The sequence below is a fragment of the Pseudothauera lacus genome (genome assembly GCF_003034845.1).
Taxonomy (GTDB): domain Bacteria; phylum Pseudomonadota; class Gammaproteobacteria; order Burkholderiales; family Rhodocyclaceae; genus Pseudothauera; species Pseudothauera lacus.
In genome coordinates this window covers 1-114,414 of the sequence record NZ_PZKC01000001.1, presented here as the reverse complement: position 1 = coordinate 114,414, position 114,414 = coordinate 1, and the positions used below count along the sequence as shown (strand labels likewise).

Here is a 114,414-nt window from a genome sequence, read left to right as displayed (position 1 = left end):
CCGGCGGGCAGCGCAAGGGCGCCTTGGGGATGTGCATGGCGAACACGCCGCCCTGCGGCATGGCGCCGATGCGCCGACGCAGTTCGTGGGTCTGCGGGCCGGCCTTCCAGGCATGGGGAACGCGCTCCTGCGCTGCGGCGCTGTTCAACCCGGGCAGGGCCGCATAGTCGAAGGCGATGCCGGGCGCGATGACCAGGCGATCGTACGGCAGCGCACTGCCGCCGGCCAGGGTGATCTGGCGGGTAGCCGGGTCGATGGCGGTGACGGTGTCGTTGATCACGCGCACCCCGTGACGGCTGGCGAGGCCGTCGTAGCGCCGGGTAAGGTCACGGATGCTCATCGTGCCGCCGATGACGCGATTGCTCATCGGGCAGGAGACGAACTCGCGCGCCGCCTCCACCAGGGTGACGCTCGCCCCCGGCGCCCACAGGCGCAGATAGCGTGCGCACGCGGCGCCGGCAAAGCCGCCACCGACCACCACCACGCGGGCACCGCGGCCGACCTGGGCGCGCGCCGCAGCGGGCACTGCAGCAAGCGCGGCAAGGGCGGCGGAGTGACGGAGAAACTGTCGACGTTGCATGGCTGGCCTCCGCTTCAGTTCGGACGCCGGCCGAGGATGTCGGCGATGCGGCGCAACTGTTCTTCGGTATACCCTTTGGCGTGGTGATGCATCACCGTGGGATTGCGCTTGCCATTGCGGAAGTCGATCAGCATGGCGTACATGCCGTCGGCGGTCTGCCCTGCCAGCGAGGGCATGCCGCCGTCCGAACGCCCCTCGGGGCCATGGCAGGCAAAGCAGGCCGCAGCCCATTGCACCGCCTGATGATCTTCGCTGGCCAGCGCGGCGCTGCCCGGCATCCAGGCCGCAACTGCGGCCAGGGTCAACAACGCGCTCCTGAGCATGGCGTGGTCTCCACGACGTTCGTCATAGGGCGAATGCTACCCCGATGAGGCCGCCGAGGGAACCCGCAGCCGGCAGAGCGCCGTCCGGTGCGCCGTTCAGCGAATTTCCAGACGCACTGTTCCGGCTCGCCGGGCCTGCTCGGCGTCGATCAGATCGGCGATCACGGTATTGCCGACCTGGCGCGCCCAGGTTGCCGCGTCGATGCCGCGATCATTGACCAGGGCGGTATCCGCGCCTGCGGCGAGCAGGGTGCGGACGACCTCGATGTGGCCGTTGCGGGCGGCGAGCATCAGTGCGGTGGAGCGGTTGGGTGCCAGCGCATCGATATCGGCGCCACGCTGGAGAAATTTCTGCAGCAGCCCCAGGCGCCCTTCGAAGGCGGCGTAGAGCAAGGGGTTCCAACCCTCATGGTTGAGTTCGGCGCCGGCTTCGAGGAGGGCGTCGGCAACCGCTTCATGGCCACCGAGGGTGGCCAGCATCAGTGCCGAGTCACCGGCCAGGTTGCGCTGCGAGACGCGCGGGCGGTATTGCAGGATGGCCTGCACGGTGCTCAGCATGCCCTCGCGGGCGGCGAGGATGAGCAGGGTATTGCCCTGCAGATCGACGGTATCGGCGTCGAGGCCGCGATTGAGCAGGCCGACGAGCTGGCGGGTATCGCCCAGACGCGCCGAGCTGAGCGCGGCTTCGTAGGTGCCTTGCGCCTGCGCCGGCACCGCAACGAAGGCGGCGGCGCACAGGGCGAGGATGGCGGCGGCACGGGACAGGCGGTCAGCGCAGGGCATGGCGGAAGAGTCCGAAGAAGTTGGCGGTGGTGGCTGCGGCGATCTGCGCCAGCGGGAGTTCGCGCAGGCGGGCGATCTCCTCGGCGACGTGGACGACGTAGGCCGGTTCGTTGGTCTTGCCGCGGTGCGGAACGGGGGCCAGATACGGCGCATCGGTCTCGATCAGGAGGCGGTCAAGCGGCACGCGACGGGCGACTTCCTTGAGTTCGCGCGCACTCTTGAAGGTGACGATGCCGGAAAACGAGATATGGAAGCCAAGCTCCAGTGCGGCGTCGGCGACGGCCTGCGATTCGGTGAAGCAGTGCATGACGCCACCGACGGCATCGGCGCCCTCCTCGCGCATGATGCGCAGGGTATCTGCGGCGGCCTCGCGGGTGTGGATGATCAGCGGCTTGCCGGCGGCACGGGCGGCTCGGATGTGGGTGCGGAAACGCTCGCGCTGCCACTCCGGGGCATCCTTGTGCCAGTGGTAGTCGAGACCGGTCTCGCCGATCGCCACCACCCGCGGGTGTGCGGCGAGCGCCACCAGGCGGGCGACATCGGGCTCCTCGCAGCCGGCGTTGTCGGGATGCACGCCCACCGAGGCGTAGAGACCCGGATGACGCTCGGCGAGCCCCAGCACGGCAGGAAAGTCCTCGAGCTTGACGCCCACGCAGAGCGCGTGGCTCACCCCGTTGGCGTGCATCGCGGCAAGGATCTCGTCCTCACGCGCGCGCAGGTCTGGAAAATCGAGGTGGCAGTGGGAGTCAACGTACATGCGGGGTTCCGGGAGGCGGTCAACGCAACGGCGGCCGCGGCCGTCATGCGACAGACCGCAGCCGCCGCGAGGGGTTCAGATGGTGTGCGTGGGGCGCGAGGAGCCGAGGTGGCCGGCGAGGATCTGCTCGATGCGGTGCCGGACCGTCTTGCCGGCCTCGTCATCGCTGAAATGCACGCCCACGCCCTGCGTCTTGCCGCCCTGGGCGCCATGCGGCGTCACCCACACCACGCTGCCGGCCACCGGATGCTTGGTGGGGTCGTCCATCAACTGCAGCAGCATGAACACCTCGTCGCCGAGGGTGTGGCTCTTGGGCGTCGGCACGAAGATGCCGCCATTGAGCAGGAAGGGCATGTACGCGGCGTACAGCGCCGACTTGGAGTTGATGTTCAGCGACAGCACGCTGGGGCGTGCCACGGCGGGCCTGACGGGTTCACTCATCGTTGCGATCCGGTAAACGTGCGGGCATAGCGCATCAGCATGTCTTCGAGCATCAGGCGGGCATTCAGCGGGTGCTGGGCGACCCGGCGGATACGGACGAACTCATTGTAACAGTTGCTTGCCGCCGCAATGCTGCAGCGCTTGGCCAGCGCCTGCAACTGGGTGCTGCGCGCAGGGAAGAAACGCACCCGTCCGCCGAGGCGCACGCTGACCAGGTCCGCCACCCAACGCTGCAGCCAATCCACCAGCATCACCATGCCGAAACCGGCGGCGATCGCTTCCTTCGACTTCAGCCAGCTCTCCCACTGCCCGGCCAGGCGCAGCACGTCACCATCGGGCAATTGCCCGAGATCGCGCACGAAACGTTCGTGAAAGGCCTTGCCGCCCTGCGCCGCGAGGCGCTCGGCGGCCAGCGGCAGGCCGCCGCAGAGGGCCAGCAGTTCTGCCGCGCCGGCGTCGCGGGCCGCCGACCAGCGCGCCAGTGCCGCACTGTCGGGGGCGCTGAAGCTCCACTGCTGGCAGCGGCTGCGCAGAGTCGGCAGCAGGCGCCGCGGCGCCGATGAAACCAGCACGAAGAAGCAGTCTGCCGGGGGCTCTTCGAGCAGTTTGAGGAGGGCATTGGCGGTGAATACGTTCATCGCCTCGGCCGGGTCGACGATCACCGCGCGGCGGTGATGGTGGGCACTGACCTCCAGCCCCTCCTGCAGGGCACGCACCTGCTCGATGACGATCTGTGCCGACTTCGCCTTGCCGCCGTCGGCGCCACCGTCGTCGCTGCCTGCGGTGGCCTCGTCGGCGGCGGGAATCAGCCGCTGGAGGTCGGGATGATTGCCCGACAGCCGCCACTGGCAGGGGGTACATTGCCCGCAGGCGTGGCCGTCGGCAGCCGGGGCGTCGCACAGCAGGCGCGCCGCAAGCGCTTCGGCAAGGTCGCGCTTGCCGAGCCCCGGGGGGCCGGCAAACAGCAAGGCGTGGGGCAGACGCTCGCCCAGTGTGCACAGACGGGTCCAGGTGGCGGCCTGCCAGGGATGGATCATCGCGGACACAGCGCCCCGACCAGCGCCTCGACTTCGGCACGGATGCGCTCCGGCGTCTGTCCGGCATCGATGACGCGGATGCGTGCCGGCGCCGCTTGCGCGCGCTGCAGGTAGGCCGCCCGCACACGCTCGAAGAAGGCGCCCTGCTCGCGTTCGAAACGGTCGGGCGCATGGCCGGTGGAGGCCACGCGCGCAGCGGCGATGGCGGGAGGGAGGTCGAAGAGGATGGTCAGGTCGGGTTGCAGGCCGGGATGCACCCACTGCTCCAGCGCAGCGAACTTGGCCGCGCTGAGACCGCGCCCGCCGACCTGATAGGCATAGGTGGCATCCGAGAAGCGGTCGCAGACCACCCAGCGACCGGCTGCCAGCGCCGGCTCGATGCGTGCGGCGAGATGCTCGCGGCGCGCCGCGAACATCAGCATCGCCTCGGTCTCCAGATCCATTGCCTCATGCAGCAGCAACTCGCGCAGACGTTCGCCGAGGGCGGTGCCGCCGGGTTCGCGGCTCTGCTCGACGACGATGCCGCGTTGCTGCAGCAAGGCTACGGCAGCGGCGATCTGACTGCTCTTGCCGGCGCCGTCGATGCCCTCGAAGGTGATGAAGCGCCCGCGCGCAAGACTCTGGTTCAACTGCCGCCTCCCCCGCGCTGATAACGATTGACCGCCCGGTTGTGATCGGCAAGGTTGCGCGAGAACTGGCTGCTGCCATCGCCGCGGGCGACAAAGTAGAAATACTCGCTGGGTGGCGGCCGCAGCGCCGCAGCCAGGGCGTCCGGTCCCGGCAGGGCGATCGGCGTCGGCGGCAGGCCGGCCCGGGTATAGGTATTCCAGGGGTGGTCGGTATCGAGGTGGCGACGGCGCAGGCGGCCCTCGAACTCCTCGCCGTAGCCGTAGATCACCGTCGGGTCGGTCTGCAGGCGCATGCCGATGCGCAGGCGGTTGATGAACACCGAGGCGACCAGACCGCGCTCGTCCGCGCGTCCGGTTTCCTTCTCGATGATGGAGGCCAGGATCAGCGCCTCGTAAGGGTTGCGCAGCGGCAGTTGCGGATGGCGCTCCTCCCAGGCCGCCAGCAGGCGTTCCTGCATCGCCAGGTAAGCGCGCCGATAGACCGCCAGCGCGCTGGAGTGCTTGTCGAAAAGATAGGTATCGGGAAAGAACAGGCCTTCGGGGTGGCTTTCGCTGGCGCCGATGCGCTGCAGCAGTTCGCTGTCGCTCAGCGCCGCGGTGTCCTGCAGGAGATGGGGGTGGGCATCGATGAGGGCGCGCATCTGGCGGAAGTTCCAGCCTTCGACTACGGTCAGTGCGCTCTGCGAGACGTCGCCATTGGAGAGCTTGAGGAGCAACTGCCAGAGGGTCAGCCCCTGATGCACCTCGTAGCTGCCGGCAATGATGCGCTCGGCCTTGCCGCTGGCGCGCGCCACCCAGTACAGCACCGCGGGGTCGACGCCGACGCCGGCACGGTGGATGAGTTGCGCGGCCTGACGCATGTTGGCGCCGCGCTGTACGGTGAAATCGATTTGCGCCGCATCCAGCGGCAAGGGGCGTTCGAGCACCCACCATGCCGCTGCCCCACCGACACCGGCAAGGAAGAGGACGAAGAGCAGGAAGCGCAACAGGAAGGCTTTCATGGGCACGAAGGTCAGAGGAACGCGGCGCGGCACGCCTCGGCGGCCGACGTTTGCCTGAGCGCTGCCACACGGACAGCGCTTCGGGGTGAGAAATGCGGGCTGGCCGACCGGGGGCCCTATAATACTGCATCGCCAGCCTGTCACACTCCCTCAACGCGACCGCCAAGAAGCCTTGTGATGACCACTCCCCACTGGACCGAATTCCTCGCCCCCCAGGGCGCCCGTCTTGATGACGGACAGATCGATTTTGCCGACCAGCCTTCGCCCGACGCCACCGTGCTGGTGCCCCTCGTGCATCTGGGCCTGATCCGCAGCAGCGGCGAGGACGCTGCCAGCTTCCTGCACAACCTGCTCTCCAACGACCTCAACAAGCTCCCCGGCGAGCGTGCCCAGCTTTCCAGCTTCAACTCCCCCAAGGGACGCATGCTGGCCAGCCTGCTGATCTGGCGCGACGGCGGCGACGTGGTGCTGGCTCTGTCCGCCGACATCCACGCCGCCATGCTGAAGAAGCTGTCGATGTACATCCTGCGCAGCAAGGCCAGGCTCAGCGATGCCAGTGCCGAACTGGCGCTGTTCGGCATCAGTGGCGCAGACAGCGCCGCCGTGCTTGCCAGCGCCGGCCTGCCCTGCCCCGCAGAGATCATGCAGCAGGTCGCCGCCGGCGCCCTGCGGGTGATCCGCGTCAGCGCCGACAGCCTCGTCGTCGCCGTACCGGCCGCCGAGGCCCCTGCCCTCTTCGACACGCTGCGCGGCGCCGGCGCGCAGCCGGCGGGCAGTGCGCGGTGGACGCTGGCGATGATCCGCGCCGGTGTGCCGCTGATCACCGCCGCCACCCAGGAAGCCTTCGTCGCACAGATGCTCAACTTCGAGATCATCGGCGGAGTGAGCTTCCAGAAAGGCTGCTATCCGGGCCAGGAGATCGTCGCCCGTACGCAGTATCTCGGCAAGCTCAAGAAGCGCATGTATCGCGCCCACATCGACACCACAACGCCTCCGGTTGCGGGTACCGACCTCTACGCCGCCGACTTTGGCGAGCAGTCAGCCGGCCAGTTGGTCAACGTCGCCCCCGCCCCGCAGGGCGGTTTCGAGGCCCTTGCGGTGCTGCAGACCAGCAGCCACGACAGCGGCGAAGTCCGCCTCGGCGCGCCCGACGGCCCTGTGCTGCGCTTTCTCGACCTGCCCTACGCCCTGCCGTGAGCGCCGTGGCGGGCGACGCCGGCAGCCTGTCCCTGTATGTCTACTACCGCCTCGCCGCAGACTGCGACCGCGCGGCGGCAATGACCGCGGTACGCGCCATGCAGGCCGTGCTGGCGCACCGCAGCGGCGTGTGCGGCGAACTCCAGCAGCGCCGTGACGACGCGCTGACGTGGATGGAGGTCTATAGCGGGATCGCCGACGGCGCCGCCTTCGAGGCCGCGCTTGCCGACGCCGTTGTCAGCCACCGCATCGCCGCGCTTACCGGCAGCGCCGAGCGCCATCTCGAACGCTTCGTGCGATGTGCCTGATCGTGCTGTCGTGGCGCCAGCATGCGGACTATCCGCTGATGCTGGCCGCCAACCGCGACGAGTACCACGCCCGCCCGGCGCTGGCCGCGGCGTGGTGGGCGGACTACCCCGACATCCTCGCCGGCCGCGACCTCGAAGGCGGCGGCACCTGGCTGGGGATGAGCCGGCATGGGCGGCTGGCCGCGCTGACCAACTATCGCGACCCCTCGCGCCATCGCCCGGGGGCGCCGTCGCGCGGCCTGCTGGTGCGCGACAGCCTGCTCGCCGGCACTGCGGTACCCACCACACTCCACCATCTCGCCGCGCACAGCGGGCATTACGTGCCCTTCAACCTGCTGCTGTGGGACGGCGACAGCCTCGGCGTGTTCGAACACAGCACAGGCCGCGTGCGCATCCTGCCGCCTGGCGTGTACGGCCTCTCCAATCACCTCCTCGATACCCCCTGGCCCAAGCTCGCGCGCCTGCGCGAACGCTTTGCCGAGCACACCCGCAACGGTCCCGATGAGGCTGCCATCCTCGGCGAACTCACAGATCGCGGCTGCTACGCTGCCGAGCTGCTGCCCGACACCGGCATCGACGCGCAATGGGAGCACTGGCTGTCGGCGGCATTCGTGCAGGCACCGGGCTACGGCACGCGCTGCTCTACCCTGCTCAGCGTGCGCCGCGACGGCGAGGTGTCATTCACCGAATGGAGCTGGGACGCGGAAGGCGCCCTGAGCGGCGAATGCCGCCATGCCTTCAGCCTCGTGCGCTGAGCACCCGGCGCATCGCCACGTGTTCGATGCCCGCATCCATGAAGATCTCGCCATAGGCCGTGAAACCCTGCCGGCGGTAGAAGTCCACCGCCTGTAACTGGGCGTTGAGCACCACCTCGCTCATCCCCGCCGCACGGGCGGCGTCGACCAGAGTGTTCAGCACCCGCGCACCGATGCCGCGCCCGCGCCAGGCCGCCGCTACCGCCATGCGGCCGATGTGGCCGTCAGGCAGCAGGCGTCCGGTGCCGACCACCTCGGCACCGGCAGTGCAGGCCAGCGCGTGGCGGCTGCAGGCATCCCACTCGTCGGCCTCAAGTTCCGCCGGCACCCCCTGCTCGACGACGAAGACGCGCTCGCGCAGGGGCATCGCCAGCGCCGCGGCCTGTGCCCAGTCGACAACGCGGACGACGATGGCGGAAGCAGCCTCGGCACTCATTCGCGGATCTCGACGATGGTGCCCGCCGGCACCAGTTCGAACAGTTCGGCAACCTCGGCGTTGCGCATGCGGATGCAGCCGTGCGAGCGCGCCTCGCCCATCGGCTGGTCGTCGGGCGTGCCGTGGATGTAGATGTAACGGCGCATGCTGTCGACCTTGCCGAGCCTGTTGCGGCCGGGTTCGCAGCCGCACAACCAGAGGATGCGGGTCAGTATCCAGTCGCGTCCCGGATGTGCCGCGGCAAACGCCGGCGTACATAGCTCACCGGTTGCCCGCCGGCCGCGGAACACCGCTCCCAGCGGCGCGCCGGCGCCGATGCGCGCGCGCACGTAATGCCGGCCGCGCGGCGTGCGGCCGCTGTCGACCTGCTCGCCGGCGCCGTTGGCGGCAGTCGATACCGCATAGCGGCGGATGCGGGCACCGTCCGCGGCAAAGAGATCGAGGTACTGCCCGGCAAGGCTGATCTCGATGCGCATCTCAGGCGCTCAGGGTACGCCCGCGACGGGCGGCGAAGAAGGACGACAGCAGCGCGCCGCAGGCATCGGCGAGCACGCCGCCGCTGATCTGCGCGTGGTGATTGAGGCGGCGCTCGGCATACAGGTCGAGCACGCTGCCGGCCACCCCGGTCTTGGGATCGCGGGCGCCGAACACCACCCGCGCGATGCGCGCATGCATGATCGCGCCGCTGCACATCGCACACGGTTCAAGGGTGACGAACAGTTCACAACCCGGCAGGCGGTAGTTGCCCAGGCGGCTGGCGGCATCACGCAGCGCCATCACCTCGGCGTGGGCAGTAGGGTCGTGCCGGCCAATCGGCTGATTGAAGCCGCGGCCGATGATCTCGCCCTCGCAGACCACCACCGCGCCTACCGGCACCTCTCCGCAACTGCCCGCCAGATGCGCCTGTTCGAGCGCCGCGCGCATGTAATCCTCGTCCGTCATACCCACATCCGTCTCAACATCAGGCGTCAGTGTAGCGCAGCACGCGCGGAGCCCGGATGGGTATACCCCAGTGCGGCAAACCCCCATGGTGCGGGCCTGCCCACCGTAATACTTTTGTGCCATGCAAGAGGGCCCTTCAGCAACTTCGCCGGACCTCGCCGGCAGCAGGCGCCGCAAACGCCTGCGCCGGGTTGCCGCCTGCCTGGCGATTGCCCTGCTGTGGCCCCTGCTGGCGGACCTGCTGATCGCCACCGCCGGCCTCGACAAGACCCTGCGCCCCTGGCTGTGGCTGTGGGGATACGTGCTGCTCACCCTGCCCTGGCTGTTCCGCGGCAGGCGCATCGACGACGTCCCGCCCCGCGTCGACGAGGAATCCAGTGCGGCCAGCGAACGCCTGCACGAAGCCGAGAGCATGCTGCAGGAGAGCGAGAGCCGCTACGCCCTGGCGATGCGCGGCACCAACGAAGGGCTGTGGGACTGGAACCCGGTCACCCACTCGCTCTTCCTCTCCAGCCGCCTGCTCAGCCTGCTCGGCGAAGAACGCGACCATCTGCGCACCACCAGCGACGAGTGGCTGCGGCTGATCCACGTCGCCGACCGGCCGCGCTTCCAGTCCATGCTCATCGCCCACCTGAAGGGCGAAACGCCGCACTTCGAATGCGAGTACCGCGTTTTCGACCAGCACGGCGAATTCCGCTGGGTGCTTGCCCGCGGTCTGGCCCTGCGCAACCCCGAAGGCAAGGCCTACCGCATGGTGGGTTCGATCGGCGACATCACCGAGCGCAAGCGCGCCGAGGTACGTCTGAAGAACGAACTGCAGTTCACCCGCAGCCTCATCGACAGCCTGCCGGTGGCACTGGTGGTGCTGGACAGGAACGGCCAGCTGTCGATGTGGAACCGCCACTTCAGCCACATCGTCGGCCTTGCCGACGAAGCACTCGACGGTCGTGCGCTGCGCTCGCTGGTCGCCAACGGCGACCGTGCCCATCTCGAACACGCCCTCGACACCGCCCTGGCAAGCGGCGAAGCCCACGCCCGCGTCCACCTGGGCATGCGCGACGGCAACGACGTGCCCTTCGACCTGCTCACCCGCAGCGTCGAACTCGATGGCGAGCTGCGCGTGCTCGGCATCGCCTCGGACATTTCCGAGCGTCTGGCCACCGAAGCCAGCATGCGCGACCTCAACCGCGAGCTCGAGAACCGTGTCGCCGAGCGCACCGCCCAGCTGAGCAGCGCCCTGAAGGAACTCGAAGCCTTCAGCTACTCGGTGTCCCATGACCTGCGCGCACCGCTGCGCGCCATCGATGGCTACAGCGTGATCCTCGCCAGCGAATACGACGCTGCCTTCGACGACGAAGCCCGCCAGCTCTTCCAGCGCATGCGCGCCGCGGTGCAGCGCATGGGCGTGCTGATCGACGATCTCCTCAACCTTGCCCGCGTCTCGCGCCACGAGCTCGGTCGCCAGCCGCTCGACCTCAGCGCGCTGGCCGGGGAGATCGCCGGCGCACTCACCGAAGCCGAGCCGGCACGCGCGGTCAGCTGGGACATCGAGCCCGGCATGCTCACCGACGCCGACCCCAGCCTGATGCGCATCGCACTGGAAAACCTGCTCGGCAACGCGTGGAAGTTCACCGCCCGCCGCAGCGCCGCCCGGATCCGCTTCGGCCGCACCGCCAACGCCGCCGGCGAGGAAGTGTTCTGTGTCGAGGACAACGGCGCCGGCTTCGACATGCGCTACGTGGGCAAGCTCTTCGGCGCCTTCCAGCGCCTGCACCACGAACGCGATTTCCAGGGCACCGGTATTGGCCTGGCCACAGTCGCCCGTATCGTCCAGCGCCATGGCGGGCGCATCTGGGCGGAAGGCGAAGCCGACGCGGGAGCGCGCTTCAGCTTTACGCTGAATGACGCTGCAACGATCGAGAACTCATCTTTCGTGGTAGCAAACGGGCCCTGATAGAATAGCTCCGCGCCACGCCCTCGACATGTGGCGCAGGAGCGCCGCATGACCGCCACGCCGCCACCGCCAGCCCAGGGAAACAGTGATGATCCCCGGCTCGCCTTCATGCATCGCCTGCAGGCGGTGAGCAACAGGATTCACGGCACCCGCGATGCCTACGAGCTGATGCTCGAGCTTTCCGGCGAGATCTGCGCGCTGTTCCGCGCCGACCGCCTCACGCTTTACGCGCTCACCGAAGACCGCAGCAACATCATCTCCCGCGTCAAGACCGGACTGGGTGGGTTCAAGGACCTGCGGCTTCCGGTCGGTCCGCGCAGCATAGCCGGCTACTGTGCAATGACCCGGCGCACGGTAAACATCCATGACGCCCACGACGACGACGAGTTGCGCCGCATCTATCCGGAGTTGCGCTTTCTCAGCCAGGTCGACGAACGCACCGGCTACCGCAGCAGGGAGGTCCTCGCCGTCGCGTGTACCGACTCGCACAACGATCTGCAGGGTGTGCTGCAGTTGATCAACACGCTCGACGGTGGTCCGTTCAGCGACATCGTCACCGAGGGGGCGGAAATACTCGCCCGCAGCCTGGGCGTGGCCCTGGCACTGCGTCCGCCGGGGGCTGGCCTCTTTCGCAGCAAGTATGACGGGCTTGTTGCCGAGGGCGTGCTCTCGGCTGGCGAGCTCGACCTGGCGCGCCGCAGCGCGCGGCGCAAGGGCAAGGATATCGAGGACGTCCTGCACGGCGAGTTCCAGGTTCCACTGGCGGCATTGGGCCGTGCCCTGGCAGCCTTCTTCGACCTGCCTTACGAGCCCTTCCGTGGCGACCGCATCCGGCCGGTGCATCTGCTGCGCAGCCTGAAACGGGAGTTCGTCGAAGCCAACCAGTGGCTGCCCGTGGAAGAGAGCGAGGACGGCGTCGTGGTGATCAGCACCGACGCCGAGCGCGTGCGCACCAGCCGCAGCGTGCAGAACGTTCTCGCTGCCGATCGCGTCGCTTTCCGGGTCACCACGGGTGAGGAATTCCGCCGCACGGTCGACCAGTTCTACTGCGTGGATGACGCCGACAAGGTCAGTGAATTGCTCTCCTCGATGGATGACGAGGAGCAGGACAGCGAGGCTGGAGACGCGGTCAGCGCTGCCGCCGACAATGAACTCGTGCGACTGGTCAACAAGATCATCATCGATGCCTTCGAGCAGAAGGCATCAGACATCCACATCGAGCCCTACCCCGGCAGGCAGAAGACGGTGGTGCGCTTTCGCAAGGATGGCGAATTGCGCAACTACATTGAAGTGCCCGCCAGCTATCGCAACGCGCTTGTCACCCGCATCAAGATCATGTGCGACCTCGACATCTCCGAGCGTCGCAAACCGCAGGATGGCAAGATCCGCTTTCGCAAGTTCGGTCCGCTGGACATCGAGCTGCGAGTCGCCACCCTGCCTTCGGCGAACGGCCTCGAAGACGTCGTCATGCGCGTGCTGGCATCCGGCGAACCGATTGCCCTCGACAGGCTGGGCCTCAGCACCCACAACGCCAGCCGTCTGCGCGCAGTCATAGACAAGCCCTATGGCATCTTCTTCGTCTGCGGCCCGACCGGCTCGGGCAAGACCACCACGCTGCACTCCATCCTCGGCCACCTCAACACCCCCGAACGCAAGATCTGGACCGCGGAAGACCCCGTCGAAATCACCCAGCGCGGGCTGCGTCAGGTACAGATCAACCGCAAGGCCGGGATGGACTTCGCCACCGTGATGCGGGCCTTCCTGCGCGCCGACCCGGATGTCATCATGGTCGGCGAGATGCGCGACCATGAGACGGTCAGCATCGGCATCGAGGCTTCCTTGACCGGCCATCTGGTGCTGTCAACCCTGCACACCAACAGTGCCCCGGAATCGGTCATCCGCCTGCTCGACATGGGGATGGACCCGTTCAACTTCTCCGACGCCCTGCTCGGCGTGCTTGCCCAGCGCCTGGCACGCCGCCTGTGCCCATCCTGTCGCGAACCCTACCTCGCCGACGAGACCGAGATCGACGAACTGTGTGCCGAGTACGCCAGTGAACTGCATAACACTGTGGCCTGGCGGAATGATCCGCAGGCCGCGATGGCGGCCCTGCGGGCACGACTGCTGGACGGCCAGGGCGGCGCGGCGGAGCGCATCACCCTGTACCGCGCGCGCGGCTGCCCTGCCTGCGGCGGTTGCGGCTACGCCGGGCGCATCGGCCTGCACGAGCTGATGATCGGCAGCGACGCCTGCAAGCAGCGCATCCTGCGTCGCGCCCCGGTGGACGAACTGCTCGCAAGTGCGCTCGACGACGGCATGCGCACGCTGAAGATGGACGGCATCGAGAAGGTGCTGGCGGGGCTGACCGACATGCGCCAGGTGCGTCAGGTCTGCATCAAGTAGGAAGGGATCATGGACAAGCACAGCGACCTCAGCCAGCAACTCGCCTATCTCAACCAGATCGGCATCGAACTGTCGCGCGAACAGAAGATCGACCGTCTGCTCGAACACATCCTGCAGGCCGCGCAGACCATCACCAACGCCGACGGCGGCACCCTCTACCTGATGAACGAAGCCCGCGACGGTCTGCGCTTCGCCATCCTGCGCACGGCCTCGCTCGGCATTGCCTACGGCGGCACGACGGGCAAACCGGCCAGCTGGCCGGAGATACCGCTGCGCAACGAGGACGGCAGCGAAAACCACAGTCTGGTGGTTGCCCACACCGCCCTCACCGGCAATACCATCAACATCGAGGACGTCCGCCACGCCGAAGGCTTCGACTTCTCTGGCACACGGCGCTTCGATGCCGCCAACGGCTACAGCTCGCGCTCCTTCCTGTCGGTGCCGATGCAGGACCATCAGGGCGAAATCATCGGCGTACTGCAGATGATCAACGCACTCGATCCCGACAGCGGGCAGATCTGCCGCTTCAGCGGTGCACACGAAGGACTGGTTGCCTCACTCGCCTCACAGGCCGCCGTGGCGCTCACCAACCGCATGCTGATCGAACAGATGAGGACGCTGTTCGTCGCCTTTACCCGCCTCATCAACCAGGCCATCGACGAAAAGTCCCCCCATACCGGTGGCCACTGCCAGCGCGTCCCGGTGCTCACCATGCTGATCGCCGAAGCCCTGCACGACAACGATGCAGGGCCGCTGGCCGGGTTCTCGATGAGCGAGCAGGATCGCGAGGAACTGGAGATCGCCGGCCTGCTGCATGACTGCGGCAAGATCACGACGCCGGTGCATGTGGTGGACAAGGCCACCAAGCTCGAAACCATCTTCGATCGCATCCGCCTGGTCGACTGCCGCTTCGAGATCATCCTGCGGGACGCCGAGCTGGAGATGCTGCGCGCCTGCCGTGGCGGAGAAGATGCGCTGGCCGCAGAACAGGCCCTGGCGGACTTCCGCGCCCGCGTGGCAGCAGACCGCACCTTCCTGCACCGCGCCAATGTCGGCTCGGAAGCGATGGAAGAAGCCGATCAGCAGCGCGTGCGGGAGATTGCCACGCGTTACCGCTGGCATGCCGTCGATGGCAGCACGCACCCGCTCCTCGACAGCGACGAGGTCGCCAATCTGTGCATACGTGCCGGCACCTTGACGGCCGCGGAGCGCGAGATCATCAACCACCACGTGGTATCCACCCAGCGCATGCTCGAAGCGCTGCCCTGGCCACGCCACCTTGCGCGAGTGCCGGAATACGCCGGCAATCACCATGAGCGCATGGACGGCAGGGGCTATCCACGCGGCCTGACCCGCGTGGACATGAGCGTACAGGCGCGCATCATGTGCATCGCCGACATCTTCGAAGCCCTGACCGCCAGCGACCGCCCCTACAAGAAGCCAATGACCCTGTCGACTGCCCTCGGCATCCTTGCCCGCATGGCGGGCAGCGGCCACGTTGATCCCGACATCTTCGAGGTCTTCCTGCGCAGCAAGGCCTACCATCGCTACGCAGAACGCTTCCTTGCCGCCGGCCAGATCGACGTCGTGGATGAGGCAGCGATCCTCGCCGCCAGCCGGCCCGAGTGCGTCGCTCAGGCCTGAATCAGCGCAGCCACTGGCTGCCGCTCAGGCTGCGCAGGATACGCAAGCTGCCGTCAACCAGCCCGAGCTCCTCGACGACTTCCGAGCTCTCCTCGTGTCGCAGGCGCTGGCGCTGGTTCTCCCCGACGATGCGCACGCTGTAGCTCACCCGCAAGCGTCCGCCATCCGCAGCCTCGACCGAAAAGCCGGTGATGCGGTACTGGATGCGATCGAACACCCTGAAGGAGTTGCTCAGGTAGTTCTCCACGTCGCGCACCGATGATCCGTCGCTGCCTCGCCAGCCAGGCGCAAGAAACTGCAGCAAGGCGCGCTGATCGCCACGTCCGTAGGCATCGATGAACTCCTGATAGAAGGCATGGACCTGCTCCAGGGTCACATCCGAGGCGCCTTGCGTGGATCCTTCACGCGGCCATAGCCAGGAAGGGAAGCGCGTGCCGTCGCCCACCACGAAGCGCTGCATCAGGGCGCCACGATCGCTCGCATACCCCCACTGCCCGGCGCTCAACTCGATGACGCCGCCTTCGTTGGCGAAGCTCACCGCCCCCTCGTCGACCTCGACGAAGACAGCGTTCTCACGCAGCACGATGCTTCCCGGCAAGCCCTCCGCGCCGCGCCGCAGGCAGTCGTCGATACCGCACAGGATGGCGGTAAAACGCGTACCGCGAATGCCGATGGTGCCGGCCGGCGCCTCCAGCCGGAAGGCATCGCTGTCACCGCGCTTGCCGATTGCGCCGGTAACCACCCTGAGCCCCCCGGCGAGCAGGGATGCATGCAGCCGGTCCTGAGCCGGTTTGTCGGGATCGTAGCGATGCAGGTCGATGCGCAGCCGCGTTCCGCCGCGCAGGCTCACCTGTGCCCCGTCGGCGAACTGCAGTGTAGCCGACCCCGCCGCCTCCACCTCGACGATATCGCCCTGTTCCAGCCGCCCCCCTGCCTCCACCCGCAGCCGCGCGCCACTGGCCTTGCGCACGTTGAGCACGCCATCACTGGCCACCACGGTGATGGCGTTCTGCGCCTGCGCCTGCGCCTGCGCACGCCCCGGGAGCAGGGCAAGCGCACAGAGCAGCAGCGCAAGGGCGACGATCAGCGTCGCAGCGTTATGTTTGGCAGTCATTGCGCAAGGGTTAGAATCCGGTGATTGCGACAGTATGCCAAAAAGCGCGGTGGCGGGGCTCCTTAGAGGTGCGGCGCTTCGCCAGTGCGGCGCCTCCTTCACTCAATGACCTCCTCGCGGCTGATCCGACTGTGCGCCTTCCTCCTCGTCGGCGCTCTGAGCATGGCTCACGTACTCGGTGTGCTGAGGCTGGGTTTCGTCGAGCGCATCGAAACCCTCAGCTACGACCTGCGGCTCAAGCTCGGTGCTGCCACAGGACAGGACCCACGCATCGTCATCATCGACATCGACGAACGCAGCCTCGCCGAGCAGGGCCGCTGGCCGTGGCCGCGTGACCGCCTGGCGCGCCTGGTCGACGAACTGAGCCTGCGCCAGGGTGTCGCCGTGATCGGCTTCGACGTCGTTTTCTCCGAGCCTGACACCAGCTCGGGTCTGCAGGTCCTGCGCGAGCTCGCCGCCGGTCCCCTGGCCGATATCGACGCATTCTCCCGGCAGCTCGACCTCCTCTCCCCGACGCTCGACTTCGATCAGCGCTTCGCCGCCGCGCTCGCCCGCAGTCCGGTCATCCTCGGCTACTACTTCACCACGTCGGCAACGCCAACCAGCAGTGGCCTCCTCCCCGCCCCGCTGTTCTTCGCCAGCGACTTCGCCGGCCACGACGACCGCCTCATGCGCGCCACAGGCTTCGGTGCGAACATCGAATCACTGCAGGTTGCCTCGCGTGGCGCAGGCCATTTCACCCCCATCTTCGACGCCGACGGCCAGACCCGCAGGGTGCCGCTGCTGATCGAATACGACGGCGAGTACTATGAAGCCCTTGCGCTCGCCGTGGCCAGGCACTTCCTCAACGCCCCGCTGCCCCAGCTCGGTTTTCCGCAGGCCTCGCAAGCCTACGGCGCCCTCGAGTGGCTGCAACTCGGTGAACGCGTCATTCCCGTTGATCTGCAGGCTGCCGCGTTGATTCCGTATCGAGGGCGGCAAGGCAGCTTCATCTACCTTTCCGCCACCGACGTGCTCGAGGGCCGCCTGCCTGAAGGCGAGCTCGACGGACGCATCGCGCTGGTCGGCACCTCCGCCCCGGGGCTGATGGACCTGCGTTCCACCCCGGTGGGCAATGCCTTCCCCGGGGTGGAGATCCACGCCAACATGATCGCCGGCATCATCGATGGCAGCATCCGCCACCGCCCCGCATGGACGCTGGGCTACGAGGCCGTCTGCGTCGCCGCGCTGTGGGCACTGCTGAGCAGCTTCCTGTTCCGTGCGGGCCCCGCGCCCTCACTCGCCGCCATCGCCCTGGTCACCGTACTGACCTGGTGGGGAACACTGCAGGCCTGGCTCACCTGGCACCTCGTACTGCCGGTCGCCACGCTGCTGTGCATGAGTCTCGCACTCTATGCCGTGCATACGGTCATCAGCCTGTTCGTCGAGGCGCGCGCGAAAAAGCAGATCGCCGGCCTGTTCGGCCAGTACGTACCACCTGCCGTCGTCGAGGAACTGGCCGCCAACCCCGCGCTCGCCAGCATGGAGGGCGACAGTCGCGAAATGAGCGTGCTGTTCTCCGACATCAGAGGCTTCACCTCGATCTCGGAAGGCATGCCGCCCCAGGAACTCACCCGCCTCATCAACCGCTACCTTTCGGAGATGACGGAATCCATACAGATGCATGGCGGCACCGTGGACAAGTACATCGGTGATGCCATCATGGCCTTCTGGGGAGCACCGATTCCCAGCCCCGACCATGCGCGCAATGCCGTGCTCGCCGCGCTCGACATGCAGCGCCGGGCCGAACGCCTGCGCCACGAATTTGCTCTCCACGGCTGGCCGCAGCTGCATATCGGCATCGGTCTGAGCACCGGCATGATGACAGTCGGCAACATGGGGTCGGTGTTCAGGCGGGCCTATACGGTAATGGGTGACGCGGTGAATCTGGGTTCGCGGCTGGAATCCCTGACCAAGCAGTACGGCGCCCTCGTCCTTGCCAGCGAACGCACCAGGGAAAGCGCCGGCGCCGGCATCTGCTGGCAGGAACTCGACCGCATCCGGGTCAAGGGCAAGGATGTGGCCGTGACCATCCACGAGGCAGTGGCCGACGCGACCTCCACCGGCAACCCGGAAGAGGCCCACGACCTCTTCGCGGCGATGCTGGATGCCTACCGCCACACCCACTGGGATACCGCCCTCGACCTGCTGGACAGGCTCGAGGCCGCCGGCGAGCGCAGCGCCCTGGTCACCCTGTATCGCGCGCGCATCGCGCACTTCAGGGAAAACCCGCCAGCTGCAGACTGGGACGGCGTGTTTACCTTCGACAGCAAGTGAAGATCAGCGTCCGACTCACTCCCACTCGATGGTCGCCGGCGGCTTGCCGGAGATGTCGTATACCACCCGGTTGATGCCGCGCACCTCGTTGATGATGCGGTTGCTGACCTTGCCGAGCAGGCTGTGCGGCAGTTCCGCCCAGTGCGCGGTCATGAAATCCTGCGTCTGCACGGCGCGCAGCGCGACGACGTATTCGTAGGTGCGGCCGTCGCCCATCACGCCGACGCTCTTCACCGGCAGGAAGACGGCGAAGGCCTGGCTGGTCTTGTCGTACCAGTCGGCGGCGCGCAGTTCGTCGATGAAGATGGCGTCGGCGCGGCGCAGCAGGTCGGCGTACTCCTGCTTCACTTCGCCGAGGATGCGCACCCCCAGGCCGGGACCGGGGAAGGGATGGCGGTACACCATGTCGTGCGGCAGGCCGAGGGCCACGCCGAGTTCGCGCACTTCGTCCTTGAACAGCTCGCGCAGCGGTTCGAGCAGCTTCAGGCCGAGGGTCTCCGGCAGGCCGCCGACGTTGTGGTGGCTCTTGATGGTGTGGGCCTTCTTGTTCTTGGCGCCACCGGACTCGATCACGTCGGGGTAGATGGTGCCTTGCGCCAGCCACTTCGCACGGGGCAGCTTTGCGGCCTCGGCCTGGAAGACCTCGACGAACTCACGGCCGATGATTTTGCGCTTCTGCTCGGGGTCGGTAACGCCCTTGAGGTGACCCATGAACTGCTCGGTGGCATCGACGTGGACGACCTTCGCATGCAGACGGCCGGCGAACATCTCCATCACCATCCTGCCTTCATTGAGGCGCAGCAGGCCGTGGTCGACAAACACGCAGGTGAGCTGATCGCCGATGGCACGGTGAATCAGCGCGGCGGCCACCGAGGAGTCGACGCCACCGGAGAGCCCGAGGATGACCTCCTCGTCGCCGACCTGCTCGCGGATCCGTTGCACGGCCTCGGCGATGTAGTCGGGCATGTTCCAGTCGTGCCCGCAGCCGCAGATCTCATGCACGAAGCGCGCGATCATCTCGCGCCCCTTGATGGTGTGGGTGACCTCGGGGTGGAACTGCACGCCGTAGAACCCGCGTGCTTCATCGGCCATCGCGGCGATCGGGGTAGCCTCATTGCTGCCGATGACCTTGAAGCCTGGCGGCAGTTCGGTGACCTTGTCACCGTGGCTCATCCACACTTCCAGCAGGCCGTGGCCTTCTTCATTGCTGCGATCCTCGATGCCGTCGAAGAGCCGGGAGTGGCCGCGGGCACGCATCTCCGCATAGCCGAACTCGCGCGTCGCGGAGCTCTCCACCTTGCCACCCAGCTGCGTGGCCATGGTCTGCATGCCGTAGCAGATGCCCAGCACGGGTACGCCGAGTTCGAACACGGCCTGAGGTGCGCGCCAGTCTTCGGCCTCGTAGACGGAGTTGGGACCACCGGAGAGGATGACCCCCTGGGCGCCGAAGTTGCGCACGAACTCGTCGGAAACGTCGTAGGGGTGCAGTTCGCAGTACACCTGCTGCTCGCGCACGCGACGGGCGATGAGCTGGGTGACCTGGGAGCCGAAATCAAGGATGAGGATTTTCTGATGAGCCATGGCGCGAGGGTCTCGAGCGTCAAAAAAGGAAAGGCGGCTTCTCAGCCGCCTGGAAATGACCGGATTGCCTGATCAGCTGATCTGGTAGTTGGGCGCTTCCTTGGTGATCTGCACATCGTGCACGTGCGACTCGCGCATGCCGGCCGAACTGATCTCGACGAACTGCGCCTTGGCGTGCAGGGTGGGGATGTCGATCGCCCCCAGGTAACCCATCGAAGCGCGCAGGCCGCCGGTGAGCTGGTGGATGACGGCAGTTACCGCGCCCTTGTAGGGCACGCGGCCTTCGATGCCTTCGGGGACAAGCTTGTCGATGTTGCCGGAATTCTCGTCCTGGAAGTAACGGTCGGCTGCGCCCTTCTGCATCGCCCCCAGCGAACCCATGCCGCGGTAGGACTTGTAGGAGCGCCCCTGAAAGAGCACGGTCTCGCCGGGCGCCTCTTCGGTGCCGGCAAACAGGCCGCCGAGCATCACGCAGTTGGCGCCGGCGGCAATGGCCTTGGCGATGTCGCCGGAGAAGCGGATGCCGCCATCGGCGATCATCGGCACACCGGAACCAGCCAGCGCACTGGAGACGTTCTCGATGGCGGTGATCTGCGGCACGCCGACGCCGGCAACGATGCGGGTGGTGCAGATCGACCCCGGACCGATGCCCACCTTGACGCCATCGGCACCGACGTCGACGAGGGCGCGGGCCGCTTCGGCAGTGGCGATGTTGCCGCCAACCACCTCGATCTGCGGGAAGCGCTTCTTCACCCAGCTGACGCGGTCGAGCACGCCCTGCGAGTGTCCGTGGGCGGTATCGACGACGATCATGTCCACGCCGGCCTCGGCAAGCAGTTCGGCACGCTCCTCGGTGCCCTCGCCCACGCCGATCGCCGCGGCCACGCGCAGGCGGCCGTGTTCATCCTTGGCGGCGAGCGGGTGCTCGGTGGACTTCATCATGTCCTTGACGGTGATCAGGCCGCACAGCTCACCGGCATCGTTGAGCACCAGCACCCGTTCGAGGCGATGCACGCGCAGCAGCTCGCGTGCCTCATCGAGGCTGGCCCCTTCACGCACCGTGACCAGGCGCTCCTGCGGCGTCATGATCTCGCTCACGAGCTGGTCGAGATTGGTCTCGAAGCGGGTGTCGCGGTTGGTGACGATGCCCACCACCCTGCCGGCATTGACCACCGGCACGCCGGAGAAGCGGTGCTGGCGCTGCAGGGCGATGACCTCACCGACGGTCATCGTCGGTGGAATGGTGATGGGATCCTTGAGGATGCCGGACTCGTGGCGCTTGACCTTGTGCACCTCGGCAGCCTGCTCGCGGGCGCTGAGGTTCTTGTGCACCACGCCGATACCGCCCTCCTGGGCCAGGGCAATGGCCAGGCGGCTCTCGGTGACGGTATCCATGGCCGCGGATACCAGTGGTATATTCAGGCTGATGCGGCGAGTCACCTGGCATTTCAGGCTCACGTCGCGCGGCAGCACCGTGGAGTGGGCGGGAACAAGAAGGACGTCATCGAAGGTCAGCGCCTTCTGAATCACTCGCATGGCTTCTATCCTTTCGACCAAATCCGTATTATACAGACCACCTCCCTGCCATGTAAGCAGCGCAATCACTACGGAGTTTCACGCACCATGGCCCAGCACCGCCCCCTCTTCCTGCGCAGCGCGACGCTGTTCGCCGCCCTTGCCGCCATCGCCCTCGCCCATCCTGCGGTGGCACAGATCTACAGCTGGAAGGACAAGGACGGCCGCGTGCATTACTCCGACACCCCGCCGGCAAGCGGCGACGTCAAGCTCATCGGCCCGGCGCGCCGCGCACCGCCCCCCGCCGCCGAAGGCGAAGACGGTGCCGCACCCGCAGCGCCGGAGGCGACACCGCAGCAGACCCTCGCCGAGCGCGAACTGGAATTCCGCCAGCGCCGCGCGGCAGCCGCCGAAGCGGCCGCCAAGGCGGCCGAAGAGCGCGAACGCGCCGAGCATCGCCAGCGCGTCTGCAGCGAATCGCGCGGCCAGCTCGCCGCCCTGCAGGGCGGCCAACGCATGGCGCGCTTCAACGAAGCGGGAGAGCGGGAGTTCCTCGACGACGCCGCCCGCAGCGCCGAAATCGAGCGCCTCCAGCAGTTCCTCAGCCGCGAGTGCAACTGAGCGGCGGCTGAACGGCCATCGTCCGGCCGATCCCGCCTGGCGGGCTTGCCGGAGCGGCGCTCAGCCTTCGTCGGCGCCGCCTCCGCCCTTCTTCATCACCTTGCCCTCGTCGGCGCGCTTCTTGCGCACTGCCTTGGGATCGGCGATCAGCGGACGGTAGATCTCCACCCGGTCACGATCACGCAGCACCGCGTCGGGCTTGGTCAGCTTGGCGTAGATGCCGAGCTTGTTGGCTCCGCCCGGATCGATCTCCGGATACTTGGCGAGCAGTCCGGAGGCCGCGATGGCCTCGCTCACCGTGGCGCCCGCCGCCAGACTGACGCGGATCAGCTCCTGACGGTGCGGCAGGGCGTAGCTCACTTCGACGTTGATGCGTTCACTCACGTTCAGCCCTTTGAATAAACCTGCGCAGCGCGCTTTACGAAGGAATCGACGAAGGTGTTGGCGATGTGGTTGAACACCGGCCCGAGCACCTTCTCCAGCAGGCGGCTGGAAAACTGGTAGTGCAGGCGGAACTCGACCTTGCAAGCGGTCTCGCCGAGTGCGGTGAAGCGCCAGCTGCCGTCCAGATGGGTGAAAGGTCCGTCTTTCAGGCGGATGAACATCTCGTTCGGCGCGCGCTTGTCGTTTTCGGTGCTGAAGTGCGCGCGGATGCCGTGGTAGTTGATGTGGATGGTCGCCGCAGTGAGGGTTTCGGTGCGCGCGTGCAGCTCGGTGCCGCCGCACCACGGCAGGAACAGCGGATAGTCCTCGCAGCGGTCGACCAGTTCGAACATCTGCGCGGGGGTGAACTCGATCAGCACGAGCTTGTTGACTTCGGCCATGGGGTAGCGGGTCGGGGACCTGAGCGTACTGCTAGAATGGCGGATTCTAACGCAAAGCCGGCGCCACCGATGGCGGGCGCGGCGACACGGCGACAGCAGCGCACATGAGCATCATCGACAATCGCAAGGCCTTCCACGATTACTTCATCGAGGAAAAGCACGAAGCCGGCATCGTCCTCGAAGGCTGGGAGGTGAAGGCCATCCGCGCCGGAAGGGCCAACATCAAGGAGTCCTATGTGGTCATCCGCGATGGTGAGATCTTCATCTTCGGCATGCACATCACCCCGCTCACCAGCGCCTCCACCCATGTGCGCACCGATCCCACGCGCACCCGCAAGCTGCTCCTTCACGCCCACGAGATCGACAAGCTGATCGGCAAGGTCGAGCGCGCCGGCTTCACCCTGGTGCCGCTCGACCTGCACTACAGCAAGGGCCGGGTGAAGGCCACCATCGGCCTGGCGAAGGGCAAGAAGCAGTACGACAAGCGTGAGGACGACAAGAAGCGCGACTGGGAACGCGAGAAGCAGCGCCTGATGCGCGTCAAGGCCTGAAGGCGCTTGTCAGGGAGGCGTCGCGAACGGGCGCACGACCGCTTGCCGCGCCAGCCCTGAGTGCGGCGCTCAAGAGCTGCACGACAGCATCGAACAGCCGGCCTTGCGCCGCGCCCAGTCCGGACGCCGGGCGGCAAAGGCCTCGCGACCGGGCTGCACCTCATAGGGTCGGCGCAGCACTTCCAGGGTTTGTTCGATGACACTGGTGTCGCCCTGCTCGGCAGCGTCAATGGCCTGCTGGGCGAGATAGTTGCGCAGCACGTAGCATGGATTGGCGGCATTCATCTGCGCCCGCCGCTGCCCGGCCGGGCGCCCCTCCTGACGCAGGCGGGCGGCGTAGGTGTCGAGCCAGGCCTGCAGCGCCTCGCCATGCGCGGCACGGCCCGTAGCGCTGTAGAAGGCCCCCTCGAAGGGTGCCAGCGTGGGAGCCTCGACGTCGATGTCGGCGAGCGCACGGAAGAACAGGGTCATGTCGATCTCGGCGCGCGCCAGCAGACGGTGCAGGACGTCGAGCTCTTCAAGCTCGGCGTCTCCCAGCGCCACCAGCCCGAGCTTGTCGGCCTGCATGCGCCGGCTGTCGCGGTCATAGGCCGCGACGTAGCGTTCCAGGCCGTCCTGCAACGGGCCTTGATCGCGGAACAGCGGGTACAGCGCATTGGCCAACTGCAGCAGGTTCCAGTGCGCAATCCGCGGCTGGTGGCCGAAACGGTAGCGCCGCCCTTCGGCATCGGTGGTATTGGGCGTCCACCCGGGGTCGAAGTTGTCCACCCAGCCATAGGGGCCGTAATCGATGGTGAGCCCGAGGATGGACATGTTGTCGGTGTTCATCACGCCATGCACGAAACCCACCCGCATCCAGTGCGCCATCAGCGTCGCGGTACGCTCGCAGACCTCGGCGAACCAGGCGCTGCGACGCTCGCCGGGGCTACCCTCGAGCCACGGGAAGTCCCGCGCGATGGTGAAGTCAACCAGCTTTTCGAGGACGCTGAGCTCGCCGCGCGCGGCGAAGATCTCGAAATTGCCGAAGCGGATGAAGGACGGCGCCACCCGGCACACCACCGCACCCGGTTCGAGACGGGGGTTGCCGTCGTAGAACATGTCGCGCAGCACCCCCTCGCCGGTGGCCACCAGCGACAACGCCCGCGTGGTGGGCACGCCGAGGTGATGCATGGCCTCGCTGCAGAGGAACTCGCGCACCGAGGAGCGCAACACCGCGCGACCGTCGGCACGGCGCGAGTACGGCGTCGGCCCGGCCCCCTTGAGCTGGACCTCGAAGCGCTCGCCGCGTGCATTGACGATCTCGCCAAGATTGATGGCCCGCCCGTCGCCGAGCTGGCCAGCCCAGTTGCCGAACTGATGACCGCCATAACAGGCTGCGTGGGGCGACATTCCGTCCAGCATGCGGTTGCCGCCGAAGACCTCGGCAAAGCGCGGATCGGCGATGTCGGCTTCGCCCAGATCGAGCATCTGTGCCACCTCGCGCGACCACGCCAGCAGCGCGGGAGCGGCAACCGGCGTAGGCCGGACCCGTGAGTAACAGGCTCCATGCACCTGGCGCACACCCGCAGCGTCGAGCGGGTCAGCCGGCAGTTCACGGACGAAACGGTTGTCGAAGCGCAGGTGGTCCATCGGTCGGGGGGAACGTCCTGATCATTGTTGTGGTACTGAGAGCCGCAACAGCCGCCGCAAGTTTCAACGGCGCGGGTCGAAGGCGTCACGCACGGCGTCGGCGAACAGGTTGGCGGCCAGCACCAGCACGAACATGAAGCAGAACGCCGCGACCAGCGACCACCACACCATCGGCTCGCGGGCCAGTTCGGCGCGCGCCATGTTGATCATGGTGCCGAAGCTGATCATGGTCGGATCCACCCCGATGCCGATGTAGGACAGCACCGCCTCGGCCAGCACCAGGCCAGAGAAATCCATCACCAGCGCGATCAGCACGATGTGCATGACGTTGGGCAGCACGTGGCGGCGCAGGATGGCCGGGGTGCGCACACCGAAGGCGCGCGCGGCCTGCACGTATTCGAGTTCGCGCAGCTTCAGCGTTTCGCCGCGCAGCAGGCGGCACAGGCCGGTCCAGCTGGTGATCCCGAGGATCAGGCAGAGCGCCAGCAGGCGCGCGTCGGCGCGCTCGGCGGCGGTGGCGAACCACTGCGGATGGGTGTCGATGATGACCTGCATCATCAGCACCGCGGCGGCGATCAGCAGCACGCCGGGGATGGCGTTGAGCACGGTGTAGAGGTACTGGATCACGTCATCCACCCAGCCGCCCAGGTAACCCGCCATCACCCCCAGGGTGACCGCGAAGGGCAGCATCACCAGGGTGGTCAGGGTGCCGATCACCAGCGCGGTGCGCACGCTCTTCAGCGCCAGGTAGAAGACGTCCTGCCCGACCTTGTCGGTGCCGAAGATGTGGTACCAGGGCGCCAGCGCCGCGGCGACCGAGGCCAGCAGCAGGATCGCGCCCAGGGTGAGCAGCACCGCGCGCCAGGCGATCGCCGTCTCGCCGCGCGCCAGCCGGCGCAGGCCCTGCGCAAAGCCGACCCCGGCGCGGCGCGCCACCCCGGCGGCCACCAGCGCCACCGGCAGCAGCCACAGCAGCACCGCCAGCATGGCACCGCCCGCCGCCTTGCGGGCAATGTCCGCGGCGCGCTCGGCGGCCGGATCGGCCAGGTGGGCCGCGCCATGCAGCAGGCGAGGATGGATGCGGGCCTGACCGCCTTCGGGCAGTTCCACCGTCTCGCGCACGTAGAGGCGGTCGGCAAAGGGCGCTGAATAGGTCTTCTCGTTGCGCGTGCGCAGCTTGGCGAGCAGCACGTCGAGCGCGGAGAGCACTTCGGAGGAATATACCGGCGCGGCATCGGCGGGGGCGCCCTCGACCGCCGGCAGCTGCGGACGGAAATGCAGGCTGTCCACCACCCCGACCAGCAGGAAGGTGAGCAACACGGTGGCCGCGGCCATGCCGGTGGGACGCCGGCCGACCTTGCGCCAGGCGGCACGCAGCGGCTCGTTGCGCCGCACGTGCAGCACGGTGGCCAGCGCCACCAGCAGCAGGGCGAAGAACAGCAGGTCGGTCCACAGCAACACCGGCTGGAAGTTCATCGCCCTACTCCAGCCGTACCCTGGGATCGACCAGGGTGTAGGAGATGTCGGTGAGGATCAGGCCGACGATGTAGAGCACCGAACCGATGAACACCATGGCGCGCACCACGGCGAAGTCCTGCGCGTTGATGGCGTCGATGGTGTAGCTGCCCAGGCCGGGAATGCCGAAGAAGGACTCCACCAGCAGGCTGCCCATGAACAGCAGCGGGATCACCACCACCACCCCGGTGAGGATGGGGATCATGGCGTTCTTGAGCACATGGCGGAACAGCACGGCGAGCTCCGACAGGCCCTTGGCGCGCGCGGTGCGCACGTAGTCGCGCGAGATTTCCTCGAGGAAGATGGTGCGGTACCAGCGCACGCTGGAACCCACCCCGGCGAGCACGCTGATCAGCACCGGCAGCACCAGGAAGCGCGCCGCGTCGAGCCCCGGCGCGTAGCCGGAGATCGGCACCAGCGCCCACACCTTGGATACCAGCCACTGCCCGCCGATGATGTAGAACAGGCTGGAGATGGACATCATCGCCACGCAGATCACCACCCCCCAGAAGTCCAGGTAGGTGGCGCGGAAGAACACCAGCAGCAGGGCGAAGGAGACCGACACGAGGAGCCCGAGCAGAAAGGTCGGCAGCGCAATCGCCAGCGACGGCCCCATGCGGTCGCGGATCTCGCGGCCGATGTCGCGGCCGTCGTCGGCGCGGCCGAAGTCGAAGGCGAACATGCGCAGCGACTTGTCGAAGAAGACGGTCTCGGTGAGCCGCCCTGCCCCGTCGGCCTGGGCGTTCCAGAAGGTCGGCTTGTCGTAGCCGCGTTCGGCCTTCCAACGCTCGATGCCCTCCGCACTGGCGTGGCGCGCGCCCAGGTGCATGCGCGCCATGTCGTCGGGCGAATTGACCACGAAGAACAGCACGAAGGTGAGCAGGTTCACGCCGATCAGGATGGGTACGGCATAGATCAGGCGGCGGAGGACGTAGGCGAACATCAGCGCCCTCCTGCCGCGGTGGCGCGCTCATGACGACGCCAGTGCGCCACGGCAGGCGCCACCATGGCAAAGAACAGCACCGCGACCAGCACCAGCGGCCACAGCACCGGGCGATTCCATTCCGCGCGCGCGGCTTCGCGCGCAGCGGTATCGACACGCTGGTACTTCAGCGTGCCACGCACGATGTTGCCGGGCTTGCGGTTGTACACCCAGCCGTGCTGCAGGGAGTAGGACTTGGGGTGGAAACCGAACAGCCAGGGGGCATCGTGCTGGGCAATGGCCACCATGCGGTCGATGATGGCCTGACGCTCGGGGCCGTCAGGCATGGCCTTCATCTTGCCGAACAGGCGGTCGTATTCGTCGTTCTGGTAGTTGGCAGCGTTCTGCCCGGAGAACTTCACCTTGCCCTGTGAGCCGTGAAGCAGGAAGAGCAGGTTCTCGGGATCGGGGTAGTCGGCGTTCCAGCCCAGGAAGAAGAGTTGCGCATTGCCGTTGCGCAGCTTCTCCTGAAAACGGTTCCAGTCGGTGGCACGCACCACGAACTGCACGCCGAGCTCGCGGAACTGCTTGGCCAGCCAGTCCGAGCGCGCCTTGTCACCCAGCCCGCCAGGGGTGGTGTCGAGGTTGATGATCAGCGCTTCGCCGGTCTGCGCATTGCGCCCGTTGGGCCACCCGGCCTCGGCCAGCAGACGGCGTGCGACGTCCTTGCCGCGCCGCACTGCTTCGCCGTTGCGCCATTCGAAGACGACCGGATTGATGCCCGCCTCGCCCTCGCGGGCGCCAAAGATGCCCGGCGGAATCGGATGCATCGCCGGCACGCCGCGCCCGTTGAGGAAGATCGACACGAACTCCTCCATGTCGAGCGCAATCGAGATCGCCTGGCGCAACTTGCGCGCGCGCTCCGCGCCCTCCGGGGTGCCGTCGCCGCCGACCAGCGGGTCGAGCATGTTGAAGCCCATGTAGAAGATCGATGGCGACACCGCGGTGATCAGGCGGATGCCGCGCGCAGCCATGTCGTCGGAGAGGGTCACCTCGCCCTGGCTGGTCAGGCTCACCGCCTGGTCGAAGTTGTCCGAGGATACCCCGGAGGCATCGTAGTAGCCCTGCAGGAACTTGTTCCAGTACGGGATGCCCTCCCGCTCGCGGGTAAACACCACGCGGTCGATGAAAGGCAGCGGCCTGCCGCAGTCGGCCAGCAGGCCGGCGGCATGATCGTCCGCTTCGCCCTCGCAGGGGTAGGTGTCGCCGCGGTAGTTGGGATTCCGCGCCAGCACCATGCGGGCGTTGGGATTGTTCTCCACCAGCATGTAAGGCCCGGTGCCCACCGGCCACCAGTCCAGGGTGAGGTTGCGCTCGGCCATCCCGGGCTGACCGAAGAAGCGGTCCACCTCGGGTGGCACCGGCGAGAAGAAGGGCATGGTCAGCCAGTAGATGAACTGCGGGTAGCTGCCCTGCAGGGTGATGCGCCAGGTGCGCTCATCGACCACCTCCACGCCGGGCAGCTCGAAGCGGGTGAGATCGAGCCAGCCGGGGTTGTCACGGGCCGCTTCGGCGAGCTCGCCCTGCAGGGTCTTGAGACCCGGGAGATACTGGGCGATGAGCTCGAAGATCGGCGAATGCAGGCGGGGATGCGCCAGACGCTTGATCTGGTGGACGAAATCGGCGGCCTGAAGCTCGCGACTGCCGGTTTCGGCGAAGTCGCCAAGGCCGCGCACTCCGCGCAGCGCGTCGGCCTGCAGGTCCATATAGCGCGGCGTGCCATCGGCACTGCGGGCGAAAGCCGGATGCGGCTGGTAGCGGATACCCGGCAGCACGCTCAGTTCATAGACGCTTGTAGCCACCTGTGCTGCATCGGCATCCGGTGGCAGCAGGCGCCCTTCGGCGTCGTAGAGGCGGATGACCGGCATCGCCGCCGAGCCCGGGCGCAGCACGTAGGGGCGCTTGAGGTAGTGGTATTCGAGCGGCGGCTCGACGATCTGGTACAGAAAGGTGGCCTCGTCCTCGCTGTAGGACTGCACCGGGTCGAGGTGTTTGGGGCGCTCGGTGAAGGCGGTATACAGGATGTTCTGCCCGCTCTCGACGGCCGGATAGGGGTCGTTCCACGCCCCGCTGCAGGCGGACAGGAGAAGGACGGCGGGAAGAAGCGCGGCCAGGCTGCGGATCATGAGGCAGGATTCTATCCCGCCTTGCCGGCGGCGATGCGCCTGCGTGCGCCACACGGAGGCATTTCCCTGCTCGCGCATCGGCTATAATCGCGCGCTTGAACCAACGGAGAACATCGAACAATGGGCTTTCTTGCTGGCAAGCGCATTCTGATCACCGGGCTGCTGAGCAATCGTTCGATTGCCTACGGCATTGCCAAGGCCATGCACCGTGAAGGCGCGGAGCTGGCCTTCACCTACCAGAACGAGCGCTTTGAAGAGCGTGTCGCCAAGATGGCGGCCGATTTCGGCTCTACCCTGATCATGCCCTGCGACGTCCAGAACGACGAGGAGATCGCCGCCCTCTTCGCCCGTCTCGGCGAACACTGGGACGGTCTCGACGGCCTCGTACACTCCATCGCCTACGCACCCACCGACGCCCTCGAAGGCGATTTCCTCGACGGCTTCTCGCGCGAGGCCTTCCGCGTCTCGCAGGAAGTGTCGGCGTACAGCTTTCCGGCACTGGCCAAGGCCGCCCGCCCGCTGATGAAGGGTCGCAACGGCGCGCTGCTGACCCTCTCCTACCTGGGTGCGGTGCGCACCATGCCGAACTACAACATCATGGGTCTGGCAAAGGCCAGCCTGGAGGCCTCGGTGCGCTATCTGGCGGCCTGCATGGGTCCCGAAGGCACGCGCGTGAACGCCATCTCGGCCGGCCCGATCAAGACTCTGGCGGCCTCCGGCATCGGCAGCTTCGGCAAGCTGCTGTCCTTCAACGAACGCAATGCCCCGCTGCGTCGCAACGTCACCATCGAGGAAGTCGGCAACGCTGCCGCCTTCATGTGCTCCGATCTGGCCAGCGGCATCACCGGCGAGATCATGTACGTCGACGGCGGCTTCAACACCACCGCCCTGGGCAATCCCGACCAGGGCTGAACGCCCGGGCGGTGATGGCACAACAAAAAACCCGGCGCTGCCGGGTTTTTTGTTGTCCGCGCGCCGCGCTGCCTTACTGCTGCTGCGGGCGGATCGCCGCTTCGCGCACGCTGACCTTGTAGCGTTCGCGCAAGGCGCTGATGAAGGCGCTGAAGTCGCGCTCGCCGAGCAGTTGACCGTACTGCCCGGTCATCGCCGCCAGACGGGGATCGTCGCCGGCCAGCTCGGGGCGCCGCACCGCCTCGATGCGGTACACCGCATAGCCTTCGCCGCCCATGCTGACACCGGCATAGGCCGGCAGCGTGGCGGTCGAAGCCGAGAACACCGCCTGCATGGCCTCCGGAGCCAGCAGGGGCGCACCGCGCTGCACGGTGGCAGCGTCGCTCCAGCGCCCATCGACGCTCTCGCCACGCTGCAGCGCGGCAAGAGCCGCCTCGCCTGCGGCAACGGCCCTGGTGGCCGCTTCGCGCAGACGCAGCTCGTTCTCGATGCCGGCCTTAACCTCCTCAAAGGGGCGCCGCTGTGCAGCCTGGTGTTCAAGCACGCGGGCCGCCACCAGGGTGTTGTTACCCACATCCTCGGCATCGACGTTGCGCCCTTCGGTCAGTGCATCGTGGCCGAACAGCGCATCGACCAGTCCTTCGTTGCGGTGCGGGCCAATGGCCGCGCTGCCACGCGGAATCCAGTCACTGACCTGGATCTGCAGGCCGAACTGCTCGGCGGCCGGCGCCAGGCTGTCGGCCTGTTCGTAAACGGTGTTGGCAAACTGCTCGGCAAGCTCGGCAAAACGCTGCCCGCCGGTGCGGCTCTTCAGCTCCGCCGCAAGTTCGTCACGCACCTCCTCGAAGGGGCGCAGCGCCGCGGCGCGGATTTCGGTGACCTCGATGACGTGGAAGCCGTAGTCGGACTGCACCGGCTCCGCCACCAGACCGGGCTGAGCGCCGAACACGGCTTCCTCGAAGGGCTGCACCATCACACCACGGGCGAAGAAGCCGAGATCGCCGCCACGCGCTGCGGAGCCCGGATCGGCAGAGCGCTCGCGCGCCAGTGCCGCAAAGGCGGTCGGCTCGGCACGCAGGCGCTCGATCAGCGCCACCGCCTCGGCACGCACCGCTTCGGTGTCGGCGGCATCGCTCACTTCGAGCAGGATGTGACGCGCACGACGCTCTTCGGGCACGCCAAAGCGCTCCGCGCTGGCCTCGTAGAAGGCGCGCACTTCGGCTTCGGAAACGTTGACGCCGGCAAGCACGGCGGCCTGATCGAAGACCACGTATTCGGCGCGCACCCGCGCGGGCAGCTCGAAGCGCTGGGTATTGGCGTCGTAGAACGCCTGCGCGGCACCTTCGTCGAGACTCACTCCGGCAACATGGTCGGCGGCGGAGAAGGCCAGCTCGCGCACCTCGCGCTCTTCAAGCTGGGCAAGGAGGAAGCGGCGCGCCGACTCTTCGGCGGCAAAAGCCCCTTCACCCACGGCCAGCGCCAGTTGCTGGATACGGATATCCTGGCTGAGACGGGCTTCGAAACCGGCCGGGCTCATGCCCTGGGCGCGCAGCAGGGCCTCGTAGCGCTCCATGGAAAAACGCCCGTTGTCCTGGAAGGCAGGCACTTCGGCGATGGTCTCCGCCAGTTGCTGCTGGGTGACAACGAGACGGTTTTCCGCCGCATACAGGGCCAGCAGACGCTGATTGACAAGGTTTTCGATCACCGCGCGGCGCAGTTCGAGCGAATCGAGCATCGCGCGATCGACCTGAGCACCCATGGCTTCGCGCAGACGGGTCTGCTGCTCGCGCAGAGCGTCCTCGAACTCCACCGCGTAGATCTTCGAATCGCCCACGGTGGCCACTTCGTTGCCCGCGGGACCGTCGGTGAAATAGGCGTCCATGCCGAAGAAGGCAAAGGGTACGATCAGGATGGCCAGAACGACCTGGGCAAAGCGTTTGTTGCTGCGGACTGCCTCGAACATCTCGATTCCCGTATAAACCGTGAAAGTTGCCCGCGACCGGAAACGCCGCACGGCATAAAGTGGCGGATTATCGCATCCCCGCGCATGCGAGGCCAGCAGCACGGCCTGCAACGCTTTCGGAACACTGGATGAGCTCGACCCTGCGTCTCCTTGCACTGATTGCCGTGGCCTACGCCCTGACCGGCTGGCTGGCACTGCACTTCGCCGTCCCGCCCGGTTACGCGGCACCCATCTTTCCGCCGGCCGGCATCGCGCTCGGCGCCGCCATCATCTACGGCCCCCGCGTGTTTCCGGCCGTCGTCCTCGGCTCGGTAGCCGTACAGGCTTTCGCTGCCTGGCAAACCGGCCACCAGCCCTTCAGCCACTGGGCGCCACTGGCGATCGCACTCTTTGCCGGAGTGCAAGCACTCTGGGGCGCCTGGCTGGCACAGCGTCTGGTGGGCTTTCCCAATGCGCTCGACACCCCGGCGTCGGTGCTGCGCCTGATCGCCATCGTCGCCCCCCTCGGCTGCCTGCCCGCGGCCAGCATGGCCATTCCCGTGCTGTTGCAAGCGGGCTTCGTGCCGCCGGGCGATGGGCTGTTCAACTGGTGGAACTGGTGGGTGGGCGACACCCTTGGCGCCGTCATCGCGCTGCCTCTGATGTTCGTCCTGCTTGGTCAGCCGCGCGAGGACTGGCGTGAGCGCAAGTTCGGCGTCGGGCTGCCGATGGCGCTGGCCATCCTGCTGGTAGCCAGCGCCCTGTTGCAGGTGCGCAACTGGGAGGCGCAACGTATCGAGGCCCAGTTCGACCGCGACAGCGAACATCTTTCCAGCCTGATCCGCAAACGCCTCGACGCCCAGATCGACATGACCCTCGCCGTGCAGCACTTCATGGCGGTCGCCACCGACATCGACCGGCAGAAGTTCCGCGCCTTCGTCAGTCCATGGCTGCAACGCTACCCGGGCACGCAGAACTTCGGCTGGAGTCCGCTCGTCCGGGAGGAGATGCGGCAGGGTTTCGAGCGCGCCGTGCGGGGGCAGCACGGCGACGATTACCGCATCCTCGACCGCGACACCAGCGGACGCACCTTTCCCGCTGCGCTGGCCGCGGAGTACCTGCCGATCACCCTCGTCGAACCTTTCTCGCGCAACCGCGCGGCGTATGGCCTCAACCCGCTGTCCTTGCCGGCCACGGCGAGCGCCATCGAGCGCAGCCGCGCCACCGGCATGGCAGTGGTCACCGAGGGCTTCCGCCTGGTCCAGGAAGATGGCAGCCAGCGCGGCGTAGTGGTCTATCAGGCCGTTTTCGAAGGCGGCGCGGCGGACCGCCAAGGCCCTCTGAAGGGCGTGGTCTCGGCAGTCTTCCGGATGGACGACACCCTCGACGCGATCATCGGTCCGACTCACAGCGAAGGAATCGAGCTCTGCCTGATCGACACCGAAGCGGCACTGGCCAACCGCCGCCTCTACGGCCCGGAGGGCTGCGAGCGTCGCGACTGGCTGCCACCCCACGGCGCGCATACCGCCGCCCTGCGATTTGCCGAACGCAACTGGGAAATCCGCCTGCGTGCCACCAGTGCCTACACCCATGCCCAACGCAGCTGGGCGGCATGGGCAACGATCGTCTTCGGACTGGCCACCGTAGGCATGCTGGGCGGCTTCCTGCTCATCGCCAGCGGCCACACCCGGCGCATCTCGCTACTGGTCGCGCGCCGCACAGCCGAGCTTGCGACCCTTACCAAACGCCTGGATGCACAGGGCCAGGCACTCAACCGCGCCCAGCGCATCGCCCGCCTGGGAAGCTGGGAATGCAACGCCGACGGCAGCGCGCTGCACTGTTCGGACGAACTGCAGAAGCTGCTCGGCCTGCCCCGGGCAGCGACCCGCGCACTGCGCGACCTCTATCCCTTCATCCACGAGGATGACCGCGAGGCGCTGCGCGAGGCCATCAACGCAGTCCTCTTCCGCCCCCAGGAGCGCGCGCTCGACTGCCGCAGTGCCGCCAACCCGGGGCTGATCACACGCTTCCAGATCGAGAGCGAATGGCTCGACGGCCGCCCCCACCGCCTGCGCGGCACGGTGCAGGACGTCACCGCCTCGCGCAAGGCCGAAGCCCACATCCAGTACCTCGCCCACTATGACGCCCTCACCGGCCTGCCCAACCGCAGCCTGTGGCTCAGCCACGCCCGCGCCGCAGTGCAGGGAGCCGAGCGCCACGGGCACAGCGCGGCAGTGCTGTTCCTCGATCTCGACAAGTTCAAGACCATCAACGATTCGCTCGGCCATCCAGTTGGCGACCGCCTGCTCGCCATCGTCGCCGGCCGTCTGGCCGCCTGCCTGCGCGACGACGACATCCTCGCCCGTCTCGGCGGCGACGAGTTCGTCGCCCTGCTGCCGCGCCTCGAGCACCCCGAGGACGCCGCCGTGGTGGCACGCAAGATGATCGCCGCGCTGTCCGCACCGGTGAGTGTCGAGGGCCATGAACTGAGCCCCACGGTAAGCATCGGCATCGCCCTCTGTCCGGCCGACGGACGCGACGTCGACACCCTGCTCAAGCACGCCGACACCGCCATGTATGGCGCCAAGGAGGCCGGACGCAACGGCTTCCAGTTCTTCGTCGCCGACATGAACGTACGCGCCTTCGAACGCCTGATGCTGGAGAACGCCCTGCGCCGGGCCATCGAGCAGGACGAACTGAGCCTGCATTACCAGCCGCAGATCCGCGTTGCCGACGGCCAGGTGTGCGGTTGCGAGGCGCTGGTGCGCTGGCAGCACCCGGAGATGGGGATGATCATGCCGGCACAGTTCATCCCCGTCGCCGAAGACTCCGGCCTCATCGTCGCCCTTGGCGACTGGGTGCTCGAACAGGCCTGCCGGCAGCAGGCCCTGTGCGCACGCGCCGGCCGGCTGCTGACCATCGCGGTCAACATCTCCGCGCTGCAGTTCCGCCGTGCCGATTTCGTCGACCGCGTCGCCGACATTCTCGCGCGCACCGGAGCCAACCCGCGCCTGATCGAACTGGAAATCACCGAAAGCGCGCTGATGCAGCCCTCCGACGCCCTGCACGAGCGTCTGCAGCGCCTGGGGGGACTCGGCCTTGGCCTTGCCCTCGACGACTTCGGCACCGGCTACTCAAGCCTCGCCTACCTCAAACGCCTGCCGATCAGCCGCCTCAAGATCGACCGCTCCTTCGTGCGCGACCTGCCGGGCGACGCCGAAGACGTCGCCGTGGCCTCCGCCACCCTCTCGCTGGCCCGCGATCTTGGCCTTGAGGTCGTCGCCGAAGGCGTCGAGAACGCCGCCCAGCTTGAGTGGCTGAAGGCGCGCGACTGCCAGATCGTGCAGGGCTTCCTGTTTGCCCCGGCGCTGCCGGCGGCGGACTTCCTCGCCTGGCTGCAGGCATGCGGCGCGCAGCCAGCCGGCACAACGGACTGAGGCGCTTCGCCGGCAAGGCGGGAACGGGGCCACGAAACCCCTGCCGCAGAAAACAAAAAACCCGCCGAAGCGGGTTCAAGTCTTTGTTTTTACTGGAGGCGCGACTCGGAATCGAACCGGGGTACACGGCTTTGCAGGCCGCTGCATAACCACTCTGCCATCGCGCCGTTGTGCTTTACGGCTGGCCCGACTGCCTCCATCGGGTCTTGCCGGATGCGGCAGCCGCCACATCCTGAAAACTGGAGCGGGAAACGAGTCTCGAACTCGCGACCTCAACCTTGGCAAGGTTGCGCTCTACCAACTGAGCTATTCCCGCTGGAAAGATCGCCATTATAGACGCCACTTCGATCTTGTCAACCACGAGCTGCATTGCTGCCATCCTTCAACGATGCTCGCGCAGCAAGGGCATCGCGCGGTGCAGATAGTAGCCCATCGACCACAGCGTGAGACCGGCGGCAACGTAGATCAGCCATTCGCCGAGCACCCGCATGTCCATACCGAGGAAGGGGGCGTTGAAGAGCAGCATCGGGATGGCAACCATCTGCGCCGCGGTCTTCAGCTTGCCGACATAGGCCACCGCCACACTGGCCGATTTGCCGACCTGCGCCATCCATTCACGCAGTGCGGAGATGGTGATCTCGCGCCCGATGATGATCACCGCGAAGATGGCATCGGTACGCCCGAGCTGGACCAGCAGGATCAGCGCCGCGGCCACCATCAGCTTGTCGGCGACCGGATCGAGGAAGGCCCCGAAAGCCGAGGTCTGGCCAAGGCTGCGCGCAAGATAGCCATCGAACCAGTCGGTGACCGCGGCAACGATGAAGATCGCGGTGGACACCAGGTTCTTGTGCGTGCCGGAAAGCACACCATCGGGGAGATAGAACACGCCGACGAAGATCGGGATGAGGGCGATCCGCGCCCAGGTCAGCGTATTGGGAATGTTCAGCGGCATCGCGCGGCCCTCGTCGGCCGGAAGTGTTCTGGCAAGGCGTAGTATAGCTGCTCCCCGCCCGCTTTCAGCGCGCGCGCATGCACCCGGGGCCACCGTATACTGCAGGCTTTGCCACCCTTGGCGGCCCCACTGCCGCCGCAACCGCCGCGATGCTGCAAGCCTGCGCCGAGCGCCTGCTGCGCTCCCTGTCGCCGATCGGCCTGATCCTCGGCACACTGTTCTTCGCCGTCTCGCTCACGCCCAGCCTGGTGCCGCGTCCATTCGTGATGCAGGGCCTGCTCTCCGGCGTGGCGCTGGCAGCCGGTTACGGCATCGGCGTGTTCGGACGCTGGCTGTGGCATTACCTCGAACTGCCGGTGGTACACGGGCGTTCGCGCTGGGTCCTGAAAGGCTTGCTCGGCCTGTTCTGCCTTGGCGTGGCGGTGGCTTTCCTGCTGCAGGCCTCGGCCTGGCAGGATTCGGTGCGTACGCTGATGCAGATGCCGCCGGTTGAAAGCAGCCGCCCTCTGTCGGTCGGCCTCATCGCCAGCGCGGTATTCGCCGTACTGCTGGCCCTGGCGCGCCTGTTCGGGCTGTGCGCACGCCTGGTGTCGCGCTGGATGAACCGCCTGGTACCGCGACGGATCTCCGCGATGGCTGGCCTGCTGACCGCCCTCCTGCTGTTCTGGTCGGTGATCGACGGCGTCTTCGCACGCTTCGTGATGAACGCCTTCGACACCTCCTTCGCACAGCTCGATGCACTGATCGAGGACGAAGTCGAGCCGCCGCAGGACGCCCTCGTCACCGGCAGCCCGGCCTCACTGATCGCCTGGAAGGATCTCGGCCGCCAGGGGCGCCGCTTCGTCGCGCGGGCACCGTCGGCCGACGAGCTCGCACGTTTTGGCGACGCCCCGGTGCAACAGCCGCTGCGGGTCTATGCCGGGCTCAATTCGGCCGACAGCATCGCCGGACGTGTCGAGCTGGCATTCCAGGAGCTGTTGCGCAGCGGCGGCTTCGAGCGCGCGGTGCTGGTCATCGTTACGCCCACCGGCACTGGCTGGATCGACCCCGGGGCAATCACCAGCCTCGAATACCTGCACCGCGGCGACGTCGCCAGCGTTGCCGTGCAGTACTCCTATCTGCCCAGCTGGCTGTCGCTGCTCGCCCAGCCGGACTACGGCGCCGACACGGCGCGTGCCCTCTTCCAGCGCGTCTACGGGCACTGGCAGGGCCTGCCGGCAGCGCAGCGACCACGCCTCTACCTGCACGGACTGAGCCTCGGCGCGCTGAACTCGCAGCGTTCCGCCGAAGCCTGGGAGATCGTCGGCAACCCCCTGCACGGCGCACTGTGGAGCGGCCCGCCCTTCCGCAGCACCAACTGGCAGTGGCTCACCGCCAACCGCAATCCGGGATCGCCGGCCTGGCTGCCGCGTTTCCGCGACGGCGCACTGGTGCGTTTCGCCAACCAGGACGGCACGCTGGAAGACTTCGATGCCCCCTGGGGGCCGCTGCGCATCGTCTACCTGCAGTACGCCAGCGATCCGGTGAGCTTTTTCGACCCGCTGGCCTTCCTGCGCGAACCGGAATGGCTGTCCGGCCCCCGTGGCCCGGACGTCTCCCCTGCGCTGCGCTGGTTTCCGGTGGTGACCATGCTGCAGCTGGCGGTTGACATCGCCGCCGGCGACAAGGCGCCGGCAGGCTACGGCCACGTTTACGCCACCGAGCATTACATCGACGCCTGGCTGGCGGTGAGCGCCCCCACAGGCTGGAGCGCAGCCGAGATCGACCGTCTCAAGGCCACCATCGGCAACCTCGGCCGCCTGCCGCAGTAAGGCCGCCCGCCGCGCGCTTCAGCCGCGCAACTGGTCGTGGATGCGCTGCGCCAGTGCGGCGCTGATGCCTTCGACCCGGCACAGGTCCTCGACGGTGGCGTTACGCACCCCATCGATGCCACCAAAGGTGGCGAGCAGGTTGCGCCGCCGGCTCGGCCCGACCCCGGGAATATCTTCCAGCCGCGAACCGATGCGCGCCTTGGCACGGCGTGCGCGGTGGCCGGTGATGGCGAAGCGGTGGGCCTCGTCGCGGATTTCCTGGATCAGGTGCAGGGCCGCGGCCGACGGCTCCAGGTGCAGGGCCTCGCGCCCGTCGGGAAAGATCAGCGACTCCAGCCCGGGCTTGCGCCCTTCGCCCTTGGCCACGCCGACCATGGCCACCGACTCCAGGCCGACTTCGGCAAGGATGGCGCGCGCCGCACTCACCTGACCCTTGCCGCCGTCGATCAGGATCAGGTCGGGGCACAGGCCCTCCCCCGCCGCCACCTTGCCGTAGCGCCGCTCCAGCACCTGGCGCATGGCGGCGAAGTCGTCGCCGCCGGTGATGCCGGCGATGTTGTAGCGGCGGTACTCGGCATTCTTCATCGCCCCATCCACGCACACCACGCAGGACGCCACGGTGGCCTCACCCATGGTGTGGCTGATGTCGAAGCATTCGATGCGGCGTGGCGGCTCAGGCAGCTCGAGCGCCTCGCGCAACGCTTCCAGGCGCTGCTCGCTGCGTCCGGTGTCGCGCGCGCGCGTCTGGATGGCGAGCTGTGCGTTCTTGTGCGCCATTTCCAGCCAGGCCTTCTCCGCGGCAAAGCGCGGTGCGGCGAGCGCGCAGGGGGTGTCGGACAGTTCGCCGAGGAGCTCGCGCAGCGCGGCGGAAGGGTTCGCCACCAGCAGGCGGGCGGGCATCGGATGCACCGCGTAGTGCTGTTCGACGAAAGCCAGCAGCGCATCGTCGGCCGCGCAGCCGGCGGCATTGCTGGGGAACTGCGGGCGGTCGCCAAGGTGGCGGCCGCCGCGCACCATGGCGATGTTCACGCAGGCCACCCCGCCCTCTTCCGCCGCGGCGAGGATATCCACGTCCTCGTCCTTGCGGCTGTCCACGAACTGGCGGTGCAGCACGGCCTGCAGCACGCGCACCTGATCGCGGCAGGCGGCGGCCTCCTCGAAGGCGAGGCGTTCGGCTGCGTCGTGCATGCGCGCGCTGAGGTCGTCGATGACCTCGCTGGCGCGTCCGTCGAGGAAACGCGCGGCGAGCTTCACATCGGCGGCGTAGGCGTCGTGTCCGATGGCACCGACGCAGGGCGCGGTGCAGCGCTTGATCTGGTGCAGCAGGCAGGGCCGCGAGCGGTTCTGGAACACCGAGTTCTCGCAGGTGCGCAGCTGAAAGGTCTTCTGCAGCAGGTGGATGCTCTCGCGCACCGCCCAGGCGTTGGGAAAGGGGCCGAAGTAGCGCGCGCCCCTGGCGAAGGCGCCGCGGTGGTAGGCCAGGCGCGGAAAGTCGTCGGCGGAGAGCTCGATGTAGGGGTAGGACTTGTCGTCGCGGAAGAGGATGTTGTAGCGCGGCGCCAGGCTCTTGATGAGGTTGTTCTCGAGCAGCAGGGCCTCGGCCTCGGAGCGCGTCGGGGTGACGTCGACGCGCTCGATCTGCGCCACCATCATGGCGATGCGCGGGCTGGAGAGGGTCTTCTGGAAGTAGCTGGAAACTCGGCGTTTGAGGTTCTTGGCCTTGCCGACGTAAAGCACGCGCTCCTCGGCGCCGATCATGCGATAGACGCCGGGCTCCTCCGGCACCGTCCTGAGAAAAGTGCGCGCGTCGAAGGCCGGTGCTGCGGTGCCGCCCATGGTCTCAGGCCGGCGTGGCGTCGCCGCTGGTGCCGGCGGCCATCATCGGCGCGGTGGCGTCGTGCTCGGCCAGCGTGCGCACAACCTCGCGCGCCTGCGCATAGCGCGGCGCGAGTTCCAGCGCGAAAGGGTCGGCGTGGCGCGCCTGACCGCGCAGCGCGGCGATGCGGCGCAGGCCTTCGGGGTCAGGTGCCGGCACCCAGCGGTCGAGCAGTTCAGCGGCCAGATCAGGACGGTTGCACACCAGCACCATGTCGCAGCCCGCCTCATGCGCGGCGCGGGCACGGCCGACGATGTCGCCGGCGACCAGCGCGCCTTCCATGTTGAGGTCGTCGCTGAAGATCGCCCCGCAGAAGCCGACCCGGCCGCGCAGCACATCCTGCAGCCAGAAACGCGAGAAGCCCGCGGGATTCGGATCGGCCGCCGGATAGATGACGTGCGCCGGCATCACCCCACCAAGCTGGCGGCCCAGGCGGTGGCGGTAGGGGGCGATGTCCTGCGCCCAGATGTCGTCGAAGCTGCGCGCATCGACCGGCACGTCGACATGGGAGTCGGCCTCCACGTAACCATGCCCGGGGAAATGCTTGCCCACGCTCTTCATGCCCGCTTCCGCCATGCCGGCGACCAGGGCCTGGGCGAGCGCGGCGGTGGTTGCAGGGTCACGATGGAAGGCGCGGTTGCCGATCGCCCGGCTGCAGCCGTAGTCCAGGTCGAGCACCGGGGTGAAGCTCAGGTCCACCCCATGCGCAAGCAGCTCGGCGGCCAGCACGTAGCCGGTGTCGCGCGCTGCATCCAGTGCGGCCAGATGGTCCTTCTCCCACAGTGCGCCGAGCGCACGCATCGAGGGCAGCCGGGTGAAGCCGGCGTTGCGGAAGCGCTGCACCCGCCCGCCTTCGTGATCCACCGCGATCAGCAGGGGCGGATTGCGCAGCGCGCGGATCTCCGCGGTGAGCGCGGAGAGCTGCTCGGAGTCACTGAAGTTGCGTGCAAACAGGATCACCCCGCCGACCAGCGGGTCCTGCAGGCGCTCGCGCTCCTCGTCGCTGAGCGTGGTGCCGGCGACGTCGAGCATCACCGGGCCGAGCGGCAGGTGTATGGCGGGAAGGTTCATGCGCGTTCGATCAGGGCAAAGGCGACGACGTGGTCCACCTCGTCGGCCAGACTGAGATGGGCGGAGAGGCCGTGTCCGGCCATGTGAGCGGCGAGGCGCTGGTCGAACTCGTACAGCGGCTTGCCCAGCGCATCGTGCCCCACGGCAACCGCATGAAGGGTGGCGGGCACCGCGACGCCGGTGCCGAGCGCCTTGCCGAAGGCCTCCTTGGCGGCGAAACGCTTCGCCAGGAAGCGCGCCGGGTCGCGACTGGCAGCCCAGGCGGCGCGCTCGCCGGCGGCGAGGATGCGGACGGCGAAACGCTCGCCATGGCGTTCCAGCGCCGTGCGCATGCGCGCGACGTGGACGATGTCAGTGCCGATGCCGTGGATCATGCGTGCGGGCCGGCCGCCTCGCGCATCAGGCGCTTCATCTCGCCGACCGCTTCGCGCAAGCCGACGAACACCGCGCGACTGACGATGGCGTGACCGATGTGCAGTTCGCGCACCCCGGGCAGGCGGGAGATGGGCTGAACGTTGTAGTAGTTGAGCGCGTGACCGGCGTTGAAGCGCATGCCCAGCGCGCGGATGGCCTCGCCGGCCACCGCAATGCGGCGGATCTCGGCGAGCACCGCGGGCGCTTCGGCATCGCGTCCGGCACTGTGGAAGGCGTGGGCATACGGGCCGGTGTGCACCTCGCAGACCCGTGCACCGATGCGCGCGGCGGCATCGATCTGCGCCAGGTCGGCATCGATGAAGACGCTGGTGAGGATGCCGGCATCGGCCAGCCGGGAGACCACGTCTTTCAGCATCGCCTCGTTGGCGAGGATGTCCAGCCCGCCTTCGGTGGTCACCTCAAGCCGCCCCTCGGGCACCAGCATGGCCATCTCCGGCTTCACCCGGCAGGCAATGGCGACCATCTCGTCGGTCGCTGCCATTTCCAGGTTGAGCTTGACCTGGGTGAGCTCGCGCAGGCGGCGCACGTCCTCGTCATTGATGTGACGACGGTCCTCGCGCAGATGGATGGTGATGCCGTCCGCACCGCCGAGATGCGCCTCCACCGCCGCCCACACGGGGTCGGGCTCCCAGGTGCGGCGCGCCTGGCGCAGCGTGGCGACGTGGTCGATATTGACGCCGAGTTCGATCACAGTTCCTGCAACTCCTTCAACACCCGGCGCGACTGCAGCGGCTGGCCGCCCAGGTAGTGGTTGATGATGGCGCGCAGCAGGGTCTTGCTCTGCGCCAGGGTCTCGGCGGCGGAAAAATCGCCTGCCGCCATCGCCAGCAGGCTGCGTCCGCTGATCACCGGCTGCTCCGCATCCGCCGCTGCGTGGGTGGCCAGCGGCAGCGGTCCGCGTTCGATTATATAGAGGTAGTCCTGCGCCGGCCGCACCGCCTCGCCGCTGTCGGCCTCGACGTCGAGGCCGGCGCCGTAGCCCAGCTCGTTGAGCAGGGCGAGCTCGAAGCGGCGCAGCACGGGTGCGAGGGCATCGCCGCGGGCGAACTCACGCAACGCATCGGCATACGCGGCGAAGAGCACCGGATGCGCGTCTTCGCGTGCGCTCAGGCGCACCAGCAGTTCGTTGAGGTAGTAGCCGCAGAGCAGCGCGCGGCCGCCGAGCAAGGGCTGGCCGCCCTGCCATTCGGCGCGCACCAGGGTCTTCACCTCGCCGCCGCCGGACCAGTCCACCAGCAAGGGCTGGAAGGCCATCAGCACGCCGCGCAGCGGCGACTGCGGGCGCCGCGCACCCTTCGCCACCAGTGCGACGCGGCCATGGTCACGCGAAAAGATCTCCGCGATCAGGCTGGTTTCACGCCATGGATAGGTGTGCAGCACGAAGGACGGCTGCTGTTCGATGCGCTGCTTGGGGCTCACGCCGCACCGCCGGGCCGGTTATTCGTAGCCGAGGCTCTTCAGCGCACGCTCGTCGTCCGCCCAGCCGCTCTTGACCTTCACCCAGACCTCGAGGAAGACCTTGCCGTCGAACAGTTTCTCCAGCTCCACGCGCGCTTCCGAGGCGATGCGCTTCAGGCGCTCGCCGCCCTTGCCGATGACGATGCCCTTGTGCCCGGGCTTGTCGACGATCACCGCGGCATGAATGCGGCGCAGGCGGCCTTCGACCTCGAACTTCTCGATCTCCACCGCCATGCCGTAAGGCAGCTCGTCGCCGAGGAGGCGGAAGAGCTTCTCGCGCAGGAATTCGGAAGCGAGAAAGCGCTCGCTGCGATCGGTGATCTCGTCCTCGCCGAACATCGGACTGCCTTCGGGCAGCAGCGGCGTGGCGGCGCGTACCAGCTCATCGACATTGGTGCCGCGTTCAGCCGACAGCGGCACGATCTCGGCAAACGGATACACCGCGCTCATCTCCTGGATGAAGGGCAGCAGGCGGCGCTTGTCCTCCAGGCGGTCGACCTTGTTGATCACCAGCACCACGCGGGCATCGGCGGGCAGCACCTCGACCACCTTGCGGTCGTCCTCGCCGAAGCGCCCGGCCTCGACCACCAGGAAGACCAGATCGACGTCCTTCAGCACCTGGGTGACGGTGCGGTTCATCGAGCGGTTGAGGGCGTTGCGGTGCTGGGTCTGGAAGCCCGGCGTGTCGACAAAGACAAACTGCGCGGCCGCGTCGCTACGGATGCCGGTGACGCGGTGGCGGGTGGTCTGCGCCTTGCTGGAGACGATGCTGATCTTCTGCCCGATCAGGCGGTTCAACAAGGTGGACTTGCCGACGTTGGGCCGCCCGACGATGGCGACGAAGCCGGTGCGAAAAGGCGTTGCAGCGGGCGCACCCGCGGTGGAATCGTTCATTTCTTTCTCAGTTGTGCCAGCGCAAGTTCCGCCGACTGCTGTTCTGCCGCGCGGCGACTGGGGCCGCGACCGATGGTGGGGGCCGGCAGCGCATCGATGGTGCAGGCAACCTCGAATTCCTGCGCATGGGCTTCGCCGAGCACCTGCACCATCTCGTAACGCGGCAGCTTCATGCGCCGCCCCTGCAGCCATTCCTGCAGGGCGGTCTTGGGATCCTTGGTCGGCGCACCGGGATTGACGGCGTCGATGTGCGGGCCATAGAGGCGGTCGATGAGCGCCTTCGCGGTGGCAAAGCCGGCATCCAGGAAGACCGCCGCAAAGACCGCCTCAAGCGCATCGGCAAGGATGGAGGGGCGACGGAAGCCGCCCGACTTCATCTCGCCCTCGCCGAGGTTGAGATGATCGCCAAGCTGGAGTTCGACGGCGATGCGGTGCAATGCATCCTGGCGCACCAGCGAAGCGCGCAGGCGCGACAGCTCACCTTCGCGCAACTGACCAAAGCGCTCAAAGAGCGCCATCGACACCACGCAGTTGAGGATGCTGTCGCCGAGAAATTCCAGGCGCTCGTTGTTGGGCAGGCCGTGGCTGCGGTGGGTCAGTGCCTGCCGCAGCAGCGCCTGGTCGGCAAACTCGTGCCCGAGGGCGCGCTGCAGGTGTTGCAGGGTCATCCGCGCTCAGCGCACATTCGAGACGTCGAAGTCGATCAGCAGGCTGACGTTGCCCGCCACCGGCACCGCGCGCCCATACTGCACCTCGACCACCGTCTGCCCGCCGACCTTGGAAATGGCCAGATCGAGGCTGCGCACCGACTCGACGTTGTCGACGCTGGCGCGGCGGTCGAAGCTGCGCCGCATCTCGGTCACCGAGGCACCATTGTCGCCTTCCTCAGCGATGGCCTGGACGGCCTTCTTGACCGCAAGGTATTCGGTCACTGCCGGCACGGTGCGGAAACCGATCAGCAGGACGAAGGCGAAGAAGGCTCCAAGGATCAGCACGCTGACCAGGCTGAGGCCGGATTGCTTGTTGTGCATGCGAAGAACCCCCTAGTTCAGTGGAAGCGGCCAATGCGCTTCATGTCGCTGAAATTGAACCAGATGAAGAAGGCGCGACCGACGATGTTGCGGTCCGGCACGAAGCCCCACACCCGGCTGTCGCTGCTCGCGTCGCGGTTGTCACCAAGAACGAAGTAATGCCCTTCGGGTACCGTACAACGAAAGCCGGCACTAGTATAGGTGCAGTTCTGGCGGAACGGAAAATCCATCACCTGGGAAACGAAGGCCGGCGCATCCTGTTCGATGAGCAGTTGATGACTGCGCTCGCCGAGCTGTTCGACGTAACGCGGCGAATAGTACAGACGGTCGGTGTGCAGGTATTCACCGTCGGCACGCAGGGGCACCTCTTCACCATTGATGCGCAGGCGCTTGTCGAGGTACTCGACGCGGTCGCCAGGCACGCCGACGACGCGCTTGATGAAATCAAGCGAGGGGTCGGCCGGATAGCGGAAGACCATCACGTCGCCGCGCTGCGGGTCGTTGATGGAGATGATCTTCTTGTTGATTACCGGCAGGCGGATGCCGTAGGTCCACTTGTTGACGAGGATGTAGTCGCCCACCAGCAGCGTCGGGATCATCGAACCGGAGGGAATCTTGAACGGCTCGACGAGGAAGGAACGCAGCACGAAGACGATCAGGATGACCGGGAAGAAGCTCGCGCCGTACTCCACCCACCATGGCGCCGGCGCCCCGGGAGCACGGCGCTTGCGTGCGTAGAAGCGGTCGACAGCCCACAGCAGCGCGGTGATGGCGAGCAGCAGGAACAGTATGAGGGCGAAATTCACGTCTTAAATCCCTTCTCGGGGCCGGCCACAGAAGCCGCAGCGGAGACTCACTTGCCGTCCTCGACGCGCAGCACGGCAAGGAAGGCTTCCTGCGGAATTTCCACGTTGCCGACCTGCTTCATGCGCTTCTTGCCTTCCTTCTGCTTCTCGAGCAGCTTCTTCTTGCGGGTGATGTCGCCACCGTAGCACTTGGCGAGCACGTTCTTGCGCAGCGCCTTGATGGTCTCGCGGGCGATGATGTGCGAACCGATCGCCGCCTGCACGGCAACATCGAACATCTGCCGCGGGATCAGCCCGCGCAGCTTCGATGCCAGTTCCCGTCCGCGGTACTGGGCGCTGGCGCGGTGCACGATGACGGAGAGTGCGTCGACCTTCTCGCCGCCGACCATCATGTCGAGCTTGACCAGGTCGGCGCTGCGGTACTCCTTGAACTCGTAGTCGAGCGAGGCGTAACCGCGCGACACCGACTTGAGCTTGTCGAAGAAATCCATCACCACTTCGTTCATCGGCAGATCGTAGATCAGCTGTACCTGACGGCCGTGGTAGCGCATGTCCACCTGCACACCGCGCTTCTGGTTGCACAGCGTGATCACCGGGCCGACGTAGTCCTGCGGCAGGAAGATGGTGGCGGTGATGATGGGTTCGCGGATGTCCTGGTACTTGCCGGGCTCGGGCAGCTTGGCGGGATTCTCGACATGGATGACCTCGCCGTCGTTGAGCACCACCTCATACACCACTGTCGGCGCGGTGGTGATGAGGTCCATGTCGAACTCGCGCTCCAGACGCTCCTGCACGATGTCCATGTGCAGCAGGCCGAGGAAGCCGCAGCGGAAGCCGAAGCCCAGCGCCTGCGAGACTTCGGGCTCGAACTGCAGCGAGGCGTCATTGAGGCGCAGCTTCTCCAGCGAGTCGCGCAACTGGTCGTATTCCGAGGACTCCACCGGATAGAGGCCGGCGAAGACCTGCGGCTTGATCTCCTTGAAACCCGGCAGGGGCTCCGCCGCGGGGCGATTGACCAGGGTGATGGTGTCGCCAACCTTGGCGGCATCGATTTCCTTGATGCCGGCAATCACGAAACCGACGCTGCCGGCGGCGAGCACATCGCGGCTCACCGACTTGGGGGTGAACACGCCGACCTGTTCGCACAGGTACTGCGCGCCGGACGACATGAAGCGGATCTTGTCCTTCGGGCGCAGCGCGCCATCGACCACGCGCACCAGCATCACCACGCCGACGTAGTTATCGAACCAGGAATCGATGATCAGCGCCTTCAGCGCCGCGTCGTCGTTGCCGCGCGGTGCCGGCACGCGCTGCACGATGGCCTCCAGCACCTCCTCGATGCCGAGACCGGTCTTGGCCGAACACAGGATGGCATTGGAGGCATCGACGCCGATGACATCCTCGATCTCGGCACGGGCGTTGTCGGGGTCAGCCGCCGGCAGGTCGATCTTGTTGAGCACCGGCACCACCTCGACATCCTGATCGAGCGCGGTGTAACAGTTGGCCACCGTCTGGGCTTCCACACCCTGCGAGGCATCGACCACCAGCAGTGCCCCCTCGCAGGCCGCCAGCGAGCGGCTGACCTCGTAGGAAAAGTCCACGTGCCCCGGCGTATCGATGAGATTCAGGTTGTACACCTGGCCATCGCGCGCCTTGTACTGCAACGCTGCGGTCTGAGCCTTGATGGTGATGCCACGCTCGCGCTCCAGATCCATCGAATCGAGCACCTGCTGCTCCATCTCGCGGTCGGAGAGGCCGCCACAGTAGTGGATCAGGCGGTCGGCAAGGGTCGATTTGCCGTGATCGATGTGGGCAATGATGGAGAAGTTTCGCGTATCTTGCTGCATGGATGACAACAGAAAGGGCGCCGCAAGGCACCCTGATGAAGTGGAAGGCCAAGGACGGCCGAATGCGCTAAGAGGCGGATTCTAGCGGAAAAGCCGCGCAATGGGCACGCACCGCCGCCTCGTCGAGATGATAGTGGCAAAGCTCGACGTCGCCGGCGAGCACCACCGGCACCAGTTCGTCCCAGCGCGCCTCGAGTTCGGGGTGCTGATCGACGTCGATCACTTCCACCGACCACCCCAGCTCGGTGGCGAGCGGCCGCAACTGGTCCACCAGTTCGTGGCAGAGATGGCACCACTCACGGCTCAACACAGTGAGCTGGCGGCTCACCACCTCAGCCATGAGCACCGCCCGCGGTACACGAAGGCGCATCGCCGGCCACCGTCATCTGCAGCCCGCCACGCCAGCGCCGGCTGCGCATCAGCGTCCGGTTGACCAGCGCCGCCAGCGCCAGCCCGCCCAACGCACCACCCAGCACCCAGGCATCGCCGCCACCGCCCAGCAGCGCCGCGAGGCCACCGCCGCACACCGTCAGCAAGGCACCCAGACCGTAGCTGGCCAGCGCCGCGCGCAGCGGCGCGCCGTCGCTCATGCACACGCGCACGCTGTCTCCCGGACGCGCACCGATGTGATTGGGCAGGCGGAAGCGCTGCTGCGGATCACGGAACAGCCCGCTCAATTTCAGCGAACGGCAGCCCCCGGGTTCGTCGCAGCGTCCGCAGCCGCCGGGCTGCTCGCTGACCTCCACCCACGCATGCGCGCCTTCGACGGCAACGACCCGTGCCCGTGCCTCGATCATTGCGTCACCGCGTCGCCCAGGCGCTGCACCGCGCGCACCGGCACTTCACCGAGCACGGTGAGCTGATGCCCGTCGACCACACGCTTGTAGATATTGATCGGCCCGGAGCGCTGCACGCCCTGCTCGCCCATCTCGCCGGCGGGAAGCGGTTCGATGAACAGCGACAGTGCGGCGAGGCCGTCACTGAACACCATGTGCACGACCTCGCCCCGCTCGCCACCGAGCGGCCGGCGTACGACCGAGGCGAGCTCGAATCCGGGCAGCGCGCCGACCTTCCAGCCGGCGTCCTGCTGACTGACCTCGCTGCCGCGCGTATTGACCACCCGCCACTCCTCATCCTTGCGGTAGCGCGGAGCGAGCGCGGCGCGCTCGACATTGCCGATCCGCACCTCGCTGAAGGTGAACTGCTCGATGACCTGGCCCTGACCATCGACCATGCGCGCCTTGAGGAGCAGAGCGGATCCCTGTTCAGCCCACAGCTGGTGGCCGAAACGCAGGTCATCACGCGGCTCGAGGACGATCTGCTGGGTTTCGTAACCCGCCACGCGCGTCGTCTCGCCCTTGCGGATACGGTAGTTCTCCGCCAGTCCGGCAAAGGACGCCGGCAGCCGCGCCGGGAAAGCCCTGCGCCCGCCGGCTTCGTCGATGATCACCACCTTCTGGTCGGGGAGCACACAGAGCACTTCGTTGTTGGAGCGGATCACCTCACGCGGACTGCCATCGAGCACCTCGAGGCGCTCGTGTTCGCCGTCGGCATCGACCAGATGGGCGATGCGCGAAGTTTCCATGTGCTGGCCGGACTGATAGATGAAGGTTCCGGCATAACTGAGCTGACGCGAGGCGGCGGCGATGCGGCCAAGCCAGGACAGCGGATCATCCTGCGCCCTAACCGGCGGGGGAGCGGACAGAAGTACCGCGCACAACCCCAGACTGACTGCCAGAACTCTCATCGGCCGCCTTCCCGACGCAGGTCGGAAACCGTGCGCACGTACTGCACCGCGCCGGGGAGCGGTCCGCCGCCGGTCATCGCCTGATGGACGAAGACGTACTCGCGATGCGGGTCACCCTGCGAGGCCTGGGCGGCCTGGCGGAACTCGACCACCGCGGCTGCCGGCGCAACCACCGCCAGCGGGCGTTCGGCAACCTGGACAAGCGGCACTGCCGCCACCTCCAGCCCCGCCGTCTGCTCCGCAGACCACAGCGTGTGGGCCACCCAGCCCACCGCCGCCACCCCCATCACCGAAGCCGCCAGCGGCATCAGCGATTCGCGCAGCGCATTGCGCTCACGCGCCGGGGGACGCAGCACCGGCGCCAGCACCGTGGGCTCGTCGTCAAGGCGGGCCATTACCCGCGCGGTGAAATCCACCGCGCCGCACTGATCCCCGCGCAGCACGTCGCCGATCAGGCACCAGGCATCCCACTCCGCGCGTGTGCCGGGGGTGCGTTTGAGGTTCTCGAAGAGCGGCGCATCAAGGCCTTCGTCCAGTTCGCCATCGAGCAGGGTCGACAATTTGTCCTTCATGAGCACCACCCACCTACCAACGTTTGTCAGGAGCCGTGTCCAGCAACGGCTTCAGCCTTTCAGAAATCGCCTCGCGCGCACGGAAGATCCGCGAACGCACCGTCCCGATCGGACAGTCCATGATGCCGGCGATTTCCTCGTAGCTGAGACCTTCGATCTCGCGCAACATGATCGCCGTACGCAGTTCCTCTGGCAGGGCCGCCATCGCGGCCTCCACCGTCTCGCCAATCTGGCGCGTCATCAGCAAACGCTCCGGCGTATTGATGTCGCGCAACTGATCGCCGTCGTCGAAATTCTCCGCTTCCTCGGAATCGAACTCGGTGGAGGTCGGCGCCCGCCGGCCCTGCGACACCAGGAAGTTCTTCGCCGTATTGATTCCTATCCTGTACAACCAGGTGTAAAACGCACTGTCACCGCGAAAGGACCCCAGGGCCCGATAGGCCTTGATGAAGGTCTCCTGCGCGACATCCTCTACTTCGGCCGGATCACGGATCAGGCGTGACAACAGCCTGTGCAGCTTGCGCTGGTACTTGGACACCAGCAAGCCGAAGGCCTGCTTGTCGCCACGCTGCACGCGTTCGACAAGCACCTGGTCGATTTCCCGATCGCTCATGGACAGATCGTTTCTACGTAGGAGTTATTAACTCCGGGAGTATAAGCGAACTGCCCTCGAGCACCGCAAAAGCACCGGCTTGAACGACAGACCGGGCTGCAATCAAATAGTTCAGAAGCGCGCATGGACTTCACCGCCCGTCCTCCGCATAACCAGCGCAGCCAGCCGGGAAACGCCCCTCGTGCTATATTGCGCCCTTGCCGGAGATCCGCCCCGGCGCTCCGGAACCCCCACCCGAGCTCCCATCTTGATCAAACAGTTCGACGTCCTCATCCTCGGCAGCGGCACCGCTGGCCAGTCGATGGCCCTGCGCCTTGCCGAACGCGGTCAGCAGGTCGCCCTGGTCACCAAGCGCGCCCTCGCCGACAGTGCCAGCGCCTGGGCGCAAGGCGGCATTGCCGCGGTACTCGACAGCACCGACTCCATCGAGGCGCACATCCAGGACACCTATACCGCCGGCGCCGGCCTCTGCGATGCACGGGCAACGCGCTATGTCGTCGAGCACGGCAAGGCGGCCATCGACTGGCTGATCGACCGCGGCGTACCCTTCACGCGTGAGGACCAGTCGGCCATCGGCTACCACCTCACCCGCGAAGGCGGCCATTCCCACCGGCGCATCATCCACGCCGCCGACGCCACCGGCGCTGCGGTGCAGGCCACCCTCAGCGAGCAGGTGACCTCCCATCCGGGCATCCGCATCTTCGAGAACCACATTGCCGTCGACCTGCTCCTCGGCGACAAGATCGGTCGCTCCGGCGCCGGCTGCCTGGGCGCCTACGTACTCGACATCGACAGCGGCCAGGTGGCCACCTTCGGCGCCCGCAGCACGGTGATCGCCACCGGTGGCGCGGGCAAGGTCTATCTGTACACGACCAATCCCGACGTCGCCACCGGCGACGGCATCGCCATGGCCTGGCGTGCCGGCTGCAGGGTGGCGAACATGGAGTTCATCCAGTTCCACCCCACCTGCCTCTACCACCCGCAGGCCAAGTCCTTCCTGATCTCCGAAGCAGTGCGCGGTGAAGGCGGCATCCTGTGCCTGCCCGACGGCACCCGCTTCATGCCCGAGCACGATGCGCGCGCCGAACTGGCGCCGCGCGACGTCGTGGCGCGCGCCATCGACTTCGAGATGAAGAAGCGCGGCCTCGACTGCGTATACCTCGACATCAGCCACAAACCCGCCGACTGGCTGCGCGGACACTTCCCCAACATCCACGCGCGCTGCCTCGAACTGGGTATCGACATCACCCGCGAACCCATCCCGGTGGTGCCGGCGGCACACTACACCTGCGGTGGCATCGTCACCGATCTCTCCGCGCGCACCGATGTCGCCAACCTCTACGCCGTCGGCGAGGCCGCATGCACCGGCCTGCATGGCGCCAACCGCCTGGCAAGCAACTCGCTGCTCGAATGCCTGGTGTTCGGCGAGGCGGCGGCGCAGGACATCCTCGCCAAACCGCGCAGCGACTTCCCCGCCCTCCCCGACTGGGACGAAAGCCGCGTCACCGACGCCGACGAAGAAGTGGTGATCTCGCACAACTGGGCCGAACTGCGGCGCTTCATGTGGGACTACGTCGGCATCGTGCGCACCAACAAGCGACTGCTGCGCGCCCGCCACCGCATCCGCCTGCTGGAGCGCGAGATCCACGAGTTCTATTCCAACTTCCGCGTCAGCAACGATCTCATCGAACTGCGCAACCTCGTCGCCACCGCCGACCTCATCGTGCGCTGCGCGCTGCGCCGCAAGGAAAGCCGCGGCCTGCACTACTCACGCGACTACCCCGGCCTGTTGCCGCGCAGCACCCCCACCATCCTGCGCCCACCACCGCGCAAGCGCTGAACGCCGACGCGCGTCACCCCGGCGGTCGTCCGAGATGGCGCAGCCAGGTCCGCAGGGCCGGCCAGTGCCCAGGCTCGACGAGGCTGTCGGGCATCAGCATCAGGGCCTGGCTGCGCCCGGCGGCATTGCGCCACTGCAGCCACAGCGCCCAGCCGAAGTCCGTGCTGCCCGGCAGCAGATGGACCTCCTCGCCATCCCCGCCGCCCGCGCCGTCGATGCGCAGGGCCCCATCGCCGCCCAGCACCAGCGCGCACGACGCCGCACCGCCGAGCTGACGCCAGGCCAGCACCGCAGACAGCACGAGCAACACCAGCACAACGGCGGCAGGGAGGATGGGGGGCGCGGAAAACAACAACGCCAGTGCCGCAATCGCATGGATTGCGCACACCAGCGTCAGAATGCGGCGCGAACGCCGCAGGGCGAGATGGAGCGGGTAGCGCACAGCCCCCGCCCCGGACTTACCTGAAGCGGCGGAATACCAGCGTGCCGTTGGTGCCGCCGAAGCCGAAGTTGTTCTTCAGCGCGACATCAATGGGCATCTGGCGCGCGACGTTGGCACAGTAGTCCAGGTCGCACTCGGGATCCTGCTCGAAGATGTTGATGGTCGGCGGCGACACCTGATGGTGCACGGCCAGCACGGTAAACACCGACTCCAGGCCGCCGGCGCCACCGAGCAGGTGACCGGTCATCGACTTGGTGGAATTGACCACCAGCTTCTTCGCCGCCTCCGCACCGAAGGCCAGCTTGATGGCTTCGGTCTCGTTCTTGTCGCCGAGCGGGGTCGAAGTGCCGTGGGCATTGAGGTAGTTCACCTCATCGACGTTCACACCGGCGTTCTTCATCGCATTGACCATGCTGCGACGCGGGCCGTCGGTATCCGGCGCAGTCATGTGATAGGCGTCGCCACTCATGCCGAAGCCAGCCAACTCGGCGTAGATCTTCGCACCGCGCCTGACCGCGTGCTCATACTCTTCGAGCACCATCACGCCGGCGCCCTCGCCGAGCACGAAACCGTCGCGATCTTTGTCCCACGGACGGCTGGCGGTAGCCGGGTCGTCGTTGCGGGTGGACAGTGCCTTGGCCGACGAGAAGCCGCCGATGGCCAGATTGGTGACGGTCGATTCAGCACCGCCACAGACCATCACGTCGGCATCGCCGTACTCGATCATGCGCGCACTGAGACCGATGGCGTGCAGCCCGGTGGTGCATGCGGTGACCACCGAGATGTTGGGCCCCTTCATGCCGAACATGATCGACAGGTTGCCGGAGATCATGTTGATGATGGTGCCGGGAATGAAGAACGGGGAAATCTTGCGCGGACCGCCGCCGAGGAAGTCGTTGTGGGTTTCCTCGATCATCGGCAGACCGCCGATGCCGGAACCGATATTGACCCCGATGCGGTCGGCGTTGGCCTCGGTGACCTCCAGTCCGGCGTCACGGATGGCCTGGATGCCCGCCGCCATGCCGTAGTGGATGAACACATCCATGCGGCGCGCTTCTTTCGGCGAGAGGTACTCGGAAACGTCGAAACCCTTCACCTCGCCAGCAATGCGCACGGCGAAGTTGCTGGTGTCGAAACGGGTGATGGCACCGATGCCGCTCTTGCCGGCGACCAGGTTGCCCCAGGCTTCAGTAACGGTATTGCCGACCGGCGAGACCACTCCCAGGCCGGTTACGACGACTCTACGACGCGACACGGGCATGCTCCGTAAGAATCCACAAGGTACAGACAGGACGGGCCCTGCGGCGACCGCAGAGCCCGCTTTTCAAGCGTTGTGAAGCGCTTACTTCTTCAGGTGGGCATTGACGTAGTCAATGGCCTGCTGAACGTTGGTGATCTTCTCGGCCTCTTCGTCCGGAATCTCGCACTCGAACTCTTCTTCCAGCGCCATGACCAGTTCCACGGTGTCCAGCGAATCGGCGCCCAGATCGTCCACAAACGAAGACTCGTTCTTGATTTCGGCTTCGTTTACGCCAAGTTGCTCAGCGACGATCTTCTTGACGCGCTGTTCGATGTTCTCCATGAACAAACTCCTTCCCTGAAAGATGCAGGTGTATAAGAAAAAAGCCGGCGTATTCTACCAAAAAGCGCCGGAACTGCTATCGCGACATGCGGGTACGCACATCCGCCCACTCCGGCGAGCGGAGCAGGCGGAGGCACGCCCTACGACATGTACATGCCGCCATTGACGTGCATCGTCGTGCCGGTGACGTATGCGGCCGCCGGCGAGGCCAGGAAAGCCACCGCAGCGGCGATCTCCTCAGGCTTGCCGAGGCGGCCAAGAGCGATGTTGCCGAGCAGGGCCTCGCGCGCCGCATCGGGCAGCGCGCGGGTCATGTCGGTATCGATGAAGCCGGGTGCGACGCAATTGACGGTGATGTTGCGGCTGCCCAACTCACGCGCCAGCGCACGGCTCATGCCGGCCACGCCAGCCTTGGCGGCGGCATAGTTGGCCTGCCCGGGGTTGCCGGCGCTGCCCACCACCGAAGTGATGCTGACGATGCGCCCGTAGCGCGCCTTCATCATGCCGCGCATCACCAGCCGGCTCATGCGGAACACCGCCTTCAGGTTGGTGTCGATGACCGCCTCCCACTCCTCGTCCTTCATGCGCATGGCGAGGTTGTCGCGGGTGATGCCGGCGTTGTTGACCAGCACCGCAACGGCGCCGAAGCGCTTTTCCACCTCGCTCACCAGCGCCTCGCAGGCAGCGGCATCGGTGACATTGAGCACCATGCCAGCACCCTGCAGGCCGGCTTCGGCGATCGCCTTGCCGATGTCCGCCGCGCCGGCTTCCGAAGTCGCGGTACCGACCACGGTCGCTCCCAGACGGCCCAGTTCCATCAGCACCGCACGGCCGATGCCGCGCGACGCGCCGGTGATCAGGGCGACCTGCCCTTCCATGGAGAACGGATTGCTCATTGTCCCTGCCCCTGCACGGCCGCGATGGCCTGTTCCAGACTGGCGGCATCGTGTGCCGAGCCGCCTTCCACATCCTTGGCGATGCGCTTGCTCATGCCGGCCAGCACCTTGCCCGGACCGCACTCGATGACGTGGCTCATGCCGCGCCGCGCCATCTCCTCAACGGTCTCGATCCAGCGCACCGGCGAGAAGGCCTGACGCACCAGCGCGTCGCGGATCTTCGCCGGCTCATCATAGACCGCCACATCGACATTGTTCAGCACCGCGATCTGCGGCCTGGCGATGGCAACCCCGGCGAGGCGCTCGGCGAGGCGCTCGGCAGCGGGCTTCATGAGCGCGCAATGGAAGGGCGCCGACACCGGCAGCAGCACCGCGCGCTTGGCGCCCCGGGCCTTGGCGACTTCGACCGCGCGCTCGACCGCGGCCTTGCCGCCGGCGATGACGATCTGCCCGGGGGCATTGAGGTTGGCCGCTTCGACCACTTCACCCTGCGCCGCCTCGGCGCAGGCCTCGCGCACCGCATCGGCCTCCAGCCCGAGGAGCGCGGCCATCGCCCCCTCGCCGGCCGGCACGGCCTCCTGCATGGCCTGGGCGCGGAAGCGCACCAGCGGCACCGCATCGGCAAAAGCCAGCGCACCGGCCGCCACCAGCGCGGAGTATTCACCCAGGCTGTGGCCGGCAACCATCGCCGGCGCCGGACCGCCCGCAGCCTGCCAGGCGCGCCAGGCGGCAACGCCGGCGGTGAGCATCAGCGGCTGGGTGTTGACGGTGAGGGCCAGACGCTCGGTCGGCCCCTCGCACACCATCTGCCAGAGATCCTCGCCGAGAGCGTCCGACGCCTCGGCAAAGGTCGCGCGGATCACCGCGCTGTCGCCATAGCCGGCCATCATGCCGACGGACTGGGACCCCTGTCCCGGGAAAACCAGCGCAAAACTCATCTTGCCTCCCTGCTTCGCCGCGACCCCGGCCGCGGCGTCATTGACAACCGTTTACCGGCCACTCAGAAGTCGAGCAGCACCGCACCCCAGGTGAAACCGCCGCCCACGCCTTCGAGGATCACCCGATGCCCATGGAGGATGCGGCCGTCGCGCACGGCCAGGTCCAGCGCCAGCGGGATGGACGCCGCCGAGGTGTTGCCATGGCGGTCTACGGTGGAAATCACCCGTTCCATGGACATGCCGAGCCGCTTCGCGGTGGCCTGCAGGATGCGGATGTTGGCCTGGTGGGGAATCAGCCAGTCGACCTGCGCCGGCAGCGCACCGGCCTGTTCGAGCACTTCCAGCGCGACATCGCCGAGCACCTTGACGGCGAACTTGAACACCGCCTGACCGTCCATGCGCAGGAAGGGGTCGCCGGTAACCTGGCCGCCGCACACCGCGCCCGGAACGTTGAGGATGCCGTGATGACTGCCGTCCGCATGCAGCGCACTGGCCCGGATGCCGGGCATTTCGCTGGCTTCCAGCACCACCGCGCCGGCGCCGTCGCCGAACAGCACACAGGTGCCGCGATCGGACCAGTCGAGGATGCGCGAGAATACTTCCGCACCGACGACCAGCGCACGCTTGTTGCTGCCCGAACGGATGAACTTCTCCGCCACCGTCAGCGCATACACGAAGCCGCTGCACACCGCCTGCACGTCGAAGGCGGGACAGCCGTTGCGGATGCCGAGCTTGGCCTGCAGCAGGGCCGCGGTACTGGGGAAGATATAGTCGGGCGTGGATGTGGCGACGATGATCAGGTCGATGTCGTCGGCTGCGCAGCCTGCCGCATCGATGGCGCGCTGCGCGGCGATGAAGGCCAGGTCGCTGGCGCTCTGCCCCGCTTCGGCGAGATGGCGGGTGCGGATGCCGGTGCGCTCGACCACCCAGTCGTCCGAGGTGTCCACCCCGCGCGCCACCAGGTCATTGTTGCTCACCGCCGTGCCGGGCAGGTAACTGCCGGTGCCGGCAATGCGTGCGTAGATCATGCGCTTGCCTCCTCGCTCATTGCCGCCATGCGCTCGCCAATGCGCTCGATGAGCCGGTTGGCGGCCGCCTCGGCGGCGCGATGAATCGCTTGTTCAAATCCGTAGGCATCCGCCGAACCATGGCTCTTCACCACCACTCCGCGCAAACCGAGCAGCGTGGCGCCGTTGTAGCTGCGGTGATCGACGCGGCGCTTGAAGGCCCTCAGCACCGGCAATGCCAGTACCGCCATTACCTTGGTGAGCAGGCTGCGGCCGAATTCCTGCTTGAGGAAGGCGGTAAGCATCTGCGCCAGCCCTTCGGAGGTCTTCAACGCGACGTTGCCGACGAAACCGTCGCACACCACCACGTCGGCCGACCCACGGTAGATGTCCTCGACGTTGCCGCAGAAGTTCAGCCCGCTGGCGCGCAGCAGCGCGGAAGCCTGCTTGACCACCTCGTTGCCCTTGATCTCTTCCTCGCCGATGTTGAGCAGGCCGACACGGGGACGATCAACGTGCTCGACGGCAGCGACCAGCTGCGCACCCATGATGCCGAACTGCAGCAGGTGTTCGGCCGAGCAGTCGACGTTGGCGCCGAGGTCGAGCACATACACGCGCCCGCGCATCGACGGCAGCACGGTGGCAATCGCCGGACGGTCGATGCCCGGCAGGGTCTTCAGCACGAAGCGGGAAATCGCCATCAGCGCGCCGGTGTTGCCGGCGGACACCGCCGCCTGCGCATCACCGCTCTTTACCAGATTGGCAGCGACGCGCATCGACGAGTCCTTCTTGTTCTTCATCGCCACTACCGGCGATTCGTCCATGCCCACCACTTCGCTGGCAGCATGGATGCGCAGGCGTTCGCCAAAGGCGCCCGCCGCACTGCCCAGCGCCGGCTCCAGCACATCGGGCTTGCCGACCAGGATGACGCGGGCGTCGGCATGGCTGCGCAGGAACGACAGCGCCGCCGGAACGGTCACGGCCGGCCCATGATCGCCACCCATGCAGTCGATCGCAACGGTGACACTCATCGCACTCTCAGATTGTATGCAAAGGAAGAATCAGGACGAAAAAACGGCGCATGCGCCCGAGGCGCTGCGCCGCCTTTTCCGGAGCAGCGGACGATTACTCGCCCTTGGTCTTGACGACCTTCTTGCCGCGGTAGAAACCGTTGGGGCTGATGTGGTGACGCAGATGCACTTCGCCGGTGGTGGCTTCGACAGCCAGCGGCGGCGTGGTCAGGAAATCGTGCGCACGGTGCATGCCACGCTTGGAGGGGGACTTCTTGTTTTGCTGAACGGCCATGAAAAACTCCTGAAAAAATATCAGGCCTCGTGCCCACCGTCGCGGCCCTTGAGCCCCGCCAGCACTGCAAAAGGCGACTTCCTTTGGTCCCCGCCACGAGGGCGCGGAACTTCACAATCATCGTGTCGCGGAGCGATCGGCAAGGCCAGCAGAATCTCTTCCTCGACCAATGCCACCACATCCATGTCGGCCACCGCCTCGATGGCGTCCTGCGCATCGTCCTCCAGCTCTTCGTCCGGAATCGGTTGCCCGACCGGCACGACAAGCAGGCGCGACGACAGCTCAAGCGGCCACGACAACCCGCCGAGACAACGCTGACAACGCAGCTGCAGTACCCCGGAAGCGCTGAGCAGCAGGCGAGGCTTGCGATCCTCACCGAGCTCGCCCTGCAACACCCAGGACACCATGCCGCTGCCGTCCGACAGCACATCGACAAGCCGCCCCAGCTCCGCTACCGCGACCTCACCACGCGCGACTCGGGCATCGCGCGCAAACTTGATCGGATCGGCAAGCTTCACCTGGCTATGACCTTGTTGCGACATAAGGGGCGCATGATATTATTTTCGGCTTCCCCTGTCAAAGCAGCGTTTACCCGCGCAGCTGCGCGCAAACCGCCGCCCCTGCAACGCCGATGAAGATCATCCTCGCCTCCACTTCGGCGTATCGCCGCATGCTGCTCGAACGCCTCGCCCTGCCGTTCGAAACCGACCGTCCGGAAGTTGATGAAACCCCGCTTCCCGGCGAAACCCCACCGCAGACCGCCGAGCGCCTGGCGGTGGAGAAGGCGCGCGCCGTCGCCGGCCGCCACCCCGGGGCGCTGGTGATCGGCAGCGACCAGGTCGCCCACATCGGCAGCGAGGTGTTCGGCAAGCCCGGTACCGTGGAACGCGCCGTCGCCCAGTTGCAGCGCATGCGCGGCCAGACGGTGGTCTTCCACACCGCATTGGCGCTGATCAACACCACCAGCGGGCGCGTGCAATGCACCGGCGTCCCGACCATCGTGCGCATGCGCCGCTACAGCGACGACGAAATCGTGCGCTATGTCGACAAGGAACGCCCGCTCGACTGCGCCGGCAGCGCCAAGTCGGAGGGTCTCGGCATCACTTTGCTCGACGCCCTCTCCGGCGACGACCCCACCGCCCTCGTCGGCCTGCCGCTGATCGAACTGTCGCGCATGCTGCGCAACGAGGGTCTGGCCCTGCCATGAGCACCGGCACCCTCTTCCTCGTCCCGGTGAGCCTGGGGCCGGCGCCGTGGCCAGGCTTTCTGCCGCAGCAGGTTCAGCAGACCTGCGCCGGCCTGCAGCATTTCGTCGTCGAGAACGCCAAGACCGCGCGCGCGCAGCTCAAGCTGCTCGACTTTCCGCGCCCGCTGCGCGACACCGTGATCAACGAACTGCCGCGCGAAGAGAACGCCGGCGCGCTCGACGCGCTTCTTGCCCCGGCCCTGGCCGGACACGACATCGGCCTGATGTCGGAGGCCGGCTGCCCCGCAGTAGCCGACCCCGGCGCCCGCCTGGTCGCCCGCGCGCACGCCCTCGGTGTGCGCGTGGCGCCGCTGGTCGGCCCCTCGTCCATCCTCCTCGCCCTCATGGCCTCCGGCCTCAACGGCCAGAGCTTCACCTTCCACGGCTATCTGCCGGTCGCCGACGGCGAACGCGACAGCCAGTTGCGCAGCCTCGAGGAAGAGTCGCGCCGCCTCGGACGCACGCAGATCTTCATCGAAACACCCTACCGCAACGAGCGCATGCTCGACGCCCTGTTGCGCGTCTGCCGCGCGGAAACCCGCCTGTGCGTGGCGCGCGACCTGACCACCGCGGACGAATGGATCCGCAGCCAGCCGGTCGCGCAGTGGCGCAAGACGGCACGCCCCGAACTGGCGCGGCACCCGGCGCTGTTCCTGATCCTCGCCTGACCTCAGTCGGCGTCACGCACGAAGACGCCGCCGTCACGCTCGCACACTTCCACCGCCACCAGGCGGGCTCCCTTGCACGGCCCCAGCTCACAGCGCCCGTCACGTACGGCATAGTGGGCGCCATGCGCGGCACAGATCAGGTAATGCCCACTGAGATCGAAAAAGCGCCCCGGCTGCCAGTCGAGCTCGATGGGCACGTGGGCGCAGCGGTTGAGATAGGCATACACGGTGCCGTAGTAGCGTACCGCGAAGGCCGCCTGCACCCTGCCATGACGCATCACCTCGAAGCGCACGCCGTCGCCGCCGTCGCGCAGCGCGGCGGACGCGCAGATCAGGCGTTCTCGTTCAGCCACGCAGCCAGCTCCGCCGGCGCGTGCACGCAGGCCAGCGGCCGTTCGGCCTCCAGCACTGCGCGCGGATGGGCACCAAAACTAACCGCCAGACCATCGACCCCGGCGTTGCGGGCCATCTGCAGATCGTGGGTTGTGTCACCGATCATCAGGGTGCGCTCCGGCGCTACCTCGAGTTCCTCCATCAGCTCCAGCAGCATCGCCGGATGCGGCTTGGAGAAACACTCGTCGGCGCAGCGCGTGGCGTGGAAATACGCCCCCAGCCCGGAATGCCGCAGGGCGCGATCCAAGCCCACCCGGCTCTTGCCGGTAGCCACTGCAAGCAGGCGCCCGCGCGCAGCCAGCGCGTCGATCATCTCTGCCGTGCCGTCGAACAGCGCGAGTTCGTGGTCACTGGCCAGGTAGTGATGGCGGTAGCGCTCGACCATGCGCGGATAATCGCTTTCCGGCAACTCCGGGACCGCATGGCGCAGCGCATCGCCAAGCCCCAGGCCGATGACGTGACGCGCCCGCGCCTCGGGTGGCCGCGGCAGGCCGAGATCACTGCAGGCCCCCATGATGGCGGCGACGATGGCGGCGGCAGAATCGAGCAGCGTGCCATCCCAGTCGAAGACGATCAGTTGGTAAGGCTCACGCATCTTCGGGACCGTCCTCGGCATCCAGGTAATCGATGAACTGCTGCAGGTCGTCGGGCAAGGGTGCATGCAGGTCGAGCGCCGCAGCGGTGAGCGGATGGGCAAAGCGCAGACTCGCCGCATGCAGGAACATGCGCTTCAGGCCCTCGCCCTGCAACTGGCGGTTGAGCGCAAAATCGCCGTACTTGTCGTCACCGCAGAGCGGAAAGCCCAGATGCGCCAGATGCACACGGATCTGGTGCGTGCGCCCGGTCTTCAGCTCAACCTCCAGCAGGCTGAAGCGCCGCCAGCGCCGCACCAGGCGCACCACACTGTGCGAGGGCTTGCCCTCCGCGCTGACGCGTACGCGGCGCTCGCCCTCTGCGGTGAGGTACTTGAACAGCGGCACCTTGATGTGCTGCAGGGGGTTCAGCCAACGCCCCGGCACCAGGGTGAGATAGCGCTTCTCGCTGCGCCCCTCGCGCATCATGTCGTGCAGTGCGGTCAGCGCCGAGCGCTTCTTGGCGATGATCAGCAACCCGGAGGTCTCGCGATCGAGGCGATGGGCAAGCTCCAGCATGCGCGCCTGCGGACGCTGGCTGCGCAACTGCTCGATGACCCCGTAACTCACCCCGCTGCCGCCATGCACCGCCTTCCCGGCGGGCTTGTCCACCACCACCAGCGCGTCGTCCTCCCACACCACCGGCAGCGGCTTGCCGGCCGGTGCCGGCGCGCTGGCGGTCGGCTGGGCGACGCGGAGCGGCGGGATGCGCACCTCGTCGCCCTCGAGCAGGCGATAGGTCTGCTGCACCCGCCGCCCGTTCACCCGCACCTCGCCACCGCGCAGGATGCGGTAGATGTGGCTCTTCGGCACACCTTTGGCGTGCCGCAGCAGAAAATTGTCGATGCGTTGTCCGGCGGATGCCTCATCTATGAGCACATGCCGCACTGCAATCGCTTTGCCTTGTATCGTCATCCTGAAATATACTAAGCCCTCGGTTGGTTCCGGTTGCGTCGACGCCCCTGCGGCAAACAGCCCTGGCGGTCGGACGACGATGAGCCCACAGGTGAGCTCCCGGACGGCCGAGGTGCTGCAGTGCCGCCCAAAAAGGCGTCGATGTTAGCGCAAACAGCAAACTTCTACACTCAACTCCAGCCCGCGGGTTGGATTTATCGCGTCTCACACACGCAGGAATCAAATGCTTTTGCCGGCGGGGGCCACTGTCCGCGACCGGCAAGAACACGAGAGTATCGACCAGCCGACCCATCTAAGCCTGAAACCGATCGGATGAAAACAGCCCTGCACATGCACTGCTGATCCCGTCTAGCGCGATGGAGCGCGCCGTTCGTCCTGCCCGTGGGTGTTGCGCGGGGGAACGATCAACAATGAAGCGCATGCTTTTCAATGCGACGCAGGCCGAGGAACTGCGCGTCGCAATCGTGGATGGTCAGAAACTGATCGACCTCGATATCGAATCGGCCGCCAAGGAACAACGCAAGAGCAACATCTACAAGGCCGTCATCACCCGCCTCGAGCCCAGCCTCGAAGCCGCCTTCGTGGATTACGGCGCCGAGCGCCACGGCTTCCTGCCGTTCAAGGAAATCGCCCGCAGCTACTACCAGCCCGGCGCCGACGGCAAGTCCACCATCAAGGAAGCCCTGCGCGAAGGCCAGGAGCTCATCGTCCAGGTCGAGAAGGACGAACGCGGCAACAAGGGCGCGGCGCTGACCACCTACATCTCGCTGGCCGGCCGCTACCTGGTGCTGATGCCCAACAACCCGCGCGGCGGCGGCGTCTCGCGCCGCGTCGAGGGTGACGAGCGCGCCGAACTGCGCGAGATCATGGATGAGCTCGAAGTACCCGCGGGCATGAGCCTGATCGCCCGCACCGCCGCCATCGGCCGCAGCGCCGAAGAGCTGCAGTGGGACCTGAACTACCTCCTGCAACTATGGACCGCCATCGACGGTGCCGCCCAGTCGCAGGCCGGCGCCTTCCTGATCTACCAGGAAGGCAGCCTGGTGATCCGCGCCATCCGCGACTACTTCCAGCCCGACATCGGTGAGATCCTCATCGACACCGACGACGTATACGAGCAGGCGCGCCAGTTCATGGCCCACGTCATGCCGAACAACGTCAATCGCGTGAAGCGCTATCACGACGACGTACCGCTGTTCTCGCGCTTCCAGATCGAGCACCAGATCGAATCGGCCTACTCCCGCCAGGTGAACCTGCCCTCCGGCGGCGCCGTGGTCATCGACCACACCGAAGCGCTGGTCTCCATCGACGTGAACTCCGGCCGCGCCACCAAGGGCGCGGACATCGAGGAAACCGCCTTCCGCACCAACCTCGAGGCGGCCGACGAGATCGCCCGCCAGCTGCGCCTGCGCGACCTGGGCGGCCTGATCGTCATCGACTTCATCGACATGGAGTCGCAGAAGAACCAGCGCGAGGTGGAGAACCGCCTGCGCGACGCCCTGCGCCACGACCGCGCCCGCGTCCAGACCGGCAAGATCAGCCGCTTCGGCCTGCTCGAGCTGTCGCGCCAGCGCCTGCGCCCGGCGCTCGCCGAGACCAGCTACATCCCCTGCCCGCGCTGCAACGGCACCGGCCACATCCGCAGCACCGAATCCTCCGCACTGCACATCCTGCGCATCCTCGAAGAGGAAGCGATGAAGGAGAACACCGGCGCGGTGCACCTGCAGGTACCGGTCGATGTCGGCACCTTCCTGCTCAATGAGAAGCGGGTCGACATCGCGCGCATCGAGATGCGCCACAAGATCCAGATGATCATCGTCCCGAACCGTCATCTGGAAACCCCGCAGCACGAAATCATCCGCCTGCGCCACGACCAGCTCAACCAGGAAGACATCGCCCTGGCGAGCTACCAGATGGCCGCCAAGCCCGAAGAGATCAACGAGCGCCTGCCGGCCAAGCCCGGCGAAGGCAAGCCGGTCCGTGCGGAAGCGGCGGTCAAGGGCATCTCCCCGGAACAGCCCGCCCCCACCGTCGCCGAGCCCACCGCGGCACCGGCTGCCGCCCCCGTGGCACCGCGTCGCGGCCTCATCGGCCGTCTGATGGCATGGCTGAGCGGCGAGCGCGCCCCGGCCGCCGAAGCCCAGCCGGCCGCGGCGGAACCTGCGAAGCGCGAATCCCGCGGGCGCAACGGCGACAATCGGCGCGGCGGCAACCGCAACCGCCGTGACGGCCAACCCCGTGGCGAGCGTGAGGAAGGCAGCGGCGAACGCACTGCCCGCAAGGACAAGGCAGCCGCCGAAACGCGCGAGAAGCCCCAGCGCGGCGAGCAGCGCGGTGAACGCACCGAGAAGGGCGAACGCGCCGAAGGCGGCGGCCGCAACCGTCGCGGCGGGCGCAATGCGCAGCGCAGCGAGGAAACCGGCAGCAACACGGAACTGGCGGCCATCGAGAGCGCCACGCTGGCCAGCACCGCCACGGCAGTCGATGCCGGTGAAGCGCCCGGCAGCGAGGAGGCCGGCGGCGAGAAGCGCCGTCGCCGTGGTCGCGGCCGTCGCCGTGGCAACGGTGAGCAGAACGCCGCCACCGCCACCGATGGCGTGAATGGCGAGGACATGCAGTCCGCCGTGAGCGCCACGCCGGTCGACACCGCCGCAGCCGCCGCACTGCCGGTGGTCAGCGGCGCAGTGGAAGCCGTACCGGCACTGGAAGCGGCGCAGAGTGCGGAACTGCCGGTGGCAGTCGCCCCCGCAACCGATGTCGACACCGCTGCAGCCACAGACAGCGCGGAAACGGTTGCAGCGCCTGCCGAGCCCACCGCCCCGCCGCTGCAGCCTCTGCCGGTGGCGGAAGCTGGCAGCTACGAAGCTCCGGCCTGGTCGGCGCTGACCGAGGAAGCCCAGCCCGCCACCGAGGCCGCCCCGCTGGTCGAGGCTGCTGACATCGAGACCACCCAGGAGGAAACCGGCACGGCGCTGCCCGCGGAGCCTGTCGCCGCCGCAGCGCCCTCCTCGGCGCCCATCGATCTCGGCCAGACCCTTGAGGAGAGCGGCCTGGTGATGATCGAGACCAGCCGCGACAAGACCGCCAGCTTCCACAGCGACGAACCGGCGCCGGCCCTCGGCCGCCGCCCCCGTGCGCCGCAGGTGGTCGTCAGCGAGCCGCTGCAGCAGGTGGAAACACGCAAGGAGTAAACGCGCTCTCCCGTGGAGATAAGAAGAGGCAGCCCATCGGCTGCCTCTTTTTTTTGCGCCGAGGCACCTCTTCGCCTCAATCCTCCAGCGCTGCCAGTACCTCCATGAGTCCCTGCACGCCGTCCTCGCACATGTCGAGAACGGCGTCGAAGCCGGCTTCGCCGCCATAGTAGGGATCCGGCACCTCATCGCCGTCATGGCGGCGTGCGTACTGCATGAACATGCCCAGACGCTGGCGATACACCGGCGGGCAGATCTTCAGCATCGCCTCCATGTGCCCCTGGTCCATTGCCAGGATGAGATCGAAGCGCTGAAAGTCGGCGACCTCCAGACGCCGCGCCACCAGCGCGCCGAGATCATAACCACGGCGGGCGGCCGCCTTGCAGGCACGCGGGTCGGGCGTCTCACCGGCGTGATAGCCATGGGTACCGGCGGAGTCCACCTCCACACGACCACGCAAACCGGCGGTCTCGATGAAGTACCGGGCCACGCCTTCGGCGGTCGGCGATCTGCAGATGTTCCCGGTGCACACGAACAGGATGCGCTTCACTCTCCCCTCCTCTCTGTTACAGGCTGCCGTGCTGGTCCGCGCCAAAAGCCTGCTGACGCAGGCGGAAGAGCTCGTCGCGGGCCGCAGCGGCCTTTTCGAATTCCAGGTTGCGGGCATGCTCCTGCATGGCCTTTTCCAGCTTCTTGATCGCCTTTGCGAGACCCTTCTCGTCCAGCAACTGGTAGTCGGCGACACTCTCTGCCACCCGCGCGGCGTCGCGCCGGCTGCCTTCAGCGGTGCTGTAGACACCGTCGATGATGTCCTTGATGCGCTTGCTTACGCTCTTCGGAGTGATGCCGTGGGCCTCGTTGAAGTCGATCTGCTTCTGCCGCCGGCGCTCGGTCTCGCTCATCGCCGCCTTCATCGAATCGGTGAGGTGGTCGGCATAGAGGATGGCCGTGCCATGCACGTGACGTGCGGCACGGCCGATGGTCTGAATCAGCGACCGGAAAGAGCGCAGGAAGCCTTCCTTGTCGGCATCGAGGATGGCCACCAGTGAGACCTCGGGGATGTCCAGGCCCTCGCGCAGGAGGTTGATGCCCACCAGCACGTCGAACTCGCCCAGGCGCAGGTCGCGGATGATCTCCACACGCTCCACGGTATCGATGTCGGAATGCAGGTAGCGCACGCGCACGCCGTGCTCGCCGAGGTAGTCGGTGAGATCCTCCGCCATGCGCTTGGTCAGCACGGTGACCAGCACGCGCTCGCCGGCATCGACGCGCTTGCGGATCTCGCCCAGGAGATCGTCCACCTGGGTGATCGCCGGACGCACCTCGACCACCGGGTCGATCAGCCCGGTGGGGCGCACCACCTGCTCCACCACCTGGCCCTGGTGCTGCGCCTCGTAGGCCGCCGGGGTGGCGGAGACGAAGACGGTCTGCGGCATCAGGCGTTCGAACTCGTCAAACTTGAGCGGCCGGTTGTCGAGCGCCGAGGGCAGGCGGAAGCCGTACTCCACCAGATTGTCCTTGCGCGAGCGGTCGCCCTTGTACATGCCGCCGACCTGCGGGATGGTGACGTGCGACTCATCCACGAAGAGCAGCGCGTCGGCCGGCAGGTAGTCGATCAGCGTGGGCGGCGGCTCGCCCGGCGCGCGGCCCGAGAGGTGGCGCGAGTAGTTCTCGATGCCCTTGCAGAAGCCCATCTCGTTGAGCATCTCGAGGTCGAAGCGGGTGCGCTGCTCGATGCGCTGTGCCTCGACCAGCTTGCCGGCGTGCTGGAAGACCTTGACGCGCTCGTTGAGCTCCTCCTTGATCGCCTCGATGGCCTTCAGCACCGTAGCGCGCGGGGTCACGTAGTGGCTGGATGGATACACCGTGAAGCGCACCAGCTTCTGCTTGAGGTGGCCGGTGAGCGGGTCGAACAGGGTGAGGTGTTCGATCTCGTCGTCGAACATCTCGATGCGCACCGCCAGCTCCGCGTTCTCCGACGGAAACACGTCGATCACGTCGCCGCGCACGCGGAAGGTGCCGCGGCGAAAATCGATGTCCGCGCGGGAGTACTGCATCGCCACCAGGCGGGCGATCAGGTCGCGGTGGCCGATGCGCTCACCCTCGCGCAGGTGCAGCACCATGCTGTGGTAATCGACCGGGTCGCCGATGCCGTAGATGCACGACACGGTAGCCACGATCACCACGTCGCGCCGCTCCATCAGGCTCTTGGTGGCCGAAAGGCGCATCTGCTCGATGTGCTCGTTGATGCTCGAATCCTTCTCGATGAACAGATCGCGCGAAGGCACGTAGGCTTCCGGCTGGTAGTAGTCGTAGTAGCTGACGAAGTACTCCACCGCATTCTCGGGCAGGAACTCCTTGAACTCGGCGTAGAGCTGCGCGGCCAGCGTCTTGTTGGGCGCCAGCACCAGGGCCGGGCGGCCGCTCTGGGCGATGACGTTGGCCATGGTGTAGGTCTTGCCCGAGCCGGTGACCCCGAGCAGGGTCTGGTACATCAGGCCATCGTTGACCCCGTCGATCAGTTGCGCGATCGCCGTCGGCTGGTCGCCGGCCGGCGGAAAGGGCTGGTGCAGGCGGAACGGGCTGCCTTCGTAGCTGATCACCCGGGCGCTGGCGGCAGGACTCGTCATGCTAGAATTTCCGTTTGTTTCGTGCGCCATGGAGATCCCCCCTGCGGCGCGGCGCAAACGACCATTATTGATCATTTTGCGTGCCACGGGCACGGCTTACCGACCACAGCAATGCGGCCGGGTTCGCCGGCCACTGGCACTTCCCACCTGACTGGAGCCCACATGTCCGCCTCGCTCTTCGCCGCCGTCGAAATGGCCCCCCGTGACCCGATCCTTGGCCTGAACGAGGCCTTCAACGCCGACACCCGTGCCGAGAAGGTGAACCTCGGCGTCGGCGTGTACTACGACGACAACGGCAAGATCCCGCTGCTCGCCGCGGTCAAGGCGGCCGAGAAGGCCCGCCTGGAAGCCATGCCGCCGCGCGGCTACCAGCCCATCGAAGGCCCGGCGACCTACAACAACGCCGTGCAGAACCTGCTGCTGGGCAAGGATTCCGCGCTCATCGCCAACGGCCAGGTGGTCACCGTCGAAGCGCTCGGCGGCACCGGCGCGCTGAAGGTCGGCGCCGACTACCTGAAGCGCCTGCTGCCCGGCGCCACGGTGTACATCTCCGATCCGAGCTGGGAGAACCACCGCGCACTGTTCGAATCGGCCGGTTTCCCGGTGGAGAACTATCCCTACTACGACGCCGCCACCCGCGGCGTGAACTTCGCCGGCATGAAGGCCAAGCTGGAGTCCCTCGCCCCCGGCTCCATCATCGTGCTGCACGCCTGCTGCCACAACCCGACCGGCGCCGACCTCTCCGACGCACAGTGGAATGAGGTGGTCGAAGCCTGCCGTTCGCGCGGCCTGGTGCCCTTCCTCGACATGGCCTACCAGGGTTTTGCCGACGGCATCGACGCCGACGCTGTGGCGGTACGCGCCTTCTCCGCCAGCGGCCTGCAGTTCTTCGTCTCCAGCTCCTTCTCGAAGAGCTTCTCGCTGTACGGCGAACGCGTCGGCGCGCTGTCCATCGTCACCGCCGGCAAGGACGAATCGGCCCGCGTGCTCTCCCAGGTCAAGCGCGTCATCCGCACCAACTACTCCAACCCGCCGATCCACGGCGGCGCCATCGTCGCCGCGGTGCTCAACTCGGCGGAACTGCGCCAGCAGTGGGAAGACGAACTGGCCGGCATGCGCGAGCGCATCCGCGCCATGCGCACCGGCCTGGTCGAGCAGCTCAAGGCCGCGGGCGTGGCGCAGGACTTCTCCTTCGTCATCAAGCAGCGCGGCATGTTCTCCTACACCGGCCTCACCGCCGAGCAGGTCGAGCGCCTGAAGAGCGAGTTCGGCATCTATGCGGTGTCCACCGGGCGCATCTGCCTGGCCGCGCTCAACAGCAAGAACATCGGCTACGTCGCCCAGGCGATCGCCGCCGTGGTCAAGGGCTGAGGCGGAAAAACGCCGCCCGCTTGTTGACGAAAAGCCGCGTCCTCCTTAGAATGCGCGGCTCTGTTCCTCGATAGCTCAGTCGGTAGAGCGCCGGACTGTTAATCCGTAGGTCCCTGGTTCGAGCCCAGGTCGGGGAGCCAACAGAACACGCAGCACCTGCAGTGTCCAATCGAAGACCTTGCAGTGAAAATCGGTCAATTCCTCGATAGCTCAGTCGGTAGAGCGCCGGACTGTTAATCCGTAGGTCCCTGGTTCGAGCCCAGGTCGGGGAGCCAACTTACCACGCTCTGTGAACCGCCGATGGCGGACACAAGCGTCTCAGGCCAGTAATCCAGCGCAACATCGGTGCCGCGGATACTGGCCTTTTTCACGATGTGGGCCATGAAGGCGCGAACTTTCGACGGCTCATCCGGGGTCTCGGCGAGCTAACGGAAAAGCGGCGCGGTGCAGATCGCGATCGTCGATAGAGACCGCCGGGCCGACTTCCGCAGCGATGCCCTCCTCTGCCTTCTTCAGCTTCTCGCGCCGCTCGCGCAGGCCGACGCTGCGCTCTATCGCGCCAAGAACGCTGGCCGCAACACCATCTGCACCGCCACGAACTGAAGCCGCTGGATTTCGTCACGACGCGCGAAGCCGCGCTCTTGTCGGCAGACCCTTTTTCACCCAACATGGACCCTTCCCGGTTTGCACTGGCGGGGCGGCTCACACCAAGGGTCTGCTGCATCATGCTCGTCCTCTACATTGAAGACTCCACCGTCGACACCCAGCTCACCCAGGAGCACTTCGCCCGCCACGCGGCCGACATTACCCTGGAGAGCGCATCCTGCCTGGATGAGGCACACCGTCGTCTGAGCGAACGTCATTACGACCTCATCCTCTGCGATCTGCGCCTGCCCGACGGCAGCGGCCTCGAACTGCTCGCTGCCCTGCGCGTCAGTGACGCCCCCCCGCCGGTCGTGCTGGTCACCGGCAGCGGTGACCTGAAGAGCGCGGTACAGGCACTGAAGGCCGGCGCACAGGACTACGTGGTCAAGAACGAAACCTATCTCGATGCGCTGCCACAGGTCATCCGTGACATCGTGCGCCGGGCCAAGGACCGTCCTGCGCACGGGCGCGCACTGGAGATCCTTTACGCAGAACCCAACCGCGCGGATGCCGAACTCGCCCGCCATCACCTCGAACGCCACGCCCCCCACCTGCACCTGAGCGTGGTGGATGGCGCCGATGCCGTGTTCGCCCGCCTGCTCGACCGCTCCGCAGCGCGTCAGCCGGACGTACTGCTGCTCGACTACCGCCTGCCCGGCACGGATGGTCTTGAAGTGGTACACCAACTGCGCCGCACTCACGGCATCAGCCTGCCGACCATCCTGACCACCGCTCAGGGCAGCGAAGAGGTTGCTGCACTCGCCGTGCATCTGGACGTAGACGATTTCATTCCCAAGGACAATGGCTACCTCTTCGCCCTGCCGGCAACCATAGAGAAGGTGCACCGCGAGCACGAATTGCGCCGCGAACGCGACATGCTGCGCTCACTCAGTGCCGAACACGCGGAGCTGCTGGCCAGCAGCCCGACGCTGATCTACAAGCTGCGCTACGAAAACGGGATTGCCACGCCGGTGATGCTCAGCGGCAACGTCGTACGCATGCTGGGCTACAGCTACGCCGAGGCCACCTCCCCGGGATGGTGGTGGTCGAACATCTACGAGGACGACCGCGACCGTGTCGCCGCCTCGCAGCCGGATCTCCTCGAGCACGGCGAACTCGACCTCTGTTACCGCTTCCGTCACCGCAACGGCCAGTTGCTGTGGATACGCGACCAGGAGCGTCTGATCCGCCGCAAGCCGCTGGAAACGGTCGGCAGCTGGAACGACGTTACCGAGGAGATGCTCTCGGCCCAGGTCCGCGCCGCGCGCATGAGCATTCGCGAGCGCATGTTCAACGGACAGCCGCTCGATGAGATTCTCACCTACTGTGCCGAGCAGATCAGGCACTGCTTCCCGTGCTGCCACGCCGCGGTCATCCGTCTGGTCGACAACGACCCGCCCCGGATCTCCGACACTGGGCTCGGCGCGGCATACGTGGAAGCTGTCACCGACCGGGCGGCAACCCTGAAAGCGCTGCTCGGCGATCCCGGACAGGACTCGCAACTGCTCGGCAGCGCCACGGATCCGGTCACTGCCAGGGACTGCCACCGCGCACTGATAGAGGCTGCTGGCTTTGCCGACGCTTTCCATCTGCCCCTGCGCGGCAGCAATGGCCGGCTCCTGGGGCTGCTTGGAGCCTACTGCCCGGGAGCCGCAACGGACCCTGGCAATCCGGACATACGCCGCCTCGCCGAATTCGGCCAGATCGCCGCACTGGCCGTGGAACGTTCGGAGCAGGAGCAGATGCAGCGCCAGACCCTCGCCGCACTGGCCGACACGCGCGACGGCATCATGATCACCGATCTGCGTCCAGCCATCGTATCGGTCAACAGCGCGTGGTCCGACATCACCGGCTACAAAGCCGAGGAGGCCCTCGGGCACAATCCCTCCATCCTCAAGTCCGGGCTGGAGTCCCCGGCCCTGTATGAAGAGATGTGGAAAAGCCTGCTGGGCAACGGCTACTGGCAGGGAGAACTGTGGAACCGCCGCAAGAATGGCGAAACCTACCCCCAGCTGCTGAGCATCAGCACCGTGCGTGACAGCGCCGGCTTGCCGACTCACTACGTCGGCGTAATGACCGACCTCAGCCGCCTGCGTCAAAGTGAGGAGGAGCGCGAACGGCTCACCCACTACGACCCCCTCACCCATCTGCCCAACCGTCTGCTCGCCATCTCGCGCCTGCAGCACGCCATCGAACAGGCCGAGCGCCAGGGCGACAGCATCGCCGTGCTGTACCTTGATCTTGACCTCTTCAAGAACATCAACGACAGCCTCGGGCACGTCATCGGCGATCAGGTGCTGATAGAGGTCTCCCGTCGTCTGCAGGCGGAGGTCGCCGGCGACGTAACCCTTGCCCGTCTGGGCGGCGACGAGTTCCTCATCATCATCGAACGCCTGGCCACGCCGGACGACGCCGCACGCGCCGCCAGCCGCCTCATCGACGCCCTGCATACCCCGCTGCGCATCGACGGCAGTCAGGAGGTGTTTGCCGCCGGCAGCATCGGCATTGCCCTTTTCCCCGGCGACGGCCGTACGCCGCAGGAACTCATCCAGCACGCCGACACAGCGCTCAACGAGGCCAAGACCCGCGGGCGCGACCAGTACTGCTACTACACCAGCAGCCTCGGTGAGCGCGTGCGCCAGCGCCTGGCGCTGGAGAGCCAGTTGCGTCTGGCGCTCGAACGCGGTGAGCTGTCACTGCATTACCAGCCGCAGGTGGATATCCGCAGCGGCCACATCAACGGCGTCGAAGCGCTGATGCGCTGGGTCAGCCCGACGCTGGGGCAGATTCCCCCCGGAGAGTTCATTCCGGTAGCAGAACAGAGCGGGCTGATCTTTCCGATGGGCCACTGGGCCCTGGAGAAAGCCTGCCGGCAGAACAAGGCCTGGCAGGACCAGGGCCTGCCTCAGCTGTGCGTGGCGGTAAACGTGTCGGTGCGCCAGTTCCGCGACCCCAGCCTGCTCGCCAGTGTGCGCAGCGCGCTCGACAAGAGTGGTCTGCCGCCGCGCTGCCTGGAAATCGAGCTCACCGAGAGCGCCTTCGTCGATGACGCCGAAACCGCCATCCGCACCAGCCAGAAGCTGCACGAACTGGGCGTCAGGCTGTCACTCGACGACTTCGGCACAGGCTATTCCTCGCTCGCCTACCTGTCGCGCTTCCCCTTCGACAAGATCAAGATCGACCAGTCCTTCGTCAACGACATCACCTCCAACCCCACCAACGCCGCCATCGCCAACACCACCATCGCACTGGCCGAAAGCCTGCACATGTCGGTACTGGCAGAAGGGGTGGAAACCGAGAGCCAGCTCAATTTCCTGCGCCAGCGTGGCTGCAGTTCCATGCAGGGCTTCCTCTTCAGTCGCGCCCTGGCAGCCGCCGAGCTGGAAGCCCTGCTGCGCGAATCGCGCACCCTGCCGGCCCCGCCCGATGAGCACAAGAGCGAGCGCACCCTGCTTCTGCTCGATGACGAGGCCAACATCCTGCGGGCCTTGCAGCGCCTGCTGCGCCAGGACGGCTATCGCATCCTGTCCACCACCAGCGCTGCAGAAGCCTTCGAGTTGCTGGCACAGAACACGGTGCAGGTCATCGTTTCCGACCAGCGCATGCCGGAGATGAGCGGCACCGAGTTCCTCTCGCGGGTGAAGGACCTCCACCCGCAGACGATACGCATCGTGCTGTCGGGTTACTCGGAAGTCGAGACCATCACGCAGGCCGTCAACCGCGGCGCGATCTACAAGTTCTTCACCAAGCCCTGGGACGACATGCAGTTGCGCGAGGAACTGCGCGAGGCCTTCCGCGTCGCCGAGAAGCTGCGCTCATGAGACCTTGAAGGGTCATGCAGACCCTGCGGATTCAGTCCGCGGGCGGCTCCAGGGGCAGGCGCAGGGTGAAACGCGCGCCTTCACCCGGGCGGCTGTCCACGGTGATGTCGCCACCATGGCGCTTGACGATTTCGTAGGAGATCGACAGCCCGAGACCGGTCCCCTTGCCCACCGGCTTGGTGGTAAAGAAGGGTTCGAACAGGTGCCGCAGGACTTCCGCGGACATCCCCCGCCCGTTGTCGGCGATCTCCAGTTCCACGCCGTCGGCATGGCGGCGCGTGCTCAGCGTGATGCGCCCGGGGCTGTGCTCGATGGCCTGCGCAGCGTTGACCAGGATGTTCATCAGTACCTGGCTCAGCTGCGCCGGCAGACAGCGCACGCGGGGCAAGTCGCCATACTGGCGCACGACCTCGGCCTTGTACTTGAGCTCGTGCCAGACCACGGTCAGGGTGCTTTCGAGAATCTCGTGCAGGTCGCTGTCCTGCCACTCGGCGTGGTCAACGTGTGAGAAGGTCTTCATGTCCTGAACGATCTTCTTGACCCGATCGAGCCCCTCCATCGATTCACTCAGCAGATCGCCGACATCATTGCGCAGGAAATCGAAATCGGCCTGCTGACGCAAGGCCTTCAGCTCTTCACTGACGACTGCAGGGACACCGCGGCGGGCGAGGCAGCTATCGTAACGATCGATGAGGTCGATCAGCTTGCCGACGTACTGCTTCAGGCTGCCGAGGTTGGAGCTGACAAAACCGACGGGGTTGTTGATCTCGTGCGCCACGCCGGCGGCCAGTTGGCCGATCGCCGACATCTTCTCGGACTGCAGCAATTGTTCGCGCGTACGCTGAACCTCGGCGAGCGCCTGCTGAAGTTCTGCGGTACGCTCGGCAACGCGCTGCTCCAGGCTGGCATTGAGCTCGGCGAGCTGGTCGCGCGTGGCGGCGAGGGCAAGGTTGCGCTCGGCCATCAGCTCGTAGAGGCGCCCCATGGCCTCCACGAGAATGCGGGTGGCACCACCTTCCTGCTCGTGCTCGGGCACGCTGCGGCGGTCCGCTGGCTGGCCGGCACGGATGCGGACTATCTGCCCGGCCATGTCGCGATCGGAGCCGAGGATGTGAAAGGACAGCCATGAAGTGACGAAGTTGGCCAGCACCTCGAGGATGTCGCGCGAGCCTCCCGCTGCCAGATACTCATTGCGGGCAACGCCAATCTGCTCCGCAAAGATCTCGTGCTGCCGTGTGTGGGCGGCGATGTGAGCAGGCGTGCATCCCCACTTGTCCATCAGCGCCTCCTCGTCGCGGAAGTGCTCGCACGCGTAGGCCTGCAGGCCATCGAGCAGGCTCAGTATCTGCTCTTCGCCAGCATGACGCCGGTCGGTAACGACTTCGATGAGCACGTTGAGCATGTCGACGAGGCGGTGGTGCTGGGCATCGACCACATCCAGGCCGAGCTCGAAGCGTCGATCCCATTTGAAAGCTTCAAGCATTGTCATCTCCTTGCTCCAGGGCCCCCATGACGCGCAACACTTCGCCCGCCGTCGTCAGCCCCGCATCCACCTTGCGCCAGGCGTCCTCACCCAGCGAACCCATGCCGCCCTGACGCAACAGCGCACGCATTTCCTGCAGACCGCCGCCGGCACTGATGACACCGCGCAGGGCATCGTTCATCACCAGCAGCTCATACAAGCCCAGTCGCCCCTTGAAACCACTGCCGTGACAGGCCCCACAACCGCGGCCGACAAAGCTGCGTGGCGGTCGCACCGCAAACACCCCGCCCAGACGGGCAAGCAAGGCGGTATCCACCGGCGCCTCCTCCCGGCACGCCGGGCACACAGCACGCACCAGGCGCTGGGCAATGACCGCCTCCAGCGCGGAGGCGACGACATAGGGTTTGAGACCAAGGTCGAGAAGACGGGCGATGGTGGCCAGCGCGGAATTGGTGTGCAGGGTAGAGAACACCTGGTGACCGGTGAGTGCGGCGTGAAAGGCGACCTCGGCTGTATCGAAATCGCGGATTTCCCCCAATAGTATGACATCAGGATCCTGGCGCAGCATCGCGCGCAGGACGACCGGAAAGGTCAGGCCGATCTTGTCGCGGATCAGCACCTGGCCGGCCATGTCGAGGTAGTACTCGACCGGATCCTCGATGGTGACGTAGTTGCGCCCCGGGTCGGCACTGGCCTGCAGCAGCGAGTACAGCGTGGTGGTCTTGCCGCTGCCGGTGGGGCCCGTAGCGAGAATGATGCCCTGCGGGCGGTCCATGCTCACCCGCAGGCGCTGCAGGTCGAGCGGCGCAAAACCGAGCTGGTCAAGCGAGGGCACCGCAGCGTTGCGGTCGAGCAGGCGCATCACCACCTTCTCGCCATTGATCGTCGGCAAGGTCGAGATGCGCAGATCGACGACCTTCAGCGGGCTCTTCACGGTCAGGCGTCCATCCTGCGGACGGCGACGCTCGGCGATGTCGAGTTCGGCCATGATCTTGAAGCGCGACACCAGCGAGCCGTGCAGGTGGTGGGGGATCTGGATCTTGTCCTGGAGGACGCCATCGATGCGGTAGCGCACCACTACCGCCTTCGCACGCGGCTGCAGATGGATGTCGGAGGCGCCGAGGCGTATCGCTTCGAGCACCACCGCATTGGCCAGGCGTATTGCCGGAGGCGCATCGCTTTCGGTGAGCAGGACGTCGAGCGAGGCCTGGTCGTCCTCGTCGATGACGATCTCGATGCCCTCATAGGGATCGACGTTGCCGATCACCGTTTCCAGCTCGCTGAAGTCGACGGTCTCGCCATAAAGCGCCGCGATGCGCTCGCGGATGGCGCCAACATCGGCCATCACTACGTTCAGTTCGAGGCCGGCAGTGAAGCGGATCTCGTCGGTCAGCGCGGTATCCATGGGGTCGGCCATCGCCAGCGTCAGACGGCGCCCTTCAAGGCTCAGCGGCACCACCAGCTGGCGCTCGCAGAGCGTGCGCGGCACAAGGTCGGCGAGCGCCGGCTGCAGGGGCTGCTCGGCCAGTGCGAGCTCCTCGATGAGCAGATCCTGGCGCAGGAACTCGCGCACCTGACGTTCGCTCAGCCAGCCCTTTTCCAGCAGCAGGACGATCAACGGTTCACGGCGAGCCTGCTGCAGGCGGTGCAGTTCCTGCAGTTGCGCGTCGTTGATCAACTGCTTCTTGTTGAGGGCAATCCCCAGGCGGCTGGCATGCCCCGCGGTGATGCGTGCCAGCGCCTCGATCTCCTTGCCTTTGCGGTTGTTCTCGCTGGCCAGGGCGCGATTGCGGCGGACGAGATCGAACTGCTCCAGCGCCAGCGCCACGGTGATGCGCAGGTCGTCATCGTTCCACGGCTTGAGGATGAACTTGTATACGGCACCTTCGTTGATCGCCCCCATCACCGCACCGGTATCGGCATGGCCAGTAAGCATGATGCGCAGGGTGTCGGGGCTGAGCTGCTTGACCTGCTTGAGGAACTCGGCGCCGTTCATGCCCGGCATGAGGTAGTCGCTGATCACCAGATGAATGGTCTGCGCACGCAGGCAGGCCAGCCCTTCGACTGCGTTGGCCGCGGTCAGCACTTCATAGGCTTCCTGCCGGAAGACGCGGGTCAAGGCCCGCAGCACGCCGGGTTCGTCGTCCACCAGGAGCAGGCGGTAGGGTTCGCGCGCGGCGGGCGCAAGGCCATCGGCGACAGCGCCCTGGCCGGTGAAATAGCGCGCCAGGCCGCTCATTGCGCCCCTCCCAGGGGCAGACGGATGTCCACGGTAGTGCCCTCCCCGGCACGGCTGCTCAGTGTGATGCGCCCGCCTTCGGCAAGGATGACGTCGCGCGCGAGGGTCAGCCCCAGGCCAATGCCGCTGCCGACCGCCCGAGTGGTGTAAAAGGGGTCGAAGACCCGCGCCAGATGCTCCTCGGCGATGCCACAGCCATCGTCGCTCACCTCAATCTGCTGCCACCCGTCCGCACAGGCGCAACGCACGGCGATCCGCCCACCCGGGCCGATGGCCTTGATGGCATTGTCGAGCACATTGTGCAGCGCCTGCTGCAGATGCCCCGGGCGGCAGCGCAGACGCGGACTGGCCTGGCCTTCGCAGTGCAGTCTGGCCAACTCCGGCAGGCGCGGAGTCAACAGGCGGCAGAGCTCCTCCAGGCTGGCGCGCAGATCGATGACCGCGACTTCGTCGCGATCGACGTTGGAGAAACCCTTGAGGTCGCGGATGATGGTGGCGATGCGGTCGGCGCCAGCGATACTGTCGTCGATCAGTTCGGCAAAGTCGGCAAGCAGGAAATCGGCGTCGATACGCTCCCAGGCAGCCTGATCTCCTTCCCGCATGCTGCTCAGCGCAGCGCAGATCTGGCGCAGATAGGCCCGCGCCGAGTTGAGGTTGCTGCGCACGAAGCCGATCGGGTTGTTGATCTCATGCGCCATGCCGGCGGCGAGCTGGGCAACGCTGGCGAGGCGCTCGGCCTGATAGAGCTGGCGTTGGCGAACTTCGATCAGGCTGACCTGCTCGGCAACGCGAACCTCGAGTTGCGTGGCGAGCTCGCGATATCGGTTCTCCGACTGCTGCAGGGCCTCGTGCTGGGCCCGCAGGGCGGCAAAATCCGCCTGCACGCTCTCCATGTGCAGCGCCGAGGCCATGCGATAACGCTGACGGTCGAGGAGCATCTTGCGCAGCAGCTCGGCAATCCCGTCCACCGCTGCACCCCGCTCCGGGGGACCCAGCAGCCAGCCCAGCGGTTCGAAGTCGATCTGGATGGCAGCGGCGTAACGGCCGTGGTCCACGGGCGGAGGAGCGCCGTCGACCAGCTCGATCTCGCCATCGAGCGCTGCGGCAAGGCTGCGCAGCAGTCGTGGGCGCTCATCGGCGGGGAGCAGCTCAGCCAGCGTCCAGTCGTGGTCGAAAGCCTCCAGCGCCAGCGGGTCAGCAGCCAGCGTGCCGTCGTGAGCCTTGGTGCTCACGACACCCTCCCCGTGCTCAGCGCGACAAAGGCTTCGCGACTGAGGCGGTGTTCGCTGTCGAGGTGGTACTGCACCGCCAGGCGCTCGTAGAGACTGGCAAGCAGGCGGCGCAGGGTTTCCGCGACACCAACCCCGCTGAGTGCGCAGGCAAAGGTCAGCGGCCAGCGTGCGCCGGCCCAGCGAGCGGTGATCTCGGCCTCGGAAAGGATGTCGGGGAGGTCGCGCTTGTTGAACTGCACCACCAGCGGCAGGGCGTCGAAATCGAGCCCCACGCGGGCGGCGTTGTCGGCAAGGTTCTCGAACGAGAGGCCGTTATTGAGCGCCTGGGAACGCTGCGAGTCGGCTACGAAAACCACCCCGTCGGCACGCGACAGCACAGCTTTGCGGGTGCCGTCGTGAGCGACCTGACCAGGCACGGTGAACAGCTTGAACTTGATCAGCAGCCCGCTGGGGGCGCGAAAGCCGAGCGGCAGCATGTCGAAGAACAGCGTGCGGTCGTTGTGCGTCTCCAGGGTCATGATCTCACCCTTCAGCTCGGGCTGGAGGGCATCGTGCAGACGCATCAGGTTGGTGGTCTTGCCGCTGGCGGCCGGACCGTAATACACCAGCTTGAGGGTCAGCCGGCGGGCGGCTTCGTCGTACTCAGCCATTCGGATGGAGTCGCTCGTACTCGGCCTGCAGGTCGGGGTCGAGGATCACCGAACCGTCTTCCCCCCAGCGCACCTGGGTGATCCCCGGCTCTTCCGCTTCGAGCTGCTTGCGGGCGACTTCCTCCGGACTGACGAGCTGACGCTCCACCCGGCGTTCATCGGCGAGGCGTTCGGTCTCCACCTGCAGGGCACGGTAGGCCAGCCCCTGGGCGATTGCGGAGACCAGCTCGTAATCCTTCCACGGCTTGCCGATGAAGCGACTGATCTGCGCCTCGTTGATGGCGTTCACCAGCGCCTGCAGGTCCGCGTAGCCGGAGAGGATGAAGCGCACCGCGTGGGGCTGGATGGTGCGCACCTGGCGCAGCAGTTCAACACCATCCATGCCCGGCATGCGGAAATCGGAGATCACCATCTCGTACGGCACGGAGCGTACCGCGCGCAGGGCGTCCTCCGGGCAGGTGAAGCAATCGATCTGCAGACGGTAGGTTTCTCCGTTGAAGGTACAAGGAGTGAGCATCAGCAGGCGCTTCAGCGCGCTGAGAATGCCCGGTTCATCATCGACGAGCAGGATGCGGTGAGTCATGCTGAAACCTCACTGGTTTGAACGGGGGGGTTCTCTGGTGACGGCGCCTGTGGGGGTACCCGCGCGAGCACGACACGAAAGCAGCTGCCCTCCCCGGGCGTGCTGCTTACTTCGATGTGTCCACCATGCTTCTGAACGATGGAGAAGGCGAGCGAAAGACCGAGACCGGTACCCTGTCCCACCGGCTTGGTGGTGAAGAAGGGGTCGAAGAGCTTGCTCAGATGCTCGGGCGCGATCCCCGCACCGGTATCGCAGACTTCCACCCAGACCTGTTCGCCGTCCTCGCTCATCCCGCTGCGCAGGGTGATCCTGCCGTGTTCGCGGATGGCGTGGGCAGCGTTGACCAGCAGGTTGAGGAAGACCTGGTTGAGCTGCGACGGCAGGCACCAGATGTCCGGCAGCCTGCCGTAATCCTTGTCGAGCGTGGCCTTGTACTTGATCTCGTTCCAGACGATGTTGACCGTGCTGTCGAGCCCGGCATGGATATCTGCCCACTGCCAGTCGGTCTCGCCGACACGGGAAAAGTCCTTCAGGTCCTGGACGATCTTGCGCACGCGGGCAATGCCCTCCAAGGACTCATCGAGCAAGGCCGGCGCGTCCTCACGGATGAAGGCCATGTCCTGTTCGGCCATCACTGCCTGCAAGCCCTCGTCGCTGCCATACCGGCGTTCAGCGTAGTCGACGACAGTCAGCACGCTGCTCAGGTACTGGCGCAAAGTGCCCAGATTCGAGCTGACGAAGCCCACCGGATTGTTGATCTCGTGCGCGACGCCCGCGGCGAGCTGGCCGATGGAGGCCATCTTTTCCGATTGGAGCAGCTGGTTCTGGGCGTCCTCAAGGCGGCGATTGAGCAAGATCTGTGCATCCAGAGCCTTGCGCAGGCGGGCCTCGGCAAGCTCGCGTTCGCTGATGTCGCGAATGATGGACTGGCGATAGCGCCGCCCCTGGTAATCGAAGGTCCCGGAGCTGACTTCGACCGGAAAGACACTGCCATCGCGTCGCATGTGGGTCGTCCGGAAGGTGATGCCGGCAGGCGTGTCGGCAGCTTTCAGGTGATCGCCGAGGGTATCCAGCGACTCGGGCGCACGCAGGCGGGAGATGTTGGCGCCAATCAGCTCTTCTTCGGCGTAGCCATACACGTCGCGGGCGGCTTCGTTGACCTGCAGGATGCTCCCCGACTCGTCCATCAGCAACACCACGTCATGGGCATAGCGTACGAAGAACTCCGACAGCTTCTCGTGACGGACCTGTTCGAGGTCGCTCGATACCTGTTGCAGGTCGCTCTGTACGCGAAAGTAGCGTTGTGCCAGCCAGAACAGCACCACCAGCAGCGCCAGCAGCACGCCAAGGCGCAGGGCGAGTGCGCCGAACTGACCTTTCACGCTGTGATGGACTGCAGCGACGTCCATCTTGGTAACCACCACCCAATCCATCTCCTCCACCCGGTGAGCAACACCCAGTACGGCCACCCCGCGGTAGTCCGTTCCCTCCAGGACCACGCCCTCGGCGGACAGCGCACGCTCTGCCAGCAGCGTGCTGGCCGGCGCGTCGATGAGCAGACGCAGGGGTTCGGGTGCATCAAGGAGCGGATTCAGGTAGCGCACCGCTCTTCCCTCATGGCGCGCGATGAAGGTTTCGATGGGCGCCTTGAAGGTCAGTCCGCGGCGCAGCGTGGGATAGAGGACGTATTCCGGGTCGACCGCGACCACCATGAAGCCGGCCACGCGCCCATCGTTCTCCCCGTCTCCAGTCATCAATGGCGTGATCACTGCCAGGCGCGCAGAGCCCTGGTCACTGAGGTAGAAATCGTGAATGCGGGCCTCGCCGGCTTTGCTGACCTCCATCAGCGCAGGAGAGGTGAGCGGCGGCAGAGCTTCCGTGCCGACTGAAACCACGATCTGACCCGCCGCATCGAGCAGCCACCCGGCCGGGTACTCGGCGGTCGTCTCGACCTGCCAGCGCAGCAACTCGCCCAGGCGGGCCAGCACAGCCGGGTCGCTGGCGGCACGCAGCACCCCCTCGGGCAAGGCGCTGCCTGGCGGACGTGCATTCCTCAGGCGCAGATTCTCCAGCCAGTTCGACAACTCCGCCCGGCGTATGTCGGAGAGTCCCTGCAGTTCGCGCTCGGCGTTCTTGCGGGCCTCGTGCACCATGCGCTCATGGGTGCCATAGCCAACCCCGAAGATCATCACCGTGAGCAAGGCCAGTGGCAGCACCATCGCATGTGTGCGCTGGAAGCGGGCAAACACCTCGGCAAGCCCCATCTCAGCCCTCCGGGTTACGGACAAACAGGGTGATGCGGGTGCCTTCAGCGACCTCGTATTCGCGAATCTGACGGATCAGGTTGTCATCGAGCACGTAATCCGCCGCCAGCAGCAGCACCCCCTCGCGACTGATCAGGTCACGGGCCAGCACCATGCCGGAGCTGAGCAATGCCGGGGTCAGCGCCAGTTCATTGACCGGCGGCTCCGGCGGCGCGCCGAAAAGTGCCAGGAAGGCGTCGACCACCGCCGGATCGTAGCGCTTGCCGCGCCCCTGGAGAATCAGCCGGCGGGCATCGTCCGCGCTGCTGCGGGTGCCGGTCAGGGTGCCATGCAGATGACCGTCGTACTCGTTCACCAACGCGAGGATGCGGGCCCCCAGGGGAATGGCTTCGCCACGCAAGCCATCCGGATAACCCTGGCCGTCATGGCGCTCGTGATGGCTGCGGATCAAGCGCGCGGCGGCGCGCAGATCCTCCAGTGCCATAAGTACCTGCTCACCCTTGGCCGGATGCTTGCGCCAGACACCGAGCTCATCCCCGTTCATCTTGTTCGTCGGCTTCGCCAGCAGCGCGTCCGGCAGACCGATCTTGCCGATATCGTGCAGCAGGGCGGCAAGAAAGACATCGTTGCACTGCCGCCCATCCATACCCATCGCTGCCGCGACCTTGCGCGACAGATCGGCGACCCGCCGCGAATGTCCGGCCATGTTGCCGCCACGCAGTTCGATGAGGTTGGCAAAGACCTGGATCGAGGTGAAGAAGCTGCGCTTCAGCCGTTCATGGGCCTGACGCAAGGCCTCGGTGCGCTCCCGCACCTTTTCCTCGAGGCCGGCGTTGAGGACCTTCAGCTCCTCGTTCTGACGGGCCGTCAGCGCCTCCAGCCGGAGCTTCTCGCGCACCAGTGCCTGGCGTTCCAGGGCTTCGCGAACGATCAGTACGACCTCGGCATCGTTCCACGGCTTGGCGATGTAACGGTAGATCTGGCCCTGGTTGATGGCTGCGATGGTGGATTCGATGTCCGCATAGCCGGTAAGGAGGATACGCACGATACCGGGCCAGCGCTCGCGCACCTCGGCAAGAAAGCGCGCGCCGTCCATCACCGGCATGCGCATGTCGGAAATCACCAGATCGACAGCGCCCCCCTCCTCCTCAAGTGTCGCCAAGCCCGCCGCGCCACCTTCCGCGCACAACACCCGATAGCCCGCGGGGCGGAACAGGCGGCGCAGCGCAGACAGGATATTGGCCTCGTCGTCCACACACAGGATGGTCGGCACGTGCGGATCAGCTGCACTCACGAATCGGACTCCTTGTCGGTCTGGCGCACCGGCAGCACGACGCGGAAGGTCGTTCCAACACCCACACGACTGCGCACTTCGATACTGCCGCGGTGTTTCTGCACGATGCCATAGGAAAGAGACAAACCCAAGCCGGTGCCCTTGCCGACCGGTTTGGTGGTGAAGAAGGGATCGAAGATCCGCCCCAGGTTCTCCTCGGCAATGCCGCAGCCCGTGTCGCTGAACTCCACCCATACGGCATCGCCGTCATCCGCGCCGGTGCGCACGGTGATGCGCCCACGCGGGCCGTCGATGGCGTGCGCAGCATTCACCAGCAGGTTCATGAACACCTGGTTGAGCTGCGACGGCAGGCACTCCACCTCTGGAAGTGGGCCGTACTCTCGTACGACGTCGGCCTTGTACTTGATCTCGTTGCCGACGATGTTGAGGGTGCTTTCCAGCCCCTGGTGCAGATTGGCGAACTGCCATTCCTGGGTGGTATCGACGCGGGAAAAATCCTTCAGGTCGGCAACGATCTTGCGCACGCGGTCGATCCCCTCCTTGGACTCGGCGAGCAGCGACGGCACATCTTCCTTGAGATAGGCCAGATCCTTGCGCCGGCAGACATCCTGCGCCGTCTGTGCCGCCGGGTGCCCCGCAGGCAGGGCGGCAACGGCGGCCGAGAAGGCTGCCAGCACCTCGAACAGGTCATTCAGGTAGCCCTCCAGCGTCCCGAGGTTGGACAGTACGTAACCGATGGGATTGTTGATCTCGTGCGCCACACCGGCCGCCAACTGGCCGATCGACGCCAGACGCTCGGACTGCGCAAGTTGATCCTGGGTCTCGCGCAGGCGCGCATTGAGCTCGGTGAGTTCAGCGTTGCGCCGGCGCAACTCGTCCTCCGAGCGCTGGCGCTGAACCACATCTTCCTCAAGAGCGGCCTTGGCCAGGGCCAACTGCTCGGTGCGCCGTTCGACGAGCAGCTCCAGATCGCTCTGCGAACGCTTCAGCTCCTCTTCGGCACGCTTGCGTTCGGTGATGTCCACCAAGGTCTCGATCGCGCCCAGAACACCGCCCCGGGCGTCGCGCAAGGGCGCTGCGGTAAATGACAGCCAGCGCCCACCATCGCCGAGATGCGGAAAGAAGCCCTCCGCCTCATAGGCGTCGGGGACGACGCGGCTGGGGCGATAATGGTCATGATAGAACTCATCCAGCCCGTCGAAACGCCCATCAACGATGAGGTCGGCCATCGCCGGACGCGCAACCTGATAGAACGGTTCGCCTGCACGCCGGGTTCCCAGCATCGATGCCGCGGAATGCCCGGTGATCACCTCCAGGGCGCGATTCCAGTGGGTGATGACATGCTCTGCGTCGATCACGAAACTCGGCACCGGATTACCCTGCAGCGCCTGCTCCAGCAATGCCTCGAAGCTGCGATGGGCGTTCTCTGCACGCTTGCGTTCGGTAATGTCAGTACACAGGCCGACATAGCAACGCCGCCCCTGTTCACCGCTCGGCGTGACAACCAGCGTGATCCCCAGCCAGATCTCCGTGCCATCCTTGCGCCGGGAGCACAGCTCGCCGGTCCAGTCCCGTCCTTCATCAAGGGCTTTCCAGATCTTTGTGCAGTAATCCTCGTCGTGCCCCGCTGCCACGCAGTCCTTGAAGTCCTTTCCGACCAGCTCCGCAGCGCCGAAGCCGAGCATCGCACAGCATGCTTCGGACACGTAGAGCAGCCCACCCTGCTCGTCGCACAGCAGCATCGCGATGTGGCTGGTCAGCCCCGCCGCCGACAGGTGCCCGAGCCCGGCAGCCACCGCTGCTGGTAGCGGACGATCAGGACAGCAGGGCATTGCAGACCTCCTCGTATTCGTTTTCGATCTGCCCCAACAGCGGCGCCAGCGTTACCGCGTCGAAACCACCGCGCTGCCATGCCTGATGATCCATCGGCGGTACCATGCCACGGTGCTCGTGCCCCAGTTCAAGCGCATGGGCGAGGACTTCTGCACAGTGCATCAAGTCGGCGGCACCATTCTCGCCGGGTTCGTGGTGGCAGGAAATGCCCTCGATCAAGCCTTCAGGCAAACCCCAGGCGCGCGCCAGCATCACCCCCACCTCTGCATGATCGACACCCAGTACGGCCCGTTCGGCTTCCAGGTGGGGGCAATCGCGCTGTGCCTGCAGGTGCACTACCCGTTCGAACTCCAGGGGATAACACAGCGCCATCACATAGCGCCCTAGATCGTGCAGCAGACCGCCGGTAAACGCCGCCTCGGCATTGGCCCGCCGTGCGCGCGCAAGGGCGCGTGCACACACCGCAACCGCCACCGAATGGCGCCAGAACACCCCGGCCCGGAAACCGCCTCCGGCCTTGTGCCTGAACCCGCCGACAATACCTGCGCCAAGCACCAGCGAACGCACGGTTCGGAACCCCAGCACCAGAATGGCTTCATCCAGGCTGTCGACCTGTCCGGCAAGCCCGTAGAAAGGAGAGTTGGCAATTCTCAGCGTACGCACCAGCAAGCCCTGATCTGCGGCGATGCGGCGCGCCAGGGTGGCGACGTCGAGGTCTTCCTGCTGCAGACTGGCCAGCAGATCCATCACCAGCGGCGGCAATGCCGGCAGTGCGGCGATACGCCGGGCAAGCTCGTCGCGATCCAGCGGATGCGTCGGGGTACTCACGCACCGCCCCCTTGCGGTTCACCACTCCCATCCGCAGCGCCCGGCTCTGCAACGCCCCGCCGGTGAGCAAGAACCAAAGCCTGCAGCATGCGCGCGCTGTCGTGGTCGCCCGCGTGGCGGAACAGCCACGCCACATGCTCGGCAAGTGCGTCGTCGTGCACGCGCTCACTCTGTTGATCGGTCTTCGCATCAGCCATCACACTTACCCTCAGGGAGCAGGATGAGCAGCTTTCCCGCCGCCCCCGAGCGTTCGCCGAGTTGCCGGCGCAGCACCCGGTAATCCGCGCCGCACAGCGCCAGCACCGTTTCGTCATCACCACCGCCGGCAGCGAAGCGGGCCAGCGCTGCCGGCAGAACAGCATCACTGTCACCTCCCAGCAGTGCCGCCGCGCTGCCAAGCAGGTTCTCCAGCTGCGCATTTGCGGCAACCACCATGCCCGCTTCGTCCACGCCCAGCAGCGGCCAGGGCAAAACCTGCAAAAGCTCATGAAGCACGCCCATCGTCCGGCGCTCACGAACGATCTGGCCCTGCTTGTCGGCCAGCATGCGTTCAAGTTGCGCATTGGCCTCGCGCAACTGGGTAGACAGACGACGATTCTCGTCCGCCAGCCTCTTGAAGCTGAAAGCCTCGGCAATGTTCGCCCGCAGCTGCTCATCGTCCCACGGCTTGGTCAGGAACTTGAAGATCGCCCCTTCATTGATGGCGTTGGTGATCGACTGCAGCTCGGTGTAGCCGGACAGCACCAGACGCACGGTATCGGGGCGCAGGATCTTCGCCTGACGCAGGAACTCGACCCCACTCATGCCCGGCATGCGCTGGTCGGAGAGAATCACATCCACCGCCTGGGTGGCCAGCAAGGCCAGCCCCTCCTCTCCACTGCCGGCGCTGAGCAAGGTATAGCCATCGCGGCGCAGCAGCCGGCGCAAGGCGGCAACGATATTGGCCTCATCATCGACCAGCAGCAAGATCCCCACGCCCTCGCGTGGCGGGCTGCCGACGAGCTCCTCCATGGGCTTCCCCGGTTCGTATCACGACGCTTTCTGGACAGCGCGCCTGCCCCCCATGATCCGCCCATCCCTGCTCAGGTTCAAGCCCCGGCGTGCAGCGGCGCCTCATCGCACCACACAATTCATATTGCATCACTGCGATGCACATTACATAATCGACACTCCTTCACAATTCTCACCCAACGCGGCAAGACAGGGCATTCCGACCTTCCGCAAACGGAGCTCAACTCAGATGAAGAAACTCCTCATATCAGCGGCCATTGCGGCCGCAGGAACGGCCAACGCAGCCGAATACTCCGACGCCTACGCATACTCGGCCCCGGAGGTCTACGAAGACCGTGTCACGCACCATGGCAGCGGAACCATCACGTCGAACTGGGAGGGCATCAGCGTTGAGGTTCGCAACAATCCTGCCAGCGAAGGCATCAGCCTGAGCGGACGTATCGCAGCTCCGCACGGTTTCTCCGGCGAAATGGGTTACGGCGGGCTAACCTCGTTCAGTGACACCCTGCAGGCCGAACACAGCGCAGCATCAACGCTGATGGAGCTCAACTTTCATGTGGCTTTCGACAGCCAGGTGCTGAGCGCACCAACTGATGGCGGCTTTACTCGTTATTGGAACTGGTTCAACCTGTCTTCCACCTCTGCCAGCGGCTCGACGACGCTTTTCGACTACCGCTACAACTACACGTGGGACGCTATCACCTCCTCCAGTCCTTCTTTCGACGAGCCCCTGTCCGGAGCGGAGATCATCGAGTCGCGGTCCTCATCGACCGATCAAGGCATCGACTTCAGCGCAGTGATCAGCGTCCCGAGCAACCTTGCCCTTGATCTGGTCTTCTACTCCGCAGTCGAATCGGGGTGCTGGAGCGAGTGTGAGCTGACGTTTAGTACGCTCACTCCGCTCACCATCGGCCTCACCCTCCTCGACGGCACCCTCAGCTCCGCCAACGGCTACAGCTACCTCGCCGCACCGGTACCCGAGCCCGGCACCTACGCCATGCTGCTCGCCGGCCTGGGCGTCATCGGCGCGGTGGCGCGCCGCCGCAAGCGTGCGGCGTAACAGGCAAGGCGCCCCCTTGCACCCCTCTCCAGATAATGACATAAGGTTTCAAATGAAATCACCAATGCATTACACTATGCGTCTCTCACAATCACATCGAATGCAGACCATGCACAAAAAGCTCCTCCTTGCCTCCCTCATCGCCACGCTGGGCACGACCGCACACGCCAGCGCGGAACTCCACGTCAGCACTTCGGTGACCCCACTTCACAGCGCAGCGAGCGTCGACTCTGACGCTGCCTATGGCACCGGGAGCGCGAGTGCAGAGTCCGGCAACTCGGCAGCCTGGGGATCAATCGACACCACTACCGGCACCATCAAGCTTGCCACCCGCGCTCAAACGGCGGACAGCACGGTCTACACCGGCGCCTGGGCCAGTGCGCTGATCAATGACACGATCACGATCGACTACAGCGCGCCGTACGCTCTCGTCGCCGTCAGCGTGAACTTCGCCTTCGACTACAGCGCCGACTACGCCTTTCCGGCATCCAGTGCGATCACCGGTTCCACCAAGGCCCGCCACCTCAGCCCCGCAGCGCTCAGCCGCATCAACGGCGGCTTCACCATGTATGGCATGGACCTGAATGCTCCGCCGAGCAACTATGAAGTGGCACACGGCGAGTTCAGCTTCTCGCACCATTACCAGCTGGATTTCGATTCCGGCCCCTACGTTGCCCTCAACCACCCCAGCACGCACAAGCTCGAAGAATGGTCGGAAGAGCAGCACTCGCTGGAATATGCGCTGCCTGACGGACGGGCCAGCGGCTTCACGATCTCCCAGATCCTCGAGATTCCCACCAATACGGCCATTGACATCTCGTTCTGGATCAACATGAGCTCGGTGTGCTCGCTGACCGCGTCGTGCGACCTGCTGGCCGATGGCTCCCACACCTTCAGCCTGGGATTCACCCCCCTGCAGGGCACCCTCAGCTCCGCCAACGGCTACAGCTACCTCGCCGCACCGGTACCCGAGCCCGGCACCTACGCCATGCTGCTCGCCGGCCTGGGCGTCATCGGTGCAGTGGCGCGCCGCCGCCGGGAACAGACGCAAGGCTGACAGCAGCTGATCTGTCGAAAGGAAACGGGGGCCATTGGCCCCCGTTTCCTTTCCTGGAGATTGCCGGGTCAGCCACCGCGACCGTATACGTCCTCGAAACGCACGATGTCGTCCTCGCCCAGATAGCTGCCGGACTGCACTTCGACGATCTCCAGCGCGACCTTGCCCGGGTTGGCGAGACGGTGGCGCTGGCCGAGCGGGATGTAGGTCGATTCGTTCTCGCCGAGCAGGAACACCCGCTCGCCGCAGGTCACTTCCGCAGTGCCACGCACAACGATCCAGTGTTCGGCGCGATGGTGGTGCATCTGCAGACTGAGCGTGGCGCCGGGGTTGACGACGATGCGCTTGACCTGGAAGCGCTCGCCGGCATCGATGGAGTCGTACCAGCCCCACGGCCGGTACACCTTGCGATGGCTCTGGGTAAGCGTACGACCTTCCGCCTTCAGGCGCTCGACGACCTTCTTGACGTCCTGCGTGTGGCGCTTGTCGGCCACCATCACGGCGTCGGCGGTTTCCACCACCACGATGTCCTCGCAACCCACCGCCGCCACCAGGCGATGACTGGCGTGCACCAGGTTGTTGCGCCCGCCTTCGAAGATCACCTCGCCGTGGGCGGCATTGCCGGCCTCGTCCTTCGGCGACACCGCCCACAGGGCATCCCAGGCGCCGACATCGGACCATCCTGCCGACAACGGCACCACCACGCCCTGCCCCAGTTCCGGCGCTGCCGGCAGACGCTCCATGACCGCGTAATCGATGGAGTCAGCCGGGCAGGCACGAAAGGCCTCCGCGTCAACACGGAGGAAATCGGCGTCACTGCTGCACCCCTGCGCAGCCTTCGCGCAGGCGGCGGCGATGTCGGGACGGCACTGCGCGATCGCGCGCAGCCACACCGAGGCCTTGATCATGAAGATGCCGCTGTTCCAGAAATACTCGCCACTGGCCAGATAGCGTGCAGCAGTCTCGGCGTCGGGCTTCTCGACGAACTCGACGAGCTTGCGCACCCCGTCCTCACCGGCCAGTTGTTCGCCGGTGCGGATGTAACCGTAGCCGGTCTCCGGGCGCTCGGGAACGATGCCGAAGGTCACCAGCGCGCCCTCTGCGGCCTTGCTCTCGCCAGCGGCAATGGCACGCTGGAAGGCCGCGATGTCGCCGATGACGTGATCGGCAGGCATCACCAGCAGCACCGGATCGTCACCGCCAGCGTGCGCCACGTGTGCGGCCAGGGTGAGTGCCGGCGCGGTATTGCGCCCGACTGGTTCAAGGATGATGCGCGCAGCGCTGACACCGAGCTGGCGCAGTTGCTCGGCAATGATGAAGCGGTATTCCTCGTTGCTGACCACCAGCGCCTGGGGGTCCAGATCGCCAGCGTAGCCCTGCAGGCGCAAGGCGGTCTCCTGGAGCAGCGAACGCTCGCCGGTAAGGGGCAGCAGCTGCTTGGGATAGGACTCGCGCGACGCCGGCCACAGCCGGGTACCGGAACCACCGGAGAGAATCACCGTTTTCAGAGCCATGCACTTCATCCATGCTGATTGGAAGGGTGGATACCTGCAAGCGCCTGCCGGCGCGTGGCACAGGCCCGCAATGATACTGCAACGCACAATTCCACAACCATAAAACAGGGCGGGCGCCCGTGCTGCGGCGCCCGCCCATCTTACTACTGCTGCTGCGCCGATCAGCCCTGGCGACGGCGGCGCGCGAAGGCGCCGACGAGGCCGAGACCAGCCAGCATCATGGCGTAGGCCTCGGGTTCCGGCACCGGCGCCATCACTGCCTGCATGACCTGGAAGGGCGCGGTGTTGTCGATGTAGCGGCCATCGTTGAAGGCAAGGATGTCACGCAACCCGTCATCGACGCCGACGACGTGGTCGTAGAACAGATCGGCGCCCGCGCCATGGGCAAAGAACAGGGTGTTCTCGTTGGTATGGGTGGCATAGTGCCACTTCACGCCCGGCAGCACGCCCTGACCATTGTTCTGGATGGGCTGGAAGGCGATGGTATCGGAGTCCGGGCCCATCGGCATGGCATTGCCATGGTCGGTGAGGACGATGATCAGGGTCTCATCCCAGTTGCTGTAGGTGTTCACCCAGTTCACCGCCGCATCCACGGAGAGGTTGAAGTCGATCTGCTCCTCGATGATACGGGCGGTGTTGGTGGCATGTGCAGCCCAGTCCACCGCGCCTCCCTCGACCATCATGAAGAAGCCGTTGTCGCCCTGGCTCAGGTAGTTGATTGCGCCCATGGTCATGTCCACCAGGGTCGGCACGGAGTCGATGGTGGCGACGCCGCTGGGGGTGGAGGCGTCGGCGCCCATCACCCCGGCGTTACGGCTGTACTGCAGCGTGTCATAGACCTCGGGCACGCCGATAAGCGGCCCGTCCACCTGCAGGGTGCCGGCGGCCAGGGCTTCGAAGTCTTCCTTGCTGGTGATCAGCGTGCGCGGCGAATCGCTGCTGTTGAGGACGTTCCACGCGGTGCTGGAAACATAGGTGTAGTTCGGCGAACTGCGCAGATTGCCGTTGCTGTCATACAGCGGGTTGCCACCGCCCATGATCAGGTCCAGGTCCTGGTTGTAGATCATGTCGTAGCTGATCGCACCGTAGTTGTTGCGATTGATGTTCTGCGCACCGAAGGTGGCCGGCGTGGCATGGCTGAACGGCACGCTCGACACCACCCCGGTGGACATCCCGGCAGCCTTGGCGGTCTGGGTGATGTAGGGCAGCGCTTCACCGAAGTTGTTGTAGTCGATGGCGTTGTTGAAGGTCTTCTCGCCGGTCGCCAGCGCAGTACCGGCAGCGGCGGAGTCGGTATAGTCGCGCTTGATGTAGTCGTAGCCGGCGAAGTAGCTCTGCCAGCCGCCGTAGCTGCCCGCCACCGGGGTGGTGTCCCACGCCCGCGCGGGGTCGTAGCTGATCATCTGGGTGTCGTTGTAGGTCGGACGGGAAGAGGTATTCATCGGCATGGTGGTCATGCCGAGCTTGACGTCGAACTGGTCATAGGACTGCATGCCAAGTTCGCCGTACTGGTAGTAGCTGGCCATGTCCCAGGTGCCCCAGCTCGCACCGTCGGAAATGAACAGGATCACGTTCTTGGCAATCGAGTCGTTGGCCGCGACCGCCGACGGCGGCAGCAGCATCGTGGCGCCGGCGGCAGCCAGCGCGCAGGCGAGAAACTTCATCTTGATCATCGTGAAATGCTCCGTGGATGGATGAGGAAGGGCCGAGAGCCCGCCACAGGCTATGATCAACAGATGACCTGCATATGAAAAAGAACTAGTTCCAACGCATTTTCACGGAACTTTTTGCAACGCACCAAATCCGGGCGTCGCCGCCATAAAAACAGGCACACCCACACTCCCCCGTGGATAGCAGAATAAAAACGCAAGTCATTGTTTAAATTGCTTAATCAATGCATTCACCTCAATCATTCAGAGCATGACAAAGAACAGTCGCCTCATTGTGCAGCAGCGTGAAAATCGGCCTTCTCGGGCACGCCTCCTGTTCACCACCTAAGCACCGCGAGCGGGCATGACCACCGCCCGATAGTACGGGGCCCGCAAGCCCTGCAACAACACGCTGTTGCGCCCGGGTTTCAGCGGTACGGCGCGCCCCAGTGGCCTGAAAGGCCCCACCGGCGAGGCCGCAGCGCCGAGACGGAGTGCGGCATCAGCCGGCACATTGACCACTACACGCACGGCCTGTGCCCCTTCGGCACGCACCTGCGGCGCGAAGGGACGCGCCAGCGGATCACCGACGAATACCCCCTCGCCAGGCCACGCCACGCTGCGCCAGTATGCCTCCAGCGCCGTTGCGCCGGTCAGGTAGTGCGCGATTACCAGCGCCGGCACGGGGAACTTCTGCGGGTGTGCGCAGGGCTCGACCGCCGTGCCATAACTGGCCGAGGCCCCCGCCGCCAGCCAACGCAGCGCGCTCATCTGCGTGCCGCCCTCGAGCACGCCACCGAACGAGGTCAGATGGTCGGCGAGTGCACCGGCGGGCAGCCGCAGGGTATCCAGTTCCGCCACCGCAGGGAGGCCGGTGAAGTAGAACAGCGCGTCGGCGCGTTCACCAATGCCACGGCCGCTGACCACCTCGATGCCGATGCGCTGCTGCAGGGCCGCGACCGTGGCATCGAACCACTGCGCCCGCACGTTGCGCGCCGCATCGGGCGTACTCACCAGATAGGCCCTGCCCTGCGGGTGCGCCCCCTCCACGGCGATACCGCGCTCGATCATCGCCTTTGCCGCAGTCACCGACTCACCCGCCAGCAGCATTGCCGGACGCACGCCGTGGCGCTCGTACGGGCGCACCGCGGCATCGTCGAACAGCGGACTGGGATGAGTGGGGGCACACAACTGCGCGGAACACCACTGGCGGTCGAAGCCGAAGGTGAAGGCACTGGTCACCGCCATGCACCCCACCCGCCACGGCCGTGTCCACGCCAGCGCATAGCCCTGCACCGAATCGGGCACAAGGGCCTCAAGCTCGGCACGCACGCGTTCGAACTCGGCTACCGGCATGACCTCCCCAGGCTCGAAACTCACCCGCAGCACCTGCCTCGCCGGCACCCCGCGCCGTGCCGCGTAGTACTCGCCAACCTCGCGCGAATAAGGATCGCGCTCGTTGATCACCACCGCCACATCGCCGGCACTCAGCGCCGTGCGCGCAAACTCGACCTGCGGCGCCGCCATCGCGCTGCCGGCGAGCACCAGCAGCGCCACGCCCAGCCACCCTTGCACAATCCGCTTCCACGAACGCATACGCACCGCCTCACTCATCCCGGAGCCAGGAACAAGGGGAATGATTATCCTCGCAATGCACACCCCTGACACCCATGACAGGCGGCAATACCAGCGTAATCTTGTCTGCCTATGCTGCGCTGGTTGCCACCTCACGCCATCGCCATGAAAAACGTCCTCGCCTGCCTGGCCATCGCGACCGCCTGCGCTGCCCCGGCGTACGCTGCTCCGCTCAGCGTCGACCTTGCCAACTACCGTCTCACTGCCACTTACGCCCTGCCCGAGGTCACCGCATCGGAGGCATCGGCGGTGACCTGGAACTGGGATACCGATACCCTCTTCGTAATCGGCGACGAAGGCGACTACGTCATCGAGACCGACAAGCAGGGAAATCAGCTCAGCCAGACGCGCCTGTTCGGCTTCGACGACACCGAGGGCCTCACCTACATCGGCAACGGCCAGTTCGTCATCGTCGAAGAACGCCTGCAGAACGTCTATCTCTTCGACTACAACGCCGGCGGCGGAATCGGCCGCAGTTTCCTGCAGTACGCCTCCATTGGCCCGGAAACCGGCAACATCGGCCTCGAGGGCATCTCCTGGGACCCGCTCAGCGGAGATTTCTTCCTGGTCAAGGAAAAGGTCCCCCAGGCCGTCTATCGCGCCAGCATCGACTTCGCCAGCGGCAACGCTCAGGTCACCGACCTGTTCGCCCGCGAGCACCTGTTCACCCATCTCTTCGGCACCTACGATCTGGCCGCGGTGCAGGTACTCAGCACTGTCCCCGCGCTGCTCGACACCCCCTATCAGGACCAGCTGCTCATCCTCAGCCAGGAAACCCCGCTGCTGATGACCGTCGACCTCGACGGCACCGTCCTCAGCCGCTTCGATCTGGCCGCCATCGGCACCGACATCGAAGGTCTCACCATCGACGGCAACGGCACCATCTATCTGGTTGGCGAAACGCCCATGCTGTATGTCCTCACCCCGGTTCCCGAACCCGCTGCCTACGCCATGATGCTCGCCGGCGTCGGCCTGATCGGCTTCATCCGCCGCCGTCAATCGGCAAGACACGCTGCCTGAACGCCCGTCCTCTCCCTCCATTCCCCCGACAAGGATCCACGCACCATGAAGAAGCTGCTTCCCCTCCTCATCGCCGCCGCCCTCGCCCCGCAGGCCGCCCACGCCGACGTGCGCATCACCGAGTGGATGTACGCCGGCGGCAGCGGCGAATTCGTCGAATTCACCAACCTCGGCAGCACCACGGTGGACTTCAGCGGCTGGAGCTACGACGACGACAGCCGCCTCGCCGGCGTCTTCGACCTCAGCGCCTTTGGCCTCGTCGCTGCCGGCGAGTCGGTGATCATCACCGAAGTCGATGCCGACACCTTCCGTTTCGACTGGAGCCTCGGCAGCACTGTCAAGGTGCTCGGCGGCTATACCAACAATCTCGGCAGCAGTGACGAGATCAACCTCTTCGACGCCTCCGGCAATCTCGTCGACCGCCTGACTTACGGCCATGCCACCGTTGGCGGCCCGCGTACCCAGAACGCCAGCGGCTGGGCCGGCAGCTTCGCCGCACTGGGCGCCAACGATGCCACCCAGTGGGTACTGGCCTCCGTTGGTGACGCCGAAAGCAGCTACCGTTCGCTCTCCGGCGCCATCGGCAGCCCGGGCTTCACCACCTACGCCGTCGCCGCTCCGGTGCCCGAACCCGAGACCTACGCCATGCTGCTCGCCGGCCTCGGCATCATCGGCGCCGTCGCCCGTCGTCGCACCCGCTGAGCAGTCGCCGCCCGTTCCCGGGCAAACCGCCGCATTGCGACAAGGCCCGCCCGTGCGGGCCTTGTCTTGTTTTTACGACCGCGTACTCGCCCCACAGGGACGAATTCAAGCCGCTCACCCCGCTCCGGGGTGAGCGACACGGTTCAGGGCCACCATGCAGTGGCGCACCTGTGGATGCCTGCGCACCTCGGCCTCGACGCCAAAGGCCGTGCGGATCAGCTCCTCATCGAGACTGCCCGGGGTCTCGCCGACCACTGAGCCGCCCCGCAGCACGACGATCCGGTCGGCATAGCGCATCGCCAGACCCAGATCGTGTACGGTGACCAGAACGCCGATGCCGCTCTCCCGTGTCAGCCGCGCAAGCAGCTCGAACAAGGCCAGCTGATGGGACAGGTCCAGGCTTGCCGCGGGTTCGTCGAGCAAGGCGTAACGCCCGCCCTCGCCCTCCCGGCCGAGTTGCGCCAGCACGCGCGCCAGTTGAACCCGCGCACGCTCGCCACCGGACAAGGTGGTGGTGCGCTGGTGTGCCAGATGGGCACATTCGGTGAGTGCCAGGCAGTGCATTGCAAACGCACGTTCGGCAGACGACTCACCCCCCCCGGTGTGCGGGTAGCGCCCCAGCAGCACCACTTCGAGAGCCTCGAAATCGAAACCCAGGGCCAGATCCTGAGGCAACACGGCACGCCGGCGTGCCAGTGCGCGCGCTCCCAAGGCCGTCATCAATCGTCCATCGAGACTGACACTGCCGCCATCGGGCCGGAGCTCACCGGCCATCACCTTCAGCAGCGAGCTCTTTCCCGCGCCGTTCTCTCCGATCACCGCGACCAGTTCGCCAGCCCGCACCGTCACCGACACCCCGCGCAGTATCCTGCGCCCGTGCCGTACCAACTCGACCGCATGCGCATGCAAACCCTCACTCTCCATGCTCATCATCCATGCACTCAGTCGAAACCGTGCCGGCGGCGGGCCAGCAGCATCAGGAAGAACGGCGTCCCGAGCAGCGAGGTCAGCACCCCGACCGGCATTTCCGCCGGCGCTACCCAGGTACGCGCAGCCAGATCGGCACTCACCAGCAATACCGCGCCCAGCAGCGCCGAGGCGAGCAGCGCATGGCGATGGGAAGGTCCCAGCCAGGTGCGCACGATGTGCGGCGCCACCAGGCCGATGAAACCGATGATGCCGGTGAAGGCAACGCTGACACCCACCATCAGGGTCACCGCGGCAAGCAACCAGAGCTTCAGGCGCTGCACGTCCACACCCAGGTGATAGGCTGCCGACTCCCCCAGGTTGAGCGCGTCGAGTTGCAGGCGCAGGCGCCACAGCACCACGCCCCCCAGCCCCAGCGCAGCGGCAGTGATCGCCACCACCGGCCAGCGCCCCTGAGCCAGCGACCCCAGCGTCCAGAAGGTGAGGTTGCGCAACTGATCGTCGTTGGCAACGAACTGCAGTCCGCCGATGATGGCGCCGCACAGCGCATTGATGGCAATCCCGGCAAGCAGCAGCATCAGTACCGAGGTACGCCCATGGTGGCTGGCCAGGCGCAGGATCAGCCATGCTGCCAGTGCGGCGCCGAGCAGGGCAGCCGCGGGGATCAGATAGAGCCCGAAGCTGCGCGCCAGCGGCCCAAACAACTGCCCGCCAAGCACGATGGCGAGCGCCGCGGCCAAGGCCGCTCCCGCCGACAGGCCGATCAGCCCGGGGTCTGCAAGCGGATTGCGGAACAATCCCTGCAGCGCGCACCCACCCAGCGCCAGCGCCGCCCCACAGATCACCGCCAGCAGCACCCGCGGCAGACGGATCGACCACAACACATGGACATCGGCCGCAGCCAGCCCTTCGCCAGCACGCATCAGCAGGGCATCACCCAGGCGGGGCAGCGGAATCGCGTAAGCGCCCAGAGCCACCCCGCAAACCACTGCCATCATCAAAGCCAGGGCGAGCAGCGCGTAGCCCGTCGACGCCGCCGCATAGCTGCCATCCCGACGCGCGCGGAAGAGGCCACGCACAGACAACGACTGCGCCATGTCAGCGTCCCAGCGCCGTGGCCAGCGCGCTGACAGCCTCCGGCAGTCGCGGCCCGAAACCGAGCAGGAACACCGCATCGAAGGCCTCGACGCGACCGGCACGCCCGGCCGGCGTCATCGCCACGCCCGGCATCGCCAGCACGCCCTCGACACCGCCTGCCATCTCCAGGCCTTCGCGCGACACCACGATCACATCCGGCGCAGCGGCGACCACGGCCTCTGCCGACAACGGTTTGTAACCCTCCATCGCCTCCAGCGCATTGCGCCCACCGGCCAGCCCGATCACCGCATCGGCGCCGGTCTGCGTGCCGCTGACCATCACCGCATTGCCGTGCGCCATGATGTACATCACCCGCGGCGCTTGCGCCCGTCTGGCGCGCAGTTGCGCCACCAGCGCAGTGCATTCCTGCCAGCGCGCATTCAGTTCCGCTGCCAGCGCCTCACCGGCGTGCTGCAGGGCGAGCGCCTCGGCGACCACGTCCAGCTTTGCCAGCAGGGACTCGAAGCTGTAGCCCGCCGGCACCCTGACCACCTTCACACCGGCGTCCGCCAGCTGCCGCAACACCACCGGCGGCCCCGCCTGGCTGGCCGCCAGCACCACCTGCGGGGCAAGTGAGAGCACGCCTTCGGCGGACAGCGCGCGCATGTAGCCCACCACGGGCAAGCCGTTCAAGGACGCAGGGTGGGTGCTGGTGCTGTCCACCCCGACCAGGCACTGTTCGGCGCCCAGCGCGCAGACGATCTCGGTAACGTCGCCACCCACGCTGACCACTCGCGTGAGCCCGGGCGGTGCCGGATGCGCCGCATGAGACAAGGGCAGCAGACCCGTCCCGAGGAGGGCTGCCGCACGTTTCAACCAGATGCGGCGCGCGCTCACAGCGCCTCCGGCAGTACGCCGTCGAGCAACTCCCGCCATGCCGGCAACTCCGGATGCCCGGGCTTGCGCTGGCCGAAGAACAGCACGATGGTTTCGCCATCGGCGTCGAAGAGTTCGAGCGAGTTGATGTCACCATCGGCGGTCGGCTTGCTGACGATCCATGCTTCGGCCACCTGGGCCTCATCCAGGTGCAGGTTGAAACGCTCGTCCATCACATTGATCCAGCGCGCGCTCTCGCCATCCAGCGGCACGATGCGATGAACCGCACCGGAGTGGATCTGGATCATTCCACGACTGCCGACGAAGGCCATGATCGGCACGCCGCTCACCGCCGCGGCCTGCAGCATCCGGCGCGCCGCATCGTTGCCGACCCGGCGCGTGCGCCGCGGCGGCGCCAGCCGCATCGCCTGGGTACGCGAAACCCCGAAACGGCGCAGCATGCCGAAGAACTCATGGGTGTCCTCGAGCGCCTCCCAGGCCGCCCGGAAGCCGGCCTGATCCACCTCGCTGTCGGCCTTCATGCCCGCGCTCGCCTCGTTGGCGCTGAGTTCGAGCACCTGGGCCTGCAGAGGCGAACGAAAGTCGGCTACCAGGCGTTCCCAGGCCGCCAGGTCGCTCTCTGCACGGAGAAAGATCTTGTGCACCGCATCGCCACCGCGGTCGAAGAACTGCAGGCTGCGCTTGACGCCCTGGGCGTCCTCCTCGCTGACCGCAAAGGCGTGTGCCCATTGGGCAAAGAACATCCGCAGATCGATCTCCTTGCCGACCATCAGGCCGATGCTGTCGAACTCGGTCAGCGACTTGTAATGCCCGACCTTCTCATGCACTGCGGCTTCATTGCGGGTCAGCGCCAGCACCTCGCCGAGCTCACGGATGCGCGCCATGATGGCGGGAAACTCCGGACGCAGGGCAAGCACATGATGGCCGACAAAAGCCGCCAGTGCCTGCGCCTCGGTGAGCCCGAGCAGGCGCGCGGCCTCACGGTGCCTCAGCTTGTGCTCCTTGCGCGCAGCAGTGAATGCGCTGCGGATATCTTCCGGCTGCCGGACTGCGATCATCTCCATGCTCATCTCCATGTTCATGCTGCACCTGTCTGCAAAGGTCCACAAAGGTCGGCCGCCCGGCGGCGATGCCGGGCGGCCAGCAAGGCCACGCCGGCGAGCAGCATGGCGTAGGTCTGCGGCTCGGGTACCGGACTGACCTGCCAGCCGATGTCCACGAAGCCGGCGTAGTCCAGCGCGGTCGGCAACTGCCGCTGACCTGCTGGCGTACTCGGGTCCATCAAGGTTTCCTGCGCCCGCCCATCGACCAGGCTCATCACCCCTTCTGCCCAGTGCACGCCGTAGCGATCCACCGGTACCGGTCCGCCGTATTCAGCCATCGATGCAGCACCGTGAAAGTAGCCACCGTCGAGCAGGGCCGTCCATGAAGCGGCCGTACCAAAGCCCAGGATGTGGCCGATCTCGTGAATCGCAGTGCTCAGGAAGTCGCTCTGCGAGCTGCCGAGTCCGCTCTCGCTGGCACCGAAGTACCAGTCATTGGCGGCGTTGAACCAGATCATCCCGCCCCAGGTTGCGTAGTCGCTGGCGCCGGCACCCAGGGCGTTTTCCTGGCCACGGGCGAGCACGGCGTCCACGAAGGACGCCGAACCACTGGCCTGCAGGTTGTAGCCGGTATTGGCAAAGCCCAGCACGCCGGGCGCAGACGCGGAACCACCCACGTAGATGCGCACGGTGTCTGCCGCGATGACCTGATCGACCACGGTCAGCGCCGGCCCGCCGAGACTTGGGTGAGTGAAGGAAACCGACCAGCTGTCACCCGCCTGAGGTTCGATGGCCGCCAGGGCGTCGGCGAAGCCGGAATAGAACGAGGCGGCCAGATCGAGTACTGCACGCCGTTCGGTGATGGCCGCACCGGTCACCGGATCGGTAAAGAAGCCACGGGTATCGAAGCTGTAGTCGAACTCGATGGTGAGGGCCAGTGCGCTGCCGTGCCCGAGCAACAGCGTCAGCGCGGCTGCGGCGATTCGCTTCATGTCAGTGCTCCGCTTGAGGGTTTGTCCTTCCAGCGCCGCCGGCCCAGGACGGCCAGACCGGCAAGCATCATCAACGCAGACTGCGGTTCGGGCACCGGCGACAGCGCGGTGACCGAACCGCTCCCTGCGCCATACACGCCCTGCAGCGCGGTGATCATCATTTCATCGAGGGGAAACAACGGACCGTCGTAGGCACTGTCAGAGAACAGCGGCAACTGCCCGCGGGCCTCCCCATCGAGGTAATGCCCCATGCCCAGCGAGTGCCCCAGTTCATGCTGCGCTACGGCATAGAACAGCACTGCGCTCCAGCCGTAGCCGAAGCGTTCGCCATTGAAGATCACGTCCCCCGCCAGACCGCTCGCAGTCGAGAACGGGAAATAGGCATAGGCGTTCGCCCCGTGCACATGCGGCACCACGCCGATGCGGATATCTGCAAGACCGCTGGGGTCGTACTCACCGCTTTCCGGTGGCGGGCCGCTGTCGACGACCTCGACGAAGTGAATCGGCAACACCGCCGCGTAATCGGCAAAGGCCTGCTCGAAGGCACTGCGCATCAGCACGTCCGACAGCGCCGCACCGCGGGTATCGAGTACGCCGCCGTCGAACAGATTGCTGTAGCTGTAGGTGAGGGTGAATGGCGTACCCGGACCACCCGGCTGCGGCCAACTCGCGTACATCGGATAGTGGCCGGCCGCCGCGCCGCCGGGCAACAAGCCCGCCAGCACAAGCAGCACCGCGGTAAAGATCTTGACAGCCGACCTGCGCAGCAGGCCGGCCATGTTCGAACGCACCCTGCGCTTCGTCACCATGTTGTCCATGGCGCCCTCACCCGCCGCGGCGACGGCGGCGCACGATCGCCCCCATCAGGCCGAGGCCCGCAAGCATCATCGCGTAGGTCTGCGGCTCGGGCACCGGCGAGATGCTCAGGAAGGTGTGGCCCTGCGACACACCGCCGTTGTTGTTGTTGAGGAAACCGTGCAGGAAATCACTGCCGGAGGTGTCGTTGAGCCCGCTCACTGCCAGCGCGAACACCGTGCTGGAACCGGAGATCCACTCATTCACCGCTGCCGAGACGTCGAAGCTCACCAGCCCGAAGGCACTCACCAGGGTGCTTGCCGCTGAGGCGGCGGGGAGCAGGTAGCCGTTCTGGAAGTCCAGCCAGTTCACCGTGCCACCGGGGTTGGTGTCGTCGATGATGGTACTCAGCGGATCGGCCGCCAGCGCATGCACGGAGACCAGGAACGGACTCTCCGCGCTGGCATCGGCACCAAAGCCACCGCTGACGCTGTGCATGTTCAGGGTCGCGCGCACCGGCCCGGAAAACACCGGGAAATCGTAGTCGAAACTGAGGTATATGACCTCCGCACCAGTGAGCCCGAACGGCGACGCGGACGACACTCTGAGAACTTCGCGGTTGCTTTCCTCTCCGTAGCCGCGCACCGGGTTGGCCGCACTGCCGTAGGCGGTGAAGAAGGGCGAGGCCATCACGTCCTCACTGACCACGATGGTGGTACCGGCCTGTGCCGGGGCGGCGAGCACGCCCCCGGCAAGCGCCAGAATCCCTGCCAGGCCACGCAGTTTGGTCATTGCATTCATGTTTTGCTCCCTTTAACTGAGGTTGCCGGCCCGCAGTGCTGCGGGCCGCATACAGGCACACGGGCGCACGCGCCCCCAGGGCTCAGAACTCATAACCGAAACTCACGGCGACCTTGCGACCGGGCTGGGAGTAGCGTTCCGGCCCGGCCCGCGAGTCGGGCTCATGAACATCCGCAATCGGCACGTCGGCCCAGTGGTAATACAGGCGATCGAACAGATTGCTCACGCCTACGCTGAGCCAGCCTCCGGGCAGGAAGCGCCAGCGCAGACGCACGTCCACCACAGCGTAGCCACCGGGCAGGAACTGTCGGTTGGATTCACGGGCATCGCTGGCGCGCTTGCGCGCCGCGCCGCTGACGTCCACGGCGAGCAGCCAGTCGCCGCGCTCATAGGCCAGTCCCAGCGCACCGGACAAGGGATTGACCGTCGCCACCGGTTTGCCGCTGTCCTGGTCGCGCCCCCTGGCGTAGGCGAAACTGCCATGCAGAACCCAGTTGTCGGCGAACCTGTACGCCAGACGCCCTTCCACACCGCGGATGCGCACACGCGGCACATTTACCGCCTGATAGGTCATGAAATAGGTCGGATCGCAGGCCGGATCGGCTGGACAATCGAGCTGCGCGGTTTCGATGAAATCACGGTAGAAGTTGTCGAAGGCGGTCAATGTCCAGTCGCTCGCCGCGTCCTGTCGGCGCAGGCTGAGCTCCACTCCGCGAGAGGTCTCCGGCCGCAGGGCGGGATTGGAGATCACGATGTACATGCCCTGGTTGCCGAATCCGGTGTTCACATCGTCATACGGCGGAGGACGAAAACCGTGGGAATAGCGCACGCTGCCCGAATAGCCCGGGGCAAATCGCCATACCGCCGCCAGGACCGGGGTGAGGCGGGTGAAATGGGTGGTCGTCGGTGTTGCTGCGGCCGGATTGGAGAGGTAGATCTGGTCGGGGCGAGGCTTCAGGCGGTGGTCGTCGTAGCGCAGGCTGCCCAGCACGGACCAGCTCTCACTGAGCAGCACCTCGTCCTGCACATAGACCGCCCACTGGCGTACCTCTGAGGGGGAAAAGTCACGTACCGGAAAATCCTCGAAGGACACCCGGCGCGTCACCACCCCGTCAGCCCTGGTGGAATACCCATCGCGTGCCTGCTCCGTACGCGTGCGGGTGTATTCCACGCCCCAGTGCAACCAGTGGCGGGCAGCGGCGGGCGCGTATCGACCTTCGAGGCGGGCGCCGTCATGGCGTTGCCTGAGCTCGAAGATGCGTTCGATGAGCGCGGTCTGCGCCGGCGCGGTGGTGCGAAAGTCCTGACGCGTGTACTGGTGCGTGCGGCTTGTCTGCTGAAAGAGCTTCAGCTTCACATCACCAAGACGCGTAGCACTGAAGTGCTGGTCGAGCGACCAGCGCGCACGGGAGTAGTCGTCGAAAGTATGGGTATCGGTCCCCAGACCGGTGATCGACGACAGCACGTTGGTATGGACGCCACGGTCGAAATCTTCGTGGGTCAGTTCGGCACGGTAGTCCGCGCTGTCAACGAAGGCCAGCTTGAACAACGTGGCATCGGTACGCGCATCCTGCGGATTGGCGACCGTACGGTGGATGCCGGTTCCGCGCACTTCGCCCATGCTGCGGGTCTCGTGAGCATCGCGCCGGACGACACGCACCAGCATGCGTAACGGTCCGCCGTCGGCGGCAAGGGTGCCGACGCGGGCCAGCGATTCATCCGTGCGCTGGACACCCACCTCCAGCCCGCCACCGAACCTGCGACCGCGCAGGACATCTTCCGGAGAAGGCGTCGAATACGACACCACCCCACCGAGCGCGTCGGCACCGTGGCGTGCAGAGCCGGTGCCGCGAAAGATGTCGATGCCCGACAGCATGGCGACGTCAGCCATGTCGCGCCCGGCGCTCGAATAACCACCGATCTTGAAGGTATCCGGCATGCGGATGCCGTCGATCTGCATGAGCACGCGATTGTCTTCGAGCCCCCGGATGTTGAAGCCCGACAGGCCGAAGCGCGAAGCCTTGTTGCTCACCGCGACACCGGGCTCGTAACGCACCGCATCCTTGATGTTGCGCACCTGCTGCGCGCGCATCTGCCCGGCATCGATGCGCGAAGCGCTAGCCGCCACGTCATCGAGCAGTTCCTCGTCAGCGTCCGCACTCACCCGGACTTCCGGGAGCACGGCTTCCTGTGCCAATGCCGACGGCGCCGGGCTGGCGCCAAGCCAGCCCAGCACCACCAGCAATGCGCGCAGACGCAGACGCATCAGGCCGCCTTCTTGCGCCGACGCGCCACCGCCCCGACCAGCCCAAGGCCGGCGAGCATCATGGCGTAGGTTTCCGGTTCCGGCACCGGAGCGATGCTGCCCACATCGATGGCAACCTGCGCCAGCGAAGTATGCACAGGGGCCGTGAAACTGAGCAGGTAGTCGGTTGGCGCAGCGGCCAGATCCCAGTAGATCAGCTGCTGGAACAAGGTCGCCTCACCGATGGTGGACATGATCCGCTGCGTGAACACCAGATCGGCGAACGCCGGGGCCACACCGTTGAGCAGCACCGAGCCCAGGTCGACCTCGAAACCCCAGGCCTCGACCTGCATCACGGCGCGCACCGGACCGCTCAGCGAGGTATTCGAAAACGAGATGTCGTAAGACTGATCGGCACCGAAGCTGTAGAGGTTGCCGGTTCCCGAGGGGAAGACGCCGAAACTCCAGTCAATATGCGCATCACTTGCGTTGTACGCGGCAAGGTCGGGCGCCGCACTGCGGTCGGTCGCTCCGCCATAGCTCGCATCGGCGAAGATGTCCCATTCGACGTGGATCGCATCCCCTTCGCCACGCGTCCAGCCACCCCAGCTAGCGGCGTCGGGCGTCTGGAATCCGAGCGTGTAGGGGTCGGGGCCATTGGAGGTATCGGCATGGGCAACCCCTGCCCCCATGGTAAGTGCAGCGGCAAGCAACGCACCGGACACAGCAGTAGTCTTGAACATTCACGAACTCCTTCATGTTGGTGTCGCCACCGGCGCCGGAACACCTTGCGCCAGGCGCACGGGCGCGACAGACGGTGCCGCCTGACAAGGCGTGCACGTTCGGTGAAACAGGAAAAGGCTGGCTGGCTCGCAGGGCGCGAGTTCTGCTGGCAAGGTTGGCTGGGTGGCCGTCGGGTGACGGCTTGCCTTGCTGGGCGCAACCCCGGAAGGGGCACGCACGGGGAAGTGCGCAGTACAAACGCATCTTCCGGTTGGTATTCTTTATTTATTGATAATCATTGTCAACTACTGCAGCAGCGTAACAGACAGGAATTTCTGCATCCCTCGAGCGCCCATTGCACGGACACCGCCAACCCGATGAACGAACGCATACATCCTTGCACACACCGCCTCCGGCGCCTCCGAGCCAGCCTTACACCGTGCGCAAGCGGGTTGCCGACGACTACATCTTCCGTTATCGCAGTAACGCCTGTGCCCTGGCGCGCTGGTATGCAGGCGGTTCGAGCTGCGATCTGGCGCTGCATTTCGCACGCCGCAACTGAGACCTCATTCACCCCCGACATCGTCGACGCGTTCCCGGGCAGCGTAGCGGCCCAGCCCTCGACTCCCGCGTTCTCCGTACATGCGCCGGGAGCCGGGCTATAATCCGCAGCCCTGCGCGACGCCCGCGTTCACGCTCGGGGATCAAGCACACCCTTGCCGGGGTCCAATGGACAGACCGGCTGCCGCACGGGCGGCGTGGGCATGTAGTCGAATGATGGAGCTGGGCACGTGATCGTATTCAACCTGGGCTGCGACAAGGATCACCACTTCGAAGGCTGGTTCGCTTCCGCGGCGGCATTCGAGGCGCAGTGTGCCCGCGGTCTGGTGAGCTGTCCGACATGCGGTTCCACGCGGATTGCCCGCCTGCCCTCCGCGCCCTACGTCCAGACCCGCCACAGCGCCGCCGCGCCGGTACAGGCAGCCGCGACGCCGCCGGCCAATCCGGCAATGACACCCGAAGCGGCAACGGTGATGGCGCTGCTGCGCTCGCTGGCCCGCGAAGCGGAAGACGTCGGCGCCCGCTTCCCCGAAGAAGCCCGCCGCATCCACCACGGCGAGACCGCGGCGCGCAGCATTCGCGGCCAGGCCGATCGCGATGCGCTCGAAGAGTTGCTCGACGAAGGGATTGCCATCCTGCCCTTGCCACCCGGCGACGACGAGCTGCACTGAGGCTGAGCGACGGGGACCATCACCCCGCCAATCAATCGGCGCCACCCCGTTCATCCTGCGCGAAGCGAGCCCCGCTGCGGACGAGGCAGGGACAGGCCCGGCGCGCACGGCATTTGATTACCGCATCACTCCCCGGCGCAGCAGGCGTGGATGAGCGGCACATACATTTCATCCGCGCTCAGCCCGCCATGCACCCCCAGCATCTGCTGCGGTTTTTCGCCATCGACGCGGTCCTGCAGCGTCCACCCGGGCGCCATCAGCACGGCATGGGTGCCCAGGCGCTCGGCAATGCGCCGGTGCGCCGGACCCGGACCGAGCAGCCCGGCCTGCACAAGTCGCCGGGAGGGCTGCAGCACGGCACGCGCGCCCAGTTCGCCGGCAACGAAGGCGGCGAACTCGTCGACCGCCCCGGCACGCACCCGGCACAAGGCCGCACGGCGCTCGCCGAACAACGGCCCGTCGAGCATGGCCGCAACCTCCGGCCAGGCGGCAAGGTCGATGCACTGCGCGGGCGGACTGTCGATGAAGCCGTGATCGGCGCTTACCAGCACCTCCGTGGGCGTCCCCGCCAGTCGTGCCAGCAAGGCACCAAATGCCGCATCGAGGCGCGCAAACTCATCCACCACCGCAGGCGCATTGCAGCCATGTTGATGGCTGAGGGCATCGAAACGGTCGTAATAGGCGTGGACATACCCCCCGCCGTCACTGGCCAGCGCGGCCACCACAGCAGCCACCTGGACCACCATGTCGTCCAGACCGGCGTGAGCAACAATGCGTGCACCGCGTGCGTGGCGGCGCGAGAAGGGCGAGTGGGCAATGGCCCGCGGTGCCACCACGGCACTCGGGCATGGCAGCTGTCCGTACAGTGACGCGTACGGAAACAGCCGGCGCAGCAGCAGGGGCGCCCGCAGGCGTCCGCCGCCGCGGCGCTCCAGCGGCAGCGGAGCGAGTACACCGCCAAAGCGCGCATCGTGGATGAACCAGCCCGTCAAGCCATGCTGCAGCGGTGACAGGCCGGTCATCAACGTGGTCACGGCACTGGCGGTGGTGGTCGGAAAGACGCTGGTAAGGGCACGCTGACGGTGGGCATGAAGACGGCTGCCGGCGCCGTGGCGGCACAGGAAGGCATCACCGAGACCGTCGATCAGCCAGAACACCCGCACCGCCGCGCCCCCGCGGTGGCGATCGAGCGCCCAGCGCCGGATTCCGCCTACCAGCCCGAGGAGACCACCGTCACCATAATCCGGCAGCACCGCGTCGGCAGGCAGCAGAAGCGCCGGCTGCTCTGCGCCGGGGCCGGCGGCGGGATATTCCACAGGTGTCATCATGGCTGCATTATCGCTGGCGGAAGCGCTGCCGTCTGCCACCACTGGCCGGTCGCGGGCTCCTTTTCTAGGCCCTGCAAGCTGCGTGCTACACTGCGCGGCGACAATAATTATGACGTTCTGGCGAGGGAAGGAATATGGCCGAAAGACTGGCCTTGCGTTTTGGCGGCATCCTCACCGCCCTCTTCCTCCTCGGCCTGTTCGGCTGGATCACCCTCGACCTGCAGCAATCGCGCGAACGTGAGCTGCTCGCCGCGGAAAAACAGGGCGCCACCCTCGCCCGCCTGCTCGAAGGCCATTTCCACGGCTCCCTGCGTCAGATCGACCAGCACCTCGCCGACTTCGCCCTCCGTTACCAGTACGCAGTAGCCGCCGGTGCGCCGCGCGCGCAGGTCGAGGCGCAGTTGCAGCACTACCTGAAGGACTTCCCCGAGCTCCACAGCTTCCGTGTCGCCGGCATCGACGGCAACTACCTGTATGACGCCAGCGGCGTCCTCGCCACGGCGGTCAACATTGCCGACCGCCCGTATTTCGCCCGTCTGCGCGACGACCCCGGCGTCGACCTGTCGATTTCCGAACCCTTGCTCTCGCGCGTCACCGGCGACATGGTGATCGTCGTCGCCCGCCGCCTGCAGGACCCCTCCGGAGGCTTTGCCGGCATTGTTCTCGCCACACTGCGGGCCGACTACTACGAGCGCTACTACGCCGACCTCGACGTCGGCCAGCATGGGGTGATCGCCCTGTGGAGCACGGAGATGGAGCTCTTCGCCCGCCGTCCCGCGCTGGCCGAAGGTGTGTCGCGCAAACTGCGCAACAGCCCCATTCCAGCTGCGCTGGCCGCCGGCCAGCGCGCCGGCAGCTTCCGCCGCAGCGGCGCCCTCGACGGCGAAGCGCGGGTGTTCTCCTTCCGCGCGGTGGAGGGCACCCCTTTCGTGTTCTCGATCGGGCTCGCCGAGCGCGACATCCTCGCCGAGTGGCGCCATCGCGTCATTGTCTATGCCTTGCTGGGGGCGGTGCTGGTACTGGCGGTGATCGCCCTGGTGCGCGCCTGGCGGCGCGGTTATGACGAGGCCGAGGCCCTGGCCAGGAAGATGACCCGCGCCTACGCAGAAAAGACCCGCGAAGGACGCGCCCTGCTCGACGCCATTCCCGACCCGGCGTGGCTGCTCGACAACGACGGCCGTTTCGTCTCGGTGAACGAAGCCTTCTGCCGCGGCATGGGCAAGCCGATGGCGGACATCATCGGGCGCACCGTCGATGAGCTGTTCCCGCCGGCAGAAGCCCGCCGCCTGCGCGAAGGCCAGCTTGCGGTGTATCGCAAGGGCAGCCCCGAGCGCCAGTTGGTATGGCTGGTTACCGGCGGTGTGCGGCGCCCGTACGAGTTCCTGCGCGTGCCGGTGTTCGGTGATGGCGACGAACCGAAGGGGCTCGCCGGGGTCGCCTGGGACATGACCGAGCGCTACGAGGCCGAGGAACGCCAGCGCCTGATCACCCACTTCTTCGACCATGCCAGCGACGCGGTGCTGATCCTCGATGCCCAACGCCGCGTCCTCACCCTCAACCGCAGCGCCACCGCGATCAGCGGTTTCCAGCTCGACGAGTTGCGCCACAAGCCTGCCGACTTCGTGTTCTCGGGCTGCGACACCACCCTGCGCGAGCACATCACCGCCGCCCTCGGCGAACACGGCATCTGGCGCGGCGAGCTGGCCGCCTGCCGCAAGGACGGCAGCCCACTGCCCATCCATTGCACGATCAGCGCCATCCACGACGACGATGGCGCCGTCACCCACTGGGCAATGTTCATCACCGACCTCAGCGAACGCAAGGCCGCCGAAGCGCGCATCGAATCGCTCACCCACGTCGACCAGCTCACCGATCTGCCCAATCGTCAGGGCTTCACGCGCATTCTCGATGATTGGCTGACCAGCGGTCGCGAAGGAGCACTCATCGTCATCGACCTCGATCAGCTCAGCCGCATCAACGACGCCTTCGGACACAGCGCCGGCGACATCATGCTGCGCCGCGCCGCCATCCGTCTGCGCCGCCTGCTGCGCGACGACGACGCCCTCGGCCGCCTGGGCGGCGATCAGTTCGGCGTCCTCATCGCCCAGGGCCGCGACCCGCAGAAGGCGGAAACCATAACCGCCAGGCTGCTCGAACGCCTTGCCCGCCCGGTGCAGATCGAACTCAACGATGTAGTCACCACCGCCAGCGCCGGCATCTGCCAGCTTGGCAGCGACGGCGGCGACTCGGCAGCGCTGTTGCGCAACGCCGACGCCGCACTGCACCAGGCGAAGAAGTCGGGACAAAGCAAGCTCCGCTTCTTCTCCGCCGACATGAACGTGCGCATGGCCGAACGCCTGCGTCTGGAAAGCGATCTGCGTCTGGCGCTGGGGCGCGGTGAACTGATGCTGCACTATCAGCCGCAGGTGGACATCCGCAGCGGCGAGATCATCGGCTTCGAGAGCCTGCTGCGCTGGCAGCATCCCGAGCTGGGCATGGTGTCACCGGTACGCTTCATCCCGGTGGCCGAGGAAAGCCGCCTCATCCTGCCCATCGGCGCCTGGGTACTCGAAGAAGCCTGCCGTCAGAACAAGGCCTGGCAGGACGCCGGCATGGCACCGCGGGTGGTGGCGGTGAATCTTTCCGCGGTGCAGTTCCACAGTGCCGATATTCTCGCCACGGTCACCCGCGCGCTGGAAGTCAGCGGCCTGGAGGCGCACTATCTTGAACTGGAGATCACCGAAAGCGTGATCGTCGAAGACCCCGAGCGGGTGGTGAAGCTGATGGACGACCTCAAGGCCATCGGCGTCAAGCTCTCCATCGACGACTTCGGCACCGGCTACTCCAGCCTGTCCTACCTGAAGCGTTTCCCGCTCGACAAGATCAAGATCGACCGCTCCTTCGTGCGCGACCTGGAAACCAGCAACAGCGACTCGGCCATCGTCCGCATGGTCATCGGCATTGCCGCAGAGCTGCAGCACCGGGTGATCGCCGAAGGCGTGGAAACGCTCGAGCAGCTGAACTTCCTGCAACGTCACGAGTGCGACGAATACCAGGGCTACTACTGCAGCCCGGCCGTCCCGGCGAGCGAGGTTCCGCAGTTGCTGGCGCGCCAGCAGACGCGCTGAGACTCAGCGCGCCGCGCCGTGTTCGTCCGCGCGACGCTGCATGCGCGCGGCAAGCTCGGCGAGCTCCGCCTCGATGGCGGCCATGCGCAGCGGGTCGGCCGCCCGCAAGCCACCGCCGCTGTATATCGTATCCATCTCCAGGGCCTCGACGAGGAGTTCGGTCATGCGCCGGATGTCGACGAGAAAATCCCCCAGCGGGTGGCCGGCATCCAGCTCCACCGCCTGCAACTGCGTCTGCACGATGCGAAACGCCGGCCCATGCACGGTGCGCCCCAGCACATCGAGCTCGCGTTCGCCGATCTCCCCGGCCTGACGCCGGGCCTCGTCAGCCTGCAGCGCCGCCACCGCCTCCTGGAATGTCGCCATCGCCTCATCCAGCGCCCGCGCTGCCTGTACCCGTGCCACCTGATCGACAGCCGCCGGCGGCGCCAGCGCAGCCAGCCCCCCGACCGCCAGCGCGGTGAGCAGCACGGCGGTCAGCGCGCGGCGGCGAAAGGTAGCGGCAAAATGGGCGGGGTCGAAACGCTCCGGCAGCAGCGCGGCAAGCACGCAGCCACCCAGCAGGCCGCCGATGTGGGCAGCATTGTCCACGTCCGCACGGGCGAAGCCCTGCAGCAGCGAATAGAAGATGAAGAAGCCGACGCCGCTCAGCATCTGCGCACTGAAGGCCGCCGGCAGGCGGTGGCGGTGCTGCAGCACGGCCACCAGCAAGGCCCCGGTGATGCCGAACACTGCCCCCGATGCACCCACCGAGACCGCGCTCTGCGCCGAGAAATGCAGGCTCAGCGCGCTGCCGGAAAGTCCGGCAGCGAGGTACAGAAGGATGAACAGACGGTGTCCGTAGATGCGCTCGACGGTCACCCCGGCGGCCAGCAGGCCGACCATGTTCATTGCCAGATGGACAAAGCCGCTGTGCAGGAAGGTCGCGCTCAGCAGCCGCCACCACTGCCCACGCTGCACCTCCGAAGCCGCATTCCCGCCCCACTGCAGCAGCTTGTCCGCCGCGCTGCCGGCAAAGTCGGCCCCCAGAGCCAGCGTTGCCAGCCAGACCAGCACGTTGGCCGCGCACAGCCCCCAGGTCACCCACGGCACCGGCGCCAGGGCCCTCAGTTCGGCGGCGAACTGCTGTTCGGCTGCCAGCTCATCGACCATCCCGGTTGTGTCACGCCCGCTCGCCGCAGCATGTGCTGCCAGCGCCGCGACGACCGTATCGATGATCTGCGCACGGGTGGCGTCATCGAACATGGTCAGCAGCAGGAAAGGGCGCGCGGGATTGCGGCCGCTCCAGAAGCTGCGCCGGTCGGGGCGCGCCGGATCGGTGTTGAGCTGCAGTTCCAGCACCCAGGCGCCCTGCAGCACGCGTTGCGCGACACCGCTGACCTCCGTCCACGCGTAGCGCTTGCGCGCGCCGCGGAACAGCGGCGAGGCGATGCCACCGGCATCGACCCGCAGCACCACCTGTCCGGGCTTGAGCAGATTGCGCAGAAGCAACCACCCCGGAACCACGATCAAGGTCCACGGCACCAGCACCGCCAGCAGCGCGCTCATGTCGTCATGAAGCGCCAGCACCGCCACGGCGAGCACGGCCAGCGCCGCACGCGCGCCCCAGCTCAGCAGGCGGCCGACCCGGCTGTCCGCCGAGCTTGCGAAGCAATGCACCGTCGTATCCGCCGGCTCCGCCGCTTCAAGCTTCACTGCCCCGCCCTCGCCCACGGTATCGACCTGGTCACTCCGCAAGCGCCACCGCCAGCAGCACGGTCATTACCACAAGCAGCACGTTGCTGGTGGCGAAGACGAGAAAGCGGTGAAAGACCCTGTTGTAGGTCAGATAGATCAGGCTGTGCGCAATGCGCAGGGCGAAGTACACCCACGCCATGGTCAGTGCCGTGACCGTGACCGTGACCGTGCCGGTGACGAAGTGGATGATGCACAGCGCGTAGAAAAGCGTCGGCACCTCCACCAGGTTGATGAACACCCGGTTGGGGCGGCTGACATCGACGGGAACGGTTGCCGATTCCCCATGCTCGAAATCGGCTGCCGTCACCCGCCCGGCGAAAACGGCGCGGAAGCGCCGTATCGGCACCTGCACGAGCACCAGCATCGTCGATAGCACTAGGGCCTGTTCTCATTCGCGCTGGCGGATCGCGTGGGTCAGTCTGGCTGTGCCGGCAAGGCGCGCGAGGCAGTCAATGGCCGCCCCCTTGACAACGAGCGCAACGCCGCCGGCGCGGCCAGACTGGCCCACCCGAAGGGCTCGCACCAAATGGCCCGCATCTCGGCGT

103 protein-coding genes and 4 tRNA genes (1 of these 107 only partly in view) are annotated in these 114,414 nt (G+C 66.5%); 28 read left to right on the top strand and 79 right to left on the bottom strand.

The window, feature by feature from the left end:
* The 8 genes from C8261_RS00530 to mltG all read right to left on the bottom strand — a co-directional run.
* Window positions 1–580 carry the beginning of an NAD(P)/FAD-dependent oxidoreductase gene (locus tag C8261_RS00530; RefSeq protein WP_107491703.1) on the bottom strand. The gene continues 695 nt to the left of window position 1, outside the view, so 580 of the gene's 1,275 nt are visible here — the first part of the coding sequence; the start codon lies at window positions 578–580; its stop codon lies off the left edge, out of view.
* Between the two features lie 14 nt (window positions 581–594).
* Window positions 595–903, bottom strand: a complete 309-nt coding sequence (locus C8261_RS00525; RefSeq protein ID WP_107491702.1) for a c-type cytochrome — start codon at window positions 901–903, stop codon at window positions 595–597.
* Window positions 904–999: 96 nt separating this feature from the next.
* Window positions 1,000–1,686, bottom strand: a complete 687-nt coding sequence (locus tag C8261_RS00520) for an ankyrin repeat domain-containing protein (RefSeq protein ID WP_107491701.1) — start codon at window positions 1,684–1,686, stop codon at window positions 1,000–1,002.
* The gene (locus C8261_RS00515; RefSeq protein ID WP_107491700.1) at window positions 1,673–2,443 is read right to left on the bottom strand and encodes a TatD family hydrolase; all 771 of its coding nucleotides are present in this window, start codon (window positions 2,441–2,443) and stop codon (window positions 1,673–1,675) included. The genes C8261_RS00520 and C8261_RS00515 overlap by 14 nt, the downstream gene beginning before the upstream one ends.
* 75 nt (window positions 2,444–2,518) lie before the next feature.
* On the bottom strand, window positions 2,519–2,884 hold the full coding sequence (locus tag C8261_RS00510) for a PilZ domain-containing protein (RefSeq protein ID WP_107491699.1): 366 nt from the start codon (window positions 2,882–2,884) through the stop codon (window positions 2,519–2,521).
* Window positions 2,881–3,921, bottom strand: a complete 1,041-nt coding sequence (gene holB, locus C8261_RS00505) for a DNA polymerase III subunit delta' (protein WP_107491698.1) — start codon at window positions 3,919–3,921, stop codon at window positions 2,881–2,883. Before holB ends, C8261_RS00510 begins: the two co-directional genes overlap by 4 nt.
* Window positions 3,918–4,550: a dTMP kinase gene (tmk, locus tag C8261_RS00500; protein WP_107491697.1), complete on the bottom strand. Its 633-nt coding sequence runs from the start codon at window positions 4,548–4,550 to the stop codon at window positions 3,918–3,920. The genes holB and tmk overlap by 4 nt, the downstream gene beginning before the upstream one ends.
* Window positions 4,547–5,551 (bottom strand): endolytic transglycosylase MltG, encoded by a 1,005-nt coding sequence (gene mltG / locus C8261_RS00495; RefSeq protein WP_107491696.1) that lies wholly within the window; start codon window positions 5,549–5,551, stop codon window positions 4,547–4,549. The genes tmk and mltG overlap by 4 nt, the downstream gene beginning before the upstream one ends.
* 177 nt (window positions 5,552–5,728) lie before the next feature.
* Here mltG and ygfZ point away from each other — a divergent pair, with 177 nt between their 5' ends.
* From ygfZ to C8261_RS00480, 3 genes are read left to right on the top strand one after another with little or no spacing between them, the layout of a single operon-like run.
* On the top strand, window positions 5,729–6,748 hold the full coding sequence (ygfZ, locus tag C8261_RS00490; protein ID WP_107491695.1) for a CAF17-like 4Fe-4S cluster assembly/insertion protein YgfZ: 1,020 nt from the start codon (window positions 5,729–5,731) through the stop codon (window positions 6,746–6,748).
* Window positions 6,745–7,056: a DUF4936 family protein gene (locus C8261_RS00485; RefSeq protein WP_235864786.1), complete on the top strand. Its 312-nt coding sequence runs from the start codon at window positions 6,745–6,747 to the stop codon at window positions 7,054–7,056. The genes ygfZ and C8261_RS00485 overlap by 4 nt, the downstream gene beginning before the upstream one ends.
* Complete coding sequence (locus tag C8261_RS00480; RefSeq protein ID WP_107491694.1) at window positions 7,047–7,811, top strand: NRDE family protein; 765 nt, start codon at window positions 7,047–7,049, stop codon at window positions 7,809–7,811. The genes C8261_RS00485 and C8261_RS00480 overlap by 10 nt, the downstream gene beginning before the upstream one ends.
* Here the strand turns inward: C8261_RS00480 and C8261_RS00475 are convergent.
* The 3 genes from C8261_RS00475 to tadA are packed head-to-tail and all read right to left on the bottom strand — an operon-like array spanning window position 7,795 to window position 9,189.
* On the bottom strand, window positions 7,795–8,247 hold the full coding sequence (locus tag C8261_RS00475) for a GNAT family N-acetyltransferase (protein WP_107491693.1): 453 nt from the start codon (window positions 8,245–8,247) through the stop codon (window positions 7,795–7,797). The genes C8261_RS00480 and C8261_RS00475 overlap by 17 nt on opposite strands.
* A complete protein-coding gene (locus C8261_RS00470) occupies window positions 8,244–8,723 on the bottom strand; it encodes a L,D-transpeptidase (protein WP_107491692.1) in 480 nt (159 codons plus the stop codon). The genes C8261_RS00475 and C8261_RS00470 overlap by 4 nt, the downstream gene beginning before the upstream one ends.
* Before the next feature lies 1 nt (window position 8,724).
* Window positions 8,725–9,189: a tRNA adenosine(34) deaminase TadA gene (gene tadA / locus C8261_RS00465; protein ID WP_219905101.1), complete on the bottom strand. Its 465-nt coding sequence runs from the start codon at window positions 9,187–9,189 to the stop codon at window positions 8,725–8,727.
* 121 nt (window positions 9,190–9,310) lie between these two features.
* Between tadA and C8261_RS00460 the strand changes: the two genes are divergently transcribed.
* From C8261_RS00460 to C8261_RS00450, 3 genes are read left to right on the top strand one after another with little or no spacing between them, the layout of a single operon-like run.
* Window positions 9,311–11,143: a sensor histidine kinase gene (locus tag C8261_RS00460; protein ID WP_107491690.1), complete on the top strand. Its 1,833-nt coding sequence runs from the start codon at window positions 9,311–9,313 to the stop codon at window positions 11,141–11,143.
* A 48-nt stretch (window positions 11,144–11,191) separates the two neighbouring features.
* Complete coding sequence (locus tag C8261_RS00455; RefSeq protein ID WP_107491689.1) at window positions 11,192–13,546, top strand: GspE/PulE family protein; 2,355 nt, start codon at window positions 11,192–11,194, stop codon at window positions 13,544–13,546.
* Between the two features lie 9 nt (window positions 13,547–13,555).
* Window positions 13,556–15,190: an HD family phosphohydrolase gene (locus tag C8261_RS00450; RefSeq protein ID WP_107491688.1), complete on the top strand. Its 1,635-nt coding sequence runs from the start codon at window positions 13,556–13,558 to the stop codon at window positions 15,188–15,190.
* 1 nt (window position 15,191) lies between these two features.
* On the opposite strand, the gene C8261_RS00445 is transcribed toward C8261_RS00450, so the two are convergent.
* Complete coding sequence (locus tag C8261_RS00445; RefSeq protein ID WP_107491687.1) at window positions 15,192–16,304, bottom strand: FecR family protein; 1,113 nt, start codon at window positions 16,302–16,304, stop codon at window positions 15,192–15,194.
* 105 nt (window positions 16,305–16,409) lie between these two features.
* Between C8261_RS00445 and C8261_RS00440 the strand changes: the two genes are divergently transcribed.
* Window positions 16,410–18,620 carry a CHASE2 domain-containing protein gene (locus tag C8261_RS00440; protein WP_107491686.1) on the top strand — a complete coding sequence of 737 codons (2,211 nt, stop codon included), beginning with the start codon at window positions 16,410–16,412 and terminating at the stop codon, window positions 18,618–18,620.
* Window positions 18,621–18,635: 15 nt separating this feature from the next.
* Here C8261_RS00440 and guaA read toward each other — a convergent pair whose 3' ends face one another.
* Together guaA and guaB are read right to left on the bottom strand one after the other, a co-directional pair.
* Window positions 18,636–20,201, bottom strand: a complete 1,566-nt coding sequence (gene guaA, locus C8261_RS00435; protein WP_107491685.1) for a glutamine-hydrolyzing GMP synthase — start codon at window positions 20,199–20,201, stop codon at window positions 18,636–18,638.
* Window positions 20,202–20,273: 72 nt separating this feature from the next.
* A complete protein-coding gene (gene guaB, locus C8261_RS00430; RefSeq protein WP_107491684.1) occupies window positions 20,274–21,737 on the bottom strand; it encodes an IMP dehydrogenase in 1,464 nt (487 codons plus the stop codon).
* Between the two features lie 87 nt (window positions 21,738–21,824).
* Here guaB and C8261_RS00425 point away from each other — a divergent pair, with 87 nt between their 5' ends.
* Window positions 21,825–22,337 carry a DUF4124 domain-containing protein gene (locus tag C8261_RS00425; RefSeq protein WP_107491683.1) on the top strand — a complete coding sequence of 171 codons (513 nt, stop codon included), beginning with the start codon at window positions 21,825–21,827 and terminating at the stop codon, window positions 22,335–22,337.
* Between the two features lie 60 nt (window positions 22,338–22,397).
* Here the strand turns inward: C8261_RS00425 and C8261_RS00420 are convergent, their stop codons facing one another.
* Window positions 22,398–22,721 carry an RnfH family protein gene (locus C8261_RS00420; RefSeq protein ID WP_107491682.1) on the bottom strand — a complete coding sequence of 108 codons (324 nt, stop codon included), beginning with the start codon at window positions 22,719–22,721 and terminating at the stop codon, window positions 22,398–22,400.
* A 2-nt stretch (window positions 22,722–22,723) separates the two neighbouring features.
* Complete coding sequence (locus C8261_RS00415) at window positions 22,724–23,161, bottom strand: type II toxin-antitoxin system RatA family toxin (RefSeq protein ID WP_107491681.1); 438 nt, start codon at window positions 23,159–23,161, stop codon at window positions 22,724–22,726.
* A 104-nt stretch (window positions 23,162–23,265) separates the two neighbouring features.
* Between C8261_RS00415 and smpB the strand changes: the two genes are divergently transcribed.
* Window positions 23,266–23,712 (top strand): SsrA-binding protein SmpB, encoded by a 447-nt coding sequence (smpB, locus tag C8261_RS00410; RefSeq protein WP_107491680.1) that lies wholly within the window; start codon window positions 23,266–23,268, stop codon window positions 23,710–23,712.
* 69 nt (window positions 23,713–23,781) lie between these two features.
* Here the strand turns inward: smpB and C8261_RS00405 are convergent, their stop codons facing one another.
* The 4 genes from C8261_RS00405 to C8261_RS00390 form a co-directional block, all read right to left on the bottom strand.
* Window positions 23,782–25,341 (bottom strand): protein adenylyltransferase SelO, encoded by a 1,560-nt coding sequence (locus C8261_RS00405; protein ID WP_107491679.1) that lies wholly within the window; start codon window positions 25,339–25,341, stop codon window positions 23,782–23,784.
* A gap of 63 nt (window positions 25,342–25,404) precedes the next feature.
* The gene (locus C8261_RS00400) at window positions 25,405–26,817 is read right to left on the bottom strand and encodes an ABC transporter permease (protein ID WP_107491678.1); all 1,413 of its coding nucleotides are present in this window, start codon (window positions 26,815–26,817) and stop codon (window positions 25,405–25,407) included.
* Window positions 26,818–26,821: 4 nt separating this feature from the next.
* On the bottom strand, window positions 26,822–27,799 hold the full coding sequence (locus tag C8261_RS00395; RefSeq protein WP_107491677.1) for an ABC transporter permease: 978 nt from the start codon (window positions 27,797–27,799) through the stop codon (window positions 26,822–26,824).
* Window positions 27,799–29,964, bottom strand: coding sequence for an ABC transporter substrate-binding protein (locus C8261_RS00390; RefSeq protein WP_107491676.1), 2,166 nt, complete (start codon window positions 29,962–29,964; stop codon window positions 27,799–27,801). The genes C8261_RS00395 and C8261_RS00390 overlap by 1 nt, the downstream gene beginning before the upstream one ends.
* Window positions 29,965–30,084: 120 nt before the next feature.
* On the opposite strand from C8261_RS00390, the gene fabI reads away from it, so the two are divergent.
* Entirely contained in the window at window positions 30,085–30,876 is a 792-nt protein-coding gene (gene fabI, locus C8261_RS00385) for an enoyl-ACP reductase FabI (protein ID WP_107491675.1), read from the top strand.
* Window positions 30,877–30,949: 73 nt separating this feature from the next.
* Here the strand turns inward: fabI and C8261_RS00380 are convergent, their stop codons facing one another.
* The gene (locus C8261_RS00380) at window positions 30,950–32,839 is read right to left on the bottom strand and encodes a SurA N-terminal domain-containing protein (protein WP_107491674.1); all 1,890 of its coding nucleotides are present in this window, start codon (window positions 32,837–32,839) and stop codon (window positions 30,950–30,952) included.
* Window positions 32,840–32,967: 128 nt separating this feature from the next.
* Between C8261_RS00380 and C8261_RS00375 the strand changes: the two genes are divergently transcribed.
* On the top strand, window positions 32,968–36,255 hold the full coding sequence (locus tag C8261_RS00375; RefSeq protein ID WP_107491673.1) for an EAL domain-containing protein: 3,288 nt from the start codon (window positions 32,968–32,970) through the stop codon (window positions 36,253–36,255).
* 93 nt (window positions 36,256–36,348) lie between these two features.
* On the opposite strand, the gene C8261_RS00370 is transcribed toward C8261_RS00375, so the two are convergent.
* From C8261_RS00370 to pgsA, 3 genes are all read right to left on the bottom strand, one after another.
* Window positions 36,349–36,422 (bottom strand) — tRNA-Cys (locus tag C8261_RS00370).
* 73 nt (window positions 36,423–36,495) lie between these two features.
* A tRNA-Gly gene (locus C8261_RS00365) sits at window positions 36,496–36,571 on the bottom strand.
* A 66-nt stretch (window positions 36,572–36,637) separates the two neighbouring features.
* On the bottom strand, window positions 36,638–37,207 hold the full coding sequence (pgsA, locus tag C8261_RS00360; RefSeq protein ID WP_107491672.1) for a CDP-diacylglycerol--glycerol-3-phosphate 3-phosphatidyltransferase: 570 nt from the start codon (window positions 37,205–37,207) through the stop codon (window positions 36,638–36,640).
* 149 nt (window positions 37,208–37,356) lie between these two features.
* Here pgsA and C8261_RS00355 point away from each other — a divergent pair, with 149 nt between their 5' ends.
* A complete protein-coding gene (locus C8261_RS00355) occupies window positions 37,357–39,018 on the top strand; it encodes an alpha/beta hydrolase (RefSeq protein ID WP_107491671.1) in 1,662 nt (553 codons plus the stop codon).
* 18 nt (window positions 39,019–39,036) lie between these two features.
* Here C8261_RS00355 and uvrC read toward each other — a convergent pair whose 3' ends face one another.
* The 15 genes from uvrC to rpoE form a co-directional block, all read right to left on the bottom strand.
* The gene (gene uvrC, locus C8261_RS00350) at window positions 39,037–40,854 is read right to left on the bottom strand and encodes an excinuclease ABC subunit UvrC (RefSeq protein WP_107491670.1); all 1,818 of its coding nucleotides are present in this window, start codon (window positions 40,852–40,854) and stop codon (window positions 39,037–39,039) included.
* Between the two features lie 4 nt (window positions 40,855–40,858).
* On the bottom strand, window positions 40,859–41,965 hold the full coding sequence (nagZ, locus tag C8261_RS00345) for a beta-N-acetylhexosaminidase (protein WP_107491669.1): 1,107 nt from the start codon (window positions 41,963–41,965) through the stop codon (window positions 40,859–40,861).
* Entirely contained in the window at window positions 41,962–42,339 is a 378-nt protein-coding gene (gene acpS, locus C8261_RS00340) for a holo-ACP synthase (RefSeq protein ID WP_107491668.1), read from the bottom strand. The genes nagZ and acpS overlap by 4 nt, the downstream gene beginning before the upstream one ends.
* The gene (locus C8261_RS00335) at window positions 42,336–43,091 is read right to left on the bottom strand and encodes a pyridoxine 5'-phosphate synthase (protein WP_107491667.1); all 756 of its coding nucleotides are present in this window, start codon (window positions 43,089–43,091) and stop codon (window positions 42,336–42,338) included. Before C8261_RS00335 ends, acpS begins: the two co-directional genes overlap by 4 nt.
* The gene (gene recO, locus C8261_RS00330) at window positions 43,088–43,819 is read right to left on the bottom strand and encodes a DNA repair protein RecO (protein WP_107491666.1); all 732 of its coding nucleotides are present in this window, start codon (window positions 43,817–43,819) and stop codon (window positions 43,088–43,090) included. The genes C8261_RS00335 and recO overlap by 4 nt, the downstream gene beginning before the upstream one ends.
* An 18-nt stretch (window positions 43,820–43,837) precedes the next feature.
* Window positions 43,838–44,752: a GTPase Era gene (gene era, locus C8261_RS00325; RefSeq protein WP_107491665.1), complete on the bottom strand. Its 915-nt coding sequence runs from the start codon at window positions 44,750–44,752 to the stop codon at window positions 43,838–43,840.
* Window positions 44,749–45,420 carry a ribonuclease III gene (gene rnc, locus C8261_RS00320; protein ID WP_107491664.1) on the bottom strand — a complete coding sequence of 224 codons (672 nt, stop codon included), beginning with the start codon at window positions 45,418–45,420 and terminating at the stop codon, window positions 44,749–44,751. Before rnc ends, era begins: the two co-directional genes overlap by 4 nt.
* A 6-nt stretch (window positions 45,421–45,426) precedes the next feature.
* The gene (locus C8261_RS00315; protein WP_107491663.1) at window positions 45,427–45,783 is read right to left on the bottom strand and encodes a DUF4845 domain-containing protein; all 357 of its coding nucleotides are present in this window, start codon (window positions 45,781–45,783) and stop codon (window positions 45,427–45,429) included.
* A gap of 17 nt (window positions 45,784–45,800) precedes the next feature.
* Window positions 45,801–46,589, bottom strand: coding sequence for a signal peptidase I (gene lepB / locus C8261_RS00310; protein WP_107491662.1), 789 nt, complete (start codon window positions 46,587–46,589; stop codon window positions 45,801–45,803).
* A 47-nt stretch (window positions 46,590–46,636) separates the two neighbouring features.
* Entirely contained in the window at window positions 46,637–48,436 is a 1,800-nt protein-coding gene (gene lepA / locus C8261_RS00305) for a translation elongation factor 4 (protein ID WP_107491661.1), read from the bottom strand.
* Window positions 48,437–48,503: 67 nt separating this feature from the next.
* Window positions 48,504–48,776 (bottom strand): glutaredoxin family protein, encoded by a 273-nt coding sequence (locus C8261_RS00300; RefSeq protein WP_107491660.1) that lies wholly within the window; start codon window positions 48,774–48,776, stop codon window positions 48,504–48,506.
* Window positions 48,769–49,233, bottom strand: coding sequence for a SoxR reducing system RseC family protein (locus C8261_RS00295; RefSeq protein ID WP_235864785.1), 465 nt, complete (start codon window positions 49,231–49,233; stop codon window positions 48,769–48,771). Before C8261_RS00295 ends, C8261_RS00300 begins: the two co-directional genes overlap by 8 nt.
* Complete coding sequence (locus tag C8261_RS00290) at window positions 49,230–50,183, bottom strand: MucB/RseB C-terminal domain-containing protein (RefSeq protein WP_107491659.1); 954 nt, start codon at window positions 50,181–50,183, stop codon at window positions 49,230–49,232. The genes C8261_RS00295 and C8261_RS00290 overlap by 4 nt, the downstream gene beginning before the upstream one ends.
* Entirely contained in the window at window positions 50,180–50,755 is a 576-nt protein-coding gene (locus C8261_RS00285; RefSeq protein WP_107491658.1) for a sigma-E factor negative regulatory protein, read from the bottom strand. The genes C8261_RS00290 and C8261_RS00285 overlap by 4 nt, the downstream gene beginning before the upstream one ends.
* A 13-nt stretch (window positions 50,756–50,768) precedes the next feature.
* Window positions 50,769–51,368, bottom strand: coding sequence for an RNA polymerase sigma factor RpoE (rpoE, locus tag C8261_RS00280; protein ID WP_107491657.1), 600 nt, complete (start codon window positions 51,366–51,368; stop codon window positions 50,769–50,771).
* 247 nt (window positions 51,369–51,615) lie between these two features.
* Here rpoE and nadB point away from each other — a divergent pair, with 247 nt between their 5' ends.
* Window positions 51,616–53,208 carry an L-aspartate oxidase gene (gene nadB / locus C8261_RS00275; RefSeq protein WP_107491656.1) on the top strand — a complete coding sequence of 531 codons (1,593 nt, stop codon included), beginning with the start codon at window positions 51,616–51,618 and terminating at the stop codon, window positions 53,206–53,208.
* Window positions 53,209–53,221: 13 nt separating this feature from the next.
* On the opposite strand, the gene C8261_RS00270 is transcribed toward nadB, so the two are convergent.
* From C8261_RS00270 to C8261_RS00230, 9 genes are all read right to left on the bottom strand, one after another.
* A complete protein-coding gene (locus tag C8261_RS00270; protein WP_107491655.1) occupies window positions 53,222–53,650 on the bottom strand; it encodes a protein YgfX in 429 nt (142 codons plus the stop codon).
* A 16-nt stretch (window positions 53,651–53,666) separates the two neighbouring features.
* The gene (gene fabF / locus C8261_RS00265) at window positions 53,667–54,905 is read right to left on the bottom strand and encodes a beta-ketoacyl-ACP synthase II (protein ID WP_107491980.1); all 1,239 of its coding nucleotides are present in this window, start codon (window positions 54,903–54,905) and stop codon (window positions 53,667–53,669) included.
* A gap of 87 nt (window positions 54,906–54,992) precedes the next feature.
* Window positions 54,993–55,232 carry an acyl carrier protein gene (acpP, locus tag C8261_RS00260; protein WP_107491654.1) on the bottom strand — a complete coding sequence of 80 codons (240 nt, stop codon included), beginning with the start codon at window positions 55,230–55,232 and terminating at the stop codon, window positions 54,993–54,995.
* A 140-nt stretch (window positions 55,233–55,372) separates the two neighbouring features.
* Entirely contained in the window at window positions 55,373–56,128 is a 756-nt protein-coding gene (gene fabG / locus C8261_RS00255) for a 3-oxoacyl-ACP reductase FabG (protein ID WP_107491653.1), read from the bottom strand.
* Window positions 56,125–57,066, bottom strand: a complete 942-nt coding sequence (gene fabD / locus C8261_RS00250) for an ACP S-malonyltransferase (RefSeq protein WP_107491652.1) — start codon at window positions 57,064–57,066, stop codon at window positions 56,125–56,127. The genes fabG and fabD overlap by 4 nt, the downstream gene beginning before the upstream one ends.
* A 62-nt stretch (window positions 57,067–57,128) precedes the next feature.
* Window positions 57,129–58,094, bottom strand: a complete 966-nt coding sequence (locus C8261_RS00245; RefSeq protein ID WP_107491651.1) for a beta-ketoacyl-ACP synthase III — start codon at window positions 58,092–58,094, stop codon at window positions 57,129–57,131.
* A complete protein-coding gene (gene plsX / locus C8261_RS00240) occupies window positions 58,091–59,104 on the bottom strand; it encodes a phosphate acyltransferase PlsX (protein ID WP_107491650.1) in 1,014 nt (337 codons plus the stop codon). Before plsX ends, C8261_RS00245 begins: the two co-directional genes overlap by 4 nt.
* A gap of 94 nt (window positions 59,105–59,198) precedes the next feature.
* Window positions 59,199–59,378 carry a 50S ribosomal protein L32 gene (gene rpmF, locus C8261_RS00235; protein ID WP_107491649.1) on the bottom strand — a complete coding sequence of 60 codons (180 nt, stop codon included), beginning with the start codon at window positions 59,376–59,378 and terminating at the stop codon, window positions 59,199–59,201.
* A gap of 20 nt (window positions 59,379–59,398) precedes the next feature.
* On the bottom strand, window positions 59,399–59,896 hold the full coding sequence (locus C8261_RS00230; RefSeq protein WP_328588028.1) for a YceD family protein: 498 nt from the start codon (window positions 59,894–59,896) through the stop codon (window positions 59,399–59,401).
* Window positions 59,897–60,009: 113 nt separating this feature from the next.
* On the opposite strand from C8261_RS00230, the gene C8261_RS00225 reads away from it, so the two are divergent.
* Together C8261_RS00225 and C8261_RS00220 are read left to right on the top strand one after the other, a co-directional pair.
* Window positions 60,010–60,585, top strand: a complete 576-nt coding sequence (locus C8261_RS00225) for a Maf family protein (RefSeq protein WP_107491647.1) — start codon at window positions 60,010–60,012, stop codon at window positions 60,583–60,585.
* The gene (locus tag C8261_RS00220) at window positions 60,582–61,292 is read left to right on the top strand and encodes an SAM-dependent methyltransferase (RefSeq protein ID WP_107491646.1); all 711 of its coding nucleotides are present in this window, start codon (window positions 60,582–60,584) and stop codon (window positions 61,290–61,292) included. Before C8261_RS00225 ends, C8261_RS00220 begins: the two co-directional genes overlap by 4 nt.
* 2 nt (window positions 61,293–61,294) lie before the next feature.
* Here C8261_RS00220 and C8261_RS00215 read toward each other — a convergent pair whose 3' ends face one another.
* Genes C8261_RS00215 through C8261_RS00205 form a run of 3 tightly spaced genes read right to left on the bottom strand, consistent with a single transcriptional unit; the run spans window position 61,295 to window position 63,232 of the window.
* Window positions 61,295–61,645, bottom strand: coding sequence for a Rieske (2Fe-2S) protein (locus tag C8261_RS00215; protein ID WP_107491979.1), 351 nt, complete (start codon window positions 61,643–61,645; stop codon window positions 61,295–61,297).
* Window positions 61,624–62,280 carry an HAD-IA family hydrolase gene (locus tag C8261_RS00210; protein ID WP_107491645.1) on the bottom strand — a complete coding sequence of 219 codons (657 nt, stop codon included), beginning with the start codon at window positions 62,278–62,280 and terminating at the stop codon, window positions 61,624–61,626. Before C8261_RS00210 ends, C8261_RS00215 begins: the two co-directional genes overlap by 22 nt.
* Window positions 62,273–63,232, bottom strand: coding sequence for an RluA family pseudouridine synthase (locus C8261_RS00205; protein ID WP_107491644.1), 960 nt, complete (start codon window positions 63,230–63,232; stop codon window positions 62,273–62,275). Before C8261_RS00205 ends, C8261_RS00210 begins: the two co-directional genes overlap by 8 nt.
* A gap of 410 nt (window positions 63,233–63,642) precedes the next feature.
* Between C8261_RS00205 and C8261_RS00200 the strand changes: the two genes are divergently transcribed.
* On the top strand, window positions 63,643–66,423 hold the full coding sequence (locus tag C8261_RS00200; RefSeq protein ID WP_107491643.1) for an Rne/Rng family ribonuclease: 2,781 nt from the start codon (window positions 63,643–63,645) through the stop codon (window positions 66,421–66,423).
* A gap of 76 nt (window positions 66,424–66,499) precedes the next feature.
* Here C8261_RS00200 and C8261_RS00195 read toward each other — a convergent pair whose 3' ends face one another.
* Entirely contained in the window at window positions 66,500–66,973 is a 474-nt protein-coding gene (locus C8261_RS00195) for a low molecular weight protein-tyrosine-phosphatase (protein ID WP_107491642.1), read from the bottom strand.
* 16 nt (window positions 66,974–66,989) lie between these two features.
* On the bottom strand, window positions 66,990–69,053 hold the full coding sequence (gene uvrB, locus C8261_RS00190; protein WP_181358784.1) for an excinuclease ABC subunit UvrB: 2,064 nt from the start codon (window positions 69,051–69,053) through the stop codon (window positions 66,990–66,992).
* 162 nt (window positions 69,054–69,215) lie between these two features.
* Between uvrB and C8261_RS00185 the strand changes: the two genes are divergently transcribed.
* The 5 genes from C8261_RS00185 to C8261_RS00170 all read left to right on the top strand — a co-directional run bounded on the left by C8261_RS00185 (window position 69,216) and on the right by C8261_RS00170 (window position 74,890).
* Window positions 69,216–70,424 carry an amino acid aminotransferase gene (locus C8261_RS00185; RefSeq protein WP_107491640.1) on the top strand — a complete coding sequence of 403 codons (1,209 nt, stop codon included), beginning with the start codon at window positions 69,216–69,218 and terminating at the stop codon, window positions 70,422–70,424.
* A gap of 64 nt (window positions 70,425–70,488) precedes the next feature.
* A tRNA-Asn gene (locus tag C8261_RS00180) sits at window positions 70,489–70,564 on the top strand.
* Window positions 70,565–70,623: 59 nt separating this feature from the next.
* Window positions 70,624–70,699 (top strand) — tRNA-Asn (locus tag C8261_RS00175).
* 169 nt (window positions 70,700–70,868) lie between these two features.
* Entirely contained in the window at window positions 70,869–71,027 is a 159-nt protein-coding gene (locus C8261_RS17250) for a hypothetical protein (RefSeq protein ID WP_181358783.1), read from the top strand.
* Window positions 71,028–71,149: 122 nt separating this feature from the next.
* Complete coding sequence (locus C8261_RS00170) at window positions 71,150–74,890, top strand: EAL domain-containing protein (RefSeq protein ID WP_181358782.1); 3,741 nt, start codon at window positions 71,150–71,152, stop codon at window positions 74,888–74,890.
* Between the two features lie 31 nt (window positions 74,891–74,921).
* Here C8261_RS00170 and C8261_RS00165 read toward each other — a convergent pair whose 3' ends face one another.
* The 11 genes from C8261_RS00165 to C8261_RS00115 are packed head-to-tail and all read right to left on the bottom strand — an operon-like array spanning window position 74,922 to window position 88,307.
* Window positions 74,922–76,373, bottom strand: a complete 1,452-nt coding sequence (locus C8261_RS00165; protein ID WP_181358781.1) for an ATP-binding protein — start codon at window positions 76,371–76,373, stop codon at window positions 74,922–74,924.
* On the bottom strand, window positions 76,366–78,612 hold the full coding sequence (locus tag C8261_RS00160) for an ATPase, T2SS/T4P/T4SS family (protein WP_107491637.1): 2,247 nt from the start codon (window positions 78,610–78,612) through the stop codon (window positions 76,366–76,368). Before C8261_RS00160 ends, C8261_RS00165 begins: the two co-directional genes overlap by 8 nt.
* Window positions 78,609–79,844, bottom strand: coding sequence for a sensor histidine kinase (locus C8261_RS00155; RefSeq protein ID WP_107491636.1), 1,236 nt, complete (start codon window positions 79,842–79,844; stop codon window positions 78,609–78,611). The genes C8261_RS00160 and C8261_RS00155 overlap by 4 nt, the downstream gene beginning before the upstream one ends.
* On the bottom strand, window positions 79,841–80,494 hold the full coding sequence (locus C8261_RS00150; protein ID WP_107491635.1) for a GTP-binding protein: 654 nt from the start codon (window positions 80,492–80,494) through the stop codon (window positions 79,841–79,843). The genes C8261_RS00155 and C8261_RS00150 overlap by 4 nt, the downstream gene beginning before the upstream one ends.
* Window positions 80,487–81,077, bottom strand: coding sequence for a response regulator (locus C8261_RS00145; protein WP_107491634.1), 591 nt, complete (start codon window positions 81,075–81,077; stop codon window positions 80,487–80,489). Before C8261_RS00145 ends, C8261_RS00150 begins: the two co-directional genes overlap by 8 nt.
* On the bottom strand, window positions 81,074–83,341 hold the full coding sequence (locus C8261_RS00140; RefSeq protein ID WP_107491633.1) for an ATP-binding protein: 2,268 nt from the start codon (window positions 83,339–83,341) through the stop codon (window positions 81,074–81,076). The genes C8261_RS00145 and C8261_RS00140 overlap by 4 nt, the downstream gene beginning before the upstream one ends.
* Window position 83,342: 1 nt before the next feature.
* Window positions 83,343–84,635 (bottom strand): HD domain-containing phosphohydrolase, encoded by a 1,293-nt coding sequence (locus C8261_RS00135; protein WP_219905100.1) that lies wholly within the window; start codon window positions 84,633–84,635, stop codon window positions 83,343–83,345.
* Entirely contained in the window at window positions 84,632–86,467 is a 1,836-nt protein-coding gene (locus C8261_RS17775; RefSeq protein ID WP_107491632.1) for a PAS domain S-box protein, read from the bottom strand. The genes C8261_RS00135 and C8261_RS17775 overlap by 4 nt, the downstream gene beginning before the upstream one ends.
* Window positions 86,451–87,296, bottom strand: a complete 846-nt coding sequence (locus tag C8261_RS00125) for an HDOD domain-containing protein (RefSeq protein WP_107491631.1) — start codon at window positions 87,294–87,296, stop codon at window positions 86,451–86,453. The genes C8261_RS17775 and C8261_RS00125 overlap by 17 nt, the downstream gene beginning before the upstream one ends.
* A complete protein-coding gene (locus C8261_RS00120) occupies window positions 87,293–87,493 on the bottom strand; it encodes a hypothetical protein (protein WP_107491630.1) in 201 nt (66 codons plus the stop codon). Before C8261_RS00120 ends, C8261_RS00125 begins: the two co-directional genes overlap by 4 nt.
* Window positions 87,486–88,307, bottom strand: a complete 822-nt coding sequence (locus C8261_RS00115) for a response regulator (protein WP_181358780.1) — start codon at window positions 88,305–88,307, stop codon at window positions 87,486–87,488. Before C8261_RS00115 ends, C8261_RS00120 begins: the two co-directional genes overlap by 8 nt.
* Before the next feature lie 229 nt (window positions 88,308–88,536).
* On the opposite strand from C8261_RS00115, the gene C8261_RS17245 reads away from it, so the two are divergent.
* Together C8261_RS17245 and C8261_RS17420 are read left to right on the top strand one after the other, a co-directional pair.
* Window positions 88,537–89,367: an FxDxF family PEP-CTERM protein gene (locus C8261_RS17245; RefSeq protein ID WP_181358779.1), complete on the top strand. Its 831-nt coding sequence runs from the start codon at window positions 88,537–88,539 to the stop codon at window positions 89,365–89,367.
* A gap of 109 nt (window positions 89,368–89,476) precedes the next feature.
* Window positions 89,477–90,424: a PEP-CTERM sorting domain-containing protein gene (locus C8261_RS17420; protein ID WP_219905099.1), complete on the top strand. Its 948-nt coding sequence runs from the start codon at window positions 89,477–89,479 to the stop codon at window positions 90,422–90,424.
* Window positions 90,425–90,492: 68 nt separating this feature from the next.
* On the opposite strand, the gene C8261_RS00095 is transcribed toward C8261_RS17420, so the two are convergent.
* The 3 genes from C8261_RS00095 to C8261_RS00085 form a co-directional block, all read right to left on the bottom strand.
* On the bottom strand, window positions 90,493–91,938 hold the full coding sequence (locus C8261_RS00095; RefSeq protein WP_107491976.1) for a mannose-1-phosphate guanylyltransferase/mannose-6-phosphate isomerase: 1,446 nt from the start codon (window positions 91,936–91,938) through the stop codon (window positions 90,493–90,495).
* 161 nt (window positions 91,939–92,099) lie between these two features.
* Window positions 92,100–93,611 carry an alkaline phosphatase gene (locus tag C8261_RS17525; RefSeq protein ID WP_107491627.1) on the bottom strand — a complete coding sequence of 504 codons (1,512 nt, stop codon included), beginning with the start codon at window positions 93,609–93,611 and terminating at the stop codon, window positions 92,100–92,102.
* A gap of 321 nt (window positions 93,612–93,932) precedes the next feature.
* Complete coding sequence (locus C8261_RS00085) at window positions 93,933–95,162, bottom strand: TIGR03790 family protein (protein ID WP_181358778.1); 1,230 nt, start codon at window positions 95,160–95,162, stop codon at window positions 93,933–93,935.
* Between the two features lie 165 nt (window positions 95,163–95,327).
* Here C8261_RS00085 and C8261_RS00080 point away from each other — a divergent pair, with 165 nt between their 5' ends.
* The gene (locus tag C8261_RS00080; protein WP_107491975.1) at window positions 95,328–96,242 is read left to right on the top strand and encodes an SdiA-regulated domain-containing protein; all 915 of its coding nucleotides are present in this window, start codon (window positions 95,328–95,330) and stop codon (window positions 96,240–96,242) included.
* Between the two features lie 45 nt (window positions 96,243–96,287).
* Complete coding sequence (locus C8261_RS00075) at window positions 96,288–96,944, top strand: FxDxF family PEP-CTERM protein (protein ID WP_107491625.1); 657 nt, start codon at window positions 96,288–96,290, stop codon at window positions 96,942–96,944.
* A gap of 114 nt (window positions 96,945–97,058) precedes the next feature.
* Here the strand turns inward: C8261_RS00075 and C8261_RS00070 are convergent, their stop codons facing one another.
* The 9 genes from C8261_RS00070 to C8261_RS00030 form a co-directional block, all read right to left on the bottom strand.
* On the bottom strand, window positions 97,059–97,868 hold the full coding sequence (locus tag C8261_RS00070) for a heme ABC transporter ATP-binding protein (protein WP_107491974.1): 810 nt from the start codon (window positions 97,866–97,868) through the stop codon (window positions 97,059–97,061).
* Between the two features lie 17 nt (window positions 97,869–97,885).
* On the bottom strand, window positions 97,886–98,968 hold the full coding sequence (locus C8261_RS00065) for a FecCD family ABC transporter permease (RefSeq protein ID WP_219905098.1): 1,083 nt from the start codon (window positions 98,966–98,968) through the stop codon (window positions 97,886–97,888).
* Between the two features lies 1 nt (window position 98,969).
* Window positions 98,970–99,845: a heme/hemin ABC transporter substrate-binding protein gene (locus C8261_RS00060; RefSeq protein ID WP_219905097.1), complete on the bottom strand. Its 876-nt coding sequence runs from the start codon at window positions 99,843–99,845 to the stop codon at window positions 98,970–98,972.
* Window positions 99,842–100,909, bottom strand: coding sequence for a hemin-degrading factor (locus tag C8261_RS00055; protein ID WP_219905096.1), 1,068 nt, complete (start codon window positions 100,907–100,909; stop codon window positions 99,842–99,844). Before C8261_RS00055 ends, C8261_RS00060 begins: the two co-directional genes overlap by 4 nt.
* A 14-nt stretch (window positions 100,910–100,923) precedes the next feature.
* Window positions 100,924–101,880: a PEP-CTERM sorting domain-containing protein gene (locus tag C8261_RS00050; protein WP_107491623.1), complete on the bottom strand. Its 957-nt coding sequence runs from the start codon at window positions 101,878–101,880 to the stop codon at window positions 100,924–100,926.
* Window positions 101,877–102,698: a matrixin family metalloprotease gene (locus C8261_RS00045; RefSeq protein ID WP_219905095.1), complete on the bottom strand. Its 822-nt coding sequence runs from the start codon at window positions 102,696–102,698 to the stop codon at window positions 101,877–101,879. Before C8261_RS00045 ends, C8261_RS00050 begins: the two co-directional genes overlap by 4 nt.
* Before the next feature lie 7 nt (window positions 102,699–102,705).
* A complete protein-coding gene (locus C8261_RS17410; protein ID WP_219905094.1) occupies window positions 102,706–103,476 on the bottom strand; it encodes an FxDxF family PEP-CTERM protein in 771 nt (256 codons plus the stop codon).
* A gap of 82 nt (window positions 103,477–103,558) precedes the next feature.
* Window positions 103,559–105,742 (bottom strand): TonB-dependent hemoglobin/transferrin/lactoferrin family receptor, encoded by a 2,184-nt coding sequence (locus tag C8261_RS00035; RefSeq protein WP_107491622.1) that lies wholly within the window; start codon window positions 105,740–105,742, stop codon window positions 103,559–103,561.
* Window positions 105,742–106,464, bottom strand: a complete 723-nt coding sequence (locus C8261_RS00030; RefSeq protein ID WP_219905093.1) for a PEPxxWA-CTERM sorting domain-containing protein — start codon at window positions 106,462–106,464, stop codon at window positions 105,742–105,744. Before C8261_RS00030 ends, C8261_RS00035 begins: the two co-directional genes overlap by 1 nt.
* Before the next feature lie 419 nt (window positions 106,465–106,883).
* Between C8261_RS00030 and C8261_RS17685 the strand changes: the two genes are divergently transcribed.
* Both C8261_RS17685 and C8261_RS00025 read left to right on the top strand, forming a co-directional pair.
* Window positions 106,884–107,006: a hypothetical protein gene (locus C8261_RS17685; RefSeq protein ID WP_268987162.1), complete on the top strand. Its 123-nt coding sequence runs from the start codon at window positions 106,884–106,886 to the stop codon at window positions 107,004–107,006.
* Between the two features lie 229 nt (window positions 107,007–107,235).
* Window positions 107,236–107,676 carry a DUF1178 family protein gene (locus C8261_RS00025; protein ID WP_107491621.1) on the top strand — a complete coding sequence of 147 codons (441 nt, stop codon included), beginning with the start codon at window positions 107,236–107,238 and terminating at the stop codon, window positions 107,674–107,676.
* A 125-nt stretch (window positions 107,677–107,801) separates the two neighbouring features.
* Here the strand turns inward: C8261_RS00025 and C8261_RS00020 are convergent, their stop codons facing one another.
* On the bottom strand, window positions 107,802–109,004 hold the full coding sequence (locus C8261_RS00020) for an alkaline phosphatase family protein (RefSeq protein WP_328588026.1): 1,203 nt from the start codon (window positions 109,002–109,004) through the stop codon (window positions 107,802–107,804).
* 134 nt (window positions 109,005–109,138) lie between these two features.
* Here C8261_RS00020 and C8261_RS00015 point away from each other — a divergent pair, with 134 nt between their 5' ends.
* The gene (locus C8261_RS00015) at window positions 109,139–112,132 is read left to right on the top strand and encodes a bifunctional diguanylate cyclase/phosphodiesterase (protein WP_107491620.1); all 2,994 of its coding nucleotides are present in this window, start codon (window positions 109,139–109,141) and stop codon (window positions 112,130–112,132) included.
* 3 nt (window positions 112,133–112,135) lie between these two features.
* Here C8261_RS00015 and C8261_RS00010 read toward each other — a convergent pair whose 3' ends face one another.
* The gene (locus tag C8261_RS00010; protein ID WP_146161620.1) at window positions 112,136–113,869 is read right to left on the bottom strand and encodes a rhomboid family intramembrane serine protease; all 1,734 of its coding nucleotides are present in this window, start codon (window positions 113,867–113,869) and stop codon (window positions 112,136–112,138) included.
* On the bottom strand, window positions 113,859–114,245 hold the full coding sequence (locus C8261_RS00005) for an MAPEG family protein (RefSeq protein WP_328588025.1): 387 nt from the start codon (window positions 114,243–114,245) through the stop codon (window positions 113,859–113,861). The genes C8261_RS00010 and C8261_RS00005 overlap by 11 nt, the downstream gene beginning before the upstream one ends.
* Window positions 114,246–114,414: the final 169 nt, after the last annotated feature.

Excerpts from the sequence above, each read along its gene's own strand:
- C8261_RS00525 (WP_107491702.1), bottom strand. The coding sequence starts at position 903 with ATGCTCAGGAGCGCGTTGTTGACCCTGGCCGCAGTTGCGGCCTGGATG.
- C8261_RS00520 (WP_107491701.1), bottom strand. The coding sequence starts at position 1,686 with ATGCCCTGCGCTGACCGCCTGTCCCGTGCCGCCGCCATCCTCGCCCTG.
- C8261_RS00515 (WP_107491700.1), bottom strand. The coding sequence starts at position 2,443 with ATGTACGTTGACTCCCACTGCCACCTCGATTTTCCAGACCTGCGCGCG.
- C8261_RS00510 (WP_107491699.1), bottom strand. The coding sequence starts at position 2,884 with ATGAGTGAACCCGTCAGGCCCGCCGTGGCACGCCCCAGCGTGCTGTCG.
- holB (WP_107491698.1), bottom strand. The coding sequence starts at position 3,921 with ATGATCCATCCCTGGCAGGCCGCCACCTGGACCCGTCTGTGCACACTG.
- mltG (WP_107491696.1), bottom strand. The coding sequence starts at position 5,551 with ATGAAAGCCTTCCTGTTGCGCTTCCTGCTCTTCGTCCTCTTCCTTGCC.
- ygfZ (WP_107491695.1), top strand. The coding sequence starts at position 5,729 with ATGACCACTCCCCACTGGACCGAATTCCTCGCCCCCCAGGGCGCCCGT.
- C8261_RS00480 (WP_107491694.1), top strand. The coding sequence starts at position 7,047 with ATGTGCCTGATCGTGCTGTCGTGGCGCCAGCATGCGGACTATCCGCTG.
- C8261_RS00475 (WP_107491693.1), bottom strand. The coding sequence starts at position 8,247 with ATGAGTGCCGAGGCTGCTTCCGCCATCGTCGTCCGCGTTGTCGACTGG.
- C8261_RS00470 (WP_107491692.1), bottom strand. The coding sequence starts at position 8,723 with ATGCGCATCGAGATCAGCCTTGCCGGGCAGTACCTCGATCTCTTTGCC.
- tadA (WP_219905101.1), bottom strand. The coding sequence starts at position 9,189 with ATGACGGACGAGGATTACATGCGCGCGGCGCTCGAACAGGCGCATCTG.
- C8261_RS00460 (WP_107491690.1), top strand. The coding sequence starts at position 9,311 with ATGCAAGAGGGCCCTTCAGCAACTTCGCCGGACCTCGCCGGCAGCAGG.
- C8261_RS00455 (WP_107491689.1), top strand. The coding sequence starts at position 11,192 with ATGACCGCCACGCCGCCACCGCCAGCCCAGGGAAACAGTGATGATCCC.
- C8261_RS00450 (WP_107491688.1), top strand. The coding sequence starts at position 13,556 with ATGGACAAGCACAGCGACCTCAGCCAGCAACTCGCCTATCTCAACCAG.
- C8261_RS00445 (WP_107491687.1), bottom strand. The coding sequence starts at position 16,304 with ATGACTGCCAAACATAACGCTGCGACGCTGATCGTCGCCCTTGCGCTG.
- C8261_RS00440 (WP_107491686.1), top strand. The coding sequence starts at position 16,410 with ATGACCTCCTCGCGGCTGATCCGACTGTGCGCCTTCCTCCTCGTCGGC.
- guaA (WP_107491685.1), bottom strand. The coding sequence starts at position 20,201 with ATGGCTCATCAGAAAATCCTCATCCTTGATTTCGGCTCCCAGGTCACC.
- guaB (WP_107491684.1), bottom strand. The coding sequence starts at position 21,737 with ATGCGAGTGATTCAGAAGGCGCTGACCTTCGATGACGTCCTTCTTGTT.
- C8261_RS00425 (WP_107491683.1), top strand. The coding sequence starts at position 21,825 with ATGGCCCAGCACCGCCCCCTCTTCCTGCGCAGCGCGACGCTGTTCGCC.
- C8261_RS00415 (WP_107491681.1), bottom strand. The coding sequence starts at position 23,161 with ATGGCCGAAGTCAACAAGCTCGTGCTGATCGAGTTCACCCCCGCGCAG.
- smpB (WP_107491680.1), top strand. The coding sequence starts at position 23,266 with ATGAGCATCATCGACAATCGCAAGGCCTTCCACGATTACTTCATCGAG.
- C8261_RS00405 (WP_107491679.1), bottom strand. The coding sequence starts at position 25,341 with ATGGACCACCTGCGCTTCGACAACCGTTTCGTCCGTGAACTGCCGGCT.
- C8261_RS00400 (WP_107491678.1), bottom strand. The coding sequence starts at position 26,817 with ATGAACTTCCAGCCGGTGTTGCTGTGGACCGACCTGCTGTTCTTCGCC.
- C8261_RS00395 (WP_107491677.1), bottom strand. The coding sequence starts at position 27,799 with ATGTTCGCCTACGTCCTCCGCCGCCTGATCTATGCCGTACCCATCCTG.
- C8261_RS00390 (WP_107491676.1), bottom strand. The coding sequence starts at position 29,964 with ATGATCCGCAGCCTGGCCGCGCTTCTTCCCGCCGTCCTTCTCCTGTCC.
- fabI (WP_107491675.1), top strand. The coding sequence starts at position 30,085 with ATGGGCTTTCTTGCTGGCAAGCGCATTCTGATCACCGGGCTGCTGAGC.
- C8261_RS00380 (WP_107491674.1), bottom strand. The coding sequence starts at position 32,839 with ATGTTCGAGGCAGTCCGCAGCAACAAACGCTTTGCCCAGGTCGTTCTG.
- C8261_RS00375 (WP_107491673.1), top strand. The coding sequence starts at position 32,968 with ATGAGCTCGACCCTGCGTCTCCTTGCACTGATTGCCGTGGCCTACGCC.
- pgsA (WP_107491672.1), bottom strand. The coding sequence starts at position 37,207 with ATGCCGCTGAACATTCCCAATACGCTGACCTGGGCGCGGATCGCCCTC.
- C8261_RS00355 (WP_107491671.1), top strand. The coding sequence starts at position 37,357 with ATGCTGCAAGCCTGCGCCGAGCGCCTGCTGCGCTCCCTGTCGCCGATC.
- uvrC (WP_107491670.1), bottom strand. The coding sequence starts at position 40,854 with ATGGGCGGCACCGCAGCACCGGCCTTCGACGCGCGCACTTTTCTCAGG.
- nagZ (WP_107491669.1), bottom strand. The coding sequence starts at position 41,965 with ATGAACCTTCCCGCCATACACCTGCCGCTCGGCCCGGTGATGCTCGAC.
- acpS (WP_107491668.1), bottom strand. The coding sequence starts at position 42,339 with ATGATCCACGGCATCGGCACTGACATCGTCCACGTCGCGCGCATGCGC.
- era (WP_107491665.1), bottom strand. The coding sequence starts at position 44,752 with ATGAACGATTCCACCGCGGGTGCGCCCGCTGCAACGCCTTTTCGCACC.
- rnc (WP_107491664.1), bottom strand. The coding sequence starts at position 45,420 with ATGACCCTGCAACACCTGCAGCGCGCCCTCGGGCACGAGTTTGCCGAC.
- C8261_RS00315 (WP_107491663.1), bottom strand. The coding sequence starts at position 45,783 with ATGCACAACAAGCAATCCGGCCTCAGCCTGGTCAGCGTGCTGATCCTT.
- lepA (WP_107491661.1), bottom strand. The coding sequence starts at position 48,436 with ATGCAGCAAGATACGCGAAACTTCTCCATCATTGCCCACATCGATCAC.
- C8261_RS00300 (WP_107491660.1), bottom strand. The coding sequence starts at position 48,776 with ATGGCTGAGGTGGTGAGCCGCCAGCTCACTGTGTTGAGCCGTGAGTGG.
- C8261_RS00295 (WP_235864785.1), bottom strand. The coding sequence starts at position 49,233 with ATGATCGAGGCACGGGCACGGGTCGTTGCCGTCGAAGGCGCGCATGCG.
- C8261_RS00290 (WP_107491659.1), bottom strand. The coding sequence starts at position 50,183 with ATGAGAGTTCTGGCAGTCAGTCTGGGGTTGTGCGCGGTACTTCTGTCC.
- C8261_RS00285 (WP_107491658.1), bottom strand. The coding sequence starts at position 50,755 with ATGAAGGACAAATTGTCGACCCTGCTCGATGGCGAACTGGACGAAGGC.
- rpoE (WP_107491657.1), bottom strand. The coding sequence starts at position 51,368 with ATGAGCGATCGGGAAATCGACCAGGTGCTTGTCGAACGCGTGCAGCGT.
- acpP (WP_107491654.1), bottom strand. The coding sequence starts at position 55,232 with ATGGAGAACATCGAACAGCGCGTCAAGAAGATCGTCGCTGAGCAACTT.
- fabG (WP_107491653.1), bottom strand. The coding sequence starts at position 56,128 with ATGAGCAATCCGTTCTCCATGGAAGGGCAGGTCGCCCTGATCACCGGC.
- fabD (WP_107491652.1), bottom strand. The coding sequence starts at position 57,066 with ATGAGTTTTGCGCTGGTTTTCCCGGGACAGGGGTCCCAGTCCGTCGGC.
- C8261_RS00245 (WP_107491651.1), bottom strand. The coding sequence starts at position 58,094 with ATGATCTACGCACGCATTGCCGGCACCGGCAGTTACCTGCCCGGCACG.
- plsX (WP_107491650.1), bottom strand. The coding sequence starts at position 59,104 with ATGAGTGTCACCGTTGCGATCGACTGCATGGGTGGCGATCATGGGCCG.
- rpmF (WP_107491649.1), bottom strand. The coding sequence starts at position 59,378 with ATGGCCGTTCAGCAAAACAAGAAGTCCCCCTCCAAGCGTGGCATGCAC.
- C8261_RS00225 (WP_107491647.1), top strand. The coding sequence starts at position 60,010 with ATGAAGATCATCCTCGCCTCCACTTCGGCGTATCGCCGCATGCTGCTC.
- C8261_RS00220 (WP_107491646.1), top strand. The coding sequence starts at position 60,582 with ATGAGCACCGGCACCCTCTTCCTCGTCCCGGTGAGCCTGGGGCCGGCG.
- C8261_RS00210 (WP_107491645.1), bottom strand. The coding sequence starts at position 62,280 with ATGCGTGAGCCTTACCAACTGATCGTCTTCGACTGGGATGGCACGCTG.
- C8261_RS00205 (WP_107491644.1), bottom strand. The coding sequence starts at position 63,232 with ATGACGATACAAGGCAAAGCGATTGCAGTGCGGCATGTGCTCATAGAT.
- C8261_RS00200 (WP_107491643.1), top strand. The coding sequence starts at position 63,643 with ATGAAGCGCATGCTTTTCAATGCGACGCAGGCCGAGGAACTGCGCGTC.
- uvrB (WP_181358784.1), bottom strand. The coding sequence starts at position 69,053 with ATGACGAGTCCTGCCGCCAGCGCCCGGGTGATCAGCTACGAAGGCAGC.
- C8261_RS00185 (WP_107491640.1), top strand. The coding sequence starts at position 69,216 with ATGTCCGCCTCGCTCTTCGCCGCCGTCGAAATGGCCCCCCGTGACCCG.
- C8261_RS00170 (WP_181358782.1), top strand. The coding sequence starts at position 71,150 with ATGCTCGTCCTCTACATTGAAGACTCCACCGTCGACACCCAGCTCACC.
- C8261_RS00165 (WP_181358781.1), bottom strand. The coding sequence starts at position 76,373 with ATGCTTGAAGCTTTCAAATGGGATCGACGCTTCGAGCTCGGCCTGGAT.
- C8261_RS00160 (WP_107491637.1), bottom strand. The coding sequence starts at position 78,612 with ATGAGCGGCCTGGCGCGCTATTTCACCGGCCAGGGCGCTGTCGCCGAT.
- C8261_RS00150 (WP_107491635.1), bottom strand. The coding sequence starts at position 80,494 with ATGGCTGAGTACGACGAAGCCGCCCGCCGGCTGACCCTCAAGCTGGTG.
- C8261_RS00145 (WP_107491634.1), bottom strand. The coding sequence starts at position 81,077 with ATGACTCACCGCATCCTGCTCGTCGATGATGAACCGGGCATTCTCAGC.
- C8261_RS00140 (WP_107491633.1), bottom strand. The coding sequence starts at position 83,341 with ATGGGGCTTGCCGAGGTGTTTGCCCGCTTCCAGCGCACACATGCGATG.
- C8261_RS17775 (WP_107491632.1), bottom strand. The coding sequence starts at position 86,467 with ATGCCCTGCTGTCCTGATCGTCCGCTACCAGCAGCGGTGGCTGCCGGG.
- C8261_RS00120 (WP_107491630.1), bottom strand. The coding sequence starts at position 87,493 with ATGGCTGATGCGAAGACCGATCAACAGAGTGAGCGCGTGCACGACGAC.
- C8261_RS00115 (WP_181358780.1), bottom strand. The coding sequence starts at position 88,307 with ATGGAGGAGCTCGTCGGCAGCCCGCCACGCGAGGGCGTGGGGATCTTG.
- C8261_RS17245 (WP_181358779.1), top strand. The coding sequence starts at position 88,537 with ATGAAGAAACTCCTCATATCAGCGGCCATTGCGGCCGCAGGAACGGCC.
- C8261_RS17420 (WP_219905099.1), top strand. The coding sequence starts at position 89,477 with ATGCACAAAAAGCTCCTCCTTGCCTCCCTCATCGCCACGCTGGGCACG.
- C8261_RS00095 (WP_107491976.1), bottom strand. The coding sequence starts at position 91,938 with ATGGCTCTGAAAACGGTGATTCTCTCCGGTGGTTCCGGTACCCGGCTG.
- C8261_RS17525 (WP_107491627.1), bottom strand. The coding sequence starts at position 93,611 with ATGATCAAGATGAAGTTTCTCGCCTGCGCGCTGGCTGCCGCCGGCGCC.
- C8261_RS00080 (WP_107491975.1), top strand. The coding sequence starts at position 95,328 with ATGAAAAACGTCCTCGCCTGCCTGGCCATCGCGACCGCCTGCGCTGCC.
- C8261_RS00075 (WP_107491625.1), top strand. The coding sequence starts at position 96,288 with ATGAAGAAGCTGCTTCCCCTCCTCATCGCCGCCGCCCTCGCCCCGCAG.
- C8261_RS00070 (WP_107491974.1), bottom strand. The coding sequence starts at position 97,868 with ATGGAGAGTGAGGGTTTGCATGCGCATGCGGTCGAGTTGGTACGGCAC.
- C8261_RS00065 (WP_219905098.1), bottom strand. The coding sequence starts at position 98,968 with ATGGCGCAGTCGTTGTCTGTGCGTGGCCTCTTCCGCGCGCGTCGGGAT.
- C8261_RS00055 (WP_219905096.1), bottom strand. The coding sequence starts at position 100,909 with ATGGAGATGATCGCAGTCCGGCAGCCGGAAGATATCCGCAGCGCATTC.
- C8261_RS00050 (WP_107491623.1), bottom strand. The coding sequence starts at position 101,880 with ATGAAGCGAATCGCCGCAGCCGCGCTGACGCTGTTGCTCGGGCACGGC.
- C8261_RS00045 (WP_219905095.1), bottom strand. The coding sequence starts at position 102,698 with ATGGACAACATGGTGACGAAGCGCAGGGTGCGTTCGAACATGGCCGGC.
- C8261_RS17410 (WP_219905094.1), bottom strand. The coding sequence starts at position 103,476 with ATGAATGCAATGACCAAACTGCGTGGCCTGGCAGGGATTCTGGCGCTT.
- C8261_RS00035 (WP_107491622.1), bottom strand. The coding sequence starts at position 105,742 with ATGCGTCTGCGTCTGCGCGCATTGCTGGTGGTGCTGGGCTGGCTTGGC.
- C8261_RS00030 (WP_219905093.1), bottom strand. The coding sequence starts at position 106,464 with ATGTTCAAGACTACTGCTGTGTCCGGTGCGTTGCTTGCCGCTGCACTT.
- C8261_RS00020 (WP_328588026.1), bottom strand. The coding sequence starts at position 109,004 with ATGATGACACCTGTGGAATATCCCGCCGCCGGCCCCGGCGCAGAGCAG.
- C8261_RS00015 (WP_107491620.1), top strand. The coding sequence starts at position 109,139 with ATGGCCGAAAGACTGGCCTTGCGTTTTGGCGGCATCCTCACCGCCCTC.